The sequence below is a fragment of the Bifidobacterium aquikefiri genome (genome assembly GCF_002259795.1).
Taxonomy (GTDB): Bacteria; Actinomycetota; Actinomycetes; order Actinomycetales; family Bifidobacteriaceae; genus Bombiscardovia; species Bombiscardovia aquikefiri.
The window spans coordinates 57672-173014 of record NZ_MWXA01000003.1; the positions used below are offsets into that span (position 1 = coordinate 57672).

Annotated in this window: 92 protein-coding genes, 4 tRNA genes and 1 pseudogene (2 of these 97 cut by a window edge); 67 read left to right on the forward strand and 30 right to left on the reverse strand. The window is 50.0% G+C overall.

All coding sequences use genetic code 11. The features are described 5' to 3' along the window. Positions 1 to 684 carry the 3' portion of a hypothetical protein gene (locus BAQU_RS01935; RefSeq protein ID WP_094692391.1) on the forward strand. 156 nt of this gene lie to the left of the window's left edge, so only the last 684 of its 840 coding nucleotides appear in the window; its start codon lies off the left edge, out of view; the stop codon is at positions 682 to 684. 64 nt (positions 685 to 748) lie between these two features. Next, complete coding sequence (locus tag BAQU_RS01940; protein ID WP_094692392.1) at positions 749 to 1246, forward strand: 2-thiouracil desulfurase family protein; 498 nt, start codon at positions 749 to 751, stop codon at positions 1244 to 1246. Between the two features lie 118 nt (positions 1247 to 1364). Here the strand turns inward: BAQU_RS01940 and BAQU_RS01945 are convergent, their stop codons facing one another. Further along, entirely contained in the window at positions 1365 to 2642 is a 1278-nt protein-coding gene (locus BAQU_RS01945; RefSeq protein WP_094692393.1) for an OFA family MFS transporter, read from the reverse strand. A gap of 736 nt (positions 2643 to 3378) precedes the next feature. Between BAQU_RS01945 and BAQU_RS01950 the strand changes: the two genes are divergently transcribed. From BAQU_RS01950 to BAQU_RS01965, 3 genes are all read left to right on the forward strand, one after another. Beyond that, a complete protein-coding gene (locus BAQU_RS01950) occupies positions 3379 to 3825 on the forward strand; it encodes a hypothetical protein (RefSeq protein ID WP_094692394.1) in 447 nt (148 codons plus the stop codon). Positions 3826 to 4155: 330 nt separating this feature from the next. Then, on the forward strand, positions 4156 to 5049 hold the full coding sequence (locus tag BAQU_RS01960) for a bifunctional DNA primase/polymerase (RefSeq protein ID WP_094692396.1): 894 nt from the start codon (positions 4156 to 4158) through the stop codon (positions 5047 to 5049). Continuing rightward, entirely contained in the window at positions 5046 to 6146 is a 1101-nt protein-coding gene (locus BAQU_RS01965; RefSeq protein ID WP_094692397.1) for an AAA family ATPase, read from the forward strand. Before BAQU_RS01960 ends, BAQU_RS01965 begins: the two co-directional genes overlap by 4 nt. Positions 6147 to 6222: 76 nt before the next feature. Here the strand turns inward: BAQU_RS01965 and BAQU_RS10715 are convergent, their stop codons facing one another. Together BAQU_RS10715 and BAQU_RS10575 are read right to left on the reverse strand one after the other, a co-directional pair. Beyond that, the gene (locus BAQU_RS10715; RefSeq protein ID WP_338022674.1) at positions 6223 to 7626 is read right to left on the reverse strand and encodes a restriction endonuclease; all 1404 of its coding nucleotides are present in this window, start codon (positions 7624 to 7626) and stop codon (positions 6223 to 6225) included. A gap of 189 nt (positions 7627 to 7815) precedes the next feature. Then, a pseudogene (locus BAQU_RS10575) lies at positions 7816 to 8064 on the reverse strand (DNA translocase FtsK); the annotation flags it as partial. A gap of 751 nt (positions 8065 to 8815) precedes the next feature. Between BAQU_RS10575 and BAQU_RS01975 the strand changes: the two are divergent. Further along, positions 8816 to 9079, forward strand: coding sequence for a helix-turn-helix domain-containing protein (locus BAQU_RS01975; protein ID WP_094692399.1), 264 nt, complete (start codon positions 8816 to 8818; stop codon positions 9077 to 9079). 13 nt (positions 9080 to 9092) lie between these two features. On the opposite strand, the gene BAQU_RS01980 is transcribed toward BAQU_RS01975, so the two are convergent. Further along, entirely contained in the window at positions 9093 to 10487 is a 1395-nt protein-coding gene (locus BAQU_RS01980; RefSeq protein WP_158215609.1) for a tyrosine-type recombinase/integrase, read from the reverse strand. 250 nt (positions 10488 to 10737) lie between these two features. After that, a tRNA-Ser gene (locus BAQU_RS01985) sits at positions 10738 to 10825 on the reverse strand. 310 nt (positions 10826 to 11135) lie between these two features. On the opposite strand from BAQU_RS01985, the gene BAQU_RS01990 reads away from it, so the two are divergent. From BAQU_RS01990 to BAQU_RS02035, 10 genes are all read left to right on the forward strand, one after another. Further along, positions 11136 to 16322, forward strand: a complete 5187-nt coding sequence (locus BAQU_RS01990; protein ID WP_158215610.1) for a metallophosphoesterase — start codon at positions 11136 to 11138, stop codon at positions 16320 to 16322. 309 nt (positions 16323 to 16631) lie between these two features. After that, a complete protein-coding gene (locus BAQU_RS01995) occupies positions 16632 to 17702 on the forward strand; it encodes a 2,3-butanediol dehydrogenase (RefSeq protein WP_094692402.1) in 1071 nt (356 codons plus the stop codon). A 368-nt stretch (positions 17703 to 18070) separates the two neighbouring features. Then, the gene (locus BAQU_RS02000; RefSeq protein ID WP_094692403.1) at positions 18071 to 19315 is read left to right on the forward strand and encodes a nucleotide sugar dehydrogenase; all 1245 of its coding nucleotides are present in this window, start codon (positions 18071 to 18073) and stop codon (positions 19313 to 19315) included. Between the two features lie 126 nt (positions 19316 to 19441). Continuing rightward, positions 19442 to 20374, forward strand: coding sequence for a glycosyltransferase family 2 protein (locus tag BAQU_RS02005; RefSeq protein WP_094692404.1), 933 nt, complete (start codon positions 19442 to 19444; stop codon positions 20372 to 20374). Between the two features lie 157 nt (positions 20375 to 20531). Then, entirely contained in the window at positions 20532 to 22646 is a 2115-nt protein-coding gene (locus tag BAQU_RS02010; RefSeq protein ID WP_211277087.1) for a DUF7657 domain-containing protein, read from the forward strand. A gap of 43 nt (positions 22647 to 22689) precedes the next feature. Next, positions 22690 to 23355, forward strand: coding sequence for a hypothetical protein (locus BAQU_RS02015; RefSeq protein ID WP_094692406.1), 666 nt, complete (start codon positions 22690 to 22692; stop codon positions 23353 to 23355). A gap of 130 nt (positions 23356 to 23485) precedes the next feature. Next, positions 23486 to 25654: an RICIN domain-containing protein gene (locus tag BAQU_RS02020; RefSeq protein WP_143241946.1), complete on the forward strand. Its 2169-nt coding sequence runs from the start codon at positions 23486 to 23488 to the stop codon at positions 25652 to 25654. Positions 25655 to 25720: 66 nt separating this feature from the next. Then, positions 25721 to 26761 carry a glycosyltransferase family 2 protein gene (locus BAQU_RS02025; protein ID WP_094692408.1) on the forward strand — a complete coding sequence of 347 codons (1041 nt, stop codon included), beginning with the start codon at positions 25721 to 25723 and terminating at the stop codon, positions 26759 to 26761. Positions 26762 to 26933: 172 nt separating this feature from the next. Then, on the forward strand, positions 26934 to 28412 hold the full coding sequence (locus BAQU_RS02030) for a lipopolysaccharide biosynthesis protein (RefSeq protein ID WP_094692409.1): 1479 nt from the start codon (positions 26934 to 26936) through the stop codon (positions 28410 to 28412). A gap of 5 nt (positions 28413 to 28417) precedes the next feature. Beyond that, positions 28418 to 29446 (forward strand): glycosyltransferase family 2 protein, encoded by a 1029-nt coding sequence (locus tag BAQU_RS02035; RefSeq protein WP_094692410.1) that lies wholly within the window; start codon positions 28418 to 28420, stop codon positions 29444 to 29446. An 86-nt stretch (positions 29447 to 29532) separates the two neighbouring features. On the opposite strand, the gene BAQU_RS02040 is transcribed toward BAQU_RS02035, so the two are convergent. Together BAQU_RS02040 and BAQU_RS02045 are read right to left on the reverse strand one after the other, a co-directional pair. Next, positions 29533 to 31368 carry a hypothetical protein gene (locus BAQU_RS02040; RefSeq protein ID WP_158215611.1) on the reverse strand — a complete coding sequence of 612 codons (1836 nt, stop codon included), beginning with the start codon at positions 31366 to 31368 and terminating at the stop codon, positions 29533 to 29535. 206 nt (positions 31369 to 31574) lie between these two features. After that, on the reverse strand, positions 31575 to 34274 hold the full coding sequence (locus BAQU_RS02045; RefSeq protein ID WP_094692412.1) for a hypothetical protein: 2700 nt from the start codon (positions 34272 to 34274) through the stop codon (positions 31575 to 31577). Between the two features lie 353 nt (positions 34275 to 34627). On the opposite strand from BAQU_RS02045, the gene rfbB reads away from it, so the two are divergent. From rfbB to BAQU_RS02060, 3 genes are all read left to right on the forward strand, one after another. After that, entirely contained in the window at positions 34628 to 35647 is a 1020-nt protein-coding gene (rfbB, locus tag BAQU_RS02050; RefSeq protein WP_094692643.1) for a dTDP-glucose 4,6-dehydratase, read from the forward strand. A 141-nt stretch (positions 35648 to 35788) separates the two neighbouring features. Then, the gene (locus BAQU_RS02055; RefSeq protein WP_094692413.1) at positions 35789 to 37225 is read left to right on the forward strand and encodes a sugar nucleotide-binding protein; all 1437 of its coding nucleotides are present in this window, start codon (positions 35789 to 35791) and stop codon (positions 37223 to 37225) included. 42 nt (positions 37226 to 37267) lie between these two features. Continuing rightward, positions 37268 to 38695 (forward strand): DUF2142 domain-containing protein, encoded by a 1428-nt coding sequence (locus tag BAQU_RS02060; RefSeq protein WP_158215612.1) that lies wholly within the window; start codon positions 37268 to 37270, stop codon positions 38693 to 38695. Here BAQU_RS02060 and BAQU_RS02065 read toward each other — a convergent pair. Both BAQU_RS02065 and BAQU_RS02070 read right to left on the reverse strand, forming a co-directional pair. After that, positions 38670 to 39761, reverse strand: a complete 1092-nt coding sequence (locus BAQU_RS02065) for a glycosyltransferase (protein ID WP_094692415.1) — start codon at positions 39759 to 39761, stop codon at positions 38670 to 38672. The genes BAQU_RS02060 and BAQU_RS02065 overlap by 26 nt on opposite strands. Positions 39762 to 39795: 34 nt before the next feature. Beyond that, a complete protein-coding gene (locus tag BAQU_RS02070) occupies positions 39796 to 40809 on the reverse strand; it encodes a glycosyltransferase family 2 protein (protein ID WP_094692416.1) in 1014 nt (337 codons plus the stop codon). Positions 40810 to 40907: 98 nt separating this feature from the next. On the opposite strand from BAQU_RS02070, the gene rfbA reads away from it, so the two are divergent. The 8 genes from rfbA (at position 40908) to rplI (ending at position 50139) form a co-directional block, all read left to right on the forward strand. Continuing rightward, on the forward strand, positions 40908 to 41798 hold the full coding sequence (gene rfbA / locus BAQU_RS02075) for a glucose-1-phosphate thymidylyltransferase RfbA (RefSeq protein ID WP_094692417.1): 891 nt from the start codon (positions 40908 to 40910) through the stop codon (positions 41796 to 41798). 66 nt (positions 41799 to 41864) lie between these two features. Beyond that, positions 41865 to 42692: an ABC transporter permease gene (locus tag BAQU_RS02080; protein ID WP_094692418.1), complete on the forward strand. Its 828-nt coding sequence runs from the start codon at positions 41865 to 41867 to the stop codon at positions 42690 to 42692. 2 nt (positions 42693 to 42694) lie between these two features. After that, positions 42695 to 43933 (forward strand): ABC transporter ATP-binding protein, encoded by a 1239-nt coding sequence (locus BAQU_RS02085; protein WP_211277088.1) that lies wholly within the window; start codon positions 42695 to 42697, stop codon positions 43931 to 43933. A 42-nt stretch (positions 43934 to 43975) separates the two neighbouring features. After that, positions 43976 to 48079 (forward strand): glycosyltransferase family 2 protein, encoded by a 4104-nt coding sequence (locus BAQU_RS02090; protein WP_244568399.1) that lies wholly within the window; start codon positions 43976 to 43978, stop codon positions 48077 to 48079. A 192-nt stretch (positions 48080 to 48271) separates the two neighbouring features. Then, complete coding sequence (gene rpsF, locus BAQU_RS02095; protein ID WP_094692420.1) at positions 48272 to 48568, forward strand: 30S ribosomal protein S6; 297 nt, start codon at positions 48272 to 48274, stop codon at positions 48566 to 48568. A gap of 142 nt (positions 48569 to 48710) precedes the next feature. Further along, complete coding sequence (locus tag BAQU_RS02100) at positions 48711 to 49331, forward strand: single-stranded DNA-binding protein (protein WP_094692421.1); 621 nt, start codon at positions 48711 to 48713, stop codon at positions 49329 to 49331. Positions 49332 to 49426: 95 nt separating this feature from the next. Next, entirely contained in the window at positions 49427 to 49675 is a 249-nt protein-coding gene (gene rpsR, locus BAQU_RS02105; protein ID WP_094692422.1) for a 30S ribosomal protein S18, read from the forward strand. Between the two features lie 14 nt (positions 49676 to 49689). Beyond that, on the forward strand, positions 49690 to 50139 hold the full coding sequence (rplI, locus tag BAQU_RS02110; RefSeq protein WP_094692423.1) for a 50S ribosomal protein L9: 450 nt from the start codon (positions 49690 to 49692) through the stop codon (positions 50137 to 50139). Positions 50140 to 50351: 212 nt separating this feature from the next. On the opposite strand, the gene BAQU_RS02115 is transcribed toward rplI, so the two are convergent. The 3 genes from BAQU_RS02115 to BAQU_RS02125 all read right to left on the reverse strand — a co-directional run bounded on the left by BAQU_RS02115 (position 50352) and on the right by BAQU_RS02125 (position 52845). Continuing rightward, positions 50352 to 50699 (reverse strand): tautomerase family protein, encoded by a 348-nt coding sequence (locus tag BAQU_RS02115; protein WP_094692424.1) that lies wholly within the window; start codon positions 50697 to 50699, stop codon positions 50352 to 50354. Between the two features lie 117 nt (positions 50700 to 50816). Continuing rightward, entirely contained in the window at positions 50817 to 51332 is a 516-nt protein-coding gene (locus BAQU_RS02120) for a GtrA family protein (protein ID WP_094692425.1), read from the reverse strand. A 187-nt stretch (positions 51333 to 51519) separates the two neighbouring features. Further along, positions 51520 to 52845: an MFS transporter gene (locus tag BAQU_RS02125; protein WP_094692426.1), complete on the reverse strand. Its 1326-nt coding sequence runs from the start codon at positions 52843 to 52845 to the stop codon at positions 51520 to 51522. Between the two features lie 212 nt (positions 52846 to 53057). Between BAQU_RS02125 and BAQU_RS02130 the strand changes: the two genes are divergently transcribed. Then, on the forward strand, positions 53058 to 53720 hold the full coding sequence (locus BAQU_RS02130) for a histidine phosphatase family protein (protein WP_094692427.1): 663 nt from the start codon (positions 53058 to 53060) through the stop codon (positions 53718 to 53720). 108 nt (positions 53721 to 53828) lie between these two features. Then, positions 53829 to 54713, forward strand: coding sequence for a hypothetical protein (locus BAQU_RS02135; protein ID WP_143241949.1), 885 nt, complete (start codon positions 53829 to 53831; stop codon positions 54711 to 54713). Positions 54714 to 54877: 164 nt separating this feature from the next. On the opposite strand, the gene BAQU_RS02140 is transcribed toward BAQU_RS02135, so the two are convergent. The 3 genes from BAQU_RS02140 to BAQU_RS02150 all read right to left on the reverse strand — a co-directional run bounded on the left by BAQU_RS02140 (position 54878) and on the right by BAQU_RS02150 (position 58318). After that, entirely contained in the window at positions 54878 to 56092 is a 1215-nt protein-coding gene (locus tag BAQU_RS02140; RefSeq protein ID WP_094692429.1) for a DUF805 domain-containing protein, read from the reverse strand. Between the two features lie 255 nt (positions 56093 to 56347). Next, on the reverse strand, positions 56348 to 57076 hold the full coding sequence (locus BAQU_RS02145; RefSeq protein ID WP_094692647.1) for an ABC transporter permease: 729 nt from the start codon (positions 57074 to 57076) through the stop codon (positions 56348 to 56350). A 150-nt stretch (positions 57077 to 57226) separates the two neighbouring features. Further along, positions 57227 to 58318: an ABC transporter substrate-binding protein gene (locus tag BAQU_RS02150; protein WP_244568400.1), complete on the reverse strand. Its 1092-nt coding sequence runs from the start codon at positions 58316 to 58318 to the stop codon at positions 57227 to 57229. A gap of 428 nt (positions 58319 to 58746) precedes the next feature. On the opposite strand from BAQU_RS02150, the gene nrdD reads away from it, so the two are divergent. The 5 genes from nrdD to BAQU_RS02175 all read left to right on the forward strand — a co-directional run bounded on the left by nrdD (position 58747) and on the right by BAQU_RS02175 (position 63874). Then, on the forward strand, positions 58747 to 61158 hold the full coding sequence (nrdD, locus tag BAQU_RS02155) for an anaerobic ribonucleoside-triphosphate reductase (protein ID WP_094692430.1): 2412 nt from the start codon (positions 58747 to 58749) through the stop codon (positions 61156 to 61158). Between the two features lie 5 nt (positions 61159 to 61163). Next, entirely contained in the window at positions 61164 to 61916 is a 753-nt protein-coding gene (gene nrdG, locus BAQU_RS02160; RefSeq protein WP_094692431.1) for an anaerobic ribonucleoside-triphosphate reductase activating protein, read from the forward strand. A 129-nt stretch (positions 61917 to 62045) separates the two neighbouring features. Next, positions 62046 to 63569 (forward strand): glutamate--tRNA ligase, encoded by a 1524-nt coding sequence (gene gltX, locus BAQU_RS02165; RefSeq protein ID WP_094692651.1) that lies wholly within the window; start codon positions 62046 to 62048, stop codon positions 63567 to 63569. Between the two features lie 119 nt (positions 63570 to 63688). Further along, positions 63689 to 63761 (forward strand) — tRNA-Glu (locus BAQU_RS02170). A gap of 41 nt (positions 63762 to 63802) precedes the next feature. Continuing rightward, a tRNA-Gln gene (locus tag BAQU_RS02175) sits at positions 63803 to 63874 on the forward strand. Positions 63875 to 64094: 220 nt separating this feature from the next. On the opposite strand, the gene BAQU_RS02180 is transcribed toward BAQU_RS02175, so the two are convergent. Beyond that, a complete protein-coding gene (locus BAQU_RS02180; protein WP_094692432.1) occupies positions 64095 to 64475 on the reverse strand; it encodes a winged helix-turn-helix transcriptional regulator in 381 nt (126 codons plus the stop codon). A 120-nt stretch (positions 64476 to 64595) separates the two neighbouring features. On the opposite strand from BAQU_RS02180, the gene BAQU_RS02185 reads away from it, so the two are divergent. Continuing rightward, positions 64596 to 65174, forward strand: a complete 579-nt coding sequence (locus BAQU_RS02185) for an NADPH-dependent F420 reductase (protein WP_094692653.1) — start codon at positions 64596 to 64598, stop codon at positions 65172 to 65174. A 197-nt stretch (positions 65175 to 65371) separates the two neighbouring features. On the opposite strand, the gene BAQU_RS02190 is transcribed toward BAQU_RS02185, so the two are convergent. Then, positions 65372 to 66157 carry an alpha/beta fold hydrolase gene (locus BAQU_RS02190; protein WP_094692433.1) on the reverse strand — a complete coding sequence of 262 codons (786 nt, stop codon included), beginning with the start codon at positions 66155 to 66157 and terminating at the stop codon, positions 65372 to 65374. A 470-nt stretch (positions 66158 to 66627) separates the two neighbouring features. On the opposite strand from BAQU_RS02190, the gene BAQU_RS02195 reads away from it, so the two are divergent. Then, positions 66628 to 69552, forward strand: coding sequence for a hypothetical protein (locus BAQU_RS02195; RefSeq protein WP_094692434.1), 2925 nt, complete (start codon positions 66628 to 66630; stop codon positions 69550 to 69552). A 172-nt stretch (positions 69553 to 69724) separates the two neighbouring features. Here BAQU_RS02195 and BAQU_RS02200 read toward each other — a convergent pair whose 3' ends face one another. Together BAQU_RS02200 and BAQU_RS02205 are read right to left on the reverse strand one after the other, a co-directional pair. Next, positions 69725 to 71074, reverse strand: coding sequence for a ClC family H(+)/Cl(-) exchange transporter (locus BAQU_RS02200; protein WP_158215613.1), 1350 nt, complete (start codon positions 71072 to 71074; stop codon positions 69725 to 69727). 197 nt (positions 71075 to 71271) lie between these two features. Then, positions 71272 to 71481: a hypothetical protein gene (locus BAQU_RS02205; RefSeq protein WP_143241950.1), complete on the reverse strand. Its 210-nt coding sequence runs from the start codon at positions 71479 to 71481 to the stop codon at positions 71272 to 71274. Positions 71482 to 71812: 331 nt separating this feature from the next. On the opposite strand from BAQU_RS02205, the gene BAQU_RS02210 reads away from it, so the two are divergent. Continuing rightward, positions 71813 to 72040: a hypothetical protein gene (locus BAQU_RS02210; RefSeq protein WP_143241951.1), complete on the forward strand. Its 228-nt coding sequence runs from the start codon at positions 71813 to 71815 to the stop codon at positions 72038 to 72040. A 191-nt stretch (positions 72041 to 72231) separates the two neighbouring features. After that, positions 72232 to 73719 (forward strand): metallophosphoesterase family protein, encoded by a 1488-nt coding sequence (locus BAQU_RS02215; RefSeq protein ID WP_094692438.1) that lies wholly within the window; start codon positions 72232 to 72234, stop codon positions 73717 to 73719. Positions 73720 to 73803: 84 nt separating this feature from the next. On the opposite strand, the gene BAQU_RS02220 is transcribed toward BAQU_RS02215, so the two are convergent. Next, the gene (locus BAQU_RS02220) at positions 73804 to 74637 is read right to left on the reverse strand and encodes an IclR family transcriptional regulator (protein ID WP_094692439.1); all 834 of its coding nucleotides are present in this window, start codon (positions 74635 to 74637) and stop codon (positions 73804 to 73806) included. A 146-nt stretch (positions 74638 to 74783) separates the two neighbouring features. On the opposite strand from BAQU_RS02220, the gene leuC reads away from it, so the two are divergent. From leuC to BAQU_RS02255, 7 genes are all read left to right on the forward strand, one after another. After that, entirely contained in the window at positions 74784 to 76187 is a 1404-nt protein-coding gene (leuC, locus tag BAQU_RS02225) for a 3-isopropylmalate dehydratase large subunit (protein WP_094692440.1), read from the forward strand. Between the two features lie 118 nt (positions 76188 to 76305). Further along, positions 76306 to 76986 (forward strand): 3-isopropylmalate dehydratase small subunit, encoded by a 681-nt coding sequence (gene leuD / locus BAQU_RS02230; RefSeq protein WP_094692441.1) that lies wholly within the window; start codon positions 76306 to 76308, stop codon positions 76984 to 76986. Positions 76987 to 77133: 147 nt separating this feature from the next. Next, entirely contained in the window at positions 77134 to 78270 is a 1137-nt protein-coding gene (locus BAQU_RS02235) for a tRNA-dihydrouridine synthase (RefSeq protein WP_415447738.1), read from the forward strand. Between the two features lie 217 nt (positions 78271 to 78487). After that, complete coding sequence (gene murA / locus BAQU_RS02240) at positions 78488 to 79819, forward strand: UDP-N-acetylglucosamine 1-carboxyvinyltransferase (RefSeq protein WP_094692657.1); 1332 nt, start codon at positions 78488 to 78490, stop codon at positions 79817 to 79819. 41 nt (positions 79820 to 79860) lie between these two features. After that, positions 79861 to 80775, forward strand: a complete 915-nt coding sequence (locus BAQU_RS02245) for a lysophospholipid acyltransferase family protein (protein ID WP_094692659.1) — start codon at positions 79861 to 79863, stop codon at positions 80773 to 80775. A gap of 109 nt (positions 80776 to 80884) precedes the next feature. After that, a complete protein-coding gene (locus BAQU_RS02250; RefSeq protein ID WP_094692442.1) occupies positions 80885 to 81874 on the forward strand; it encodes an NAD(P)H-dependent glycerol-3-phosphate dehydrogenase in 990 nt (329 codons plus the stop codon). A gap of 96 nt (positions 81875 to 81970) precedes the next feature. After that, on the forward strand, positions 81971 to 83197 hold the full coding sequence (locus tag BAQU_RS02255) for a D-alanine--D-alanine ligase family protein (RefSeq protein ID WP_094692443.1): 1227 nt from the start codon (positions 81971 to 81973) through the stop codon (positions 83195 to 83197). Between the two features lie 39 nt (positions 83198 to 83236). On the opposite strand, the gene BAQU_RS02260 is transcribed toward BAQU_RS02255, so the two are convergent. From BAQU_RS02260 to BAQU_RS10510, 5 genes are all read right to left on the reverse strand, one after another. Then, positions 83237 to 84004: a mechanosensitive ion channel family protein gene (locus BAQU_RS02260; protein WP_094692444.1), complete on the reverse strand. Its 768-nt coding sequence runs from the start codon at positions 84002 to 84004 to the stop codon at positions 83237 to 83239. A 115-nt stretch (positions 84005 to 84119) separates the two neighbouring features. Further along, positions 84120 to 84614 carry a ferredoxin--NADP reductase gene (locus BAQU_RS02265; RefSeq protein ID WP_143241952.1) on the reverse strand — a complete coding sequence of 165 codons (495 nt, stop codon included), beginning with the start codon at positions 84612 to 84614 and terminating at the stop codon, positions 84120 to 84122. A gap of 24 nt (positions 84615 to 84638) precedes the next feature. Further along, positions 84639 to 85379, reverse strand: a complete 741-nt coding sequence (locus tag BAQU_RS02270) for a ferric reductase-like transmembrane domain-containing protein (protein ID WP_158215614.1) — start codon at positions 85377 to 85379, stop codon at positions 84639 to 84641. Positions 85380 to 85407: 28 nt separating this feature from the next. Further along, positions 85408 to 86388, reverse strand: a complete 981-nt coding sequence (locus BAQU_RS02275) for an FAD:protein FMN transferase (protein ID WP_094692447.1) — start codon at positions 86386 to 86388, stop codon at positions 85408 to 85410. Further along, on the reverse strand, positions 86385 to 86669 hold the full coding sequence (locus tag BAQU_RS10510) for an FMN-binding protein (RefSeq protein ID WP_244568412.1): 285 nt from the start codon (positions 86667 to 86669) through the stop codon (positions 86385 to 86387). The genes BAQU_RS02275 and BAQU_RS10510 overlap by 4 nt, the downstream gene beginning before the upstream one ends. Positions 86670 to 86712: 43 nt before the next feature. Here BAQU_RS10510 and BAQU_RS10515 point away from each other — a divergent pair, with 43 nt between their 5' ends. Then, the gene (locus tag BAQU_RS10515) at positions 86713 to 87153 is read left to right on the forward strand and encodes a hypothetical protein (protein ID WP_211277090.1); all 441 of its coding nucleotides are present in this window, start codon (positions 86713 to 86715) and stop codon (positions 87151 to 87153) included. Between the two features lie 103 nt (positions 87154 to 87256). On the opposite strand, the gene BAQU_RS02285 is transcribed toward BAQU_RS10515, so the two are convergent. Next, positions 87257 to 88297, reverse strand: a complete 1041-nt coding sequence (locus tag BAQU_RS02285) for an adenosine deaminase (protein ID WP_244568401.1) — start codon at positions 88295 to 88297, stop codon at positions 87257 to 87259. Between the two features lie 264 nt (positions 88298 to 88561). Here BAQU_RS02285 and BAQU_RS02295 point away from each other — a divergent pair, with 264 nt between their 5' ends. The 4 genes from BAQU_RS02295 to BAQU_RS02310 all read left to right on the forward strand — a co-directional run bounded on the left by BAQU_RS02295 (position 88562) and on the right by BAQU_RS02310 (position 93966). Further along, a complete protein-coding gene (locus tag BAQU_RS02295; RefSeq protein WP_094692450.1) occupies positions 88562 to 89653 on the forward strand; it encodes a helix-turn-helix transcriptional regulator in 1092 nt (363 codons plus the stop codon). Positions 89654 to 89939: 286 nt separating this feature from the next. Next, on the forward strand, positions 89940 to 90596 hold the full coding sequence (locus tag BAQU_RS02300) for a hypothetical protein (protein WP_094692451.1): 657 nt from the start codon (positions 89940 to 89942) through the stop codon (positions 90594 to 90596). 130 nt (positions 90597 to 90726) lie between these two features. Further along, on the forward strand, positions 90727 to 90996 hold the full coding sequence (gene rpsO / locus BAQU_RS02305; RefSeq protein WP_094692663.1) for a 30S ribosomal protein S15: 270 nt from the start codon (positions 90727 to 90729) through the stop codon (positions 90994 to 90996). 309 nt (positions 90997 to 91305) lie between these two features. Continuing rightward, positions 91306 to 93966 carry a polyribonucleotide nucleotidyltransferase gene (locus BAQU_RS02310; RefSeq protein ID WP_094692665.1) on the forward strand — a complete coding sequence of 887 codons (2661 nt, stop codon included), beginning with the start codon at positions 91306 to 91308 and terminating at the stop codon, positions 93964 to 93966. Between the two features lie 551 nt (positions 93967 to 94517). Here the strand turns inward: BAQU_RS02310 and BAQU_RS02320 are convergent. Further along, positions 94518 to 94847: a YhbY family RNA-binding protein gene (locus tag BAQU_RS02320; protein WP_094692453.1), complete on the reverse strand. Its 330-nt coding sequence runs from the start codon at positions 94845 to 94847 to the stop codon at positions 94518 to 94520. Positions 94848 to 94947: 100 nt separating this feature from the next. Here BAQU_RS02320 and BAQU_RS02325 point away from each other — a divergent pair, with 100 nt between their 5' ends. The 13 genes from BAQU_RS02325 (at position 94948) to BAQU_RS02385 (ending at position 110165) form a co-directional block, all read left to right on the forward strand. Then, on the forward strand, positions 94948 to 95520 hold the full coding sequence (locus tag BAQU_RS02325) for a LemA family protein (protein WP_094692667.1): 573 nt from the start codon (positions 94948 to 94950) through the stop codon (positions 95518 to 95520). A 139-nt stretch (positions 95521 to 95659) separates the two neighbouring features. Beyond that, entirely contained in the window at positions 95660 to 97918 is a 2259-nt protein-coding gene (locus tag BAQU_RS02330) for a DUF2207 domain-containing protein (RefSeq protein ID WP_094692454.1), read from the forward strand. A gap of 69 nt (positions 97919 to 97987) precedes the next feature. After that, positions 97988 to 98854 carry an aldo/keto reductase gene (locus BAQU_RS02335; RefSeq protein ID WP_094692455.1) on the forward strand — a complete coding sequence of 289 codons (867 nt, stop codon included), beginning with the start codon at positions 97988 to 97990 and terminating at the stop codon, positions 98852 to 98854. Positions 98855 to 98960: 106 nt separating this feature from the next. Beyond that, entirely contained in the window at positions 98961 to 99638 is a 678-nt protein-coding gene (locus BAQU_RS02340) for an isochorismatase family protein (RefSeq protein ID WP_094692669.1), read from the forward strand. Next, a complete protein-coding gene (locus tag BAQU_RS02345; protein WP_094692456.1) occupies positions 99607 to 100761 on the forward strand; it encodes a purine nucleoside phosphorylase YfiH/LACC1 family protein in 1155 nt (384 codons plus the stop codon). The genes BAQU_RS02340 and BAQU_RS02345 overlap by 32 nt, the downstream gene beginning before the upstream one ends. Positions 100762 to 100834: 73 nt before the next feature. Then, a complete protein-coding gene (locus tag BAQU_RS02350) occupies positions 100835 to 101497 on the forward strand; it encodes a Fic family protein (protein WP_094692457.1) in 663 nt (220 codons plus the stop codon). Positions 101498 to 101639: 142 nt separating this feature from the next. Beyond that, entirely contained in the window at positions 101640 to 102344 is a 705-nt protein-coding gene (locus BAQU_RS02355; protein WP_094692458.1) for a pyroglutamyl-peptidase I, read from the forward strand. A gap of 140 nt (positions 102345 to 102484) precedes the next feature. After that, positions 102485 to 103846 carry a DivIVA domain-containing protein gene (locus BAQU_RS02360; RefSeq protein WP_094692459.1) on the forward strand — a complete coding sequence of 454 codons (1362 nt, stop codon included), beginning with the start codon at positions 102485 to 102487 and terminating at the stop codon, positions 103844 to 103846. Positions 103847 to 103949: 103 nt separating this feature from the next. Beyond that, positions 103950 to 105290 (forward strand): C1 family peptidase, encoded by a 1341-nt coding sequence (locus tag BAQU_RS02365; RefSeq protein WP_094692460.1) that lies wholly within the window; start codon positions 103950 to 103952, stop codon positions 105288 to 105290. Between the two features lie 268 nt (positions 105291 to 105558). Continuing rightward, on the forward strand, positions 105559 to 106698 hold the full coding sequence (locus BAQU_RS02370) for a 3-deoxy-7-phosphoheptulonate synthase (RefSeq protein WP_094692670.1): 1140 nt from the start codon (positions 105559 to 105561) through the stop codon (positions 106696 to 106698). Positions 106699 to 106797: 99 nt separating this feature from the next. Beyond that, positions 106798 to 107988: a 3-deoxy-7-phosphoheptulonate synthase gene (locus BAQU_RS02375; RefSeq protein WP_094692461.1), complete on the forward strand. Its 1191-nt coding sequence runs from the start codon at positions 106798 to 106800 to the stop codon at positions 107986 to 107988. A gap of 255 nt (positions 107989 to 108243) precedes the next feature. Then, entirely contained in the window at positions 108244 to 108438 is a 195-nt protein-coding gene (gene rpmB / locus BAQU_RS02380) for a 50S ribosomal protein L28 (RefSeq protein ID WP_094692672.1), read from the forward strand. 209 nt (positions 108439 to 108647) lie between these two features. Then, the gene (locus BAQU_RS02385; protein ID WP_094692462.1) at positions 108648 to 110165 is read left to right on the forward strand and encodes a formate--tetrahydrofolate ligase; all 1518 of its coding nucleotides are present in this window, start codon (positions 108648 to 108650) and stop codon (positions 110163 to 110165) included. A 314-nt stretch (positions 110166 to 110479) separates the two neighbouring features. Here the strand turns inward: BAQU_RS02385 and BAQU_RS02390 are convergent. Next, positions 110480 to 110553: transfer RNA gene (locus tag BAQU_RS02390), tRNA-Lys, on the reverse strand. 180 nt (positions 110554 to 110733) lie between these two features. Between BAQU_RS02390 and BAQU_RS02395 the strand changes: the two genes are divergently transcribed. From BAQU_RS02395 to BAQU_RS02410, 4 genes are all read left to right on the forward strand, one after another. Next, entirely contained in the window at positions 110734 to 111465 is a 732-nt protein-coding gene (locus BAQU_RS02395) for an MIP/aquaporin family protein (protein ID WP_094692463.1), read from the forward strand. A 28-nt stretch (positions 111466 to 111493) separates the two neighbouring features. After that, positions 111494 to 112648, forward strand: coding sequence for a glutamate--tRNA ligase family protein (locus BAQU_RS02400; RefSeq protein WP_244568402.1), 1155 nt, complete (start codon positions 111494 to 111496; stop codon positions 112646 to 112648). A 105-nt stretch (positions 112649 to 112753) separates the two neighbouring features. Beyond that, positions 112754 to 113575 (forward strand): YggS family pyridoxal phosphate-dependent enzyme, encoded by an 822-nt coding sequence (locus BAQU_RS02405; RefSeq protein ID WP_094692464.1) that lies wholly within the window; start codon positions 112754 to 112756, stop codon positions 113573 to 113575. Between the two features lie 84 nt (positions 113576 to 113659). Then, entirely contained in the window at positions 113660 to 114007 is a 348-nt protein-coding gene (locus BAQU_RS02410) for an acylphosphatase (RefSeq protein ID WP_211277091.1), read from the forward strand. A 59-nt stretch (positions 114008 to 114066) separates the two neighbouring features. On the opposite strand, the gene BAQU_RS02415 is transcribed toward BAQU_RS02410, so the two are convergent. Together BAQU_RS02415 and BAQU_RS02420 are read right to left on the reverse strand one after the other, a co-directional pair. Then, positions 114067 to 114621 carry a type 1 glutamine amidotransferase domain-containing protein gene (locus BAQU_RS02415; protein WP_094692465.1) on the reverse strand — a complete coding sequence of 185 codons (555 nt, stop codon included), beginning with the start codon at positions 114619 to 114621 and terminating at the stop codon, positions 114067 to 114069. A gap of 143 nt (positions 114622 to 114764) precedes the next feature. Continuing rightward, a protein-coding gene (locus tag BAQU_RS02420) for an aryl-sulfate sulfotransferase (protein ID WP_094692678.1) crosses the window boundary here: on the reverse strand, positions 114765 to 115343 show its final stretch. Its footprint extends 1182 nt past the window's final position; only the last 579 of its 1761 coding nucleotides appear in the window; its start codon lies off the right edge, out of view; its stop codon occupies positions 114765 to 114767.

Here is a 115343-nt window from a genome sequence, read left to right on the forward strand (position 1 = left end):
ATGCAACAAGTCATCGCGGTTGAAGTACCGAAGGAGTTCGATTCCTCGTTGTTGCATGCACAGATCCTTGAAGTTGCTGGAAGCTGCAACGACGCGAGAAACGTGGGATTGCATGATCAGATTTTCGAGAGAATCCCGAAAACCGCAACCATATCGAGCTTGGCTCAGACAATAGTGGCCGTGTTGATTCGTTTCAGGCTTTTGGACGCATTGCTGAATGAAAAGTCAGGTCTGCCCGCTCCTGGAACAGAGATACAGGCGGGCGAAACCCCAAGGTGCCTTGATGCTGACTCTGCACGGGTAGCCAAGCCAAAGTCACATGCGAAGGCACGCCATCGCTGGTCGAAAGAGGTCAGCGCACTTGATTTTCATATCAACCATGAGGGAGTGCAAGCCAACGTGAGGTGGGTGGCGAGGAATCAGATGCTGATTCGAAAAGGTGCGAGCATGGTTGCGAATCCACCCTTGAACAAGGATGGATCTCTGGGTTTCTCCGCACGTTTTTCTGAGCAGCTTCGACTTGAACATGCAGGGCAGTTCAAGGATTTTGTAACTACGGAAGACATCATCGTGAGAAGTGTGAACGAGGTTGGATTATTCCTGTATTTTGGCGGGACGAACAGTTGGCTGGTGTTGAAGGATGATGAGGGAAAAACGATTCACGATTGGACGGTTGTTGCTTGAAATCTCAATGGTTCTGGTATGTGGTGAGGCTATCCTGTGCAGCGAGCAATGTATGGTGTAAGCAATGATCTTGGTAAGCGCTTGTCTGGCGGGTTTTGCTGTCCGCTATGACGGTTCGGATGCACGCAACAAACTTGCCCAATGGTTGGTCGAACGTGGACAGGCCATTTCTGCATGCCCTGAAATCCTTGGTGGTTTCAGCATTCCACGCCCATCGGCTGAAATCGCCCGCGGAGAAGATTCGCGTGCATTCAGAAGAGTGGTGGAATCTACCGGCAAGGATGTCACTGAGCCATACGAAATTGGAGCCAAACGTGTGCTCAATATGGTGAAGCGCAATAACATCACCGTTGCGTTCTTGAAGGATAAAAGCCCATCCTGCGGAGTCGATACGATCTATGACGGTTCCTTTACTGGAGTAAAGATCAAGGGCATGGGTGTCACCGCAAGGCTTCTTGTATCCAGCGGCGTTAAGGTCTTTCCAGACACTCGGTTGATTCCCGAAACGGTCCGCCCATACATAGACGAGGACCTCATCCCCGACCTGGCACGTTTCATCTAGGTTGTGCTTCTGGAGTCACTATAACAATACGTTGTGCTTTCGAAGTCGGTTTTTGGCCAGATCTGGCGATTTTCCGACTCCAAAAGCACAACGTAATGCTGATGCTCAGGGGATGGGATTAGAGGAGCTTCTCGGCATCAACTTGAGGTTTAACTCGGGAGACAAGCCAAATGGATAGCAAGGCGACGGCGTAGAGCACAGTGATTACTGGGATCACGGCCGCGTAGCGGTGGGCCTGGTCGGAAGCGTGCGTGACCACGAAGGAAGCAAGTTGGTTGCCTGAGAGTCCGGCGATGGCCCATGCGCTCAGTGTCAGGCCATGGGTGGTTGAGACGCTTTTAATGCCGAAATGCTGCTCAAGAAGCACCGGAAGTGTTGAGAAACCGCCACCATATCCTGCATTGATAAGGAAGAGCATGGCAAGAACGACCCAGAACAGGGCATTGTCAATGCTGTGCGTCACAAGCTGTAAGGCGCACGCTGCAATGGACATGACGAAGATGATCTTGTAACTCGATTCGCGACGTTTCATATGATCAGAAAGGGCTGCAAATCCAAGGCGCCCAACAGCGTTGAAGATTGCATCAACGGCGAGAACCGTTGCGATGATTCCCGCAATGGCGATCGAGAATGCGTTGGGTGAAAGCTTGGCATACTGCGGCAGCTGATGAAGCAGATCTTTGAGAATGTCTTTTTCTTGGGAAATCAGTGCTAGACCGCAGGTGATGTTGAGATAGAAGGCAATCCATATTCCCCAGAACAAGGGCTTGCGAAGCAAGGCGCCACGTCGTGATTCCTTCGGCGGTGCAGTATAGACATAACCTTCGGGACGTTTGATGATTGCGAAACCGGCCAGCATGAGGATTGCATATACGGCACCAAGAATGTAAAACATGTTGACCAGTCCCACGCCTTCAATCAAATACTCCATGATTGGGCTCGCGATGGCTTTGGACAGTCCAAATCCTGCGACGGCAATGCCCGTTGCCAGACCCTTGTTCTTCGAGAACCAGAGCATAAGGTTCTTGACAGGAGTCAGATATCCGATGCCCAGACCTACGCCCATGACTCCACCATAAAAGATGAAAATACCGGGAACGAAATGAATGGCAATGCTTACGCCAGTTCCAACAAATCCAGTTACGAAGCAGATGGTTGCTAACAGTGCTGATTTTTTCAGATCCTTTTCAACCATCGGGCCGAGGAATGCGGCAGACATGCCAAGGAAGAAGATAGCTAGTGAGAATCCCCATTCGATGGCTCCTGGCGACACTTGAAGTTCATCGGCAATGAGTTGTTTGAAAACGCTCCAGCAATAGACGGTTCCAATGGAAATGTGGAGCAACAGCGCAGGTGCAACGGCACGAGTCCAGCGGTTGTCGGGCAACAATGTCATTCGGTTTTCCCTCTCCGCAGAGGGTCATGCACATGGGAATCACGGCGACTGTGGTCCTCTGCCTGTTCAATCTACCATTTACTGAACTGCTGTTCTCCGAGAATTCAGCAGAATGGATATGAGATATCTAACAAAAATAATGTTCGTTTGGTGTATTGGTTGAGTTTTACTGTCCAGATGTTCTGCTTTGCATCGCCGCTTTTGACGACTTATTCTTTTCTGGACATCTTGTATAATATCAAATTTGTTTCAGAAAATTGATTGAGCCTGAATTGGAATAACAGAACTCTTCTCTCGATTGATAAAAGAGCACCTGTGGAGCATGCGGGACTGTGATCTTTGATGGTTATCGCTGATGTATCGTTGGTGATTTTGAGGATGAAAAAAAGCGGTCTATTTTCCGGTCTATTTTCCAGTCTATGTAGAAAACAAAAACCAGAAAACCGCTATTTTTCAACGATTTCCAGGCACTATGCGGAGGATACGAGATTCCGCAATAATTAACGATATTTGCTGCTATATATACATTTTAAGAGAATTGATGGGAGCATTACCCACTTATTTACCCACTAAAAGGGGAATACGAGAAATAACTCTCGCTTATGTTGTAAGCATGATGAGCCGATTGTAACTGTGTAAATCATACACATATTACACTTCTATTAGTTGTCCGTAGATTTCATTATTCTTCCGGGCACATTGTCATGGTCGGAGTTCATGTATGGGTAGGGAATCGATGGCAAAAGCAATTAAGACGGATAACAGGGTTATCGAACGGTACGCACAAAGTGAGAGAAGAAGGAAATTTTTTGCTGCCATGAAAAATAGCATTGCTAAAGAGTTTTTCATCCGATTGTTCGATTCTTTGCAAATAGAGGCTGAAGGTAAACAGCCCAAAGAATTATGGTCAACCCTGAATTCGCTGGAAAAAAATAAACGTGAAAGAGTCTTTCAATATATTGATGTTGTGCTTCGAGGATATCGGAGTGGGGCTCGGAAAGCACATGCAGTAAGCGCGAGAATTGGCGAAAATACTGACCAAATAATTCGTGATGAGATAAGAAAAGCAATAGAAGGAGTCCCTGAATCTAGATATCAGAAATGGATTAAGGGAATGTCTGAACAAGAGCGGATAAACTTGGTTGTTTCGACGTTTTCACGAGGAGACACGCCGATGAAATGAGCTGATATATTGGTGCGTAGTTGTATGTAGGTCTTGAGACTCCTCAGCCAGTTATGGCAAATTGTCCTTGAGCAGGCGCGATAACGTATGTCCTGTGTCTTCCTAGAATAGGTGTACCCATTTAGGGTCGCAGGAAGGCATATACAATGCCTGAAAACAATAAAGCACTGGTAACTGTGCGTCATGCCGCTGATCTAATGGATGTTAAAGATACGCGTATTATTATGCGGCTTGTCCGAGAAGGAAGACTTCGGGCGCGCAAGATCGGGCGACGAAATTTCATAGTGATGTCATCCCTCAACGATTTCTGTGGGTTGGGGAGGTGATTGTATGAATGACACCGATTCTCAATACATGCAGTTCTATTCGGTCCCATCCAAGAATAACCTCCCTGAGTTTCTTGATAATCTAGGCTTTCGAGCAGATTATGTCCCTTGCGAAGATAAGATTGCCCGAAACTGGAAACAGAAAGTCTTGGATTCTACAAGTGACACCTCATCTATACCTAACACTGATGCGTATGCGGTAATACCGGGTAAAGGGATGATGATCGTTGATTGTGATCAGAGCCACGACGATGGACCCTCTGGAATACGGATTATTTGCGATCTTCTGACTACGCATCATAACGAATCAGCCGATGAATTGGAGTCGGCAAGAACATTTCGCGTGCTGACACCTTCAGCGGGGTGGCATTTATACTACAAGATTCCTGATTGGTTATGCGGCCACCTTAAGGCAGCTTCGCATGTCAACGGGATACCGATAGATATTAAATGCGAACAGAAAGGTTATGTGGTTGGCTCATACAGTCTCACATCCTCCGGGACTTATCTACCTAGAGTTGCCGCCTTCGACCGGGAAAACGGTTGTTACGGGACACCCAGAATCCCCGAAGCTCCAAAAAGTCTGTGTGCATTCCTGATCGCAAACGGATATACGAATTTCATTCAAATCGAATCGAGACGGTCTGTAAATACGTGGAAATTCAATCAACCAGTTACGAACTCCATGCCAAATATAGATATGTCTTTGATACCAGAGGGAGAGAGAAATGATACCTTGTTCCGATGGTGTTTCGGGAGACTGACTAATCATCCAGACAATCGTGACCAGATTATTCGGGATACTTTGCAGCGAGGGAAGATTTCGGGATTGGCCGAAGTGGAAGTTGAAACAATTATAAAGAGTGCATTGCTCAGCTCACAGGAGGTGAAGCAATGAATAGTAAAATGGTCGTTCCAAGTACTGAGGAAGTTGACGAGATTATCCGGAATGTGCAAGGGAATGCAGAGCCAGACCAAGCGCAATTTATTGGAAGTCCCCTGTCGGGGATGGTAAGTGCAAAGACTCTGATGGACAAGCAATATCCACCTATGATTGAACTTGTCCCGGGAATGATTGTTTCAGGAACAGTCATTTTGGCTGCGGCACCAAAGATTGGTAAAAGCTGGCTTGTGCTGGGACTAGCCCTTGCGAGCGCAAACGGCGGCTTTGCCTTCGGAAGCGTTAAAGTCGAACCAAGGCCCGTGCTGTATCTTGCTTTGGAAGATGGGGAACGACGGCTTCAGCAAAGATTGCTCTCGCTCGGAGTTGTAGATCCTCCTGAGAACTTGTTCTTTATCACAGATCCCACTGAAGATGTCCCAACTGTTATAGATGCATTTTTGGAGGAGCATCAATCAGAACAGCCGCTTATCATTCTTGATACTTTGGGCAAGGTCTTACCTACAATTCCTGCTGTTAGGAATGAAAGTTCCTACGAGCGCGACTATCGAATAATGAGTGCGTTGAAAGCGTTGGTGGACAAGTACTACGGGTCAACACTGCTCATAGTTCACCACACAAGAAAGATGGGCGCCACAGATGCCGTGGAGACGATTTCAGGTACGAATGGTATCGCTGGAGCAGCAGATGCCATTATGACTCTTCAGCGACCACGAACATCTTCCGAAGGCATCTTGTTCGTGACGTCTCGTGACGCAGAGGAAGGGGAATATCAAATGGCCTTTGCAAGTAATGGTTCGTGGACATTGACCGGTGGATCTGTGGATGCGGCAAAGAGAGCATTCGAAAGAGAGAAGCGTTCTGAGAACTTGGATACGCGCTCGCAAACCATCTTGGATTGCGTTGAGCAGCATAGTAGTGGTATCACGCCCAAAGAAGTTACAGAGATCACGGGATTTGAGAGGAACATCGTAGACACGTACCTCAAACGCCTACTGGACAGTCAACGCATCCAAAAGGTCAAACGCGGAGTCTATGCACCGCTGACCTATCAACCTGAATTGACCGAGACAGAAGTGCAAGAAGTGTCATAAAATTCTTGCGCGAGAAAAAACCACAAGCGTGCGGATGAGGTGGTTGTGTCGTTTCTGCACGCTTACCCCCCCCTGTTTAGTATGGTGCTTCCTCATATCCAATGGGGTCTTTCCAGTTGTCAGGGGGAATTATTTTGGCACTTACCCCAGCGTGGGTTTTGAGTAGCCACAGGAGATTAGTGCCGTCAATAAGCTCTAATGGCTTATCCTTCGCAAATTGATATGAAGCGGAGCCATATCCACTCGTGGTTACCAAGATTCCTTTAGTGGCGCCTTCATTTTGCATGGTTCCATAGAGATCGCGAACAGCAGCAACTCCAACCGTGTTTTTATAGCGTTTGGCTTGAATTACAATCTTTCCACCTAATACAGGCCTCGGATCAAAAGCTACGCAATCGACTCCACCATCTCGTGAGGGACGCGTCTGTCTTGTTTCAAGACCCATTTTTGAAAAGAGGTTTTGTACCAACGCTTCGAACTCATACGGATTGAGGCTCATTAAATTTGGCCTCTGATCTAATCCGCTCAGAGCGTCGGATTCGGAGACGAAGCGCGGATCGCTCATATCCATATTGATGATTGGTCTTACCGCTTGCACTTCTTCTGGGGAACTGGAGACTGTCGCGGAGAGATGCTTGAGACATTTATCGGGTTCGACCTCTGCTAGATTTAATTGATTGAAGTCTTCTACAGTCGTCTGGACGCTCAAAATACAGGGGCTGATTGCAAGACCTGTAGCTGGGTCAGTCGAGTGCACTATACCATTGAGACCAATAGTATCGACAGTTCTACGGTGATCAGACGAACATATTTCATAGATTGCGCGAAGAGTAATTTGCGAAATAATGGATGTGTAGAGCTGACGGATGGCATGTTTGGACTGTTTAGTTATTCGAATGGAATCGGTGGAACGAATATATCGGTATGACTTAGCCGCAGGTATGACCTCGATATTTGGGAGTACTAGTTCCACCGCGAGCAGGTGCGATGATGCGTTGTATTGCAGCCTAAATTGGTTTGCGATCCAAGTCGGGTATCGAGAAGAATTTAACACAAAGGAAAAGAACTGTGTCACAGCTTCCGGCTCACATCTCAGAAAGGACTGTTCAAATACATCAACGGCCATATTAATTGATTTGGTTTTCCTTATAAGAGCATTGTTTGTTATTTGCCAGTCTTGTTTATATTTTTTGAGAAGCTGCTTCCTTGACTCTGTTTTTCGTCTGTAAGTTAAGCAATCTTGACGATATTTTTCATCAATTTGGTTTAGACGCTCTCTATACGATGCAATTCGACTTTCCAGGAACCAGCCTTTTGTTGGATGAGATGGATACGGTTCGCGGGTAGGCATTCGCAGTGGTTTGGTTAGGTCTGGATTTGGTGCGTAAGGTATTGGTTTTGATTCTCGTCTGACTTGAGAAAAATCGAAAGGCCGGTCCTTTCCGAAGACATTATTTAGTATTCTGCTTGATTCGTACATGAATCGCTGAAGCTCTTGATTTTGTTGCCATGCCTCGAATTCGCGAGCAGTTGCGTTGACTGGTGCTTCTTCACTGAGAAGTGAAGGATTACTACCATTCAATTCTGGGCCGGGGTGAGATGTTACTCGATACGACGACTGAGGAATACGAGTTTGCGAAGGGCCGCTGTGAGAAGATCGGGAATGGTCAGAGTTGACCTCTCCTTTGAAAAAAGCCAGCACAGCTTGGAGATCCTGTGGCTGAACGAGCACCTCGCGAGCGCGACTGCCTTCCGAGGGGCCGACAATGCCGCGATCCTCAAGTATATCCATTAGTCTCCCGGATTGTGCAAATCCAGTTCGTAGCTTGCGCTGCAACATTGAAATAGAACCGAATTGTGAAGTAATAACCAACGACGCTGCCTGAAGCAGAATATCCATGTCATCACCGATATCGTCAGTCTCTGCACGGTCGTTAGTTCGATTTTGATTATATGCAGATTTTAATGCTGCAAGATATGTTTTTTTATCGGTATCGAGCCGGTCTTGGATGAGTGTATATAGTTCGGTTTGTTCACAGGGTTTTGCATCGGCAGCTTCTTCTAGCGCGGGGACTCTGGCATCTATTGCTTCAGGTATTAATTCGATATCTTGTGGAAGTTCGGATGCCTGAAATTCATTAGTTTGAGACTGGTCTGAGTCCGATGGTTTTACAACATCAGCGATGTTTTCGAGATTTTGCATAAGATCTACGCTGCTAGTTTCGTAAGATTTCCACAGATTGGTCATGTGCTATCACCTTGCTTATCCAAGCAGTCGCGCTTTGTGTCGCTTGTGACTGCTTGTTCCCTGTCTCTTTACATATGATAATACTCAGTCTGCTAGGTGGGGCAGCCTCCGCACATGCAGATTAACTTTCGAAGCCCTTGGGCTTGTGTGAATTGCAGAATCTGGTGTGATTACAGCGAGGGCACTTCATAAAGTGAGCGATAATCAGTGTGACACCACAGGTGCATAGATGGAGTAACCACACCCAGCTTGCACGGCCAATTCCTTTTGCACCTTGGTTGCATTTGACACAATCCAAGCATGGTTGATATGAGAATGTACTTTTCATGAGGACTCCTTGAAATGAAAATAGTCAGTGTTGACTATCAAACACGGATTATAATCCGTGGACCTATAATCCTCAAATTGCTTCTGTCTAGATATGAGAAATGATGAGCGGCATGAATCTGAACGAATTGCATTTGGGCGCGCAATAGTGGCGGCAAGAAAGCGCATTGGAGTTAGCCAAGAGCAATTGGCTAATGAAGCTCAGATAGATCGGTCATATATGGGCCGGATTGAACGCGGAGAGCAGTCAGTTAGTTTTGACAAGATTCTCGATGTATCTCGTGCATTGGGTATTTCACCTGCGGCGCTATTCGAATCAATGATGGAACAGGATGAATCGTCATCGGCTTTGAACTAGTCGAAACATGTCCTTACTGTTCGGATTCTTGAGTATCGGTCTGATCTGATGTGCGTACTGCGTGCGAGATTACCTTGGCAAGAACGTCAGAAGGTAATGCTGCCATGACCTCACGCTTTTTGGCATCCGGCACTGTACCGAGTGCGGCCAACACATCTGAAAGCGAGGCTTCGAGCGGGGATTCATCAGAAGTAGTGACGTCCCGTTGAGTGGGGAGGAAAGCGGCGTTGATGTTTGTCAAGGTTCGCTGTTTATTGGATTGACTTTCATGCTGGTAATTGAAAGCCGTTGTGTCGATTGCGTGTCCGGCCATATTCTTTACTGTTCCAAGCGAGGCACCTGCTTCAACAGCCTTGCTTAGCGCAGTGTGCCTGAGGTCATAGAATCGCATACCGATCAGACGTGGGACACTCTGAATTGCCCTGTACCAAGCGTTCCTGACTGTCTGTTGTTTGACTAGTCCTCCCGTTCTCGGTGCAGTAAAGACTGGCGAATCGGGGGCACCTTCCACATATGCGTCAAGGTGCTTGTATATGTGATCGAGCAGGAATTCGGGGATATCCAAATCCCGAACGCTCGTCTCAGTTTTTGTGGTGCCAAGGATCACAACTCTGTGATTGTCTTGCAGCACCTCTTTTGCACTTCGTTCAATATGCAACATTGGGGTATCTGTGTCTAGGTCAAAATCCTTGCGTTGCAATCCAAGGCATTCTCCTTCTCGCAGTCCCATGACTCCGCACAAATACACTGATAACCGCAGCCACTGAGGCATTGAATTATAAATCGTATCCAATTCCTCGGGTTCTGCGATTAACGGTTCTTTCTTACGCTGTGGGCGCGGGATGGTAAATGAACACGGGTTGATCTTGATAAGCGTGTCGCCATTACTGTTGATGGGTTTGGTTCTAGCTTGGGCAAAGATGCCAGAAAGCAACTCATAGACGTGCTTGCGAGCGCTCGCACCATGCCCGCCTTTCCTCACGGGGAAGGAGCTGTACCAGTGTTGTACATCGTCGGAAGTGATAGCAGTCATGGCTCTATCGCCAAAAGTGGGGATGAGGTAGAGACGCAGATATTCGCGATACTTATTCTTTGTGGTTTCTTGGAGCGGTTCACCATTTCGTTTGTGATGGTTCTCAACATATTCGGTCGCGTACTCAGAGAAGGAGATGGCGTGGATGCGCTCGCGAGATTTCGCTATCTGAGGGGGTGTCCAAGTATTGTTTTCGACAGATTGGATTGCGTTATCGAGCCAGACACTGGCATCATATTCCTGTTCCAGCCGGAACGTCTTGTATTGACGTTTGGGCAGATTCGGCCATTTTTCGAAAGCCCACAGTGGCGTTAGATAAGAGCATTCGATGTATTTGTATGTCCGGCCGCCGCGTTTTCCAATCTTTTGTATCATGCGACCGCTGCTTCGGCGCTGTCGTCTCGTAACTTTGACTCGTGGTGTAGCCATATTGGCCTCTCTTAAGTGGGTAACGGTGAAGAGGGGAGAAAACAACCTACTTATTTACCCACTAGTTTACCGCGTTCTACGCTCTTACATGCGGTATTATGCATGATTTGATTCAGCGCCTGGTATGCCAACATGCCTAGAATTAAGCCAGAATCCGCATGAAAAAAGGGCTTCGATCTTTCAATCGAAACCCTGATGGCGGAGGATACGAGATTCGAACTCGTGAGGCTGTTACACCAACACGCTTTCCAAGCGTGCGCCATAGACCACTAGGCGAATCCTCCATGCAGTAACACCGGTTGAACATCACCGATATTTATGCAACCTGAAAACGATAACACAAGATATGGATGAATGGTCAATACGTCTTTGCGTGTCTTCGAGGCGGGCATTCTTATTCTTCATGGCAGACGACGAAGGAATCATTTGACAAATGAATGGGCAATGAACCTGAAGTAAATATTCGTCAATCGAAGATGAAATCTTAAGGATGTCTGTATGCCGCCGAGCCAGGCTCACGTATGGTCAACCGTGTTGGTAAAGGGGAAAACTGTGTTCTCAATAACGAGATTCACAGAAAATGGAAGGAAAAGTATGAGGTCGAGGGGGAAGAAGTTTGCCGGCCGCGTTATGCAATCGATGTCTGCGTTGATTGCATCTGCATTGGCGCTCACTGGTGTGCTGGTTGCAACACCAGTGCAGGCGGCAGAAACAAGCCAGGCGAGCATCACTGGAGCGATGCCTGTGGTCATAACCGAACTTGCAGTGAAGACTGCCAACGGCACATTTACTGATGCGAATGGTACGAAGCAGTTGGTCAACATCGGGGAATTCATCGAGCTCACGAATGTCAGCGAGAAGCCGGTGAGTGTGAGCGACCTGAGTCTGAGCTATAACGGCGTTGACTGGACACCAGAAGCTTTCGATGCGGCGGCCGGTGGCAATGCGCAGAATCCTCAGATTCCAGCCAAAAGCTCGATAGTTCTCTGGGATAACTACGCAAACGTGACTGCCGAAGGCATCACACCACGACTCATCACGGGCGATGACTTCAATGCATTCTGGAAAGAACGCACGCAGACAGATCCGAAACTGGTGATGAATTCCACGCTCTTCACGATCTCCAAGGGAGCGGGAATGGCAAATACAAGTCAGCGGACCCTTGTGCTGACGCAAAAGTCGACCAATGCAACGAATACGGTGAACTATTCCACCAGCGGTGATGTGGACACCACCATCGACTATGCATATAGTGAGCAAGGCACCGGCAAACTTTCTCTGAACAACGCAGCCACTCCAGGAACAACTATTGAAGGTCAAGTTCCCGCCTCTTGGCCAGCCGTCAGCGGACGCAAGGTAACGGTGACCGACATTTCCAATGCTCCCAAGAGCGCTGCGGATTCCGATGCCATCAAGCTGGCAGCCAAGGTTGAGTCATCAGATGGCGATTCCTCAATCGGTTCAGTGCGTCTCTATATCAAGACCAACGTCGACAGCAGCTATTCGGATTCTTCGTTTGATGGAATTAAGAATAACGATGAATGGTCCTTCACCATTCCAGCTGGCACGCTCACCGGGAAAACCAGCATTTCCTATGAATTCGTGGCCAAGGATGTTGACGGTGTGCAGACTGCAAGTGAGCCGGCAACAATCGCTCTGACCGCCAAACCATCTGATCAGTATGGCAAGGCGACGGTTCCCTTGGTCATTACCGAAATTGCTCCCGATACCGCTAATGTTGGCGTCTCTGATGGGTATGAATTCATTGAAGTCACCAATGTTGCAGACAAGACCATCAATTTTTCCGATAATTACACGCTGTATTACAGCTATCCCGATCAGGGAGACAGCGGCGACGTCGAATGGCCGGCATCACAGAGTTCCATCACCATTGCAGCAGGCGCTTCGATTGTATTCTGGATCAAGAACGGTCCGAACAATGATCTGACCGCTGTAGACTTCAATAATAATTTCGGGCTCAAGGGCAGCAAGGCGCTGAGCCTTGGGGCGAACCTCTTCGAGATTTCGTCTGCTGGCATGGCCAATAATTCGGCACGTGTACTCAAGATCGAGACGAAGACCAAAACCTTGATTTCCAGCGCAGCGTACCCAGACAATGCATCGACCAATCTCACCGGTGATACGCATTCCCTGCAGTACTCCTATACGGCAGGCCAGAGCGAGACCAAACTGGTGAGAAGTGATCAGGATCCCACGCCCGGATTTGTTCAAGACAATGACATTCGCGCAACGGCATACACATATCCTGCGATTACCGCTGCACCGGATGTGATTGACAACACTCCAACCGCATTCGGAAGCGACCAAGATCTGGCATTCTCGTTCGATATCACATCAAAGGTTGCGCTGAACCGAGTCACCCTGTTCGTTCGGCATGCAGGCGAGAGTGACTTTACCTCGCATAATCTTGTGAAACCGGCTGGAAGCGACACGTACAGCTATACCGAGAACAAGATCGATCTCATTCGTGTCAAGAACGTTGAATATTACCTCGAAATCTCCGATGGTATCAATCCGAAATTCACCGAAGCCACAAAAGCAGTCATCAACAGTGATTTCACCGATTCAACGGTTCGGCTGAATGTCAAGGATGGGCAATTCGTTCGTGGAAAGGCCACGCTGCGTGGTACCGGCACAAGCTCCAATGACATGCCAAGGCTCTCCATTGATGGCGATGGTGTGGATTCAGACAAGGTCAGCAACTCCCTTGAATCCGAACCATACATTGCCGCTGAAATAACGCAGACGGACATCTTCTTCTTCAATTCCTTTACCACGAAGACCACCATTAGCGGGACTCCAACGGAGGAGGATTGGAAAGACAACGTCATCGGGAGCTTTGATGATGGAACCTACGGTGATACGCAAACCGTCTCGTTCCCCGTTCCGCTCGATCAGATTCACGATAACAAGCTGTCTCTCTACATGAATGCAGGCACCAAATCGAGTGCCACTGACATTCTTGATGACCAGGGCAATGTGAATACCGAGAATGCTGACAATTATCTTGCATCGAACATTCGACTCGTGCTTCCTGATGGTACCCATCTCAAGGTCAGCAAGGCCGTGGCTGCCGTCAGTCCAGGAGCAAGCGGAGTGGTGTCGGACAAGGATGTTACCGATGAAGTTGCCAACGCAACGAATTCAATCAAGATCGGCGATTCTGCAGGGCAATATGAATATATTCGCCTTGATTTCAGCATCGATCCCGCTTCCGTCAGATCACAGCAATACACGTGGGATACCACCAAGGCGGCGGATGGAGAACATACGGTACAGGCGACCGCCGATGCCGGCGATGCACAGGCCAAGGTGGTTGTGGACAATACCAAGCCCTCGATTGATCCTGAACTGTCAGCAGACAAGAGCACTTCGAATACGCTCCGAGGCAACATCGTTATCAATGCGAAGGCAAGCGATGAGACTTCCGGCATTCCAAATTCAGGCGAATCTGGAGCATTGAGTGCAACGTTGTCTGATGGCGCTGGTGAGGCGAAGAGCATCACATTGCCATACAGCACCGCCTCGTCGAAGCTGCCGGCCGGCTTGCATACCGTTACCTTCACGGTGAGCGACAAAGCTGGAAACGTCACCACCAAGTCGGTTCCTTTCACTACCTATAGTGAGAATCCGACAATCGTCTCCACCTCATCGGTTGATGGCACCAAGTCCCAGGCACCGAAGCTGAGCGTCGCTGCACAGGGCAATCCGGGGGATGAGTTGAATGTAAAGTTCTATGCGGGTGAGGAATACAAACCGGGCAATGCACAGCAGATAGCGGTTGCTTCGGGAACGACCACGCAATCCGGGCTGGCTGCAACAACTGCAGGTACCAGTCTTCCTTCAGATGATGCAGCGAAGCTGGATGCAACGGATGGGAAGGTAGTTACCACGACCGCCACGCAGAGCGGATTCCCCTACCAGTCATTCACGGTGAACATTCCTGCAAACATTGCCAAGGATTCACAGGCGACGACGACGATCCATTGGAGCGGGCAATCGCAGGCGAACGCGGACATCTATGCGTTTGCCAAGAACACGACAACGAATGCATGGGATGAAGTTGCACGCGTTTCTGCCGACTCACAGGGTAAAGCCGTCATTGCTCAGAACGTTGCCAACAAGGATCACGTGGCGAAGAACGCAATGACGGTGGTGATTCAAAATGGAGCGGGCTATGCTTCCGGCAATCTTACGCAGAATGCTTCGTCCGAACAGACGAATCCCGATGGATTGAAGAGTCCAGACTCCGCGACGACGTCAACCATCAACGGAGCTGATGGCGAGCCTGTAGTCACGATGAATGATGATGCGATATCACAAGAGGCAACGCCTCGAAGCGACTATGATTTTTCATTCGCGTGGGAGTCGGATACGCAATATTACAATGCGAATTACGATAATGATGGGTATTACCAGCATCAGGAGAATATACATAACTGGCTGATCAACAACCGCCAGGCGATGAACATACAGTATCTTTTCCATACGGGAGACATTGTCGATGATGCTGATATTCCAGCGCAATGGCAGCGTGCCGACGCTCAGTACAAGAAGCTTGATGAGGCCGGTTTCCCATACGGTGTTTTGGCAGGCAACCATGACGTCGATCACAAGGATGAGAACTATGTGAACTTCTCCAAGAACTTCGGAGAGAGCAGATATGCTTCTAACCCTTGGTATGGCGGAAGCTTCGAAGACAATCGTGGACATTACGACCTGATCTCCGCAGGGGGCATCGATTTCATCGTTGTGTCTGTGGGATGGGGCGTTGAACAGGATGAAATCGATTGGACGAACAAGATTCTTGCACAATATCCAAATCGAGTTGCCATCCTCAACTTCCACGAATATCTGCTTGCGTCCGGTGGTCTCGGTTTGATTCCTCAGGAGATTTACAAGCAGGTGGTTGTTCCAAACAAGAATGTCAAGATGGTATTCTCCGGGCATTATCACAGCGCCCAAAAAACGGTTTCTCGGATTGACTCCGATGGTGATGGCAAACCAGACCGCAATGTGCTCAACCTGCTCTTCGATTACCAGGCACTTGAAGAGGGAGGCATGGGCTTCCTGCGTCTGATGCACATCAATACTCAAAATGACACGATGGAAGTGAGAACGTATTCTCCATCGATTCAAAAATATGGTTCTCAGACAGTTTCTTCATCCAGCTTCAAGCCATCGGATGAGGAATTCACTGTGAACTTGTCAGAACTGGGTATTGCACCGAGAACAGCTCAGGGATCAGAGAAGACGATCGCAACGGATTCATTCGCCGCTGAGTTGCAAGGTTCCACACTCATAGCCAGCACCACGGCGACATCGACTGTGAAGAAGGCATCCCGGTCGGTTGACACGCAAACCGGCGATACGCAGAACGCCCAGGTCGAGTGGAAGAATGCACCGGCTGGCAAACACGGCTGGTATGCAGTGGTAACGAACCAATACGGTGGTTCTTCCACTTCCAAGGTCAACTATGTCAACGCAGTTGATCGAGACGGCACGGGCAATGATGGGAATCACAACCATGGCGATGGATCGACTGGCGGCAGTTCGCATGATCAGCATGATCAGACTGGGCAAGGCGTTACGACCAAGCCTTCCGGCTCTGATACAGCACAAAGTGGCAAGGCTGAGATTGGGCAGGGCCAGCTGAGCAGGACGGGTACGAACCTATCCGTTATCGCGATTGCCATGGTCGCGCTTGCATCATGCGGGATTGCAGTGAGAAGAGTGGCTCGGCGCAGCGCTAGACACTGAAGGGAGCTGCCACTGAAACCGCTCATACCATGAACGGTTTCAGTGCCTGTAGAGGGTCTGAAAGCAAGGCGTGTGATGGTGTTTGCATAACCATCGCACGCCTTGCCTTATTGTATGGGTCTTCGCGGTAAAAGACTCGGTTGTGAAGGAAGGGCTGCATTGCCATTCGGTCTTAATCGCACTCGCTGTTAACTGGAAGCAACACGTGTAACACCTTTGCGCGAAAAGGAATAGAATAATGATGCATTGGCGGACAAGAGCGTCCGTTTGGGGGATCTACTCAAGAACGTTCAGGGAGGAATGCTTCTTATGAAAGCTGTTCGTATTTATGGAAAAGGCGACATTCGTATCGAAGATGTGGCGATTGCCGATCCTGCAGACGATGAAGTTCAAATCAAGGTCAAGGACTGCGGCATCTGCGGCAGCGATCTTCACGCATTCCTTGAAGGTTGGGGCTTGCCTACGCAGCCTCACCCAATCACCGGCAAAACCGTTCCCATCACGCTCGGCCACGAGTTCTCAGGTCAGGTCGTCAAGGTCGGCAGCGGAGTCGATGACCTCGCGGTCGGCGACCTCGTTGCCGTGGAGCCATTGATCGCATGTGGCAGATGCGCGAACTGCAGAGCTGGAAACTACAACTTCTGCAACAAGGCGCTCGCAAAGGATGGCGCAGGAAACTTCCTCGGCTTCTCACAGGACGGTGGCATGGCAGAATATGCCAACGTTCAGGATGTCTTTGCACATAAGTTGCCAGAAGGCATGTCTCCTGAGCTTGGCGCAGTGTGTGAGCCGGCGGCGGTTGCCTTCGAAGCCTTGAAGAAGAGCGGGTTGCGTGCGGGCCAGACCGTTGCCGTGATCGGAGCCGGTCCCATCGGTCTGGTCACGGCCCTGCTTGCTCGAATTGCAGGAGCAACCCGAGTGTTCATCTCAGATGTGTCCGAAGTGCGTCTCGATCAGGCGAGGAAGCTTGGTTTCAAGGACATTCTCAATCCTGCGCAGGTTGATGTGAATGCCGTTATCCGAGAGGGCGTTCCTGATGGCGTTGATGTCAGCTTTGAATGCGCCGGAGTCCAACCCACCTTCGATACTGCGCTCAAGGTAACGAAGAGGACCGGAATCGTCCAGATTGTTGCTCTCTATGGGCATTCCGTGAATATCAACATCACTGATGACCTCATCATGCAGGGCATCGACGTGATTACCACGCTCTGCTACAACAACAGCTTCCCCAAGGTGCTTGAAATCATCAACAAGCATCGTGATGAATTCCAGTCCATCGTGACCAAGCGCATCGGCCTTGATGATGCACTCGAAGATGGCATCAAAACCCTCGCCACCGATAAAACCCAAGTCAAGATTCTGATTTCGCCCGAGATATAGAACTTTTGAGCCAAAAATCTAACTTGCTCGGTTCGAAGATCGCTCATTGTGAACTATTCCAAGTAGCCAAGCCCTAAAACGTTGAAAACTCCTGAGGATAAAGCTGTTTTTACGGTTTTATACTTGGAGAAGTTCACAATGAGCAGGTTTTTCTGCTCGTTGATCGAAAATTGGTCATCAGGATAGTCGTTCTCTCATAGCAACGGATGAGTCGAAAATCGGACAAGATGTCAGATTGCTCGATTACTCAGGTGGTCTGGCTTTACATTCTTGTGGTTTCTCTTGATTCTGTAGTTGAGACAAGGATTTTCCATGGACTACTATTGACAATGTTTGAAGGCTTAATTTTTCTGAAAGTGGGTTAATTGATGAAGATTGCAGTTGCCGGAACAGGTTATGTAGGTCTTTCTGTGGCGTTATTGCTATCCCAGCACAATGAGGTGCATGCTTTGGACATCATTCCTGAAAAGGTTGAGATGCTCAATGATGGGAAAAGTCCGATCGTTGATAAGGAGATCACAGAGTTCCTCGATGGCAATTCGACAGGCAGCCGTCCGTTGAACTTCCAAGCGACACTCGATCCTCGTCAGGCATACACCGGTGCAGATTATGCCGTTGTTGCCACTCCCACGAACTACGATTCACAGAAGAACTATTTCGACACGTCAAGCGTCGAAGCTGCAATCGCGGCCATACGCGAGGTCAATCCGACAGCTTGGATCGTCATCAAGTCCACGATTCCCGTCGGTTACACGGTTGATTTGCGAGGGAAACTGCAGGATGATCGCTTGCTGTTTTCGCCCGAATTCCTTCGCGAAGGCCACGCTCTGTACGACAACCTGCATCCATCGCGCGTCGTCGTTGGTGCTCCACAGGACGATGCTGAGGCTCGCAGGGCAGCCGAGGGCTTTGCGGATCTGCTGATTCATGGTGCAGCCGAGGGCGAGGTCGATCGTATCAACGCCGACGGAACCTCTGGAATTCCACGTCTGGTCGTCGGCCCAACAGAGGCGGAAGCCATCAAGCTGTTCGCCAACACCTATCTGGCTTTGCGTGTCGCATTCTTTAACGAGCTTGACACCTATGCAGAAACCAGGGGTTTGCAGACCCAGGAAATCATTGATGGCGTGTGCTTGGATCCTCGAATTCGTGCCGATTACAACAATCCAAGCTTCGGATACGGCGGATATTGCCTGCCTAAGGATACGAAGCAGCTACTGGCCAACTACGATCAGGTACCTCAGAATCTCATTTCGGGCATTGTGGATGCCAATCGCACGCGAAAGGATTTCATCGCTACCGAGATTGAGCAGAAGATCAAGGGCGTTGAGGACCCTGTTGTTGGAATCTATCGCTTGACGATGAAGTCCGGTTCAGACAACTTCCGTCAATCCGCCATCCAGGGCGTGATGAAGCGAATCAAGGCACGGGGGATCACAGTTGTGGTGTATGAGCCAACACTGAACGATCCTGATTTCTTCGGCAGCAAGGTCACACACGACTTGGAAGACTTCAAGAAGCAAAGCGACGTGATCGTTGCCAACCGTTGGAATGAAGACCTTGTCGATGTGTCGCACAAGGTATATACAAGGGATCTGTTCAGGCGGGACTAGACGGAATCGTTGTCAAAGCGAGGCTTTGCTGCGAAAACCTATACATAATTGACATGCATGGATAATTATTTAGCCATTCCTTAGCGTAATCTTGATGGTTGAAGAGACATTGAGAGAAAGCTAAGAATGGTGGCTGATTCCCGCATAGCGGTTTTAATACCTTGCTTTAACGAAGAGCTGACGATCGGTAAGGTCATTGAAGATTTCCATACTTGTCTTCCTAAGGCGGCTATATATGTATATGACAATAATTCCACGGATGCCACTGCTTCCATTGCTGAGAAAAGCGGAGCTATCGTTCGCAGTGAACCGCGCCAGGGTAAAGGCAATGTTGTTCGTGCCATGTTCAATGAAATTAACGCTGATGCCTATGTAATGGTCGATGGTGACGATACATACCCAGCTGAGAAGGCGCCTGAGTTAGTGAAAAAAGTGTTGCAAGGCTATGACATGGTAATTGGAGACAGACTAAGTTCGACCTACTTTCAAGAGAATAAAAGGGCATTCCACGGATTTGGAAATAAGCTAGTTCGTTCTTCAATCAACACTCTTTTTAATTCGCATATACAGGACATCATGACTGGATACCGAGCATTCTCATACCGATTTGTAAAAACATACCCGTGCCTTTCGAGAGGGTTTGAAATTGAAACTGAGATGACAATTCACTCTCTGGATAAAAATGTCAGAATCTATGAATTGCCCGTGCAGTATAGAGATCGACCTGAAGGGTCTATGAGCAAGCTCGACACACTTGGTGATGGTATCAAAGTGATGTCAACGATTTTCCATATGATTCGGGAGTATAAGCCTTTTCCATTCTTTGGAACATTAGGCTTGTTCACAGGAATCGTAGGATGTGTTTTTTCGATTCCAATTTTTGTGGACTTTTGGAAAACTGGCCTTGTACCAAGATTCCCCACACTCATTGTTTCTGTCCTGCTCGTGATTCTTGGACTGTTGTTTATCGTTTCTGGAATAATTCTTGATGTATTAGCTGAACAGGATCGTAAAAATTATGTTGTAGCGTGCAATGTCGCAGAGTCAATTAAACATTAATTGGTATGGTACGTATTGATAATTTTGGTTATTTAGACTTGCCGACGTTAAATTTTTCGTGGAGGAACTTGTGACAATAAGCAAACTACAAGCCAATTTTCAGTTGCGAAAAGTTTTGCGACTGCTTTTTGTGATATCCGCGGCATGCATTTGCTCAGTGTTTATTGTGAAGATCTATCCACTTATATCGAATACTGTTTTTAAAATTGATTTTTCCAGCATCATTCAGTCGAAACATGTTTTAGTTATTCGTACACTTCTGTTTTTACCGATTTGTGCGCTCCCTTTGTCTTGGATTTCTTTTGGTTGGAGGACAACTAATGACTGGATTCATAAATGGAGAATCGCAATAGGAGTGGTTCTAGTTCTTAGTGCTGTGTTGCTCAACATTAATAACTCATCCTTAGGGATTTGGAACTTATTTCTGAACAAACCAGTTGGCTATGGTATCGTTTTCGGAACTCCAAGAGGAATTAGGAGTGACGAGTTTGCTGTAAACACTCCACTGGCATTTTCTCAATCCAGTAATCATTACGGATATTTTTCCAATTTGTTTGGTAACAGTCCTGCCGATATGTTTATTATCAAAGATGCACCTGTAATTACACCTGCTGAATTATTTAGACCATTTCATTGGGGATATTTGTTGCTCGGCAGTTCGCACGGGCTCGCATTTTATTCATCTGCAAGATTGGTGACATTATTTCTGGTGTCTTACCAATTTTGTTTGTTAATTACATCAGATATTAATAGTCAGGGGAATAATCCAGCTCTAAAGCACAGAGGATTAGCCGTGCTCGGCGCAACGTTGATTACTTTTGCCCCGGTGATTCAATGGTGGTATGCGGTAAACGGCCTGGTTGAAATGATCATTTCAACATTTCTTTCGATACTTCTGCTGCGAATATACGTAACAACGCATAATAGCATAAAGAGGTTTGCTGCAGCACTTGGAATAATGCTTTGTGCCGGGATGTTTATGCTCACACTCTATCCAGCTTGGATGATACCTCTGCTGTTCATTGTATTAGCTTTAGGAATTTGGGTGCTTAGGTCTTCATGGCATGAAATTGCAATGAGGTTTCAAGATTGGTTTGGAATACTCTCGGTAATCATTATTTTTATCGTTCTGATGATGAGTGTTCTGCATTCTTCGTTCCAAACAATTCAGCAAGAGTTATCAACAATCTATCCAGGTCGACGAATATCAAATGGGGGAGGAGAGAGTGTTTGGTCGCTGTTCTCAACAATGGCAGGATTAGCATTTCCCTTCAAAGAGTATGTTGGACACACAAATGCGACTGAAGCTTCTTCTTTTGTTACAGTCTTCCCTCTTGGAATAGTACTCTCATTTTTTTGCATGTGGAAAAGGAAGAACAAGGATTTTCTGATTATCGCGTTGCTTCTTGTGACCCTCTTCCTTGGTCTCTACATATTTGTTGGCTTCATTCCACTTGTTGCTGCACTCACAGGGCTATCACATAGTATCAGCGCCAGAGCAATTATCATGTTCGAGTTTGCCAACGTGTTATTACTGATTCGCGCTGCTTCGCTTCTCCCAGATAAGTCAAATATCTTCATGAAGATTTCGGTTGCGGTTTGCTGTGCAATTCAAGGAATCGGAGTTTATCTTTCATACAATAATTACTTAGGATTGTTTTGGCTGAGTGCCTTTGAGTTTGTTGGCGCATTATTCGCAATAACTCTATTAACAAAATCTGACGTATTCAGAAGGATCAGTACTACAATTCTTGTGATGGTGCTATCAATCAGCGGTTTTTCGGTAAATCCTGTTCAATATTCGACCGATGCGCTTACTCGGCAGCCCGTGGTCGAAGAAGTACAGAAAGTCGACTCAAAGTCGCCAGGAAAATGGATTGTTGCAGGTGGGGACAGCCATTTATTTGCCCAAATGCTTGTTGCTAACGGTATTCCAACGAGTAATGCATTGTCGGTGACGCCTGATTGGAAGTTATGGCGGATTCTTGATAAGAGTGGTCGTTATAGACGTGCATATAATCGTTATGCATTTATGAGCGTGATGCTTGTCGATAGACCATTGAAGAGTGATGAAAAGATGGTTACAACAGGGGCGTTTGACCGGCTTGATGTAATATTCAATTTGGAGCAGCTGCACCAAATTGGCGTTCGATACATATTAGCAGCGGGCGATATTCATACAATAACCATAAATAAATATAGGGTTCGTCAAGTTGGTGCAACGATTTCTGGGTTGACGCCATACGAAATAATTACTCCACAAAGTGAGTAATGGATTTGGATTCGAAAGCGACCAGTAAACTTCTAGAAAGTGCATGGCATTTCAAATGAGCAAGAAGAAACAGGTTATTGTTGTTGCAATTGCAGCGATTGTGTGCATAGCTATCGTTGCGGGGCTTGGTATTTGGGCAGAGCTGTCCTGGAACAAAACTCAGGCTGCGATGATTGCCAGCACAAATCAAGAATCGAGCTCCTCTTCTATAGATGGGAACTCAAATGCTTCATCTGTTTCAGATAGTAGCGATACAAGTAAAAGTTCAAGTGTTCAAACAGATTCTGTCAGCTCAACGTCTGACAAGGGTACAGCAGGCGGTTCATTATCTTCAACCGATGCAAATGATCCTGGGGATGGTGTTGCTCGAGATACGAAAACAGTCACAAATACTACAAATTCAACGAACGGAAAGGTCGTCGCGCAAGTAGCTCTCAGCTGGTGGGACGCTGATTCTTCAGGGATTCACGCCAACGGCAGTGTAAACAATTTCATTGAGTCGAATGGAACATGCACATTGATTGCAACTCAAGGTTCAAACCAAGTTACGGCTTCGAACAAGTCAATAGCAGATGCGACTACAACTGCTTGCGGTGAAATTACGATTCCACGAAATCAGATTGCGAAGGGAACCTGGCAGATACATATATCGTACTCGTCGCAAGCGGCTTCAGGTAATTCCGATCACGAGACCGTTCAAGTCAATTAAGTGGCAAAGAGATGCTTTAACGGTTGCCCGTTTACGATGTAAAATACAACATGGTGGTCAGATTAGCAACATTTGGGAGAACGAGTATATGCAACATAGAGTTCTGAGGTGTGTTGAGGCAATCGTTGTTGTGTTTGGCATAATTCTTTCGCTGACCATCGCTGCAGGGTTGCCTACCATTGAGATCGCTTCTGCTGCAGTAAATGCCAAGAATTTTAATGCAGGATATATTATCTCAGACTCACGTTTTTATGATTCCAACGCAATGACTGCCGCACAAGTGCAGACATTCTTGAATCAGCAGGTTCCAACATGCCATCCTGAAAAAGATTCAGCCCCTTCAACAATCGTGTGCCTGAAGAATTATTCCACGACGACCACTGCGGAAAGCAAAGATGCCTATTGCGCCGGTTACGTAGGTGGAAAGAAGCAAACCGCTGCCCAGATAATCGATGGAGTCGCCCGCAGCTGCGGAGTGAGCCAAAAGGTGCTTATCGTTCTTCTGCAGAAAGAGAATGGCTTGGTGACTCATACCTGGCCAAGCCCGTGGAGGTATGAGACAGCCATGGGATTTGGTTGCCCCGATACCGCAGAGTGCGATGCGAAGTACTATGGCTTCTTCAATCAGGTCTACAATGCCGCTAGGCAATATAAGCTTTACAAACTTTTTCCAGCGAAGTATCAGTATCGGGTCGGTACAAACAAGATTTATTGGAATCCTGCGGCCTCTTGTGGAACTTCAACGGTAACGATCAAGAACCAGGCAACTGCAGGACTATACAACTACACGCCCTATCGGCCAAATCAGGCTGCGCTCAATGCAGGTTATGGGGAAGGGGACGGTTGTTCGTCATATGGCAATCGTAATTTCTATCTATACTATGGCGATTGGTTTGGTGATCCGACAACAGAAGCAGGACCAATTCTTACAAGTATGGCTGCGGTAACAATTCCGAATGGACAATACTATATCAATTCTGCTCTTGCATATACTTCTAGCATTGATATACCTGGCGCGAGTAAGCTAGACAAGGTTCAAGCTCAACTTTATGTGGGCAATCAATCTGTAGCACAGCGGTACCAGTTCACAAGACAGTCAGACGGAAGTTATGAGATTGTTAATATGAACTCCGGAAAGGCACTTGATGTGTATGGGGCAAGTACTAGCGCTGGTTCAATGATTGACCAGTACGCCAGAAATAACTCCAAGGCACAACGATGGTTCATAAGACAAGCCGAGGGAGGAAGCTATTATCTTCAATCCGCCTTGGGGAACTTTGCTCTATCTGTTAATGGCTCAACTGCGGCAAGTAAAACTCAGATTGTCCTTAACCCTGCTCAAAATGCCGCAAATCAGAAGTTCTTGTTGTCTTCTACAACGACTGTTGCGACCAACACGCCAGTGGAGATTCTCTCTGCCCTAAACAACAATTATACGATTGATGTTGCCGGTGCCTCGTCAAATAATGGTGCGGCGATTCAGCTTCATACGGTAAATGGAACCAGCGCTCAGGAATTTGTTTTGAAGCAGGTTGCCAATGGTGTCTATGAGATTGCGAACGGTTCAACATCAAAACTGATAGAAATACCGGGTGGTGCGACAGCGAACGGTTCTGTGCTACAGCAATATCAATCGAACGGTACTCAAGCCCAGCGTTGGTTCCTCCGCGATGCTGGTAACGGAAGGGTATCATTCTATAACCTTAATTCCGGGAAGTTCGTTGAGCTTTCCGGAGGTATTGTTTCGGAGAATAAACGGCTGACAATCTATACAGGCAATGGCACGATAGCACAACAGTGGATGCTAAAAGCGTTTCCTCAACAGACTGCTACTACCTCGCCGACAACCCCGACTATGTTAATAGCCAATGGTACATATCGCATGGGGAATGACATTTTGACTTCTACTGTTCTTGAGATTGCAGGGGCCAGAACTGAGAATGGCATTAGGACAAGTCTGTACCAATCAAATGGGACAAAGGCTCAGCAATGGACAATTACAAACTTGACCAATGGTTCTGTTCGAATTACAAACGTGAATTCTGGCAAGGTCCTTGATGTTGCGGGTGCACAGACTGCGAACCACGCTACTGTTCAGCAATATAGTTCGAACGGGACAAAAGCTCAGGAATGGTTTCCAGTAAAAAATGCTGATGGTTCGATTACATTCAAATCAGCGTTGAATGGACAGTATGTTTTGGACGCACACAATGGACAGACTGTGAATGGGACAATCGTTGCTTTGTATTCCTCGAATGGCTCAAAGGCACAGCGATGGATATTGTCAAAACTCTCTTGAACGGAGAACGTCCTATATGCGTATGATGACTAAATACCATTGTCCGCTGAATTAGAAAGAATACCTATGAGTTGTGGAATCAGTTTTATTATTCCCGTTTATAATGCGGAAAATTATTTAAGGCAGACATTAGATAGTATCGTGAAGCAGGATGATGGAAATATTGAAATTATCTGCGTCAATGATGGTTCGACCGACAATAGTTTCGAGATGCTTGAGTCATATTCACAGCAATATGCATGTATTCATGTAATTTCACAGCGAAATAGTGGGATTACTGTAGCTAGAAATGTTGGTCTTCGCCAGGCTCAGGGTGACTGGATCTGTTTTATCGATGATGATGATATTTTGGCACAAGGAGCTGTAAATCTAATCGAAAATAAGGCAGACCCAACCTGCCAAATTGTCTATTTTCAATATTCTCCGTTCTCAACTGATTCTCCAAATCAGCAAGACAATGATGTTAAGGGTATCCAATACTTTACAGAAGTTCAGATCAGACATATCCAGGCTGACTGTATAAACCGGTTTCGGAGCAATAAACCAGTTATTCCTCATTCGGTGTTGCCCACTCCTTGGGCGAAGATTTACAGACATGAATTTCTTCAAAACTTTGGTTTTCATTTTAGAGACGAAGTAACTCATGAGGAAGATGTCGTATTTAATTTTGAGTTACTGTCGAAGGTAAGAAAGGCAATGCAGATCGATTCGATTCTGTATTACTATCGATGGTCTATTTCATCAGAAAGTCACAGATATCGCCCTCAGATTCTTAGCAGTGTAAACAAAACGCTTGATGCATACAAAGAGATAATCCAGCAAGATTACCCGCAGCGGAAGGATATAGCTGAGCTGTACAGATACAGAGTTCTGTGGGAATTGCTTTATTGTATCTATTTGGGACCAATGCACGCTCAGAATCCGCATTCATATTCACAGAGGAAATTAGAATTTATTAATCTGCTTAATGGACCGCGTTTTAAAGGAATTTTTTCTTCTGTATCAACACTTCGATTTGAGTGGCCCCAAGCCACTCTTTCAACCCTCATCAAATACAGGCAATTCTGGTTGCTCAATCTATTGGGTAAGTTGAAGCGCAGAATCTGATTATGTGGGACTTCCGGCTTGTTTTTATATATTTAATTCCATAACTGAAAATTCCTTTGTTTCGATTCATGCTCTCTTGTAGAGCTTCAGAGGAAGATAAAGAAATATAGTTCTGGCGGAAGAGTTAAAGAGTATATTTCTGCGGGTTATTACCTCATTTAGGAGTGGATATATGCGGCGTGGTCTAGTTTTGAATCTTATTGGCAATGTTGTATTTTTCTTAACCTCGTACGGTATTCACTACTACCTCGGTAGCACGATGCCTGCGGCTAGCTATGGCATTGTGGGTACGATTATGACCGTTCTCGATTTTGAATACATGTTCCTCTCCAATGGTGCACGACAGTCGCTCGCGAAGGAAATATCCATGCGTCGCTTCGATGTGGGTGATGTGATTCGAAAAAGCTTGTTGTTCCAATTGCTGTTAATTCTTGCATTCTTCTGCATCAATTTCTTTGGTGCCCCTGTTTTTAGTTATATTCTGAATGACCCAACACTTGCCATCTACTTCAGAATCGCAGCTTTCCTCGTGCCTGCAAACGGATTATTCGTTCTGCTGTTGGGCCTCAGCGACGGCATTCAACGGTTCAGTACAAGTGCATTATTGAGCACTATCTACCCAATTGCAAAATTATCGGTTATTCCTTTGATAATCTTCTTCTTCCAAAAGGATCCCGTTGCAGGCATGGAAGTCGGCTATCTCCTGGCACTGATATTCTCGATTGGCTTAGGATGCATCCTGATGTTCAGATATAGGAAGGAATTGAAGTCCTTCAGTAGTCGTGTAATTCCTTTCAGAACCATTGCTCACAACACATTAAGCTTTTCAATATTCTTTATTATGGTGTCTCTCGTGCTCAGCATCGACACATTGATTGTGAAATCGGTTGTTAAACCTGCTTCGATGGCTGGCTACTACACTGGTGCCGTCAACTTTGGTAAGCTTTCGTACTATCTCATGACTGCATTCTTCACGGTCATTCTTCCAGTCGTTGCCAAGGCGGTCGGCCAGAATGACGTGCACGGGGCGGTGAAACAGGTGAAGCAATTCATTTTGCTCGTGCTCTCGTTTATTTTGCCCATCCCCATTGTCATCTCCGCTTCAAGTGCCTCGCTTCTCATTTCCTTCTATCACCCTGCGTATGCGGTTGCGGGTACCGCATTGAGCTTCCTGTCGCTTTCCAGCTTCTTCATGGGTATGACGGTCATGCTGAACATGGTGCACACCTCATTTAGTTCAAACAGATTCTCAGACGCGCTTTCGATCTGTTCGTTGGTTATTGTTGTTCCCATCTTCATTCTGGCTGCAAAGTTTGGCGGAATCACTCATATTGCGTTGGCAAGCATGATTTGCACCGGAATTGCGATGGTGATTTCCTATCTGATACTGGCTCGGAAAACGGGCAATATCATCACGCGCAATGCCATCATTGCAATCGTTTCAAACGCAATTCTATGGGTTGTGGTCAGATTGCTGTTCCATGTCTTCAACATTGAAGGTCTGGGTATCATGGCGCTTATCTATGTAGTCATATATGGTCTGTATATCACCATTATGCTCGCCACACATGTGGTCGTAATTCCCAAAGATTTGCTGAACATGATTCGCAAGCGTGGTGGCCGCAAGAATTCAGAGGAAGCCGTACACTGATTACTATGCCTGTGAGCAAGCCGCTTGTATCCATAATCGTGCCTGTATATAACGCAGAACGCTATCTGAGGCACTGCGTCGATTCAATTCTTGGCCAGAGCTATCGCAATCTGCAGATACTGCTCATCGATGACGGCGCGACGGATGCTTCCGGAGACATGTGCGACGAATATGCAGCCCATGATTCAAGGGTGACGGTCATTCACAAGCACAACGGCGGCATCGCCAGCGCGCAGAACGCAGGACTGGATGCTGCCACGGGAGACTGCATTGCATTCTGCGACAATGATGACATCATGCACAACAACAATGTTGAGCATCTGCTGATGGCCTTGCAGAAGACGCATGCTGACATGGCGAAAGGTCGCTGGAATCAGATCGGCGTTTCTGAACTGCCCGTGACCATTGAGTCTGCCTCTCAGGCTCAGAGCTTGGGGGCGCTGACGCTGATCGATGATCCCCTCAATGCATATCAAAGCGTGTTCTGTAAAACCCTGCGCATTCTTGGAGGGGCAAAGACAGAAGCTCGCTATTTCAACGAAGCCAATTGGTGCAGACTCTACAGGCGAGAGCTGTGGGATGGCCTGCGATTCAAAGAAGGTCATTACGCCCAGGACATACGCATGGCGGGTCCACTCTATGCACGCACGAAACGCGTGGTCGATGTGAACGAAGTGCTCTACTACTGGCTTCAGGAACCGGATTCGGTGACCCATTCACAGCGCACGCCGGCCTTCTGGCATGACAATGTCACTGCTGCCGCAGAGAACTTCGAGTTCACTCTTAGCCATGGAGTAGTTCCTTATCGCAACTACTTCGGACTTACGGCGAGTGTGCGAGATGAAAAATTGGGGTTGAGAGAATCAAGCAGACAACAAATTCATGCGAGTCAAACAAACAATGATGATTATGATAAGGTGCGACTCTTAGTTGCAAGATTGAGTCACAGGGATCGTCTCAAGTGTCGGACTTTAGCTATAATCCGTCGTGGTGAGAATAAAATTTATGATCAATTGATACATGCCATGCAATAACAATGGTGTATGGCATATGGCATGTATCAATTGTGAAAATTGCGATTTATACGAGTCATAGCGCAAAAGACTGAATGTTCAATATTTTATTTATTTCTGCAGGCGCTATTGGAATAATATTTTCTACTTACAAAATCTTTGAGAAATTTTATGAGCAGAACTACACCTATGGTTTCGAGAATTTGAATAAGTGGGGTAAAAGCTAAGGTATAGTACTTCAACTGCTGGTAGTTAGGTGTTCCTCCGACAGGGTATTGCCACGAAACCGCAGTTGTAAGAGCAATGACTGACAATACACAGGAAATTGAAATAATTGCTGTGTACATTTTTATTTGAGTAACGGCAGTCAAATGTTTTTTTCTAACCATCCTATAAATTTCTAAAATACAAGTGCCTCCGAAACCAAGGATGGAAAATAATACTAAGAATGGTGCAGCAGTTCGATAAATGCGGAAAATCGTTGATGAGAATTTTGTACTAAGTGAGTATTGGAATGATTGAGATGATTGTGCTGCATCGTTTGAAAGAGGGAAAACGGTCGATAAAGAAGTTTCAAGTATTCGACAATTATTAGCGTTTGTATCAATGGGACAAATTGTGTTTTCTCTATTTGTTAGTTGGAAGTCTTGCCAAAGGACAGATGTGTCCCAGATTGCATGGAATGAAGATTTCAGAGCAATGATTTGGTCAATATTCTTTTTCGGCAACAGTGAAGTTGGAGTGAAGCCAGAGCTTTGTTGTAAATTTGCCGTATCCAATTCTGAATTAATCTTCGCAAACAAGATTTGTGGGTCACGTTGATTTTTGTATAGTCCTGCCTGCTGAAGATATTTCAACATTACCCAGACTCCCATATCAGATCCTGGTGGAGTTTGCCTCCAATTTTTGATTCCAAACTCACTGGAGTTCCTCATTAAATTAATGAGTTTTGTTTGAGATTTAAGTGTCGGGGATGCATTGATAGCTTTTTGCATCACTGACCAGGGTATCCAAGTGTAGGAGGTTCTTTCAGGGGATTTAATTTGGTATAGCCTAGAGAAGAATCCGGCAATCTCTCCTTCTGTGCGGATCGATCCATATGGGACACCAAAATAATGCTCATTGACTTTGTTATACATCCAGGCTCCGGCACCAAATGTTGAAATTGGTGTTGCTGTCACGATTAAGATTGCAATAACTTTACAGGTTTTAATTTTTAAGGGGATTCGTGATCTGAATAACGAGAGTATCGATTGAAATTGAATGACTAATGGAATAAGTATGCCACTTGCAATCAGAGGTGCCAGCCAGATACTGGATTCCTTAATATACCAGAAGAATGCCAAAGTTATTCCAAGAAGTATCCCTATCGCAATTTCAAGAAAGATATATTTGTTGTGTTGGAACTGATGAAATTCCAAACTGAAATGTATCAATATGAGGATCAGACCAAAAATGAGGAACACTGTAGGTGGAATGATTGATTCTCGGTATATTCTTTGAGCGGTGGTATCATCAAACCCTACTGGAGAGAATACGAAGAACGAGTATATCAATATATACAGCAAAGTTGACCATTTGGGGGAAGTAAAGTATTGTAGATGCTTTGCCAAATAATAAAGTCCAGTGCTTGCGATGAGTGATGAAATAATCCAAAGTATTGTAAAGGCGAGCCTGTAAGGAATACCTAAAACTCTAATAAAAGAAAGAAAATACGGATATGACATCGGTTTAACCTGCGCCCACAAAATGTCATCTGCTGTAGTGGGATGAAAATGATTCCACAGATGAGAATAATCAATCATTAGAAAATCATCAAGATGCAGATTCACAGTTGATCTAGCCGTTAAGGGGAGCATCAAACCGAAAATTAGCCTAATGCTTGTAATAATTATGACGAGTACAAATGCTGTTCTTGCATATTTCTCGCTTCTGTGTTCCATCGAGTTTCTGGTACCTATCGAACTACTGAATTCCTCTGGTGAGGAGTCTGGAATCGGATTCTTTTCAACCTTATGCTTATCGAACCGCTTATTGAAAAGTGTCAATAAGTATTGTTGTGACGTAGTTGACTGAGTATTTGAATCACGATTTAAACTAATTCTGGCCATAGTTGCTTTCAAGTGTTGTTATTTGAGGAACAAGGAAATTACTGAGCGAATCCGGAAATATTTGGCGCTTGATACAGCACAGAATAAATAAATCCATCGAAGAAGAGCAATAAGCAGAAACTTGCGCATAATAAAATCCCTTGGGAAGTCAATTGTGTGTCTATAGTATTCATTTCCTCAGCCTCTTTCCCTAACAAACCTACATCTGTGTTGACTTGTTTAGAAAGGTTCATACCTGAATTGTTCGTAAAATACTGGCAGAAAATCCACATGACTGCTAGTGCAAGAATACCAACCCCGCAAAGATAATACCTACTTGAATAACCGCCAAACCTTCCGTTCTGCATAACGCTGGAATAAGTACCTTGAAGCTGAATCAGTAAAGCTACGACAATCCCTAATATCCCAAATTGCAAATACTTCTTTCTACGGTCTTTAGCTTTCACAAAGAAGAGTATGAACGGTATGAGAAGAATGAGAACAATTCCAATTCGATCTAAACTGAAGAATGGCCAGTCTGCTGCTCTGCCAGTTGCGGTAGCTCCGGCTAAGTTGTACCACGTGTTTACGAAGTTAGAAATATATGTTGTTAGGAATCCCCAAACACCCATTTCTGGGCGTTGCCCGATAGGAGTGTACCAACCGCTATGGACGTATTCATGGTAAGCTAAGCTTGCAAAGTTTGGTTGAATTGTGTGGTATTTCACATGAAGATAGCCAAAATAAAGCACAATTGGCACATACAGAGGAATGGTAATTAGGAATTTCCAGCTGCAAATTTTTGTTATGCCTTTTTCCTTGAATAGGGAATACGCCAATATACATATTGCCGAGGAACTGACTATAAGACCTGCTGTTAGTTTTGTTAGTAGGCTTGTTACTATTCCCAGAGCGATAAGCGAATATGTGAATACGCTATAACGCTTCTCACTGAAGCGAATAAATCCTAACAATGATATTGCGACCGTTAGAATGGTAAGCGAATCATTAGTCACTCCACTAACGCAATAAATAAGATTAGGAGGGCTGATAATAAGTAATCCATAGAGCAGGTGGAGCAGAGGTATTTTCGGTAACCTTGTAAGTCCGATATAAAACAGTATCCCAACGCCGAGCATCGCAATGCAAAATGATTCTAATCGCATTTGACTGATATTGAATGAAGCTATATTCCCTTTAATCGTGACTCCATTAAGCAACTTCATGATTTGGTAATACAGTGGTGGATGACCAAGATAGTTGAAGCTTTGTGCGTGAGATATATCGAAAGAATCCGGAGCAGATCCCAACGCATAAACTTTCATCTGTGCAAAATTCGGTACTAGAGTTCCAAATTTGCGCAAATACGCAATATAGGAGATATGGGCAAGTTCGTCTGGAAAGCCATTGACGTATTTACTATAAATCAGAAATTGCATGCATGAATAACACAGCATTATTAGGTAATTTCCAGCTGACAGAATGAATTTAAATCTACTGAAAAATCTCCGTAGGGCTAGCAGATTAATTAAGAGAATAATACAAAAACCGATGACCAACAGTATGATTAATCCACGATAGTTAAATCCCGAGTAATTTGCTCCAACAGCTAGGAAAAGATTCTTGGCTGTAATATTTTGTGTTGTTGCGAAACTTTTATTAACCGACACCCTCGTAGTCTGAAATACTAGTGTCGGAACAGTTGAATCATTTAATTTTGAAACAGTTATATCAACAGCCCCATTTTTTTTAGGGGCATTCGCCTCAATCGAAATTTGATTCAGATCCGCATTGAGCATACTTGGTGTGATGAGTCCTTTGAAAATTAAAATATGCGAAACGCCCTGTGTTATTGCAATTTGATACTCATCTTTGAAACGTTGACTACTGTAATAGACAGACTTGTAATTGGGGTCGTTACTGTCGGTAGGAGAAATACCATTAGTTATTGTAACTGGCAATGTAATAGATGAAACATCGGCTGCAGGTGTAATAGATTGAGTTATGCTAAATCGATCAGCCTGTTGAACAGGTGTAGCTGTGGAAGATGATGTTTCGCGGTGTAATTCAATTGGTTGTTTGACAAGAGCTGTATTCGCGACGAACCCTATCACAAGGCATGCTATAAGAAGCCCACTCAAATAATAGATTTGTTTACTGCTCGAAAAAATGGTCAAGCGCAATATAAATGCCAAATATAACAATAAGAGTGCAGATAGAACGAAAAGTTTAACCTCTGATTTTAATTGCGCTTGCAACCATATAGTGCTCATCTGTTTTTCAGTCAGTTGATAAGCATTTTTATTGTTGTTCGTGCTATGGGAGAGCTGGTAACCATTTATTGAAGAAGTGTGATATAAGGTTTTCCCATTAACACTTACGACTACTGAAAGCTGTTGAATTGTAACATTATTTTCGGGTATGCTGATTTTGAGCGATTTTGAATCTTCATTTGCTGGGTCAATACGTAACTTAGCGACTGCATGTGGATTGTAATTAATACCAGTTTTTTGCGTTGCTGATTCCTCATAACCAGGATTATTATCAAATTTAAAGATCACTGAATCCGAAACAGAGGCGTTATCTGACAAAGAAACGACATAATATAAATTTATCGGTGCCAATTTGATAAAACAAATTATTAACGCTAGAAAAGCAAAAAGTATTGAGCATGAAACAGCTTTATGAGTCCCAAGCCATGTGATGGTTTTTTTGATCTTGAGCTTCAGAGCTATTGTTCGTAAATTTCTTGTTGCCACGTATGCAAGACTACAAGTATATCGAGAGTTATTCCAAGTGTAGGAAAATGAGCAAGAAAATTATCTGAAGCACAGCGCTACCTCTATTCCACTCTTCTTGCACAGTTTCTCCTTTAGCATTGATAATGAAGCTTTATTCTTCTTGTCGTTTTTCCGCGATTTGAAGACTCAATGCCTACTAGTCGTTAGAGTTTTTTAATTCCGTTAATTTGACTAAAAATCTTAAAGATCACAGCGTTTGAAAATGATATCGTTGGTCTTCAACAGTTAGAGCAAGCACAATGAAAAATGTCTGCTCAGATTGTATGTAGCCCACATGTCCATTCTCCCCTTGCAACGCTAAGATGAATCATATGACTGAAGCATTTACTCCTAAGAACATCATCGTTACTGGTGGTTGTGGTTTTATCGGTTCCAATTTTGTGCATTATGTGGTGGAGAATCATCCCGAGGTTCATGTAACCGTGCTTGATGCACTCACCTATGCTGGCAGCCTGGACAATATCAAGGGACTGCCTGAGGATCGCGTCGACTTCGTGCATGGCAATATTTGTGATGCCGAGCTGCTCGACAAAATTGTGCCAGGGCATGATGCCATCGTGCATTATGCGGCCGAATCGCATAATGACAATTCCATTGCCGATCCAGAGCCATTCCTTAAAACCAATGTCGAGGGCACTTTCCGACTTCTTGAGTCGGTTCGCAAGTTCGGTATCCGTTATCACCACATCAGCACCGACGAGGTCTATGGCGACCTTGCGCTTGATGATCCCGCACGATTCACTGAATCAACCCCGTACCATCCATCAAGCCCATACTCCTCGACCAAGGCCTCCTCGGATCTGCTGGTGCGCGCCTGGACGCGAACCTATGGGCTGCATACGACCATCTCCAACTGCTCGAATAATTACGGGCCATTCCAACATGTCGAGAAGTTCATTCCACGCCAGATTACCAACATCCTCAGCGGTATCCGTCCCAAGCTCTATGGCAACGGCCTGAATGTGCGTGACTGGATCCATACCGATGACCATTCTTCCGCTGTATGGACGATTCTTACCCAGGGCCGGCTAGGAGAAACCTATCTCATCGGAGCGGATGGAGAAAAGAACAACCTTGATGTGTTGAAGCTTATTCTCAAGCAGATGGGTCAGCCAGAGGATGCCTTCGACCATGTCAAGGACCGCCCGGGTCATGACCGCCGCTACGCGATAGATTCCACCAAACTTCGCACCGAGTTGGGCTGGAAGCCGCAGCACACCAACTTCGAATCAGGGCTTGATAAAACCATCGAATGGTACACGAACCATCAAGAATGGTGGGAGAAGACCAAGGCTGCAACCGAAAAACGCTACAAGGCTCAGGGGCAGTGAGATTCAACAATAGCAATGTCTGTGAGCATTACACAGAATAGGCACGAGCCGTTCAGAGCGATACTCATTCAGTTGCGAGTACCATTTCTGAAAGACATATTTATGCACTTGATGGATGCGGCGAAAGGATCAGATTAAACGATGGAATTCGAGAAGGAACTCAAGGCAACGAAAACAAATATTCCTGGATTGGTTGTCTTCGATTTGCCAGTACATGGCGATAACCGAGGTTGGTTCAAGGAAAACTGGCAACGTGCCAAGATGAGCGAACTTGGTCTACCTGATTTCGGACCAGTTCAGAACAACATCAGTTTCAACACCACGCGTGGAGTTACACGAGGTATTCATGCCGAACCTTGGGACAAGTTCATTTCCATTGCAACCGGTGAGATTTTCGGAGCTTGGGTTGATCTGCGCCCAGGCAAGACCTTCGGTGAAGTGTTTACAACGAAACTTGATCCATCCAAAGCCATTTTCGTGCCCCGAGGAGTGGGCAATAGCTTCCAGACGCTCACTGATGGCACTGCATACACCTACCTTGTCAATGCCCATTGGAGCATGGAGCAGAAGAAGACATACACTTTCGTCAATCTCGCTGATCCGGAGCTTAACATTGAATGGCCCATCCCACTTGAAGAGAGTGAACGAAGCGAAGCCGACCTGCACCACCCCATGCTCAAGGACGCGACTCCAATGGGACCTCGCAGAACTTTGGTCACCGGTTCAAACGGTCAGCTTGGCCACGCAATCCGAGCATATGCGGAAGCACATCACGCGCAAGGCTTTGAATATACAGATATCGATACCTTCGATTTCTCGGATCCAGCAAGCTACGACAAGATTAACTGGGCTCTCTACGGAACCATCATCAATGCAGGTGCATATACTGCAGTGGACAAGGCGGAGACCCCAGAGGGTCGTGTAACTGCCTGGAAAGCCAACGCTCAGGGGCCGGCGCTGCTTGCCAAAGTCGCTGCAGAGCATAAGATCACCCTTGTACACATTTCCAGTGACTACGTCTTTGACGGCGTCGCCAAGCAGCATACAGAAACCGAGCCATTCGCACCATTGGGCGTATACGGCCAGGCCAAGGCTGCAGGAGATACCGCAGTTGCGAATACTCCGCGGCATTACATCGTTCGTTCAAGCTGGGTCATTGGCGAAGGTCACAACTTTGTGAAGACGATGAACATGCTTTCCAAGAAGGTTACCGACAACGATTCATCGATCACCGTCGTGGATGACCAGCATGGTCGACTGACCTTCACACAGGACATGGCCGCGGGCATTTTCCATCTCTTGGATAGCCATGCGGGATATGGCACCTACAATCTCACCGGTTCAGGCAGAATCGCAACGTGGTGTGATATCGCCAAGACAGTATTTGCCTTGTCCGGTGCCGACCCTGAACGTGTCAAGCCAGTGAGCACCGACGAGTACATGACCAATGCGAAGGGACCGGTTTCACCTCGTCCAGTCAATAGTGCACTTGACCTTGCAAAGATTGAATCCGCAGGCTTCCATCCCGAGGATTGGGAAGAGGCTTTGAAACAGTACGTAATCACCCTCGAAGGCTGACGCACCGTGTCGAATCCTCAGCTCGGAGATAACGTTTCTGACGTGGAAGCTGATTCATCTCACGAAGATGATTCAGCTCAATCGAGTGGACTCAACAACGGGGATTTCAAGCCTATCCAAGGGCACAGATACTGTGTTCTTCCCATTGTTGTTTTCCTGATTCTATGTCTAGCACAGTGCTCATGGTTTTTAGTGCGACTGGGGCCATTGACATCTCCAGATCCAGATATGCACGGTCCCGCGGCCTATACGCTGGCAACAGGAAAGATCTTCTCTCCAACACATAAAGAATTTGATGGTGCAGGTAACCAGGTTTTGCGTCAAAGTCTTGATGGGGATGAAAGATTTCTCTATTTGAGTGGCAAAACTAACGTTTTGGACATTGGAGCCATACAGCTTTCGATAAAGGGCGATGCAAGTATTCAACAGCAAAAGCTTGCAAATAGTCAGCCGAAGGTAAATGTCACGATTCCCGATGCGCATCATGCGAACAGGGCGAATCAATATTTTCCATTGCTATATGCACCGCAGGGAACGGGTTTGCGTATTGGATTATCAATCCATCTTTCGCCATATGCAAGCTGGCAATTGGCTAGAATTACAAACATCATAACGTTTATAATAATCTGGGGAGTGGCAATATGGCTTATTCCTCGAGGAAAATGGGTTTTGGTCGCTATCGGATCTATGCCTTCGATTGTGTATCTTCTTTCAAGCCTTATGCCTGATGGATTAATCATCGCTTTATGCGGCCTCTTCACAGCTATGTTGATAAGAACAATTGTCGATAATCGACATTCCTCGAAATTGGAGTGCGTTATATATTCTCTGGTACTTTTGTATCTGCTGTATGGCAAGATTTTTTACGCATTACCAGTACTTATTATCTTTGCACTCCCGCATACGCTAATGAATATCAAGACTAAAATCTTGACGGTTTTCATCCCTGTTACGGTATTCTGCGTCACTTTTATACCTTGGGAATTATATTTTGGTGGTCTGTTAGCAATCGCCAATGTAAAAAGCAACTTGCACGATATAGTTTCAGATCCAACAAGAATCGGGTCATTGACGCTTCATTCAATAATGCAGATACCGCGAATGTTCATTCATCAACCAATCTGGTTTTTCCCTCAGTTCGTTCTACTGTTAACAGTTTGGTTGTGCTGTGCCATTAATGCACTGGTTGAGCGGTCTGCAAATTCTCAAAAGCGTGTGCTCTTTTCACAATGGCTCAGTCGCAATCGTTATTGCGTGACCATTCTTATGCTCAGTTTTAGTGCCGTTATGTGCATGTATGGTTTTCTCGCGTTGACTTGGAATGATCTAGGCAATAATAGCATCACCGCACTTGGAGGATTTCAATTACGTTATATATATCCGCTCTTGCCGTGCTGTGTGTTTGCATTTGTGCCAAATACTGTGGTGAATAAGGAAAGGGAAGTTAATTTGATTGCAGCCAACGCATAATCGGTCGGGTTACCTCGAAGGCCGTAAACTTTTTGGAGCACTGCCGTGAGGCTTCCATATGTTGTTGAAGCTGCGAAGGGTGCTGAATGAGCGTTGCGATTGCATCGCGCAATGCCTTAGCGTTTCCTGGCTCTGTGAATATAGCGCTTGTGCCCAGCTCTCGTCTTTGCGGTGGAGTGTCACTTGTTATTATCGCGCATCCGGCTGCCATGGACTGATAGACCTTGTTTGGAACCACGTGAAGGCCTTTGGAAGTGGTTGAAAAAATTCCAAGAGCAATGTCATACGTACTGACAAGAAGTGGCAGATCTTCAGGTTCGATCCAATTGATGAATTCGACGTTATTCAACTTCTCAAGTTGCCTATGTACATATTCGTAATCCTGGCCCTGACCAATGAGTGTCACATGTGGGGTAATTCCTCGTTGCGCGAGGAGTTGTATTCCTTCAGCTATCACTGGAACGCCTTGGAGTGGCGTGTATAAACCATAAAAGACGATGTCTTTATCTCGCCCATCTGTCAATGTTCGAGCGTTATACCATTCTTTACTTGCGCCTACGGGAATTACAAGTCCGTGGTCCTGTGGCTGAAGCATGGCCTTGTGCTCTTCGGTATCAAGAAGAACAAGCGAAGAAGCATTAATTGCCATGCGGTCTAAATGCTTGAGTAAGGTGACTTTTATTCCGGAAGAACCGCGATCCTTTGCCGTATCACCTGCAAAGATAAGGTGATCCAGCAAGATGGGAATACCACGGAACAAATGACGTGCTAGCAATACGTCAAAGTGGCCCATATAACCTACCAGAACAGCATCTGGATTGCCATTGGTTTTGACCCAGCGCTTCGCATCTTTGCGCAGGTGAATCCACAGATTCAACAAATGTGTTGCAAAACCAAAGAGCTTCCATGGCTTTTTCAATATCTCTACTCGACCCGCTGTTGAGAGTGTCAGAGGATGATTGATTTCAACGACTTCGCAGCCATGTTCACGCAGGCCATCGATGATGATGCCAACTCTCGGGTGTTTTCGTTTGTTATATGTACCGAAAGCCAGTATCCGCTTCATTATTTCATCAATTCCTTAGCAGGTTATGTATGGTTCAGAGGTTATGAGCAGCGGGCGTTCCATCAGCAGATTCAGATTCAGAGTGCTCACGCTCCCAAATCTTCTGATAAGGCTTTGAATACATGATTTCTTTGGTGCGTTCGAGTTCGTCTTCAACGAGTTTTCGTTGGATGCGCTGCACTTCCGATATGATGAGCAGTGCAAGTGAGATTACAGCGCAGGTCAGCATGGCTGTTCCTGCCAGCAGTGATTGAACGTGGCCCCTTCCTTCTGTCGCAGGAAGAGTAAGAAATCGGATAAACGGGAAAACGCCTAGAACTCCGAAGATAATGGTTGACCACAAAAAGATGACGTGGGCTTTGAACATCAGGAAGCTACGGACGATTGCGCCACCCGACTTGGCCATATGTTCGAAGATATTGGTAAACAGACGGGATTCACGCGTCTTGGGATTGGTGGTTATCGCGAAGCTGGTGATAGCCAGGCGCTTGTTGCCGGCCTGAATGATTGTCTCCATGCAATAGCTGAATTCGGTCACAATGTTGAGCTGCATGAGCGCCGTGCGTGAATAAGCCCTGAATCCACTTGCTGCATCTGGGATATGTGTGCCCGCCGCCTTGTTCACGACCCATGAGCCAAATCGTTGCATCAGACGTTTAAAAGGTGAAAATTCTTTGATCTTTGATGTCTGACGGTCACCAACTACGATCTCGGCTTCGCCACGAATGACTGGCTGGGCCAGTTCGCCGATCATTTCGCTGGGGTATTGGTTGTCGCCATCAGTGTTCACCACGATGTCTGCGCCATGCTTCAGTGCATAGTCGACTCCATCACGGAATGCTCGTGCAAGGCCCATCGGCCTGGCATGATGCACGACATGCTTGACACCCAGGCTCCGTGCGACCGCGACGGTGTTGTCAGAGCAACCGTCGTCGACAATCATGAGTTCGACATCGTCGACCCCCGGAATCGTCCTGGGAATCTTCTCAAGTACCAGTGGGAGCGTTTTCTCCTCATTAAGGCATGGAATTTGTATGAAGAGACGCATCTATTGTCTACTCCTCGCCGATTTTGACGCTACTATAGTTCAGTTACCTGATACATAATAATCTACGTTGCGGTAAGTACGTGGCGGAAAGAGGTTGTATGAAAGGCATTATATTGGCCGGCGGTTCGGGAACGAGGCTGTACCCGTTGACGACGGTCACTTCGAAGCAGCTGTTGCCGGTGTACGACAAGCCGATGATCTATTACCCGCTCTCAGTGCTCATGATGGCTGGAATTCAAGACATTCTGGTGATCTCGACACCACAGGATCTACCGAACTTCAAACGCCTCCTAGGCTCTGGCGACCAGTTTGGCGTCCATTTCTCGTATGTGGAGCAGCCAAAGCCAGAGGGACTGGCGCAGGCATTCATTCTGGGCGAGGATTTCATTGCTGGCGAACCGTGTGCATTGGTTCTGGGCGACAACATCTTCTATGGCAATGGTCTTGGCAACGTGCTGCGCAAGGCGGCAGCAGAGCGTCATGGTGCTACGGTCTTCGGCTATTATGTCGACGATCCTGAGCGTTATGGCGTTGTCGAGTTTGACAAGGAGAGAAGAGTCGTTTCCATTGCAGAAAAGCCAGAGCATCCGGCATCCAACTACGCGGTGACAGGGCTGTATTTCTATGATTCACGCGTGACCGAAATGGCCAAGCGGGTCAAGCCGTCGCCACGTGGTGAGCTCGAAATCACCGATCTGAACGAGATGTATCTCAAGGATGGCTCGTTGAACGTGATGACTCTCGGTCGCGGATATGCCTGGCTCGATACCGGCACAATGGACAGCCTCTATGAGGCAGGGGAGTTCGTTCGCACCGTGCAGAAGGCGCAGGGCTTGCCGATTTCGGTCGTCGAAGAGGTTGCATACGAGAACAAGTGGATCGATCGAGATCAGCTTGTGGAGGCTGCGTGTAAATACGGCAAGTCACCATACGGCCAGCATCTCAAGCAGGTGGCCGAAAATCGCATCATCTCCCGACCGGATGACTGAGCTTGCACAATTGGCGGCTCATTGTGGTGAGCTACTATAAGGACGTTTATTCACAAGGAGTCCGTATTGCAGATTTTTGAGATATTTACAGAGAAGAACCGTGTGCTTCTTAAGGCCATGGTCGCCACAGACTTCAAGCTACGATATCAGCAATCGTTCCTTGGTTATATATGGTCTGTTTTAAAGCCACTTCTGCTATTCAGCGTGATGTATTTGGTATTCATCCGATTTCTGAAGTTCGGAGCGGATGTGCCGCATTTCTCCGTTGGTTTGCTTCTCGGCATCACCATGTGGAACTTCTTCGTGGAAACGACGTCGGGAGCGATGTCTTCCGTCGTGGTTCATGGGGATTTGATGAGAAAGATCAACTTCTCCAAATTCGTCGTTGTCATTTCAGCTGGCATGAGTGCACTGATCAACTTTGGCATCAACTTCATTGTGGTGATTATCTTCGCTCTGATCAACGGAGTGCAGCCGAGTTGGTGGGGTTTGCTGATTTTCCCACTCGTTATCGAGCTATTCGTTCTATCGCTGGGAGTTGGATTCTATCTCGGTGCCCTATATGTTACTTTCCGCGACCTGAGTCCAATCTGGGAAGTGGTTATTCAGGCTGGTTTCTACGCCACTCCAATCATTTATCCGGTTTCTTTGGTTGCGACCAATCTAGGCCCTCATTATGGACCTTTGCTGAGCCGATTGATCTTGCTCAATCCGCTTGCTCAAATAGTTCAGGATGCCCGGCACATTTTGATTGCACCTCAGAATCCTATTATTTGGGAGTCTTTCAGCAACCCTCTGATTAAGCTGATTCCTGTGATTATCTGTGTTCTATTCTTTGTCGGCGGAATTACATATTTCTCTTCTAAATCAAACAAGTTTGCGGAGTTGGTATGAGCATGACGAGTATTTCAAGAAGTGCAAAGAACTCAGAAGACTTACAAAAAGACAGTGATAGGAAGATTGCGCTAAGGGTGCGCGATGTTTCGAAAAGCTTCAAGCTGCCAGTTGACAGAGCGAACAGTCTCAAGGTTTCGCTACTGAACTTGCTTCATGAACGCACCGGATATCGTATTCAGCAAGTGTTGAAAGATATCTCTTTCGATGTATACGAAGGTGATTTCTTCGGAATTGTTGGAAAGAATGGCTCCGGCAAATCGACCCTGCTAAAAATCATTTCGCAGATCTATGCACCGGATTCAGGAACGGTGAGCGAAACCGGCAAACTTGTTCCTTTCATCGAGCTTGGGGTCGGGTTCAATCCAGAGCTGACAGGCCGAGAAAATGTGTATCTCAATGGTGCGATGCTCGGCTTCACCAATGAAGAGATTGATGCGATGTACGATGACATCGTCGAATTTGCAGAGCTTCAGGACTTCATGGAGCAGAAGCTCAAGAACTATTCCAGTGGCATGCAGGTGCGTCTCGCATTTTCGGTCGCAATCAAGTCGCAGGGCGACATTCTGGTACTCGATGAAGTGCTCGCAGTAGGTGACGAAGCATTTCAGAAGAAATGTCAGGATTACTTCTTCGAAGCCAAGAGGAACAAGAAGACTATCATTCTTGTCACCCACTCCATGGGTGATGTTCGCCGCTATTGCAACCGTGCCATGTTTATTCAAGATGGGAAGATTGCAAAGATTGGTGATCCGGAAAAGATCGCCGATGCCTATTCGAACTCCTTCCTGGGAACATCAAAATCAGACAATGAGCATCCAGAAGGTGCCAAGGAGTCGTCCTTGATCCTGGACGGCATCAAGCTGACGGTGAATGGTGCCGAACAGCAATACATTGAAAAATATGAAGATTTTGACATTGCCGTAAACATACACAACACCGAACCGGTTGAGAGCACTGCACTTCGCGTTGATGTTGTCGACGGACGAGGATGGCTTGCCTTCTCTCTGCCGGATCGAGACAGCAAGCCACATGTCTTGCAGCCTGGCAGCCATACGATTGTATATTCCGTAAAAAACACTCTCGCCTTTGGAGACTTCCACGTTGATATAGTGTTTGATAATGGGACGAAAAGATTTGTAATCAAGGCCGCGGCATATCAATTCCATATGCGAGGTTACGCAGTTTCTGCCATGCCTTTGATGATTCCCCATACTGAGGTCACCATCGACGGTAATTAGATGCACGCATGAGGAATAATTTCTAAGAGAGGAAGGACGCCTGTGCTGGCGCTAATTAACAATCAGGATTACCATGCTGAAATCGAGTCAATAACTCCTGTGAACCAGCATGGCGACGATGTTGTGGTCATCCAAGGCTGGGCGGTCGACAAGTTCCGCAACAGATTCATGCGTGTAGGCGTTGAAGAATCGCATGCAGCAGTTACCAGAACCAACAGACCTGATTTGGTTCAGGCGTACGAATTGGATCCTTCTGACACGCCAGGTTTTACCATTGTTGTTCCGGCAACAGCCAGCACCGTCACTTTCATTTTGGAAACGAATGGCCAGGATAAGAAGAAACGCATTAGTATCAAGTCTTGGATGAGAGTGCTGTACAGGCAAAGACGACAGTCTCAGGCGCGTCATTTGTTCCAAATGTTGACGCATGTGTGGTCTCCTCGATATGCAAAAGCGTTGTTGCATGCCGTGCAACGACGAGTTGTAGGTGAATCTGACTGGTATCAGACGTGGATTCGAAAGAACGAGAAAGGCGTGCATGAAGACGCCGTACAACAGATACAAGCGCTTAAGTACAAGCCACTGATATCGATTGTTGTACCGGTATACAACGTGGATGAGCGCTGGTTGCGTGCGTGCATAGAGTCCGTACGGGCACAATGGTATACAAACTGGGAATTGTGCATCGCTGATGACAATTCTTCTGCGAAACATATAAAGCCAGTTCTTGAAGAATATAAACGTAAGGATTCAAGAATAAAGGTGGTATATCGTACCAGCAACGGCAGGATTTCAAAGGCCACAGATTCGGCACTTGAATTGGCAACCGGTGACTACATCGGTTTTATGGACAATGATGACGAACTGCCTGTTCATGCACTGCTCGAAGTCGTCAAGGCCATCAATGCCGACAATTCCATTGATTTTCTGTATTCCGATGAGGATAAGATCACCGAAGAGGGAAGACGTTTCGACCCGTTTTTCAAGCCTGATTATTCACCGCATCTTTTGCTTGGACACAACTACATCACTCACTTTGTAGTTGTCAGTAAGCAGCTGCGGAATAAGGTCGGAGATCTGCGCAGCGAATTCGATGGTAGCCAGGATTATGATTTTGTGCTTCGTGCAACGGAACAGGCCACCAGGGTTCATCACATTCCCCAGATGCTCTACCACTGGAGAACTCTCGCAAGCTCAGTGGCCGGAGATCCCAGAAGCAAAATGTATGCGTATGAGGCTGGGCAGCGTGCCATTGAAAGTGCGTTGCAGCGCAGGGGTAAGAAGGCTCGAGTCACCATGCTCGAGAATCTTGGTACCTACAAGATCGATTATGAGTTCGATGAGCCTTCGGTAACCGTGGTGCTCTCCTCATTTTCTCGTGAACAGATCACGTTCATCGAATCGAATACCAAATATGGTGCCGTTTCATTCATTCATGCTGATGAAGACGGATTCGATATAGCCAATGTGCAATCCGATTATGTTGTTTTCCTCGACGGTGTGATGCCTCAACAGTTACTCTGGCTGCATGAGATGGTGAACTATTCCATGGATAATGGTGTGGCCGTTATTGGGGGAAAGATATTTGATGCTCAACAGCGCGTACTCAATGTTGGCGTGACCTTGCGTGCCTTGAAGAGTGGGCAGCCATTTGAGATGCGGGGTCAGTGGGACGAGGGGATAGGTTACTATTTCCGGGATCTCCTCCCACGTGACATGTTCGCCGTTACTGAAGACTGCATGCTCGTGAAAACTCGCGAATTCAAAGATCTCGGGGGGTTCAACACCAGTCTGGCTCCAGGACTTCGAGGCATCGATATGTGCCTGAGAATCAACCGTCAGGCACAGAAAACTGCTGTATGGGAACCCTACTCGATCTTCACTGATATTAAAGCATCACATATGTCGATTGATAGGAAGAATCTGCTTGACTATGTGAAACAGCATCCGAATGTTTCCGATCCTTTCGCCACTGCGTATCTGCCCGAATCAAATACCAATCAGGATGGCATAAAATTCGCCGTTGACAGCGTTGACTGGAAACGCAGGAACAGGAACGGCACGGTTCGCATCATGGGATGGGCGGCTGATTTACATGACAACGAAGATGTGGATGTTTCGGTTGAAACAACGGATGCGTTGACCCTTACCAGTCTGAAGCGTTTTGCCAGACCTGACGTGGCCTATGAATATCCGGTTGTGCCTGATTCACCTTTAGGATTCGAAATCATATTGAAGCTCGATGAGACGAAACTGCAGACTTCTCAAGTCGCTTTTGCATTGAATTTCGTTACCACATCGGATAAACGCAGTAAAGAGATTGCCTTTTCGACTTCCACGGTGGCGCGTAGTTTCAGTATGCTGCTTCGACGCATCAAACTGCTTCGTCATCCGCGCAATACACTCAGAATTCTGCTGCTGCGATATGTCTCACCTTGGAAACAGGTATATGACTATCGACGTCTCATCGCTCGAACCGAGAGGTATAATCCCAGACAGGTTCGGGAACGAATCTCACAGTTCAAGCTCAAGCCTCAAATTTCGATCGTCGTTCCCGTCTACAATGTTGACCCTCATTGGCTGATGCTCTGCGTGCAATCGGTTCAACGCCAATACTACAAGAATTGGCAACTTTGCCTAGCAGACGATTGCTCCACGGATCCACGGGTTGCGCCATTACTTGAGCAGCTTGCACACAGTGATAAGCGCATCAAGGTCGTGCTCAGAAAAGAAAACGGACACATCTCTCGGGCAAGTAACTCTGCGCTGAAGCTTGCCACAGGAGAATACATAGCTCTTCTTGACAATGACGACACCCTTGCACCACAGGCGTTATACGAGGTGGTGAGGAGGATCAATGCCAACCCCAAGATTGACATGATCTATTCCGATGAAGACAAGATCGATGAGAAGGGCCAGCGTTCACAGCCTCATTTCAAACCTGACTTCGCGCCTGACCTGTTGCTGAGTACCAATTACATCAGCCATCTTGGCGTGTATCGCAAGAGCATTGTCGACAAGATTGGTGGTTTTCGCGTCGGTTATGAGGGATCTCAGGATTACGATCTCGTTCTGCGTTTCATTGAGCATACTGATCCTTCCAGAATCGGCCATATCTCCAAGGTCCTATATCATTGGCGGACTTTGGCCACTTCGACTGCCTCCGCTGGAAGTGCCAAGAGCTATACTTCCGACGCCGGTCTGCGTGCGCTTGAATCAATGATCGCCCGGCGCAGTCTTGCAGCAACGGTCAAGTCGGCTGGTCCGAATGGCATCTATGATATTGACTATTCGATTGCACATCAGGATTTGGTCAGTGTCATCATCCCCACCAAGGATGGATATGACAACATTGATCGCTGCGTGCATTCGATTATTGCGAAAACAACATATTCGAACTATGAAATCATCGTTGCCGACAATGGCAGTAAGAATCCGCATATGGTCGAGCTCTATGACACGTTCAAGAAACAATTGGGCGAACGATTTAGAGTCGAGCATATCGATATACCCTTCAACTTCTCCAAAATCAATAATATTGCTGCGGGTAGGGCACATGGTCGGTATCTGTTGTTCCTCAATGATGATACTGAGGTGATCAGTCCTAACTGGATGGCGAAGCTTGTTTCGTTCGCACAGTTCGATCGTATCGGCGTTGTGGGAGCGAAGCTCATCTATCCAACCGAAACCATTCAGCATGCAGGCATTGTTCTCGGGTTGGGTGGTGTTGCTGGACATATTCAGGTCGGTGCCCCGCGCGATGATCTTGGATATTTTGGTCGACTGATCGAAAATGTTGACTATTCTGCAGTTACTGCGGCGTGTTGTATGGTCAAAGCGAGTGATTTCGCCAAAGTTGGTGGATTCGATGAAAAACTCGCTGTGGCTTACAACGATGTAGATCTGTGCATCCGCATTCAGTCTTTGGGGCGCAATAACGTCTGGGCCCACGAGGTATGGCTCTATCATTTTGAGTCCGTGACACGCGGCTATGATGTGAAGAGCAAGCAGAAGAAGACAAGGATGGATGCCGAAGGTGACAAACTTCGGAAACGCTATCCCGAGCTCATCAGAAATGATCCTTATTACAACCCTAATCTTTCGAGGACTTCAGGCAATTATTGGGTTCGAACAGGGAAGCGGTAGACGAGGCTGATGCAGCTTTTCGCTGACACGTCTATGTTGAGCATTATGAACCCAAGAGTCCTCAATCCGGTGTATCCTTATGAAGTTGCTTTTATAGCTCTCCCTCAGATGGGGAGAGGCCTATGGAATCACGCGCTATACACCCTCCTGCCGTGGAAAGTCCACGGCCGATAAGTCCGAAGGAGGTGGGTGATGTCTGCGCATAAATATGAATTGATGTTCATTGCCGATCCTGAGCTTGACGAGCGTGGTCTGAAGAAGTTAACTGACCAGTATCTTGAGCTTGTCACCAAGGAAGGCGGCTCAGTCGATAAAACCGATTTCTGGGGTCGTCGCAAGCTTGCTTACGAGATCGAAGGTAAGAACGAAGGCAATTACGCCGTCGTCAATTACACTGCCGATCCAGCGACCAGCAAAGAGCTCGACCGTGTGTTGAACTTGAACGAGTCAATCATCCGTACGAAGATTCTTCGCAAGGACGCCGAGTAAACCGCCACGTCTCTTGAGCTTCAATGCATGTCACAGTTCCATGCATTTCGAGCTTCATTCTTATATTCGTTACGAAGCTTCTCGTTTCGCAGACATTGCATGACTCGAGACTTGTTCTTCGTGAAATTGGAAAGGCTTTCTTATGGCAGCAGGAGATACCGTTATCACCGTAGTGGGTAACCTCACCGCGGATCCGGAAATACGCACGACTGCGAACGGCGGTACGGTGGCTAACTTCACCATCGCATCCACACCGCGCCAATACAACCGCAATACTCAGCAGTGGGAAGATGGCGATGCCCTCTTCATGCGCTGCTCCGCATGGGATTCCAATTACAATCCGATGGCATCGAACATTCAGGCAAGTCTGGCAAAGGGTATGCGTGTCATTGCCCAAGGCAGACTGATCCAGCGTTCGTATCAAGACCGTGAGGGCAATAACCGCACGGTTGTCGAGCTCAGAGTCGATGAAATCGGTCCAGGTCTTACACGTAACACTGCTCAGGTCAGCAAGAACGCCGGAACCGCAAATGATGGCGGTCGTGGTGGGTTTGCCGGTAACAGCAGTTCCAACAATGGTAGCAATGCCGGCAATAATGGCGGTTATCATGGGGGAGCTGGTTACCAGAGCGGCGCAAGTGCAGCTCCAACGCAACAAGGTGTCGATCCTTGGAGTGCTGGTGAAGGGTCAGGAAATTCCTATGGTTCCTTCGGCTCATCGGATGATTTCGGTGGGGGTTCCGGAGACGAGCCTGAGTTCTAGAAGAAGCAAGCGGATTCAAAACAAGCGTTTACGAAAAGACTTTAAGAATATAGACGTACGGAATAATCAGATTTCGATTCAGAGGAGTAAAAAATATGTCACGCAAAAGGCCGCAACCACCGGTCAAGCCCTTCAAGAAAAAGCCAAATCCACTGAAGGCAGCAAAGATCACCACCATCGATTACAAGGATGTTGCCTTGCTTCGCAAGTTCATCTCCGATCGTGGCAAGATTCGTTCACGTCGTATCACGGGCGTGTCCGTCCAAGAGCAGCGTGAGCTTTCCAAGGCAATCAAGAATGCTCGCGAAATGGCTCTGTTGCCATATGCAACGACCGGTCGCTGAGGGGAGAGTCAATCATGGGTAAAGAAACCAAAGTTATTCTCACCACAACCGTTACCAATCTCGGTCATTCCGGTGATGTCGTAGCAGTCAAGTCAGGTTTTGCTCGCAACTACCTGATTCCTCAGGGACAGGCCTTCCTGTGGAGCAAGGGTGCAGCTGCACAGATTGAATCCATGCAGCGTGCTCGACGTGCAAAGGCTCTTGCAACTCGTGAAGACGCAGTTGCAGCAAAGAATGCCATTGAAGGAACCACCGTTGAAATCAGCGCCAAAGTTTCCGAATCTGGCAAGCTTTTCGGTGGCATCAGCAATGACCGCATTGTTCAGGCTCTTGCGAGCAAGGCTGCCGTCAGTGCCAAGGCCATTCAGATTGATCCAATCAAGACCACTGGTGAATTTGCAGCCAAGGTTGCGCTTCATCCAGAGATTTCTGCCAGCTTCACCGTCAAGGTTGTCGCCGACTGAAATATCTGCTTGATTTGAGCAAAAAATAATGCCCATTCCATGATTATTCATCGGGATGGGCATTATTATTATCCAAATCTCGAGTTCTGTGGCAATTCCACAGTGCACAATGCTGAAACTGGCCTGATACCGCTCAGATTTCAACGATTATTGACGATACTACTGTTGAATTGCCACAAAACTCGAGATGTCGGTGGAACTAACGACGAGAATCAGAAGTTAGAACCGTTCCAACCCCAATCGGTGGTGGCTGTATAGCGAATATAGGTGCGGTCTTCGGGGATTCCGGCTTCGCTGTTGAGTGCTGTCATAATAGCCTCGGTAAGTTTCTCCCATGCGCCCTTCGGTACGGATGCACCGAACACATTCACCTCAACATAGGCGGCTGATTTCGAATCGTCGCCGGCAAAATAGATGGGCATGTTGTCTTCGAAGGGGCACATGAGCCAACCTTCTGACTTGCCTGGTACGGCAGTGATTGCCTTGCCATATGCGGCCTTGAGATGCTCGCGTTGCTCTTGGGTCAACGAAGTGCTCACATGTGTGTGAATGACTGGCATGATGTCCTCGATTCTTGAATGGTTGGTCTGTTATGGACTAACTTACTGCGAGTGAAGCACAATGATCGAGGCAATGTTCCATGTCGTTGCGGTTGATCGAGAGATTCCGGTGCAATGTCAGGTGCGAGAGCCGAATGGATTGTGGTTCATCGACCACCTGCCTATGCGATGGGAAAGGCTTCGCTCGAGTCGAGACGCTGAGATCGTAGAATTTGGTGCGTCCAGAAATACTTTTCGAATGATGAAGTTCCACACGGCGACCACTACCGTTGCCACGACTTTTCCGATATTGGTATAGAGAATATACGTCGAGTGCATCGTATACACAGCATCGGAAGGCAGATTGATGGTGGCTAGCCAGATGATTACATCATTCATGAGGAGGCCCAAGGCCGCTGAAACCGCGAAGATGAACATTTCCATCCACTTGGCCATGTCATCGCGGTGGGTGAAGACCATCTTCATGCTCAATATGTAATTGAATGCTAGAGCTATAAGGAAGGAGATCGTTCCTGCAACGACATTATTCATATGCGCGAACTTGACCAGCGCATTCAATATGCCAAAGTCGATGACGGCTGCCAGCACGCCAACAATTCCGAATTTCGTTATTTGAGCAATTAGGTGTCTCATGATGTTACATTCAAACATAGAAATATCAATATTCTCTGAACGATGGCTGTATCGACACAGTACCCTTGCCTAAGCTTGCAGTCGACTTCAGATGCGGAATCCTTCGGTTGTCTGAGTCTGGAGTCTGGAGTCAGCATCTGAAGTTTGAACGAATGATGCCTCAGACTGGTCATCGCAGTGTCATCGCTCAGAGGGCGATCTGCGTGAGCACAGGCTTCTCAGTGCCTTCCTTGATCTGTTTGAAGCCGGTGAAGGCGAGCAGCAGTGATGTGAGCGCCAAGACGGTGACTACAATGAATCCTCCATGTGAGCCACTCATATCAATGAATTGCCCGGCTATGGCGGAACCGACGGAAGCGCCGATCGAATTCATGGCACCCATCCATGACACACCCTCGGTAAAGCGCGCAGGAGAGACCAGGTGCAAGATCAGCTGATTTCCGTTGATCCACGTGGGAGCCTGGCACACACCGATAAGCAGATAGATAATCATGATTACCCAGATGTGCTTTGCGAACAGGAAGCAGCCAATGCCAAGATTGACGACGATCAGGCACACATAGAAACGCTTCCACAGTGGTATCAGCCAGTTCTTGGCACCATATACGACCGCCCCCAGTAACGAGCTGAACGAGAAGCATGCGAAGACAAAACCGGTCATCTGCTCTGCATTGTGTTCACGTGTGAACGCAATGATCGAAATGGCAGCGGCACTCTGGAATGCTCCGAGCCCAAACCACGTGACGCAAATTGCAATCAAACCTGGACCCCAGATGGATTTCTGCTTTTTGCCGCCCTGCAGTATGGCCGCCTTCGTCGCTTCCTGATCGCGATATTGCTTGCGCGTGATCCCGCTTTGGCGTGCATGCTGCGTCTGTGAAGGGGGCTCTGTGCTCATCTCGGAAAGGACCATGATTGCCCCAATGACCACGCACAGACCTGTGAATGAGAATGCCAGAATACCTGAAATGACAGCCAAAATGGATGCCAGCGGATTGCCGATGACCCACATGCATTCATCGAACACGCCCGAGAGAGACAGTGCCCTATCGGTTTGGACTCGATCGCCTTTCAGTATGTATGTCCAACGACCGCGGCTCATCGCGCCCCACGGCGGAATCGCAGCCAGGAAGGGGGTGATTGCATAGAGCACCCAGATGGGGGCTTGAGACGTGATTGCGGTAATCAGCAGCATTGCAGCAACGACCCAGACAATCACGGTTGGAATCGCAATTTCACGTTGTCCGAATTTGTCGACGAGTTTTCCCAGCAACGGGCTCGCAACCGAAAGTGCTATTGCCTGAATTGCGGTGAGCATGCCAGCGAGAAAATAACTGCCATAATAATGCTGAACAGAAATCGTTATGGTCATGCCGACCATTGGGAAAGGCATGGAAGCTATGACCGAGCCGATGGCAAACCGTGCCGTATGAGGTTTGCGAAGTAGCTCGGCGTATCCACCAAATAGACGATGATTGATGTCACGTATCGCAGCGCTCATGCTGTTGCTCATGGTGCCACATGCCCCTTCCTGGAGTGTTGGTTTATGAAAAATATTTCCCCTTCAAGATCAGGTTCAGCGCCTGATTCATTGTCTGATACTATGTTCCGCGTACGCTTAGACCATGTTCGCTGGTCACTTGCATTGGGCGTGTTGAAGTCTTGGCGACGCTGCACACGCGGTGAACGCGCTATACGATAGGTTTAATTCTTTGGAGGTCACTGGTGCCAACCACAACCGTGAATTTCGTCCGTCATGGTGAGGTTTTCAATCCTCGGCATGTGCTCTATGAGAGACTACCAGGATTCCACCTCTCAGATCATGGCAAGGAGATGGTGCAGGCATCGGCTTCATTCATCGCGCACAATGAGGGGATGCGTGCAGCCACGGCACTGTATTCCTCACCCTTGGACCGCACTCGTGAAACAGCCGAAATCATCGAGGCTACCGTCGATCCTGTGCGGGAAGCTTTGGGTTTGCAAGATTTTCAAATAACCTTCGACCCACGTCTGATTGAGGCAGGCAACGAATTCCGGGGCACCCGCATTGGCTACGGTAAAGGGGCGCTCTGGCGACGCAAGAACATCGTGCTGCTACGCAACCTGCGGCGACCCAGTTGGGGAGAGACATATCAGCAGATTGCGGCTCGAGTCAAGGACTTCACCTTCGAGAAGGTACAGGAGCATCCCGGTCAGCAGATCATTGTCGTCAGCCATGAATCGCCGATATGGACTTTCAGACATCTGATGGAGACCGGTCACCCCGAGCACAATATGCTGCGCCGCAACACCGATTTGGCATCGATCACCTCGCTCGAGTTCGATAGTGATACCTGTGCGCTCATCAAAGTCTCGTATGTGAGTCCTGCCGCCGGAATGATTCGCTGAAAAATCTATCTGGAGCAATGTGACAATAATGCGCATGGCATGATTGTTTCTCATGACCGTTTGGGGATACTCTTGAACAGCACAAGAGTGTTGGGCAAGGGAGCAAAAATGACATTCGTTATGAAAGATACCGATATTGCGAGAGTTGCGCTGCTTCAGCCGATTCGCGATGCCGCTGGAGCAGGTGCACGACTATTGGAACTGTGGCCGTTGCAGACAGCTCTGGCAATGGATAATGATGCTAAGTACACCGAGGATCTGCAGGTTCGTGTGACTCGCGAGATTGCCCGTTTGCTCACTGGCGAGGATGTGACGATAGCCGATGCGGAATTCGTGTATGAAGGTGCGACCAGCATCCCGGGACGACCTCAGCCGATAGTCGATGCCACTCTGGCCGCGAATGAGGCATATGAGAACATAACGGAGTATTCGACAACGGCAGACACCCAGCTCGTCATGGCATCGGCAGGCGATCTGGGAGTGGGGTGGTCTGAGGATCAGATCGAGAAGGTCGCAGAAGCCGTTGAAACCATCAGTACATATCTCACCCCTGATGGGAAGCCCTTGGAAGCCGTAGCAAGCCTTGAAGCGGTTTCTCAGCGATTGGCGAGTGCTCTGGTTGCCTTCTGCGGCATGGTGCAGTTGCTTGATATTTCTGATGACAAGGGCAGCCAGAAGGCATTGCCATGTGTCTTGTTCCTGAGCGAACTCAATGAAAGGCTGGGGCTTCCACAGGTTTTTGTGAGCGAGCGAGAGTTGCGTGAATTTGTCAAGATTCTGGATAATTCCAAGCAAAAGGCAGTTGAGACTGCTCAATATCTTGCTCCACTGATTGAGGCCGAATGGGAAAACCATCGCGACAAGGTTCTCTGGGATCCCGATCAGGCCAAGAAAGATGCCAAGGCTGAGGATGAGCGAAAAAATAAGGCAGCCTTGGCTGCAAAGTTCGCTCACGTCAAGGACGATGAGACCAAGAAGCCGGTTGAACTGTAAAAGTCATGCTTGTTCAGTTCCCGATATCGAGTTTTGTGGCAATTTCAAAGTATGCAACGCTCAAAAGTATTGCAACGGCATTGGAATCGTGCCGATTTCAGAGCTTTATACTTTGAAATTGCCACAAAACTCAAATCGTGATGTGGAACGGGCGAATTTGCCGTTCACCTCATGGGATTCTGCGGATATTGTGGGTTTTGATCTGACGACTGACCCTGCTGAGTGGGAGTATTCCCTGCATATGGAGGGTTTTGAAGATTCTGCTGGTTTGGCATGAACGGCGCATCCTGTGGATTCAGGTTTACATCGAAACGTGCGCCTTCAGGCTTGCTTGACAAACACATGAGTACGATTCCGCTCACACTCGCGCCGAGTAGAATCAACAGGCTCAGGATAAAGGGAACGGCGACACTGGCAATGACTCGTCCAACCATTGCAGAGCCCATTGAACTGCCGTACGCGCTTCCAGCAGACATTACACCACCTACGACTGCAACAATCATGATGACACCACCTACGACTGCAACAATCATGATGACACCACCCAGGATGGAAAGTGCCAAGGGGAGGAAATACCACCAACCGCTCAAGTTTGCATCATGCAGTCGGCGTACTGCAATGGCAATTGACGGAACCAATACAGCCAATGACCACAGCACGCTCAAGGCATCAGCAATGTGATTTCCCATAGCGGAAAAAATTATTGATATTGCCAATGACACCACCGTGGTGAAGAGGTATGCCCACCAGTATTCACTGCGTGATGCTCGGCCAGAGAAAACTGCATATTTCTTGAAGAATCGGATGATGGCATCCTTGAGGCTGATGCCGTACCACGGGCGATCAATCGGAGGATTGAATCCAAATCGATTGCCTTGTGCATCGAATTGCGGAGGAGTCTGCGGGAATTGTGGATTTGGAGCCCACTGGCCATTTTCGCCTGGCATAGTGTTCCGGTAAGCATTGTTGTTCCGATAACCGTTGTTCGGATATTCGCTGCCGAGATATTCCTGAGCTGGCTGGCCATATTGTGGCTGTTGTGGCTGCTGCGAAGCCCCATACTGTCCGTATTGAGGCTGGGATTGTGATTGTGGCTGACCGTCGTATTGGTATTGACCGTATTCTGGTTGCTCGGCATTGCCTTGCTGCTGATTGTCTGCAAACTGGCCTGATGGCGCATATTGTCCACTGGTTGGATTCTGCCCGTATTGTGGACTTTCTCCATGTGGAGAGCCATCTCCAAATTGTGGAGTCTCACTAGCGCTGTGCCCTGACTCATGTGGAGCGTCTGAATTCTGCGGTGTTGCCCTTGGTGTCTCTGACTGCTCTTCTGATGAGGAATCCTCATCGAAATTCTGATTCTGATATGGGTTGCTCATGTGTGCTCCTCACAGTAATGCTTGGCATGCCAAGCCTTATCACTTCTGAACCATTCTCCCAGCTTCTGTCAACGAAGTACAGCGTGGCGCTCGAATACCATTGAATGAATCACCTCAAACGTTTGCATGCGCAAGTGATGGTAGGTGTGTGTCACGAAGGCATCGACAGTCTGTGCAGTTGACAGTCTGTGCAGTCATCTGTGCCAGTCAGCGCGATAAAGGAACAATGGTGCGGGGTGTAACGCGGAATAACGCCTATTCGTCGCAGGATCCAATGGAGAGACGTTCGATGACACTGATGAGACCGAGCAGAATCGCGGTGAGCACGGCAATGACAAGCGTTGCGGAAAAGATCAATGGCGTACGGAACGAGTTGAATGCAGCCTGAAGCCAGATGCCGAGACCGTTGCGGGCACCGAGATATTCTGCAGTGGCCGCTGTGGAAAATACATATGCTGCGCTGATGCGCATACCGCTGAAAATCTGGCGCGATGCAACACGAAGTGTCACATGCCATAATGTCCACCAGGGCGTGGCTCCACATGTGAGCGCCACATCCTCATAGAAGCGCGGTACGGCCATCATCCCTCGGTATGTCTGCACTGTTATGGGGAAGATTGCGAACACCGCGGTAATGACTACCTTGCCTATGGGTTCGAATCCGAACCAGATAATGAAGAGTGGGGCAATTGTGATCAGTGGAACCGTCTGAGCGATTGCCAGCAGAGGATATGCTGCATCATGAACGCTGCGCCAATAGAACATTGCGATACCGAGCGCTATGCCAACAATCGCGGCAATGATGAATCCAAATATACCCTCATAGGCGGTGATGAACGTTGCTGGAAGCAAGGTAGACCATGAGTCCACAGTTGATTCGACGATTTGGCTTGGTGAAGACAGCACCCGTGGAGAGATAGAGCCGCATGCCACCCACAGTTGCCACAAGACAAGCAGCACGACTGTCGTAAGTATGGCAGTCATTGCTGCTCGCCACCATAACGCGCGACTGTGCGATACGCGTGTTCTCCACGTGTGTTCCTGCCAACCTTGTCTGCGGTTGGCAGAGGACGCATCGTCATGATTCGTCGGAAGTCTCATACCCGATCCTGCCTCTGTGATTGCCGTTGAAGGTCATTGTTCTGCGACTGCTGCCGCCTTTGTCGCATAGGCGTTCGTGGCAAGGTCTGAAGCCTGTGGGGCATCGCTGCCCACCTTGCCCTTTGCATCCTTATAGGTTCCTGCCTTGTACTGGAAGTCAAGATAATCCTGGGCCTGAGCCATGTTGACTGTTCCCGGCAGACTGGTTGAGCCGGTAGATGTGGTCCAATATCCCTTGGATGCGATTTCCTCCATTGACTTATGAGCAAGCTTGGAGCTTAAGTTTGCCTCTTTTGCCCCGCTGACAAGCATGCTTGCCGCCTTGTCGGGGTGAGCCAAGGCATAGTCGTAGCCCTTCATGGTGGCATTGAGGAAGCGTTGCAATGCTTGAGCATTGCCTTTCTTGACAAGCCAGCTGCGCTTGACTGCAAAACCGAGCTGATCCGGGTTCCCGGGCACGCCCCAGTCAGATGCCACGAAGCAATGCAACGCCGGACCGTTCAGTTCGCTTTCAACGTTTTCCCACGTTGCATAGAAACCGCCGAAGTCTCCTTTGCCGCTGGTCAGAGTATCAAAGGTATTCGTTCCAGCAGTTGCGGTCTCGATATTGCCGGTTCCGCCGGCATATCTGATCATCTGGCGCACTACTGCGGTTTGCTCTGCCGAGCCGAAGCTGACAAAGGTCTTGCCGTCCAGATCCTTCGGGGTCTTGATGTCCGTTCTTGATGCGAGTGCACACCAGCGAGCCACGGGTTTCTGCGTCAGATCAAACACGAATTTCAAAGAGCTGCCCTGTGTGTTGAATGCCGCCACATTGCTTAAGGTGGTGAAACCAATGTCAGCCACGCCATTTTCCACAGAGGTCTCTGCGCCTGCCTGAGCGGTTGGCAGAATATCGACCTTGACATGCTCTGCACTGTAATATCCCAGCCGCTGTGCGACGTAGAGACCGATATGATTGGTGTTTGGTGTCCAGTCAAGCATGAATGAAATATTGGCGTTCCCATTGGAATCATCTGACGATTCGTCTGTTGCTGCACCGCATGATGCCAAGGCGATCACCGTTGACATCGCAACTGCGCATGCCAGTACCTTGTGCAATGTTCGAGCTGAAATTCTCCACACGATACACCTTGCTTCCCGCGCTCTTGAAGCGCAAAGTCCTCGCATATGAAGCGTGGCAAGGGAAGGTGAGGAGCCCGCGCGACGATTCACATGCATATGTGACACACCGTGTCTCGCATCTGCCAGTCAGGCGATGCTTACCGGGTATCATCGATATCTGCTATCTTTGGCACGGCTGCTGCCACCAACCGCGCGAACGTCTTACAGTATAGAGCGAGGCACTCCCCGTGGGATCGGTGTGGGCCTGCAAAGTAATAGATGCGTATTCGGGGTGCCATTGGCGACACTCCGTTCAAGGGCTTCAGCGAGTAGCAATGAACACTATATCTAGTGATGAATTTGCGAAACAGGCATCTATATAGTGATTTCGATGGTAATGTTGCGGTGGAAGTAATAAATCACATACATGTAGTTTTGGGGTGAAGGTTATGGAAACACAGCTGCTGGGTGATCAGGCAGATGCCGGACAGAAAATTGCCACAGAAGGTCTGGAGAGCACGCTTCAGGTAGAGAAGCGCGATGGCAGAGTTGTCGATTTTGATGCAGTGAACATCGTCAATGCCGTTGTCTCGGCGTTCAAGGACGTCGATGTGCCGGTGGGACCTCAGGAGCACAAGACCATTGAAGAGATCGCATCTCAGGTTGAGTCCGAAATCCGTGACCGATATACCAAACCGGCAAAGATTGAAGACATTCAGAATCTGGTTGAGCACGCACTGGTTAATGAGCATCTCTATGACATAGCTCGTTCCTATACTTCATACCGCCTCGATCGCGATATTTCGCGCTCACGAGCCACCGATGTCAATGAGGCAGTGAAAAGGCTCACCAGTCGAGATGAGACTCTTGTTCGAGAGAATGCGAATAAAGACAGCAACGTCTACGCAACCCAACGCGATTTGCTGGCCGGTGCCGTGAGCAAGGCCTCAGCCTTGAAAATGCTGCCCAAGGAGGTCTCCAATGCACACCTGAAAGGTGACATTCACTTCCATGATGCCGATTATTCGCCATTTACCCCTATGACGAACTGCTCGTTGCCTGATTTTGGCGATATGCTTGCCCATGGCTTCGCTCTTGGCAATGCGATGATGGATTCGCCTAAGTCAATAGGCACCGCTACCACGCAGATCACGCAGATCATCAAGGACATCGCAGGCAGCCAATATGGAGGCCAGACCGTGAATCGCTGCGATGAAATGCTTGAACCTTATGCAAAGCTTGACTACAACAAGAATCACGACATGGCACGCATGGTCATGCCAGACAACATGACCGATGAGGTTGCCGACACGATCATCGCAAATCTCAAGGAACGCGAGCCAAAGAGTCTGCATTTCGAGGATCGCGCCCCACTGCCTGCAGATGAGCCTTTTGACAAGAACGCATCACACGTTGAGCAGGCGCGCGAAATCTATGCAAAGATTCTGACTCGTAAGAACATCTACGATGCCATGCAAACCATGGAATATCAGATCAACTCCAACCGTGTGAGCAACGGCCAGACACCGTTCGTCACCGTGGGATTCGGTTTGGGACTCTCATGGTTCGCTCGTGAGATTCAGCGTGCGATCTTCCTTGTCCGCATCCGTGGTCTTGGCAAGGAACGTCATACCGCCATCTTCCCGAAGTTGGTGTACACCATCAAGCATGGTGTGAATGAAGACGACAAAGATCCGAATTATGATCTGAAGCAACTTGCCCTTGAATGCTCCACCAAGCGTATGTATCCCGATGTCGTCTTCTACGAGAACATCATCAAGATTACGGGATCGTTCAAGGCTCCCATGGGTTGCCGCAGTTTCCTGCAGGGGTGGAAAGACCCCAAGACGGGCAAGGATGTCGAGGATGGCCGTATGAACCTTGGTGTCGTGACGGTAAACATTCCGCGAATCGCTTTGGAATCTCATGGTGACAAGGATCGCTTCTGGAAGATCTTCGATGAGCGCATGAGCACCGCACACCATGCATTGCAGTTCCGCATCATGCGCTGCAAGCAGGCGACACCCATCAATGCTCCAACCTTGTTCGAATATGGTGCATTTGGCAGATTGAAGCCCGGCGACAACATCGATACGCTGTTCCGCAATAGCCGTAGCACGATTTCGCTCGGCTACATCGGATTGTACGAGGCAACGGCTGTCTTCTTTGGCAAGGACTGGATGAAGAACCATTCCTGGGATCCGGAGGGCAAGGAATTCGCATTAAGCATTGTGCGTCGCATGAATCAACTCTGCAAGCAGTGGGAGAAGTCCGAGCGTTATCACTATTCGGTATATTCGACACCTGCTGAAAGCCTCACCGATCGTTTTGCGCGTCTTGACAAGAAGAAGTTTGGAGTTGTTGAGGGCGTTACTGACCACGACTTCTATACCAACAGCTTCCACTACCCGGTGTGGCTGAGCCCAACGCCTATGGAGAAGCTTGATTATGAGCGTGACTTCCCGTATTACGCAGCGGGTGGATTCATCAACTACTGCGAGTTCCCAACCTTGCAGCAGAACCCGAAGGCTCTCGAAGCGGTATGGAACTATGCGGCGAGCATCGGCATCGGCTATCTGGGCACGAATACGCCAATCGATCATTGCTTTGTATGTGGATTTGAAGGTGACTTTGAGCCTACGGAAGATGGTTTCAAGTGCCCTGAGTGTGGCAACAATGACCCGGCCAAGTGCAATGTTACCAAGCGCACATGCGGCTATCTCGGTAATCCAGTGCAGCGTCCGATGGTGCATGGACGTCACGAGGAGATTGCACACCGCGCCAAGCATATGGCAGGAGAAACAGGTCATGTTGTGCTTCAAGATGGCACAACCAAGGAATGGTGGGAAGACGCAGAGTGAGCGCTATGGACTCATTCACAACATCAGTAACAGATAAGCCAGGAACAGTCTTTCGACATGTGGCGCCCGGGAATCGCGATTTTGCTCGCGGTGAGTCCGGGCGTGGTCCTGGAGTGCCATGCAGAACCAGCAATAATCCCCAGGCTGGGCAATGGGATGGCCGCAAGATGAGCCAGATGATCGTTGCTGACTACAAGCGCTTTGTGGTGACCGATGGCGAAGGCATTCGCTGCTCCCTGTATGTGAGCGGGTGCCCATTTCATTGCGAAGGCTGCTGGAATTCATCCATTTGGGATTTTCGTGCTGGTAAGCCATATACGGCTGCACTTGAACGCCAAATTATGTCTGATCTGGCATTGCCATATGTTCAGGGCATTACATTCCTTGGTGGCGAGCCATTCCTGAATACGCCGATACTTAACCCACTGGCACGAAAGATTCGTGCGAAATTCGGCCATGACAAGGATATTTGGTCGTGGACGGGCTACACGTGGGAAGAGCTGCAACGCCCCGGGGAGACCCCAGACAAGGCCGAACTGCTCTCGTATTTGGATATTCTGGTTGATGGGCGCTTCATTCAGGCGGAAAAGAATCTGCTCCTGCAATTCAGGGGATCGACCAATCAGCGTGTCATTGATGTTCCGAAGTCGCTCGCAGATGGTCATATTGACATCTGGCCACGTTTGCACGACCAGAAGCGTTTCATCCCCGAAATGTACAACAAGGATCGTGCCGCCGGTGAAGGTGCAGCTTCGTAGCCGACTGTTTTGGCTACGTTGTGCTTTGGAAGCCGTTTTTTGGACGAAATTCGCAAAAAAGCGGCTTCCAAAGCACAACGTGTGGGATTCGGTGCCCAGCAGTCCCGTTGCCGCGGCACAATGGGACGCATGACTGATGATACAAATGATGGAAAAGTTGTGCTTCCTGAGCATGTGAGGGTGCGATTCTGCCCTTCGCCAACGGGGACACCGCATGTTGGCATGGTCCGTACGGCCTTGTTCAACTGGGCCGAGGCACGGCACACGCACGGAACATTTGTGTTCCGCATCGAAGATACCGATGCCGCACGCGATACGCAGGAGAGTTTCGATCAGATTCTTGAAGCCCTGAAATGGTTGGGCATCGATTGGGATGAGGGCGTCGACGTTGGTGGACCAAACGGTCCGTACCTACAATCCGAGCGTGGCGATATCTATGCAGATGTTGCGCAAAAGCTACTCAAAGCCGGTTATGCCTATGAATCCTATTCAACCTCGGAAGAGATCGAAGCGCGAAACATTGCCAATGGACGTCCGAAGGCTTTTGGCTATGACGGCTATGATCGCACACTCACTGATGAGCAACGTCAGGCATTCAGGGACGAAGGACGCAAGCCTGCATTGCGCATTCGCATGCCAGAGGAAGACATTGCCTTCAACGATCTGATTCGTGGTCGCATCGAGTTCAAGGCCGGTTCGGTTCCTGACTATGTGATTGTGCGTCCGAATGGAGACCCACTCTATACGCTTACCAACCCGGTTGATGATGCCATGATGAACATCAACGTCGTGTTACGAGGCGAGGACTTGCTCAGCTCGACACCACGCCAGATTGTGCTCTATCAATACCTAATAAAGCTCGGTATTGCCAAGGAGATGCCGCTCTTCGGACATATGCCATACGTCATGGGACAAGGCAAAAAGAAGCTGTCGAAGCGCGATCCTGAATCGAATCTTTTCTTGCATCGCGAGCATGGCTTCATTCGCGAGGGACTGCTCAATTACCTAGCATTGCTTGGTTGGTCGATTGGTGCCGAACAAGATGTGTTCTCGATGGATGAGATGATCAAGCACTTCGATGTGCGTGATGTGAAGGCAAATCCGGCACACTTCGACATTGACAAGGCCATTGCGATTAACGCCGAGCATATTCGTATGCTTGAGCCGCAGGACTTCCTGAACCGTTCGGTGCCGTATCTGCATCGTGATGATGTGGTATCCGCAGACTCATGGGATGCGCTTACGACACGTGAACAGCGGATTTTGCACGCTGCGGCCCCTCTGGTGCAGACGCGAGTTCGGCTGTTGGGCGAGGTTTCTGGCATGGTCGGGAGTCTGCTGAGCAACGCAGGTTACATTGAGCCGGAAGCTGATGCGCGCAAGCAACTTAAGGCCAGCGCAGGAGAGGTGCTTGCCAAGGCGATCGAAGTTTTGGAGTCGGCATCGTCAGATGATTGGAAGACCGATACACTGCATGAGTTGCTTACCAAGGCTTTGGTCAATGAGGGCGGATACAAGCCAAGACTTGCCTTTGGCCCCATACGCGTGGCGGTTTCAGGTCGACGGGTTTCGCCGCCACTGTTCGAATCCATGGAGATAATCGGCAAGGATGTGACACTCGCAAGACTTCGTGGCTTGCAAAATCATCTCTGAGCAGGTATATTTTTTATCCGCTGTGCTTTTTGCTGAGCTGTAGCGAATCCGTCGGTTTGCGAAGGTTTCGATTGCAGTTGCTGCGAAGTTCGGCGGATAATTGAATAATTATGGAATACGCCCCCATCGTCTAGCGGCCTAGGACATCGCCCTCTCACGGCGGTAACACCGGTTCAAATCCGGTTGGGGGTACGTAGGCGTATTATCCACATTCGTGAGTGATTCGCTCATATTGGGGTATGGTGTAATTGGCAACACGGCTGATTCTGGTTCAGTTGTTCTTGGTTCGAGTCCAGGTACCCCAGCAAATACAAAACCCTACAGCCGCAAAGGCTGCGGGGCTTTTTCTTTGACCGCTGGCTTCTCCTGCGGGGTTACAGGCGGGTTATAGGGGTTATACGACAGAAAGTGTGTTCCCGTCATCTCGAGCGGAGCGTAGCGAGTCGAGAGATCTCAGCCTTGTGAGCATCGACAGCGGAGATCCCTCCGCTCGCTCGGGATGACGGGAGAGAAGCATGGCATTCCTTATTGTTCCGAATCCGAGCATGTATCCGTCTGCGGTGGAAACAGCTGATCGAGAGAATGATAGAGGGCATTGAAAAGCTGGAGGCTTTGTTGGGCTATGGTCTTGCCTGGAACGGTCAGTTGGTATTCGATTGATTCATGTGATGCGCTTTTCACGATGAGTCCGTCATCCAGCAGCAGTGTCAGCGTGGACGAGAGCATCCGGTCGCTAATCCCGCCGACATGCTCTCGCAACGTTGAGAACCTTGCCGGAGCATCCAGTAATGTTGCCAAAACAAGGAAACTCCATCTTCGGGTCACATCATTGAGCAGCTTTCGTGAAGGGCATGCCCCGGAAAATACGTTGTAATGGCTGCTGGTTCCTTGAGTCTGATTGCACATAGTTTCAACTGTAGCTGAAAACAGAGATGTGCTAACATTACGTTAGTACTAACACAATGTTAGTGCAATTCAGTGAGGCGATACCTCGTTGACAACATCATTGAAAGCGAAGGAATGATCATGGCACATGCGACAGTCTTTGGAAAAGGCAATATGGGTTCTGCGATTGCGAAGCTCTTTGAGTCAGCACAGTATTCGGTACAGGTGCTCGACAGCTCAGCTTCAGCGGACGAAAACATTACGGGCGAGATCGTGGTTTTGGCTGTTCCATATGCCGCATTGTCCACTATCGTCGACAAATTTGGCAAGCAGCTGAAAGGACTGACCGTTGTAGACATTACCAATCCCGTTGATTTCTCGACCATGGATTCGCTCCTTCCTGCGCCGGACAGTTCCGCCGCAGCCGAGCTTGCTGATATCCTCCCGGATTCGAAGGTCATCAAGGCCTTCAACACCAACTTTGTCGGATCTCTGGTTTCTGCAAAGGTTGGTGATAATCAGACAACGGTGCTGATCGCCGGGGATGACGAAGAAGCTAAGAATGAGCTGGCCACGGTCGTGAAGCAGGCAGGGCTGGATGCAGTCGATGCAGGTTCGCTCAAGCGGGCACGCGAGCTCGAATCCTTCGGTTTCCTGCAATTGGCCTTGGCTGTATCCGGGAAGCTTTCTTTCAACGGCGGCTTCGCGGTGCTCAAATAACAATCATGCCCTACGATTTTCTTAGCGTATGAAGTCGTGAGCCACAATGATTTTCATGAGTTGTGCCTCACGGCTTGTTGCATGCGCACGCGAGCTCGAATTTAGCTGTTGGGTGATTGAGCTCAAGAGATGCGTGAAAATATGTGCACCTGCGTAAAGCATCGGTGTTGCGGCGAGACCGTCCGTGCCGACGAAGGTTATTGCTCGCCGATGCCATCGAGCCAGCGCTGGAAGAGAGCCCTGACTGTGTCCGGATGCTCCACATGGATGTTATGCCCCGCTTTCGGGATGCACACAAAGGTGCCTTCGTGCACCGATTCGTAGAGGTGAAAGGCATCCTTGTACCCAACCATCGAGTCGTGTTGCCCCGTGATGATCATGACCGGCTCATGGTAGTCACTCAGATATGATTCCGGTGAGCGATCGAGCGAGGGGTGATTCATCACCGCTTCAACGGCCGGATTCTTTGCGTTTGCAACGAGCCCCGTATAGATATAGCGGCGGAATGCCTCGAAGCTTTCTGCGCTGTATATGACTGCGGTGGTTTTATAAGCTTGCAATTCGTCTTGTGTTGCCGAATCGGGAAGGTCGGACATATGGTATGCGACCTTCTTCGCCAAGTTGCGTCTTTCCTGTGCGGGAACGGTTTCGGGAGCCAGAAGAAACATGGATGTGATCTGACTGCCATACTGCGCCGCAAGTGCGGATGCCAGCAGGCCACCGAACGAGTAGCCAACGATGGCGAATCGTCTGGCGCGGAATTCCTCGTCAATGTATGCGGTGAGCCGTGTCAGAATATCTTGTGCGCACGTGATTTTCGTGTCGTCCCTGGTCGCACCCAGACCGGGAAGATCAATGTAATAGCGCTCCCATTGACCGGTTTCGGGAAGAAAATCCTCGAAGGGGAGTAGCGAGCGATGGTCCAATGGAAAGCCATGAAGCATAAGAAGTGGAAAGCCGTGACCAATTTTCTGTACAAACATGATTTTCCTTCCAAACGTGGCGGATCAGCTCGATTCGGCGGCTCAATCCAAGAGCAGAACATGTAACGTCATTTGTAATGTCACATCACATGTTCTGGAATGATGCGCATCAACCATTCCGACCCAAGGCAACCAGCTTATCCTGCACATTGGGCAATTGATGTCGTGGCTTGCAAGAAGCAATTGATGTGGTGCGTGACAATGCCGTCTCTGATTGCCCCGGTTGTGAACGATTTATTGGTACTATCAAAGTAATCTTTCAGCTTGCGCCATTGAAAGAATGCCCATAGTGATGTGGGAATGTCGGTGAGGGGAATTGCAGTGCAGGAATTTCACAGCCCATCATGGCCTCGGACGGTTTCAGGGTATTGAGGACGGCGGTGCCAATTATTGGGGAATGACGCTGTTTGAGTCTTTGCCATATTCCACACTCGCATGGGTATAGGGGAACCATGGAGAGAGGGAAAAACATGACCAATGAAAATGCACGACCGCCGTCTGGCGAAATGCCTGAGAGTGCAAGCAACAATTCGAATCGCGAGAGTGAGAACTGGCAACCTGACCAGCCACCGGTTCATCCAGATCAGCAGTCACCGGCCGAACCTTCGGCGCCTCGTGAGCAGCCATCTCCTGAGCACTCTGCTCAGGATTCGACACAGCCAACGATGTACCCAGGTGCGGATCCAGTCGGGCAACAGCCATCCTCGGAATGGACGATTCCACAGCCTCAGCAGCCTTCTCCGAATAATGTTTCACCAAATCCGCAGTTCCGGCAGCCTGCTCCTGGCAATGCGCAGCCCAAGCGTTCACATGAGATCGTCGCTGACTTCTCTCGTCAGGAAACATGGAAGAGCATTGGAGTTTCCGTGGGCATTGGCATTGCTTCCGCTATTGTGCTGGCGCTGGTCACGGGATTGCTGCTCCTTGCGGTTGAGGCATCTGCTACACAGCGTTTTGGTTCCGTCCTGACTGGAATCAGCTCCTTGGCCGGATCCTCTCAATCATCAGCTTCAGCGTCATCAGCTGGACCAAACTTCTTCCAGCTCATCATATTCGCCCTGGTCGCTGGCATTTCCGGGCAGTTTTCCCTGCAGTTCAGCTCGGCTATGGGTTCATATGGAACATTGGGAATCAATGCGTACATGTGGCTGCCAGTCAGTCTTTCTGGTGTTGCTCTGCTGCTAGGCGCTGCTTTTGGTGCATTCTGGATGGCTCGTAGAGACCATCGGCGTTTGCGGTGGACTGGCATTGCGAGCGCTGCAGTGGTGGGCATCATCATGGCTTTGATCTATATGCTGTTGAGTTCAGTCTTCCCCATCACGCTTGCGCGTAGTGCGGCGAATCCGTCCGCCATGCAGCTTTCGCTCAGTGGCATGACCTTCAGAACGGCTTTCATGGCCTTCCTGCTCGCTGGACTGGGAGCGTTGGCAGGTTATGCATTGGCTGCAGTGACACCCGAAGCCGATAACATTTTCACCGCAGCGTGGCGTTGGTCCCATCGCACTCGTGGTGCCGTTCGCACAGTTGTCGAATCCTTCGCAATCTATAGTGTGACATTCACGGTTCTCGGAATAATTGCACTGATTATCTCGGCAATTCGTAGTCAGGACTTCACCGTGCTGTTGGCTGCACCGCTGCTTTTCCCAGCCTTGGCCTTGATGATGTTCAGTGTCGCCACGCTTGGAACGCTCACGCTCACGACACCCGGAAGCACTTCGCAAACCATCTCAATCTGGGCAGGTTCATCATCAGACATCCCGACATGGTCGGTGCTGATTCTCTTCGTCGTCTTCCTGCTGACAACCTTCTATATTGTGGTGAGGATGGCCGCAAGAAATATGTATGATCCTGCCCTCTCCGGATGGCAACATTCCTGGAAATCCCCACTGATCACGGCAGTGGTCTGGCTGATCGTCACATTCCTTGCAGCCAGCTTCACTGTAGGCATGCGCCTTTCGGGAGCACTCTCCTCATTGATGAGCTCTGCCAGCAATGGCTCATTCATGGTGACATTGTCACCGGCGCTCTGGTTCTTTCTTCTCGCTGCGCTCTGGGCGTTCCTTGCCGAAGTCGCTGCATTGACATTCGCGCCTGCAATTGTCAGGTCGCAACCGGGACTATGGCGATTCATCGTCGGGGGCACCGTTGCAGTATCCAGTGCAGCCGCTGCTGGTGCCGCCGGCAGCAATGCAAATGCAGTCGGAAATGGGCAAACGGAACCTCTGGTGCAGCCAGACGCGGCATCGCAGACGTCTCAGTACGGGCAGCCTGCGAGGTCTAGTCAGCCTGTTCAATCTTCTCAACCATTGCCTCCGCCGATAATGGCACCTGCAATTGCCTCGGGAACTCCAAGTTCAGGCGTGCCAGGTGCACCGGTCGCTTCCATACCAATGAGTGCAAAGAGCAAGCGCATCATTGTCATCACAGCCATCATTGTGGCTGTTGTGGCTGTGCTGGGAATTGCATATGCGGTGCTGAGCTCGACGGTATTCAGCGCGAAACCGGTTGCAGAACAGTATTTGAAAGCTCTTGAGGCGGGCAGGTATGAGCAGGCAAGCAGCATCGCTTCCCCAGGGGTCGGGTCTGGCAAGGATGCATTGCTGAAGGATGCTGCTGCAAAGTCGGGATCACGGATGTCCAACGTGCACATCACATCCACGTCACGCAGTGGTTCAGAGCAGATCATTGCCTTTACCTATGCTCTTCAGGGAAAGACGCAGTCAGACCAGATTTCCATCGCTGAGGATGGTTCGAAGTATCTGGTGTTCAAAGACTGGAAGATCACAACGCCATTGGTGAAGGACATATCACTGTATGTTCCCTCGTCGGTCTCGAAGCTGGATATCAATGGGGTTTCGGTGAGTGCGAAGAATGCGAGCGAATCCTCGGATGGCTCTGATTCGACATTGACCTTCAAGGTCTATCCGGGTACATACACGGTGACTGCCGGTAAATCCGAGTATCTCACGAGCAACACGGTGACAGTTGCAGCAGCTGCCCAGCAAGAATCGATTCCTCAGTCGATACATCCGAAGCCAACCGAGCAGCTGACGGCTGATATCGAAGCTCAGATGAAACAGGAGCTGGATGCCTGTGCGAAGTCCACATCAATGGCCCCAGAAGGCTGCCCATTCCAGGCGTACACCTATTACGGCGACGATTCGTATAAGGATGTCACATGGAGTATCACGGATTATCCGAAGGTTTCGTATATATCTCTCGATAGTGGCTCGTTCTATTCGGATACAGGTTCCGCAAAGGTCACCTATCAAGAGAAGTCGTTCTTCGATGATTCCTGGTCGGCCGAGTCTGATACCTCATATATCTATTACACTGGTACATTCTCGCTTGATGGCGACACGTTGACGGTGAAACTGGACTCGAGCGGGTATTGATTCGGTTCTCGGTAATCTGCAATGTTTGAGGGGTGCTGGACGGTGAGAAACATTCCAGCACCCCTCGCAACATGCGAGTCGAATGATGGCGAAAAGGCAGTGTTTCACTGTTCGGCGTACAATCCAACACTCTTGGGTGCATGTTGATCAGATCGGTCATGATCGTTCTGTATCAGTCAGAAGGGTGAAGCGCTGCCATCTTCAATGGCTTGCCCAAAGCATCATAGATGGGTTTGCCGCCCATGGCATCATAGACAAGATACGAGATGAGTGTTGCAAATCCGAGCGGCATGAGCAGATTATATGATGTCATTTCGGTAACGAGGATAATGGCTGTCAGCGGAGCCTTGCTCACCGCACCAAACAGGCCGCTCATCCCCACCATGATCATCAACGCCGTAGCATCAGTGTCGCCTGGCCAGAGGTGCTGCAGATTAAGAAAGGCACCCCAGGAAGCCCCTGCCAGCGCTCCGAGCGTCAGAATCGGCAGGAATATACCTCCGGGATTGCCCGAGCCATAGGTGATTTGAGAAATGGCGAATCTGACCACCAGGAATGTGAGTAGAATCCATAAGGCAAAGTGGCCATTCCCGACCGTGGTGACAGTCACATTGCCGCCGCCCAGCAAATCGGGGGCAAGAAGTCCGACCGGAACCGTAAGCAGCAGCGGAATCAGTGCGCGCACGGCAAGCGGCAGATGCAAGGCATCGTATGGCTTGGTCGAGCGCAGCAACGTCCACTCATATGCCCATGCGAGCACGCCGAGAAGGATTGCAAGCACCCCAATCGACCAGTATGCGGATATTGGTGTCCTGCCGACGTGAGGTAGCGAAAAAACAGGTTCGATACCAAAGATACTGCTGGACACGGCATTCGCGCTCAAGGCAGCGGCAAACGTTGATAGACCAATCTTCAGAGTGAAGCGGCTGTATATTTCTTCGGCTACAAAGAGCACGGCAGCAATCGGTGCATTGAACGCCGCCGAAAGACCTGCCGCTGCCCCGGCGGCCACGAGTTCGCGCTTGTAGCTGCGTGTCGTCATAGTACTCGCAGAAACGCCCAATCCGACGCATGCCCCAATTTGGATGCTTGGACCTTCCCGTCCTGCAAACGCTCCGGGGCCGATGGCGAGAATGCCTCCAAGGATTTTCTTCCACAACACGCGGAACCAAGGGAACTGTAAGGGAGCAGGGGAGCGCAACCTCTGTTCAACATCCGGTATGCCAGACCCCTTGATCAAGGGGTCGGAACGAATCAATGCAGCGATGCAGCATCCAAGAACGGCAAACAGCACTACTGCAACCGCCACGATCCAAGGCTGTTCAGGAATCACATATTTATATAGGTGGATGATTGCATGCAAGATCGTTTGCAATGCCAGACGAAACATGCTTGCTGTAAATCCGGCGACAACACCAACTACGATTGACCAACCCAACAGCCGAGGTGAGACAGAGTGATGCGAGGCGCTACGAATTCTCCCCGTAAATCTGGTCGCCGATTCTTTGAAAGCTCTGCGCATACCAGCACGATAACCATCCGTGCAGACCGAAGTGTACATCGGATTTGTTCACCTGCGAAAGAATTGCACCTTCCACCGGCCGGCACTGAATTAGACAAACTCTCAGAACTCTCGTATGAGCGGCAATAAAAAAGCACCTACCGAAATTGGCGGGTGCTTGATCATGTGATTCAGATCTGTCTTGAGACCTTTCATCATCAGTTCTGGTTCGCTGCATCCTGATCTGCAGGAGGAACATCGTAGGTCACCTGATTGACGGTGACCGGTGTCTCGATTGGCGTATCCTTCTTCGAATTCTTTACGGTAGGAACCTGAGGATTTGAAGGAACCGGGGCATCGTTCAATGGGACTCCATTAACCTTTTTCTGGTTGCTGCCTGATGCGTTCTTGGCTGTGTTCTCGGTCATAAACGTAACACCTCTCTCAAATCTGCTGACAATGGTTACCTGAACCATGCTAGACATCTGTGATGCACTGTCCAGCATCAACACGGTTATGCGCTAGTAGCGTGAAAAATGCCATAATTCATCCCTCGTTTATCTTCGGTGAAGGTGGATTTCATGTCATTTACTCCCACAATGAAAGAAGTGAGTGTATAGTCATGGTTGATAGCAGAGGGATGTGTCGGAGGGACCGGCACTGAGGTTTGTTGGAAAAAGAAAATTAGGAAATATATATAGACGCACAATATGCGTCGATAGATAGTGGATAAGAAAAGACATAATTATGCATACAGGCATGAGAATACAATCAAACAAGACACAAAAGTGGCAGCTGGCAAGAAGCATCAGCGCAGAGGATAAGAACTTTCGAGCGAATGTTTCCACGGTTCCAGCCTATGAATTGAAGACCAAGGCAGCTCGTGGTTTCCGCGACATTGGAGTGAATTTCACCAAAACAGATCTGGATGAATATATCGCCAGTGTTCTTAGTGGCCGCGATTACCGATTCGTCATTACATTCTGAGTGAACACCATCGAGGCATTGCACTTGGATAACCGATATAGCGTTGCAAGAACGTTGCAAGAACGTTAGTGATCCAGAATTATCGGATATGGATGCAGCGGTCAGTTGCGCGCCGTGCAGGCGGTTCGTGAGTTCGAGAAGCTGAAAGTCATATATTCGCTGAGCGATACGAAGTGAAGTAGGCTGGAAGCATGATTGAAAGTCGCTTCTCGGGTCGTCAAGCCACAACAGCCGTGCAACACAGCGAACGTGTTCCGGTGTCGATTTCAGCGAGGCTGGGGCGTTTGCAGTTCCACCATTCGGGCAAATTCAGAGTGTTGCAATTGGCTGATATTCAGGATGGACCAACGATTTCACCAGATACCGTAAGTCTGATCGCCGCAGCATGCGATGCTGCTCGGCCTGATCTTGTGGTGCTGTCTGGCAACCAGATTGCCGGATACGATGCGGCATATTCACGCACATTTCGTAAGCGCCGTTGGTCAACTGCCTGGGATGGCGTCTATGCCGCTGGGCGAAGCGTGAGCGCATGGGTTGGCAATGCACTTCAGGGTGTTTCGCAGCAGCAACGCAACGGCGATGGTGGCCAGAATCCGGGCAATGCCTTTGCTGACGATAATGTGAGTAATTCCGCAACGATTCCTGGCAATTTCGAAGATGACGTGCATAAGCGCGACATAGCCCGCACGCGAGATATGGTTCATCACAGCATGCAGCAGTTTCTTGCTCCGATTGTTGACCGAGGCATTCCATTTGCCGTGACATATGGCAACCATGACTTCCAATGTGGTTTGGACACTGCACAGATGGATGCGCTATACCGTGAATTTCCAGGATGCCTGAATCCGGAATCCACGATCGCCCAGCCCGAACACCCACGCTCATTGGCAGGTGCCGGTTTGCCGGATCAGATTGCATATGCGTGTGAACCAGGCACATTCGCCTTGCCGGTGAGTGACGACAATGGACGCAGCAACGTGATGGGCATTGTTCTCTTGAATTCAGGCGATTATGCCAGGGAGGGCGGATATGGCAATCCGAGCGCCGAAGGTCTGGGATTTCTCCGGCAGGTTCCGCGTTCGGTTGGAACCAATTCCATCGTGTTCCAGCATATTCCGCTTCCACAGTTCTATTCCCTGCTCAAACCAGTTGCATCAACAACGGCCTATGCAGTGCAGGGGTACCGCAGCTATGACAGGCAATGCTACGTGCTGGATGCCGCAAAAACGCTGCCAGGCAGCTATCTTGGCGAGGGCATCAGTTGCGCTGATACGGATTGTGGAGAATTCGATATTCTCAAGAGCTCACACGGATACTCGGCAGTCTTTGCCGGTCACGATCATCGCAATGGATTCGTGGGGAAATATGAGGGTATCATGCTGGGCGCGACGCCAACCTGTGGTTTTGGATCATATGGTCCAGTACCGCGCAAGCGTGCGGCACGCATGTTTGAATTCGATATCCGTCATCCAGACAATCCTCGAACGCAGCTTTTGGAGTTTGGCGATCTGGTGGGCAAGCCGCGTTCTCACCGTGCCTATACCTTTGCAATGAGCTATATACCTTCATCGACTGGGGATGCCGTAAATCTCTTGCGTAAACCAGGATTCCTGGCAGGAAGCGCTGCGACCCTGGCTGCGGTTTTCGCCTCATTACGCAAGTTTGGGCATAGAAGCTAATCAGATGTGCAAGGTCTGGTTGGCTCGTCCTGGTTGCATCGTCTGCCCGCAACAGAATCATGCAGCAGGCAGATGAGCCAACAATCAGTTGTTGTTCGAGGCTTTCACGAGGCTGTCGCTCAGATACTTGCCTGCGGCCATGACCAGGGGGGCAAAGTGGCGACCTGGTGTGGAGGTCAGGCGTTGTGTTGGGCCTGAAATAGAAATGGCGGCAATCACATTGCCGCTTGCATTGCGAATCGGGGCAGAAATGGAAGAGACGCCCTGTTCGCGTTCACTCGATGATTCAGCCCATCCGCGCTTTCTTACTGCTGCAAGCTTTGCCGCAGTGAACTTGGCATGAAGCAGGCCACGATGCATGCGGTCGCTATCTTCCCAGGCAAGAAGAATCTGGGCAGCCGATCCAGCTTCCATGGAAAGCATGGCTCCCACAGGAATGGAATCACGCAGACCGCTGCTGCGCTCAACCGCTGAAATGCAGACCCTCTGCTCACCCTGACGTCGAAAAATCTGTGCGGACTCTCCGGTTCGATCGAGCAGTGTCTGCAAGATAGGACCTGCGGCGGTGAGCAGTCGGTCCTCGCCGGCTGCGGCTGCAAGTTCGGCGAACCGAGAACCGAGAACGAATCGGCCATGCGCGTCGCGCAAGACGAATCGGTGACGTTCCAGTGCAATTGCGAGTCGATGTGCCGTTGGTCGTGCCAGGCCCGTCGAAGAAACCAGTTGGCCGAGTGTTGCAGGGCCAGTCTCCAGAGCATCCAGAATTCGAACCGTCTTATCCAAGACACCAACTCCAGAATGAATGGCTTTGCCTTCAATATCTGAGTTTTCAGTGTTGCCGGCGCTCTCGGAAGTACTTACAGGAGAGGCATAGGAGTTAAGATCGTTTTCATTGGGATTAGCTGATGGAGATGTCATAACTGGATTATGCCATCTCATTATGTGAAATGCAAAAGTCCATTTTTCGAAACACGCTTCATACTCTGATAAGAGGCATGAATATGGAGCATGATTCCCATGCGCATATAAATATTGCAAGATGCGGTGCAGGATAGGTGGTTGAGATGGGAACAACTTTGGCTGAGAAAGTCTGGGCCGACCACTTGGTTCGTAAAGGTGAACAAGGGGCTCCAGACCTGATATACATTGACCTTCAGCTGATGCATGAAGTGACAAGTCCGCAGGCATTTGAAGGCCTGCGTCTGGCAGGCCGCGGACTGCGCCGACTTGATCTCACCATCGCCACTGAAGACCACAACACTCCCACGGTCGATATCGATCAGCCCATTGCCGACAAGACCTCGGCAAAGCAGATTTCCACGCTTGAACACAATTGTAGGGATTTTGGTGTGAGACTGCACCCCTTGGGTGACGCAGACCAGGGGATCGTGCACCAGGTTGGGCCACAGCTTGGCCTTACACAGCCTGGAATGACCATCGTATGCGGGGATTCACACACTTCTACGCATGGAGCGTTCGGTGCCTTGGCATTTGGCATCGGTACCTCTGAGGTCGAGCATGTCATGGCAACGCAGACCTTGAGTCTGAAACCATTCAAGACCATGGCGGTCAATGTTGAGGGAACATTGCCACAAGGTGTTTCGTCGAAGGATATCATTCTTGCAATCATTGCCAAGATTGGAACCGGCGGAGGTCAGGGGCACGTCATCGAATATCGTGGCAGCGCGATTCGTGCCCTTTCCATGGAAGCTCGCATGACAATCTGCAACATGTCGATCGAGGCAGGTGCACGAGCCGGCATGATCGCTCCCGACCAGACCACCTTTGACTATCTGCAAGGACGCCCGCACGCTCCGGAGGGCGAGATGTGGGATAGAGCAGTCGAATATTGGGAGACTTTGAAGACCGATGACGATGCGGTTTTCGATAAGGTCGTGGATTTGGATGCCAACGATCTTTCCCCATTCGTGACCTGGGGTACGAACCCGGGTCAGGGCTTGCCGATCAACGATACCGTTCCTGTTCCGGACAAGATTGCCGATGCAGACAAGCGCAGGGCCACAACCAGCGCGCTCGCTTACATGGGATTGAAGCCAGGCACGCCAATCAAATCGATTGCAGTCGACACTGTATTCATAGGTTCGTGTACGAACGGACGTATCGAGGATCTGCGCGCTGCCGCTCATATTATGAAGGGTAATCATAAAGCGAAGAATATTCATAGAGTCCTTGTGGTGCCGGCATCATCTCGTGTACGTTTGCAGGCAGAACACGAAGGGCTGGATAAGGTGTTCAAGGAGTTCGGGGCTGAATGGCGCAATGCCGGATGTTCAATGTGCCTCGGCATGAACGCCGACAAGATGGTTCCTGGAGAGCGCGCGATCTCGACTTCGAATCGTAATTTTGAAGGGCGCCAGGGCAAGGGGAGCCGCACTCATCTGGCTTCGCCGATCGTCGCTGCGGCAACGGCCATTCGCGGAACAATCAGCAGCCCTGCGGATCTTTAGACGCATAGAAATTTGCGCGGGCATGGCGTATGACCATCTTTGCGCAGATGCCAACAACTGTAACAACGTATAACTGCACGCAACATCGCAACAACAGACCATGTGAAGGAAGCTGTTCATGGAAAAGCTCACGGTAATCACGGGAACTGGAGTGCCATTGAGGCGCTCAAACGTGGATACGGATCAGATCATTCCTGCCGTATTCTTGAAGCGCGTGACCAAGTCTGGTTTTGAGGATGCCCTGTTCTATGCATGGAGGCGCGATCCTTCGTTCGTGCTGAACCAAAAGGAATATTCAGACGGCAAGGTTCTGGTGACCGGACCTGACTTCGGTATCGGGTCATCGCGCGAACATGCGGTTTGGGCCCTGCACGACTATGGCTTCCGTGTGATCATAGCCCCACGGTTCGCGGATATCTTCTATGGGAATACTGCCAAGAATGGTGTTCTGGCGGCGATCATGCCGATGGAATCCATCGAATTGCTGTGGAAGCTTTTGGAAGAGGAGCCCGGACGGAGCATCACAGTTGACTTGCAGACAAGAACGGTCGAATGTGCCGATGTGACCTTGCCATTCCAGGTTGACGACTACACATGTTGGCGCTTGATGAATGGATTCGACGATATCGACCTCACGTTGCAGCACGAAGCGGATATCACCGCATATGAGAAGATGCGTGCAGTAAAGTTCCCATTCAAGCCCAAGACGCTGCCTGCAAAGCACCTTCCGGAAGAGGAAGTCAAGTCTGCGCGTGAGGAAAGCATCGATTGGGCTGGTCCCTTAAGCGCTCGCGGGTAGTGAAAGCGTTCATTGTGAACTTGCTGCGGTATCAACGTCTCAAAAGGGCGTAGCGGCCATGCAGACAGACCATTATTGAAGCCTTATACTTTGATAAGTTCACAATGAACGATTCATGCCCGGTTTCGTTGGCTGGGAGATTGAGGAATGATGGGTCAGATGCTTGAAAATCCTTGCTACGACGTCAATCTGACGTATGAAGAGAATTACAGGCGGGGACCTTTCGGTCGCTTTGCTGAAATTTTGAAACGTCATGATTCTAGGTATTCGTCAGATGATGAAGAACACAATGGCGAAGCGAGAAAAGTTCGAGTCGAACAATCGTCGTTCATGGGCTTTGCAGTTAACAAACCCTTTGGCATTCCTGCCGGTCCGTTGCTCAACAGTCATTTTACCGATGCTGCGTTTCGACTCGGCTTTGATATGTGTACCTATAAGACCGTGCGTTCACGGGCATGGGCATGCAATCCTTTTCCTAATGTACTGGCAATTCATCCCAAGACCTCGACAGGCTTCATTACGGCGGGCAGTCCTGAGATTAAAGAGGGACTTCTTGCAGACACCAGGTATCAGGAGCCACTTTCAATATCCAACTCCTTCGGTGTGCCATCACAGGACCCCGATGTATGGCAGCCGGATATGCAACATGCAATGCAGCATGCAGGATTCGGGCAACTTCTCATTCCAAGTTTTCAAGGTTCACGCATTACCGGCATGAGTACGGCTGAATACGTGCAGGATCATGTGATCGCTGCGAAGCTGATTATGGAAACCGGCGCGAAACTGGTTGAGATGAACACGAGTTGCCCCAATGAGGGTCCTGGAAGCTTGCTCTGTGACAATCCTGATTTGGTTGGTGAGATTTGCGAGGCGGTGAAGGATCAGATCGGCGATGTTCCGTTCATGATCAAGCTGGCTTACATTCCTGACGACTCAACCTTGCAACACATGCTTGATGTGACAGTTGGACGCGGTAGTGTGCAGGGAATCGTGGCAATCAACACGATTTCGGCGAGGCTGGTGGACAGCCGCGGCAATCAGGCTCTACCGGGCGTGGGAAGGGAACGTAGCGGAGTTTGCGGCCATGCGATTCTTCAATCTGGCCTTGATATGGTCTCCAGACTTGACGGCATCCGCAAACGCAGTGAATACAACTTTTCGATCATTGGAGTTGGCGGCGTTGCCAACGCAGACGATTACCGTAATTATCGCTCCAGAGGTGCCGATGCAGTCCAAGCCGCAACCGCCGCTATATGGAACCCCAACCTGGCCGCATCCCTGTAGCCGCTCACCGTCCATCGGTCGTCATGGTGTGCGGTTTCCGCGTAACTCTCAACATGGAAAGTGCAACATAATCAGAAAGTGACTTACACAGCGCGCTATGTTGTGCATGGTTGTTGTGCATAGTGTGGATAACGTTTGGCTTCAGGCACATTTCACGCGGTCACCACATCGTGTGTGGCAGACTTGTGGGGTACAAGAAATAGAAGAGGAGTCGACGTTGACCAGTGTCAAGCCGGAAGATGATGTGTTGCATGTTGTTGGGGGCAGCCCTCTTGAAGGAACCATCAAGGTTCGGGGTGCCAAGAACTTCGTCAGCAAGGCGATGGTTGCTGCCCTGCTTGCCCCAGGAGTCTCGGTTCTGAAAAATGTGCCTGAAATTCGCGACGTCCAGGTCGTTTCTGATCTTTTGCGACTTCATGGAGTCAATGTGGATGTGAAGGCCAGAGAAGGTGTCGTCACAATCGATGCCACCCATGTTGAACTTGCAGATGTGGCTGATGTGGATACGCTCTCAGGCTCATCTCGTATTCCGATTCTGTTTTCTGGACCTCTGCTTCACCGTCTGGGAGAGGCTTTCATTCCAGCCCTTGGAGGATGCCGCATAGGCAGTCGCCCAATTGACTTCCACCTGGAAACGCTGCGTCGTCTGGGCGCCACCGTTGACAAGGAACATGAGGCCGGCATTCACATCACGGCGCCCGATGGCTTGCATGGTGCAAAGATTCATCTGCCTTATCCATCCGTTGGTGCCACCGAACAGACCTTGCTCGCTGCAGTGCTTGCAGAGGGCAAGACCGAGCTTTCCGGAGCAGCGACCGAACCTGAGATCATGGATTTGGTTGCAGTTCTGCAGAAGATGGGCGCTCAGATTTCCGTGGATGTTGACCGCACGATTCGCATCGAAGGGGTGAAGGGGCTCAAGGGCTTCGCACACAATTCGCTGCCTGATCGTATCGAGGCTGCGAGCTGGGCTTCGGCGGCACTGGCCACGCACGGCGATATCTTTGTGGAGGGTGCAAGCCAGCCTGAGATGATGACTTTCCTGAATGTCTTCCGCAAAATCGGCGGCGAATTCGACGTTCGCGACAATGGCATTCGTTTCTGGCATCCGGGCGGTGATTTGAAGCCTGTCGCCATCGAGACTGATGTGCATCCCGGCTTCATGACCGACTGGCAGCAGCCATTGGTGGTCGCGCTTACTCAGGCCAAGGGATTGAGCATAGTTCACGAGACCGTCTATGAGAACCGTTTCGGGTTCACGAAGCCTTTGGTTTCCATGGGGGCGACGATTCAGCTGTATCGTGAATGCCTGGGTTCATTGCCATGCCGTTTCCGTCAGCGCAACTTCAAGCATTCCGCTGTTATCTTTGGTCCAACGCCGCTGAAGGGGCAGGATATTGATGTTCCAGATCTGCGTGGTGGTTTCAGCCACTTGATCGCTGCTCTCACGGCGAGTGGTCCATCGACTGTGCATGGAATTTCTTTGATTGATCGTGGATATGAGGATTTCCGCGACAAATTGACCGCTCTCGGTGCCCAAATCTCCTGACTCCAAACCGAGTCTGTCAGGGTCTGATGGACAATAGAATCATGGTATCAAAGGGAAAACCCTCGCCGCGTTCGGCTGTTACAGCGCTTCCAGACGCGCAGGTCACACTGTTATCCAAGAAGCATCGTCTTGTTGATCCGACCCGGTACTATCCCACTGGTGAGCGCAAGCCGAACATGATCGAGATAGATGCGCAGAATCCAAAGGCAACTGACCGCCTGTTGGCGGGAGTCTCACTGGTGATTCGTGCAAGCTGCAAGGTGAAGGCCTGGGGCCTGGAGAGGGTTCCCGAGCAAGGCGTATTCATTACCGCTGCCACTCATGCCACGCAATTCGATGTTTTCGTGCCGATGATGGCACTGTTCCATATGGGTCGCAGACCACGGTACATGGCCAAGGCCGAGATGGCACATTGGCCAGTGATCGGGAAATGGTTCCAACTCGTTGGCATGCAACCAGTACCACGAAGAACAGGCAAGGCCAAGGCCATCGAAGAAGAATCCATCGACATTCTCACCTCCGGCCGCCCACTGACCATCTGGCCAGAGGGTACCGTGACCCGCGATCCATTGAAATGGCCAATGACGCTCAAGCCGGGCATAGGGTTCATCGCTCTCGAAGCCTCACGAAGACTGGGCCGTCAGATCCCAATATTTCCAGCAGTCACTTGGGGAGCGGCATCAATCAACCACTGGTGGCCTTGGCCTCGCAAGAACGTGGTCATGCGTTACGATCGTCCTCTTGATTATGCCGATCTCTTGAAGGATATGGATTCGTGGGGGAGCGAGCCGCCGAGGGAGGCGATTGTCATGCTTTCCAAACGTGTACGCGAGCGCATGGAAGTCGTCATGCAAGAGATTCGTGGCGAGGAACCACCGAGGCAAGGATTGTGGGATTATCCGACGATGTCGCGCAAACCCCGGCCTAAAGTTGATAAGAGGTATACCATCGAATGAGTAAAAGCCTTAAGCGTCCCAAACGAATATGCAGCTACGGACACAACTTAGGACTGAGAAAACGGATGAGCATGCGGTTCGTTGAAAAACTCAAGGTGAGGAGAGGATTTTGCGTATAACTGTTCTGGGAGCAGGAGCTTGGGGAACCACTTTCGGCAGGGTTATGGCTGATGCCGGAAATGAAGTCACGATGTGGGCAAAGGAGCCAAACATCGTTGCCGATATTCAAGACAACCACCGTAATTCCTTCCGGCTGCCATCAGTCGACACCTTGCCCGATACGATGACAGCGACAGGAGATCGTGAATCAGCGGTTGAAAATGCGCAAATCATCGTCATCGCCATTGCAGCACAATTCGCTCGCGTGGCCTTGCAAGAATTTCAAGCGTGCATTCCTCGACAGGCAATCGTCGTCTCATTGATGAAAGGTATTGAGCGTACCACTGGCAAACGCATGGACATGGTTGTGCGCGAGGCCCTACAGCTTCCAGAAGAACGTTTCGCGGCTGTTTCCGGACCTAACTTAAGCAAGGAGGTTGCCGATCGCAAGCCAACGGCAACAGTCATTGCATCAGCCAGTCTTGAGGCTGCGCGCACAGTCGCGCAGGCGTGCACCACCAACTATTTCAAGGCATACACTTCGCAGGATGTCGTCGGCCTTGAGCTGTGCGGCTCGTTGAAAAATGTTGTCGCGCTCGCGGTGGGGATGTGCCGTGGTGCCGGGTACGGAGAAAATACCGTGGCCATGGTTCAGACCAGTGGACTTGCAGAGATGTCTGCCATAGGAAGAGCACAGGGAGCCATTGCCGCAACGTTCTCTGGACTGGCTGGAGTGGGAGATATGGTTGCCACCTGTGGCTCGCCATTGAGTAGGAACTATGCCTTTGGTTATAACCTTGGCAAGGGTCTGAGCGTTGAGGAGGCAACGAAGCTAAGCAACGGAGTCGCCGAGGGTGTGCCCACGACTGATGCCATGCTGGCCTTGGCCAAGAAGCTCAATGTTGAAACGCCACTCGCTTCCGCCATGAGTCATGTGCTCAACGATGGAATATCGTGTGCAGATATGCTTGCCGAATTGCTTGGTGCGACACAGATGTGATAAACCGGCCAAGCTGCTTCACGCGCTGTGCTGAGTTCCAGGAGACGTGATTGTGGTTTTGCTGTTGATTGTGATTATTTGGTGTGAAGGAGAAACATGGCGAAGAAACGCATTGTTGTGCTATACGGGGGTATGGCAGACGAGCACCCGATTTCATGCATTTCGGCGGCAAGCGTTTTACGCGCCATCGATATGGAGCGATATGAAGTCATACCGGTTGGTATTACACGGAAAGGTCAGTGGATCGTTGACGGCGAGGATCCTAAAGCTTGGAAGCTGGGCACCTCTGATCTTCCCAGCGTGGAGATAACGAAGAACTCTCGACCGGTTCTGCTTGATCCTGCACTCGGGTGTGATGGATTCTTTGCAGGTGAGCATGAGGATTTGAAGAATCCAGCCAATGGGTACGGTACGAATTTTGTGAGTATGAGTGGCATCGATCCAGAGAAACATAATGTGGTGTGCTCGCTCGGCCATGTCGATGCGGTGTTCCCGGTGCTTCATGGCCCATTTGGAGAAGACGGCACGGTCCAGGGTCTTTTCGAGATGATGAAGGTCCCTTATGTCGGCTGTGGTGTGCTTGCATCCTCGGTGTGCATGGATAAACATTTCACCAAGATCTTGCTGCAGGCGGCAGGGATTGACGTTGCTCCTTGGATAACCCTGGATACGAGGGAATTCGATTCGGACTCTGCATTCGAACGCAATGCAATGGATATTCTGGCACAGGTCCAACGTGCAGAATTGGCTTACCCGCTTTTCATCAAGCCATCACGTGCCGGTTCAAGCTTCGGCGTCACCAAGGTCGAGAGTGGCGACGGTGCCGATGCAAGGAGCCAGTTGGCTGGCGCCGTATTCGAGGCATCCAGGCATGACTGGAAGGTTTTGATTGAAGAGGGCATCGATGGCCGAGAAATTGAATGTGCAGTATTGCGTGACGTTCCTGCGGAACAGACGCGCACCAGCTTGCCGGGTGAGGTAGTGCTCGACTCCCGTAGTCACGGGGACGATGATGCATTCTACGATTTTGACAGCAAATACATGGATGAATCGGCATCTCACGTTGAGGTCCCCGCAAGTCTGCCACAAGAGATCCTCGAACGGGTGCGTACCGTTGCAGGCAAGTCATTCGATGCGGTCGATGGCATGGGTCTGAGCCGAGTCGATACATTCGTTCGTCCTGACGGTTCCGTCATGGTCAACGAAATCAACACAATGCCAGGGTTCACCTCGATTTCAATGTATCCAAAGGCTTGGGAAGCCACAGGCATCCCCTATTCGAAGCTCATCACCATGCTGATCGACGGCGTGTTGTCGAACTGATGTTGATTAATGGCTTGGATTCGTCGCAAGCGAAGTATATCAGCCGGCGAGAAAATCCTCGCCGGCTATCGTTCGTGTGACGAGATCCTGCAAGGTCGAAGGCAGAACCTCCTGCTTGGCAAAAACCCAGATCTCACCTTTGATCCCAGTCACATCAAAACCTTGGAACTTCACTAAAGTTGGTCTCTCTGGTAAAACCAGGCCGTTCGTTACGCGCGATACCTTGGCAAGAATTTTCTGTTCGACGATCGCTGGGTCCGCAGTGCCCTTGACCACAAATGGAATGCGGGTGAGCGCCTCGCCGGCTGGTGTCATCTTCTCCAATGATGATGTATTCAGCAATGAATTTGGTATCCACATCTCTTCTCCTGCGCGGTCGATCACAATTGTGTGACGCCAGGTCACATCCTTGACGGTGCCGGTTATTCCTGCAATAGAAATCAAGTCTCCCGGTTGCACTACCTTGCCGAGCATCAGTCCTAATCCGCCGACGATGTTAGAGATCGTGTCCTTCAGACCAAATGAAACCGCAAGGCCGCCAACGCCAAGAGCCGTGCTCAGCGTGGTGGGGTTGATGCCGAATACGGGTTCCAGCACCATCATCGCGCCAATAATCCAGATGATGCCGATGACGATGTTCACAAAGAATGTCGCGCTTGGGATTTGTGAATGTTCAAGCAATCTCCACAGCGCCTTGGATGCCGCATAGGCAATTGCCGCGGTTGCGATCAGAACGACGAGAAGAAAGATGATGCGGTTGGCATTGCTTGCCAGCCACGATTGCATCACATGCACAAACTGCGTCATTGTTTCTCCCTAACCTCGGCGGTTCACTGTTGCACGATACTCGCAATCGATTATCACATGCAGTATGCTGCTCACTTGCTTTATATCCTGCACTTGCTGTATCCCCTGCACTCACTCACCAAGAGAACGGCTCATAGCAGATGTCTCCGGCACGCACGCCTTGTGAAAGCAGCATGCGTCGTACCGAGCGCAGCATGCTTGCCGGCCCTGCAACCAGATAGAGTGCATCCTGTTCCATGGCGCTCTTCAGCTCCTCGGGTGAAAAACGACCGACTTTGAGCTGTGCCTCGCAATGAGATGCCTGCGACCATTGCCTCAGCTGCTCCTGATACAACAATTGGTCTTGGCTTTTTGCCGTATACATGAATTTCATGTGTCTGCCGTGCGTCCCGTAGCTCAAGGCTACCGGCACAAGTGGGGTTACACCGATGCCGCCAGCGAACACGACGATTGGACGGTTCGGCGCATGTTCTTCAATGAAATGGTGATACCGCCCATATGGTGGAATCATTCGTGCCTTCATTCCGGCCTTGGCGGTGCTGACGAGCTTTCGTGTGAAGTCGCCATCCGCTCGAATGGCAAAACGTATGATGTCTGTTTGATCCTTCAAGCTCACGATGGAGAATGGATGATATTAATGCAGTCCTCTCATTTTGGGGAATCTGATGAACGCGAAATCGCCGTTCTCCCACTTTCCATGCAAGCCATGGACCCGCATCGTTATTTCTACGGTGTTGAAGGCAAGCGTCTGTACGGTTTCAATCTCGCCTCGATATGCGCCATAGCGCTGATGAAGCTTCTCATAGAGGTATGCAAACGCAACCAACGCAGAAGCTCCATCAAAGAGCACCATGAATGGGTGAATGACGGTGATATAGCTGATGAGGTTTACGTGGATGAACACCAGCACGACGGCGACGAGGTTGAATCTGTGCAGCCAGACGTTCAATTCATGGTGGAATACCCGTTCAAGCGTTCGGCGAATGTCACCAAGTATCCTGAAACGCGATGACAGCCAGCCAGACATCAATACCATCGACCACACCCCAAGAAATGCGAGGATATAGAAGGCGGTGTTGCCGGTGAGAGCAATCAGTCCATAGGAACTCATCAGCGTCTTGTGCATGAACGCCACCAGGATTGCGCACAGGCTCAGGATGCCATGCACCATATAGATCTTTGGCAATCCAATGAGCCTGTCGAGCCAACGGGGGCGCGTACTGAAATAGATTGCGGTGAGCATCCAACAATAGGCAATCGACCCTGCCATGATGTATTGCGCAGAGGGAGCGTACAAAGCCGGCAATCCGTGACTCAATAATAGGATGAATGGCATGGGAAGTACGAAGAGCACGGTGAACCAGGTGATTGTCATTGGCAAATGCAGTCGTTTGAGCATCATGTCACTCCTGAGTGGTCGTTACGCTTGTGCGTGCGTGTGACGATTTACATGGTGACGGGTTGCCTGGAGGTAACGATTGCGCTGTTCCAGGTGTTATATCCCACGTCTGATGTATCTGCTGAATCTCAATGAGCCGCGAATCCGGTCTCAGGGCAAGCATCCCAAACCCATTGCTCTGTGCCATGCCAACTGCTGCCGACTCTCCAGCCGCGAGACATGCCGTTGCCCACATATCCGCATCGGTGATTGAACCCGTTACCACGGTGACCTGTGTCAGAGCTTCCTTATTGAACGCTTCGGTGGTCACAATATGGTGGCCGCGCTTGCTGAAACCCGAAGTCGCCACGGCACCATTCTGAAGATGGTATTGCGCGAGTATGGTGTTCGGCTCAGCAGGGTTCTCGATGCCAATGTTCCACTCGAACTGCGAAGCCTGCGAAATGCCGAACTGCATGTCGCCACCGCCGTTCAGAGCGACTGCCTCGACAAGGGATCTTGTCCTTTCACTAGGGTTTTTACTGTAGACTTCACTGGTGTCTTCATGGTTGTGGGGATTCTGTGCAGTGGTGGTATTGGTAATCAGCGGTTTGAGAAATCGTTGAAATGCCTGTTCGATCGCCCATCCCTTTGCGACTCCTGTTGGGTCATAGAGACCCGTTGTGAAAGCATCAAAGGAACCGTGGGTGATGCGTTTGGCCAACGCGGATCGAGCGTAAATTTCCATGAATTCGGAATCTTCGAGTAGCGGTGCCCAATTGCCCAGGCGGGCACGAGAAACCAGTGATTCGCTCTTGAATGTTGAAAACTTCATGTCTACTTCGCCCAGAAAATCCCGGATGTTGGACACAACCGTCTCACAATCAGTTGATGAGAGATTCTTTGCGTGATTGTTCGTGAAGCCGGCATCCCACGGTTTGATCATGATGGTGAAGGGGATATTCATTACCCCGATGGCTCGAATGAACAGTGATGTTGTCATCATGACTGCCCCTGAGTTGAGCTGGTCGAGCTGCCGGACATTGTCTGATTGATGGCATCCTGAAGCGAACCCTTGAAACCGGTGTATGTTTCTGTAGCGCCGCTGACGAGCTGGATATCGGCATTCTGTGATTTCACTGCCTCGGACTGGAAGGTCGGAATGACCTGAGCGCTGATGGTTTGCGATTGCGAGGTTTCGTTCGGATAGGTTATGGCAGTCACATTCGTGATCTTGCCGCCGGATACGGTGATCCGAACCTGCACATCACCGCGGTTGGTCTGCACCAATGCCCCAGTATATGTTCCATCGGCATATTTCGAGGAGCTGGTGGAACTGGAACTGGAACTGGAACTGGAGCTGGTGGAGCTTGAGCTGCTCGATGCGCTATCCGAGGACGTTGCCGTCCCTGATCCGCTTCTCGAGGAACTTTCGGCCGCGGTAGCTGATGCCGAGCTTGTGGCGAGTGGGGTTTCGGCGGTTGGTTTGAAAAAAAGCACCAAAAAATCGATCGCCGCCGAAACTGCTATGAGTATCGAGAATACGATTCCCAAGATTTTGCGTCGTGCCACATGGGCATTGGTTCTTCTATGGCGCATCTTGCCCCTCGTGCATTGTTCTCATGTCCACAGCTTTAGCGAGGCATGGAGCAGTGCAAGGCTTCAGATTCCACCGGCCGGGTGTAAAGGAGCCAATGATCCATACTCTTTCGAATACAGCTCTGTGTCAATGCTGATATGCAGTTATGCGATGCTTCAATTGCCTAGCTGATTTCAGATAAAGGCATGAGCCTGAAAGTTTCTTGTGAAGAATCTGAATTCTGGGTTAAATCTGTGAAACATAAGTCAGGAGAAGGCTTGTGACCAGTTCTGAGTTATGCCTTGAGCAGAGCTGCAAAGCGTGATTTCCATGAGGCTAGTTCTTTCAGCAATGCATCGCGCCGCACAGCGTTGATGAATGACGCATTGATTGAGTTCTCTGCCATGATCGTCAGTTCTGAAAGTGTGAAGCCTATGCCTGCGAGTGCCTTGTAATTGTCAGCAATATATCCGCCAAAATATGCCGGATCGTCGGAATTGACGTTGATCAGCACCCCCTGTTCCATCATGTTGCGCAAGGGAAGCTCTTCAAGACTGTTGACGACCTGAAGCCTTCTGTTCGAGAGCGGGCAGGTCGTCAGGGGGATACGTTCGGATGCCAGGCGTTTCAATAGCATTGCATCGGTGACTGAGTGGATGCCGTGGTCAATGCGTTCTGCGTGAAGGGTATCGAGAGCATCAATCACATACGCTGCAGGTCCTTCCTCGCCAGCATGGGCGACGCAATGCCAGCCAAGCGTCTTGGCCTCTTGGAATTGTCTGGCGAAGAGATGGGGTGGATAGCCGACTTCCGCAGAGTCAAGACCGATGCCGAGAATATCGTCAGTTCGATGTCTGACCGAGTCAAGAACGGACTGTGCAGTGTCGATTGGCATGTCACGCACGATGCTCAGAATCAAACCGCTTGTTATGCCATAGCGTGCCTTTGCGTCTTTCATGCCTTCGAGCAGACCATCCATGACTATATTCACATCGAGACCGTTGGCTACATGCACTTGTGGGTCAAAGAATATCTCTGCATGTCTGACACCTTGTGCGCTGACCTTCCCGAAGTATGCGAGGGCAAGATCGCGAAAATCGTCTGATGTCTTGAGAACGCCCATCAATTCGTAATATAGATCGAGAAAAGACTGCAGATTCGTGAATCGATATTGTTTGCGTAAGTCATCAAGATCTCTGTAGGGCAGTGTGATTCCATTGCGATCTGCCAGTTCAAGCGCGAGCTCGGGTTCCAGACTTCCCTCAATATGCAGGTGCAATTCCGATTTAGGCAGTGTTTCGATTGCCGTTTGCATGTTCAATGCTGTACTGTTCATGATTCCCTAACCATTGCCTGACATAAACCCCGATATCGTTCGTATCTTAGTCGCACGAAAGACCTTAGAATGGAGAAAGGGGGATATGCCTTGGAAGTATTACGGGATAAGGGGTTGTCCCGTGTGCAACCAGAGGTTGCGCGAAAATTTTGGTTGCATGATGGGGTGCAACTTGAAGATGGTGGTGATAGCGAAGAATCTTTGCAAGGCTAGAAAGCATTACGAAAAGGTGCCATTGCCTTTTTACCGTTGTGAGGAGGAGACATGAGTTTCAAAACCAACCTGCAGTCCTTGCGTGCACAACGCAATATGACTCAGGAACAGCTTGCAATGTTGTTGGGTGTTTCACGTCAGGCGATTTCCAAGTGGGAATCCGAGAAGGCATATCCGGAGATGGATAAACTGCTGATCATATGCGATCTCTTTGGATGCACACTCGACGATCTGGTTCTTGGCGATGTGAACAGGCCGGGTCAGTCAGCTGCAGATCCTCAGCAATCGGCTCACAGCCATCATGAAGAGCCAGAAAATAAGCATGAATCTGGAACGAGAGCTAGCGGCGGTGTCGTTGCTGGTGGTGTTGCATTGTCTAGTGCGGATGGGCCGGCTCTTCCGGCCGACGTTACCGGATACGATCTGGAACGCAGATCGTTTGCCTTGAAGATTGCATCTGGAGTGGCATTGATCCTTTGTGGTGTCGCAGTCTGCCGATTGTTTGACGTTGAAGATGGTGGGTGGCTGATCGCAAGCTCATCGTTTTCTGAATTTCTTGTGGTGATCTGTGTGTTTATGGGCGTTGCGCTCGGTCTGGCATGTCTCGTTCCGGCAGGTCTGGCGCATGGTGATTTTAGAAGAAGACACCCCTATGTTGAGGATTTCTATTCTGATACTGATCGCTCGTATGCTGCCAGAAGGCTTGGCTTCGCTGTTGCCGGTGGCATTGCCTTGATTCTGTTGGGCGTGGCAGTCCTGGTACTTGAAGACAATCCATTTACACAATCCTTCATGCTGCTCTGCGTAGCCGCTGCGGTTTTTGGATTCGTGTATTACGGAATCGCCTATGGTTTGCTTAACATCAATGAATATAACGCCAAAGAAGACGAGGATGACTTGGTCGCGATGAGCAGGCACGATGCAGAAATCCTCGAAGAGAGAAAAAGGCAGAAGAAAGTGGTCAGTTCGATCTGCAGCATCATCATGATCATTGCGACTGTGATTGCCCTGCTTGCTCTGTTTGGCGGACGTGGCGAATTGCAGATTGGAAGTATGGTACTGCCATTCTGGATTCCGTGGGTGATTGGCGGTGTGCTCTGTGGGTTGGCCGAGCCGATCGTGACCGTGTTTCACAGGCGTTGAGCTTCACCGCGCTCAATTCACGATGAGATTTCGAGTTTTGTGGCAATTTCGATGTGTGCACATCTATTGTTGGCTTACTGGCGATCAAATATCAACGTTTTCGGACATTGATACTTCGGAATTGCCACAAAACTCGAAATCTCGCATGATTTGCATATGATATTCATCCCGTCTGGTGGGGACGTCGCAGTCCGGGTCGAATTCAGTATCCATTTGAAGGAAATGAGGGTTTGTCTTTGTTGACGAACCCCTATACTTATGTGTGATGCATAAACGGTTGGTGACAATGAGCAGTGAACAGACACAGGGCAGCGAACGGGCACATACGAATATGAGTGAGAAGAGCAAAGGTGAAATTCCCGACTCCAAGCTTTCTTTGGCGGATATTGAGCGCAGGCAGTCCAATCCTGCGAGCTGGGTCGTTTTCATTGTCCTGATACTCGTTGCAATCATTGCTCCCTATGGTTTTGGTCGCTACGTTGCCTTGCGCCATACGCAAGGACTCATCGTGCGACTGAACATGATTGAGACTCCTGCGATAGCGGTCATTGGATGGATTGTCACGGTAGTTACGTTGATTGCTCTCGCGATGTGTGTTCTCGAAAGCAAATCGTGGTGGTGGCGGACTGTACTGATCGTCGCGCTTGCATCCGAGCAGCTCATATCTGGTTTGTGCCTACTGAAAATGTCGTTTTGGTACGGAACCTATGTTGTCTTTGGAAAATATGCCTATCTCGCCAATGCCGCAAATCTTGGAGTAATCTCAGCAGCGCTAGGAGCTGCCATATTCGCATTCTTGTTTGTCGCCATCCTGGTGGTCGTGCGAAAGGATTCGCCGTTAAACGTACTTACGCATAGTTGGTCGGCCATGTCGCTCTTCTTCATAATCGAGCTCATCGCCCTGAGTGTCGTGCTGTTTGGTGGTCTGCTTACCATCGTGTGAAACAGCCTTGCAATTGCGGGTGAAAAATATCGTGGTGAGTGTATACTCCTGTCTTGGCGTGTTCCGCCCGCGGAAAGAGAGCGCTTCGACACTGGGTCGTGGCACCGCGCAGCAATATCAAGGAGGAGCCGTGGCACTTACGGCACAGGAAAAGCAAGAGATCGTCACCAAGTATGCGACGCATGAAGGTGATACGGGTTCTCCCGAGGTTCAGATTGCGTTGCTGACCAAGCGCATCAGTGACCTGACCGAGCACCTGAAAGAACATAAGCACGACCACCATTCACGTCGTGGTTTGCTTCTGATGGTCGGCGACCGTCGTCGTCTGCTCGATTACCTCCAGCGCGTTGACATCGAACGTTACCGTTCATTGATCAGCCGTCTGGGATTGCGTCGATAATTGAATACTTCCGCCCGAGCAATATGCTCGGGCGCTTTTGCATACCGGCATTCGGAACAAGTGAATACGAATAGATGCTGAGCACAGCAGTTGGTTAGACGGATGAGTCGTCATGAACTCGACAATGCGAGTTACAGACGGTTCAGGGTATGACGGAATAATGCGGACACAGCAGGTATCTCCAGCAAGGAGCGCGCGGTCAGGTATACCGCGTCCGGGATGCACAAGATGGATGAAGCGCTAGATAGCGCTAGATTTTTGGCTAGTCAGTCTAGCGAATGTGATGAAAAAATAGTGAAGGAGGAACCCGTGGAGGGTCCCGAAATACAAGCCGCAGAAGCGGTTATTGATAATGGCTCATTCGGTACGCGCACGTTGCGCTTCGAAACCGGTCGTCTCGCCCAGCAGGCAGACGGTGCAGTAGCAGCCTATCTTGATGATGATTCAATGGTGCTTTCAACCACGACAGCTGGTTCAAGCCCTAAGGAAAATTACGATTTCTTCCCACTCACCGTTGATGTGGAAGAAAAGATGTACGCTGCCGGCAAGATTCCCGGCTCGTTCTTCCGCCGTGAAGGTCGTCCTTCTTCGGAAGCCATTCTGGCTTGCCGAATCATTGACCGTCCATTGCGTCCACTGTTCCCGCACACGCTGCGCAACGAAGTCCAGGTTGTGGAGACCGTGCTCTCTGTCAACCCAGACGACGCATACGACATGATTGCACTCAACGGTGCATCCGCTTCCACGATGATCTCCGGATTGCCTTTCGAAGGCCCAGTTTCCGGTGTCCGTCTGGCTCTGATCGATGGTCAGTGGGTTGCATTCCCACGCTGGAGCGAGCGTGAGCGCGCCGTATTCGAGATCGTCGTTGCCGGCCGAGTCATCGAGAACGGCGATGTAGCCATCGCCATGATTGAGGCTGGTGCAGGCAAGAATGCATGGAAGCTCATCTATGACGAGGATCAGATCAAGCCTGATGAGGATGTTGTGGCACAGGGCCTTGAAGCCGCCAAGCCATTCATCAAGGCAATCTGCGAGGCACAGAGTGAGCTCAAGTCCAAGGTTGCCAAGGAAACCAAGGAATTCCCACTCTTCCCTGAATACACCGACAATCTGTACAAGCGTATCGACGAGATCGCCCATGGCGATTTGGACGAGGCTCTTTCCATCGCTGACAAGCTTCCACGTCAGGACAGAATTCATGAAATCAAGGAGAAGGTTCGCGAAACTCTCGCCTCTGAATTCACCGACATGGAAGATGCCGAGAAAGACAAGGAGCTGGGTAACGCCTTCAAGGAGCTGCAACGTCAGATCGTTCGTCAGCGCATTTTGACCCAGGATTATCGTATTGATGGCCGCGGTCTTCGCGACATCAGAACCCTGTCTGCCGAGGTCGACATCGTTCCTCGCGTTCATGGTTCAGCGCTCTTCCAGCGTGGAGAGACCCAGATTCTTGGCGTCACCACACTGAACATGCTCAAGATGGAGCAGCAGGTTGATGCCCTTTCCGGCCCAACTTCAAAGCGCTACATGCACAATTACGAAATGCCTCCATACTCAACCGGTGAGACTGGCCGCGTTGGTTCGCCAAAGCGCCGCGAAATCGGCCACGGTGCTCTCGCGGAGCGTGCACTGGTTCCAGTGCTGCCCTCACGCGAAGAGTTCCCATATGCCATTCGCCAAGTCTCCGAGGCCATTGGTTCCAACGGTTCGACTTCGATGGGTTCCGTCTGCGCTTCGACGCTGTCGCTACTCGCAGCTGGCGTTCCCTTGAAGGCTCCAGTAGCCGGCATCGCCATGGGACTGGTGTCCGGTGACGTTGATGGCAAGCATATTTTCAAGACTCTGACCGATATTCTCGGTGCAGAAGATGCCTTCGGCGATATGGACTTCAAGGTTGCAGGTACCGCAGACTTCATCACCGCGCTGCAGCTTGACACCAAGCTTGACGGCATTCCTGCCGACATCCTTGCCGCAGCTTTGCAGCAGGCCAAGGAGGCCCGCACCACGATTCTCGAAGTCATCAACGAGTGCATCGATAGCCCAGCCGAGATGAGCCCATACGCACCGCGCATCATCAGCACCACCGTTCCAGTTGAGAAGATCGGTGAGGTCATCGGCCCGAAGGGCAAGATGATCAACCAGATCCAGGAGGACACCGGTGCCGATGTCACCATCGAGGATGACGGTACGGTTTACATTTCCTCCGAGGGTGGCGAGGCTGCAGCCAAGGCCAAGGAAATGATTGACCAGATTGCCAACCCGCATGTTCCAGAAGCCGGAGAGACTTTCAACGGCAAGGTGGTGAAGACCACAAGCTTTGGTGCCTTCGTCAACCTCACGCCAGGAACCGATGGGCTGCTTCATATCTCGCAGATTCGCAACCTCACCAATGGTGAGCGTGTGGATGCCGTCGAAGATGTGCTGAAAGAAGGCGACACCGTCGAGGTCATCGTGCAAGGCGTTGACGATCGCGGCAAGATTTCGCTTGCCATTCCAGGATTTGAAAGCCAGGAGAGTGCCAGCCAGTCACATGGTGATCGTGGAGACCGCCGTGGAGATCGTGGTGATCGTCGTGGTGATCATGGCGATCGCGGTGGATATCGCTCGCACTACAACAATGACGATCGTCCACGTCGTCGTCGCGATGACCGTGATGATAGGGGCGAGCGTTCCGATCGTGGTGATCGTGGCTATGATCGCAGGGATCATCATGATGATCGTTCGGATCGCTATGAGCGTCGGGATCGTGATGAGCGTTCTGATCGTGGCGAACGCAGTGATCGACGTCACGATCGCAATGAACGCAACGATCGTCGTGATGATCGTCGTGGCGGGTACCGTGGCCGTCGCGAGCAGGCCCACTATGCTCCAGATGAACACTACGATGAGTATCGCGCAGATCGCGAAGAACGCACTGAGCGTCCTCGTCGCAGAGTTCGCAAGGACTTCGATCCTTTCGAGGACTGAACGTATCTCTCGCGCCAGTGCATAGCTGACCGATAGCCCAAGTTGCCATGAAGCCAACGCTTCATGGCAACTTTTTATTTGGTGTTCGTTCCATCTTCTCCGGTGCAGGTTGCGAACGTTGTGCTTGGTGAGTCACTGTTGGGCAGAATCATGCGAAAACCGACTTGCAAAGCACAGCCTGTGAAAAGTATGGCTCCGATATAGTGTTGTCGCAGCCAGCTAGGACTGGGCATTCCCCTCACCATCATTTCGAGAGATGCCCGGATACCAACGGTCATCTTGGTCGAGCCCTCTGTTACTTCGAGTGTTCTGTTCTTTTGTCATCTCGAGCGAAGGCGCAGCCGCAGTCGAGAGATCTCACCACTGGATACCAATAGGAGATCCCTCGACTACGCTCGGGATGACCACACAGTAGGTCGCTCGGGATGACATTAGGTCGTTCCGGGGGACTGGCTTGTTCGGGATAACGCTGGGTTACTTGAAGAATAACAGGGCGGGTGAGGACCGCACCTACGTGTGTGCAACCTGAAAATGAACCGAATGCGACCGATCTAGCGAACGAGTTTGATCTTTTCCACGTCGTCGCGATGGGTTTCCCGGTAGATGACGAAGCGGTTGCCGATGACCTGGACCACGGAAGCGCCAAGCTTCTCGGCAAGCTGTGAGGCTGCATCGCGCGCAGTCAAATCAGACCCGTTCAGCACCGAGCATTTGATGAGCTCGCGATTTTCCAAGGTTTCGTTCGCCTGTTTGATACTCGCCTCAGTGAGGTTGCTCTTGCCGATGATAATGAGTGGATTCAGATGATTGCTCAGTGCGCGAAGTTGCTTGACCTGATGCTTGTTCAGTTCCTTTGCCGAGCGGACGTCTTGCTCTTCCATACGAATGTATCCCTTCAATCCTTGCTTGGTTTGAATGCTGAATCCTATGGTATCGTGCGCTGCAGTCGAAAGATTCCCCGCTCATGAGACAATGGTAGGCATGAACGGATTACTTATCGCTGTACTTGTGATAGTTGTTATTGTCGTTGTGTTCGTATTGTGGGGGATTGGGGTCTATAACGGACTGATTGCCTTGCGAAACCGCGTTGCCAATGGTTGGGCCCAGATCGATGTTCAGCTCAAGCAACGTGCCGACCTGGTTCCCAATCTTGTCGAGACCGTGAAGGGCTATGCAACCCATGAATCTCAAGTTTTCCAGAAGGTTACCGAAGCGCGTGCAGGGGCAGTCGAGGCGGCGCAGCACGGCGATCCGGAGCAGCGCGCACAGGCTGAAAACCAGTTGAGCAACGCTCTCGTGAATCTGCGTGCGACTGCTGAGGCATACCCGCAATTGCAGGCAAATCAGAACTTCATGGACCTGCAGAATCAGCTGAGCCAGCTGGAGCAGAAGATCGCCTATGCGCGTCAGTTCTATAACGATGTCGTGCAGAAGTTCAACGTCAAGATTCAATCGGTTCCAAGCAACATCATCGCGGGCATGTTCCACTTCGAGGAAGCGCAATTCTTTGCAGCAAGAGAGCAGGATCGCGTGGTGCCACAGGTCAAGTTCTGACATGCACGAAAGGCGTATTTCGAATACGTGGAGCAGTTCTGCAACGATTATGCGCGTGCACACCGATGGTTGAGCGCGGCCTAGGAAACGGCATAGTGCGCCAGGCAGCGCCGTATCACGTCACACGAAGGGGAAACATTTGATCCAGCCAACTCAACAAGCTCTGCCAACGGACTCTGGTGACACTCCGGTTTCGAAGCGTGAGTGGAATGTGAAGCGGTTCATTGTATGCCTTGGTGTAGCGGTACTCGTTTCGGCTGTGGCAAGCGCCATTCTCTTGGGAATTGGCGTGTCGAGCCTCAATGAGGCTCCTCTTTCTTACAATTCTCTGAATTACAAGACGCAGGTGCTGAAAAACGGTGACCTGAAAATAGATCAGCGGGTGTCCATCAAACTCAACGAGCGCGAGGATGATGATGGCGACACACTGCCATGGCGTCAGATGTATCAGCAATACACGATCAATCCAAACAATCTGACATCGATTGCCGACGTTTCGGTTCGCAATGTCACAGATGGCACCACCTATACGCAGACCAAGCCAATTCCGCCTGATGACGTTTCAGGCACGGACAATTGGGATTCAACCGAAGCAAATCATTGGTATATTGCCGATGTTTCCGATTCCGACAATCCAACGCAATACGTTGCCTCAACCGCTGGCAGGGACTCCAAATATCCTGTAGAGATAGGCTGGAACATTCCCGAGACGGATTCCGCTGAGGCGATGGTCTTTGATATAACAATGACTTTCCACGGCGTTTCGACTGCTCACCCGGATGTGACCAACTTCCAGTGGGAACCATTCGGCAATGCCAATCAGATTCCGATCGGCACGGTGAATGCAACAGTCAGCTTCCCCGAAGGCATCAACTCAAAGAATTCCTGGGCGTGGCTGCATTACGCGGGACAGTCCCAGACATCTCGTGCAGACGATGGGACCTTGAAGTTCTCGGCACAGAATGTGGGTGCCGGCGAGCACCTCGATCTGGTCGCAATGTTCGATTCCTCAGCCAGCAGCGGTGTTGCAAGAACGAGCAGCACCGACGTCAAGCAGAGCATCATCGACGACGAGACACAGCAAGAGACCAAGGCTAGGGATGCCGCGCGGGTGAAGGCGCGGTTCACCGTAATCGCGTGGATCATTGGCGGTATCCTTGCACTGATTCTCAGCGTTTTTGCTCTACGAGCGGCTTTCACAACCTATGGCGCCTCACGCTATCACGGCGATGTGGAGTACTGGCGCGAACCGCCGAACATGAGTCCAGCATCGGCAGCGAGCATGCATGATCTTGTACTTAAGAAAACCTCAGACAAGGCATCGCGTCAAATGGCAGCCAGTGTGCTATCGCTGGCATCCAAGCATGCGATTTCGATTTATCCGGGCTCGGTCTCAGTGTATGGCAATGTCGATCTGGTACAGGCTGATTCGGTGCAGATTTCAAGTGCGGTTTCGAGTGACGACAAACGATTGCAGAAAGATCTTGCATCGACGTCGACGATTGTCATTCATCCAGTCTGTTCCAATGATCGTGGGGCACTCAAGCTCAGTTCCTCTGAAGATGCTGCGTTGCATCTCTTGGAATGTGCGGCGCAACGTTTGAATTCATCAGTGTTTGACTTGAAGCAGATGCAGCAAAGCTTCAAGAAGTGGGAGTCTGGCTATAAGGAGCAGGCGAAGTTCACGAATGCGGTGAGCGGTGAATTCGCCTTGCTTGGAGCAACCCAAACGAAGGCCAGCTCGATTGGGTTGGGCATCACTGGCATTACCTGTGCTTTGGTTGGCACGCTGGCAGCTGGGTTGACGCTTGGCGGGGGAACCTTTGTGATCGGCATTCTTTGCAGCTTTGTGCTTTTGGTATGCTCCATCTTTGCAGTCACATACGGCAAGGTTACGGTGCTTAATGACACCGGTCAGGAATACGCCGGACAGATTCAAGGACTTGAACGATATCTACTCGACTTCAGCTCCTTCGAAGATCGCGGCGTTGACAACCTCACACTGTGGGATCGTTATCTCGTCTATGCTGCGGCCTTCGGCATCAGCAACGAAGCATTGCAGCAGCTTGCACGCGCCAATCCAAAGCTGGGCGACCCCGAATGGCTTGATTCCAATGCTTCCGGTTCCATGCTGTATTGGTCGTTCAGACCGTGGGCATTCATGGCCTATGGCTATGGTATGGGCGGATTTGGCAACGCATCTCCAGGAATGCCTGCAAACTCGAACGTTAACCCAGGAATTGGCGATCTCGGCAGTCAACTGACCTCCAGCTTCTCGTCCATCAGCTCGACGATTCATGCTGCCGCCCCTTCGTCATCCTCCGGCGGTGGCTTCTCTGGAGGCGGCTTTGCCGGTGGTGGCGGTGGCTCAGGCGGTGGATCCTTCGGCGGTAGGTAAAAGAGCGTGCGACGACATCGCCAGCGTGTAGGGTTGGAGTGATCGTCACCAAGTTGAAAGGGACTCCAGATGGAACTACGTCGCAGAAATATAGGTCAGCGCAGCACCACTGCCATCGGCTTTGGAGAGATGCCTTTGACAATCGAAGGCAAACCCGGCCACGAGCAGGCGATAGAAACCATTCATGCCGCGCTGGATGCCGGTTGTCGTCATATCGATACCGCCTGGGCTTATTACGAATCGGGTGGCGAGGAAGAGACAGGTGAGAAACTCGTCCGTCAGGCATTGCAATCGTGGAGTGGCCCTCGTGAAGAGGTTCTGGTTGCCACCAAGGTGGGGCATTTCAGGAATTTCACCGATGGCAGGCCGACATGGGATGTCGATGGTCGTCCCGAGAGTCTGATTCGTTATGGTAAGCAATCAGCCGAGGCTTTGGGTGTGAACAGTATTGATCTGCTGTATTTCCATCGCCCTGATCCAAAAGTGCCATACAACGAGTCCATCGAAGCCATCAAGCAGCTGGTCGATGAAGGCGTTGTCAAGGATGCCGGTATATCGAATGCCAGCATTGAGCAGATCGATGTTGCTCGTGGCATACTTGGCGAGAGTCTGGTAGCTGTTCAAAACCAGTATTCTCCAATCTATCGCGACACTGAAGATACGTTGGAATACACCAGAAAAGTCGGTCTCGCATTTGTCTGTTGGAGTCCATTGGGCGGTTTTCGCAAGGCAAAGGACGAGAGCAGATTCGATCCATTCAAGGCGGTTGCCAAGGCACATCAAGTCAGCTATCAACAGGTAGTGCTTGCGTGGGAGCTGAGCAAGGGAGATCACATGTTTGCGATTCCTGGCGCTCACCGTCCAGCAACCATCTTGGATTCACTCCATGCCGGTCAGCTTGAATTGAGCGCCGACGAACTTGCAACTCTGGGCTGAGACGAGTTGACATCGTCAATGCTCCATTTCCATGCTGCTTGATGGTGTGTCGGCATTGCCTCACCCATCACTCAACGTGCGTCATCGGTCGGAAGGATATAGACATATGACTGTTGAAGACCCATTCAGCGCTTCTCTACACCATGAGCAAGGTGTGGGAACAAAGGGGCGCCGAGCATTGATTATCGTAGATGTGCAGCCCACCTTCTGTGAAGGTGGCGAACTCGGTGTAGAGGGTGGCAATCGAGTGGCATCGGCGATTGCAGACTTTGTGAAGGAACATCGCAAGGATTACTGCTATATCGCAACGACTCAGGATTGGCATATTGAACCTGGCCATCATTTTTCCGATACCCCTGACTTCGTTGATACATGGCCGCGGCATGGTGTTGCAGGCTCCAAGAATGCGAAGCTCCACCCTCTGATTGCGGCATTGGGCATCGAACACCATTTCAAAAAGGGTCAATATGAAGCTGCATATTCGGGTTTTCAAGGTATTGAGGATCTTGGCGGTCCTGCGATTCCTTCGCGCGAGGAGTTTGCGCAAATGAGCAAGGCTGGACACACGTTGAAACATGAACTCGACGAGCAACAGGTGAGCAATGTTGATGTAGTGGGCATTGCACAATCGCATTGTGTGAAGGAAACTGCCCTGGATGCTCAGAAATATGGCTTACGCGTGCGCGTTTTCACCGATCTGACTGTTCCCGTGAGTAGAGAACTGGGAGAAGAAGCTCGCAAGGAGATGAACAATGCAGGAATCATCCTTCAACCTTCACGCTGAAAGCGTTGTATCAGCACAGATTCTGGATGACACACGCATCGATGACCACGACAGCTCAGGTAATCCGATTCCCGTGACCATACCCATTGATTTGGCTCCTGGCGTGCGGGTCACCTATACGACGAGGCTCGGCGGGATTTCGACCGGAAGCTTCGCCCAGCTCAACTTGGGCGGCAAAGGAGGAGACAATCCCCGTCATGTGCTTGCGAATCGCAGGGCATTGTCACAATCGCTCCATGCACCCTTGGCGTTAGTCAGTCAGGTTCATTCCGGGCACGCCATCGATATCGATGATGTCTGGAAACACAATGCGGATTTTGGCTTCGATGCCAGTGGAACGGCTGTTCATGAGCCAGCTGTGAGTTCATCAGCTGTGAGTTCATCAGCTGTGAGTTCATCATCTGTGTCTTCTCAACTTGTGTCTTCTCAAGCTGTGTCTCACGGCGGGCAACGCTCTCAAAGCCCGGATTCCGAGGATATTTCGGTTCAGGGGATAGCGGGCACTGTGATTGATGCTGACGGACAGATTTCGGAGCAATCAGACGTAGCGCTCGGCATGTTCGCGGCTGACTGCCTGCCGGTGCTGCTTGCAGATCCGAACAGGCACATCATCGCCGCCGCTCATTGTGGACGGAAAGGTCTGCAACGGGGGATCATCGCGGCGACCGTTGCGAGGATGCAGGAACATGGCGCGCAACTTGACAACATCGTTGCAACCTTAGGTCCGTGCATCTGTGGTGACTGCTATGAGGTTGGCGACGAAATTGCCGCGGACTTCGATGTGCAGTTCCCCGGTGCTGCAACGCAGACGCGTTTCGGTGGCAAGGGCATCGATATCGCAAAGGCAGCGACCATGGCTCTGCACGATGCCGGAGTCGTTCGTCTCATCTCTTCCATACCACGAGTGAATGCTGCAACACAGTATCTTGAACACGATCAGGAACTTGCTGACCTGTGCAGTGTGGACGGCGAGGGTCCAGTATCGTTGGCGGAGCGTATTGCAGACATACGTCACAGCCTGTGCACGCTGGAAAATCCTCTCTGGTTCTCACACCGCCGCGCAACTCTAGCCCATAAATCCCGTGAAGGCCGGATGCTCGCTCTGATAGCTCAGCATCGGTAATTAACCGCAAGCAAGGCAATACAATTGCGCTCAATAACGATGGCATAAAGCTGCAACCATTGAGGGGTGAACAATGACTGAAGACGCGGGCCGGTGCAGTGAGCTGATGACGCTTCGGGGCTTGTCGACTTTGCTGTATGAAATGGGCAGGACCTTTGACAATCTTTCATCAACTCGACTCGCGACCGAGGAGTTCCTGCGTACCAACAACCCCAAGGTGCTCGGCAGTCGCAATGATTTCACGTTGCTCAGTGACTTGAAGGATGCGGCGAATTATGCGTTGACGCATGCGAGGCATGCGATCGATTTCGCATATCTGTGTGGGATCAATGCGCAGATGACACGGACCGCCGCCATTGAGCCGGGAAAAATACGAACGTCAAGCAACATTGTTGTCCATACTGCGCTTGGAGATTACGTACCGCCAGTTCCAAAGGAACAGGAATTGAGCAGGGTGATACATCTAGCGCTTGCTGAAAGCGATCCACGTAAGGCAGCGTCAACCGTATTCGTCACGATTGCTCGAAGTCAGCCATTTGGCGATGGAAACAAGCGTTCAGCACTACTGCTGGCCAATGGTTTGCTGCTCCATCGTGGCTACCCGGGTATGCTTTCAGTTCCCGTTGAAGATGCGGGTAGGCAGGAGTTCAATGCGAAGCTCTCAGCCTGGTACCTGCAAGGCGATAAAGCTATCATTGCGTGGCTTTCTGCCTGGAACCAACACCGAGGGCGATAGCCGGATGTTTATGCTTTGGGAGTCTATTTTTCGTGGATTGAGCCGGAAAATCGACTCCCGAAGCGCAAGCTATCGGAAAAGGGTCGGCTGAAGCACAACGTGGTGAGCGACTGAAACGCAATATGAGCATAGACTGGTAGGTATGGAACGGTTTTCTGTTATTGTGTCCGGCTTTGACCGGTATGAAAGTGTCGATGTCAATCCGTCGCGCGAAGTTCCTGAAGCTTTGGAATCTCAAGGGTTGAAACTCGGCTCGAATAGTGAGACAAATCCGACCTCCGATGTTGATGATGACGTGAGCTTTGATTGTGAAATACACATTCACAGTGTGATGTTGCCTGTCAGTTTCACCAATGCGTGGCCGACACTGAAGGCTGCGATAGACAGGTATCATCCTGATATAGTCATCGCCACCGGACTGAAGCATGCAGCCAGGGGTATCGCATTGGAACGATGCGCAACCAATCTTATGGATGCTGCCCGTCCTGATGCAGACAACGTCAAGCCGCGCAAGATTGCGATCGTCGAAGAAGGACCAGCGGCATATTGGACAAGGCTGCCATTGCGCTCGATACTTGAGGATTTTTCCACGCACAACATTCCGGCGACCTTGAGCTCCGACGCGGGAACCTACGTCTGCAATTCTTTGTTCTATCATCTGCTGAACTGGACTTCGCATCAGCAAAAAGTACTTTCAGGTTTTGTGAGTTTTCCCCTGGTGAATGAGCACGGGGGAAATCTGTATGGGTTGCCTCTGAAACAGCAGATTGCTGCCGGACGTGACGTCGTGAAGGAAACCTTGCGTTATTATCGTGAACCAGCCACAAGAGATGTGGTAATCGTCTGAGAACAATCTGGGAAAGCACTGAATGTTGCGCTGAGAGTGTGTGAAATCATCGATGCTAGGATGTTTCCGTCATTATTGGATATACAGTCATATGAAGTGGGTTTGACGTAAGAACCGGCAATCGGTGAATAGGAGTTTCGATGGTGGATAATTTCCCTGTTGTGTTGCGTGGATATGACAAAGACAGAGTTGACGGTGCACTTTCTGACATGCGTCAGAATATTGTCCGTCTGCGTGAGCAGATCAAGGCTTATGATACAAGGGTTTTGAAACTCGAGTCGGAACTTCAGGACGAGAAGGCGCGTAAGTCTACCGTTTCCAAGGATTCTTTCGCTTCACTGGGAGCCAATGCCCAGCAGTTGCTTGCCTCGGCCGAGCAGACGAGCACAGAACTCCTCAATCGCGCGAAGCAGGATGCGAACACCATCAGAACGTCTGCTCAGGAGCAGTCCGATACGGCAATCAACAACGCGCACATTGACGCAAAACGCGTTGTTGAGGAGTCGCAGGCAAAGGCGAAGTCTCTGCTTGATTCGGCAAGGGATAAGGCACAGACCGTTACAGCCACCGCGAGCCAACAGGCCGATCAGCTGCAGTCCACAGCCGATAAGAAGGTTTCTGAGCAACGCCAGGCAGTTGAGCTTGAGCTGCGCAATTCCCGTGCGGAGCATGAGAAGCGCATGGCCGCCGAGCGAGCCTCGCAGGAGCGGGACATCGCCGCGATGCGGGCGGAAGCGACCAAGGAGACCGCGCATCAGCGTCAGGTTGCCGATCAGGAGATCACGCAGCTGAAGAGTGAAGCCAATGATCAGATTCAGAAGGCGCTCGCGGAGGCCAATAAGAAGTTGGCAGATGTTCGTGAACAGGTATCACGCAACCTTACCGAGGCAAAGCGCAAGGCGGGCGAGATCACCGATGCGGCACATGTCAAGGCTCAGCAGATCACTGATGAAGCCGTGGTGAGCCGGGCTGAGACCCTTTCGAAGGTTTCTGCAGAGGTCCAGCAGATTCGCAAGGACATCTCCCAGCAACAGGACGATGCAACAGCCAAGGTCAACGAGCTGTTGAAAAATCTGGAAGAGCGTCGCGCCCAGACCGAGAAGGAATCTCAGGAGTTGCTTGCCCAGGCAAAGAAGGCTCGCGAAGATGCTGACGAATATGCTGCCCACAAGCGAGAGGATGCCGCGCTCAAGGCTGATCAGATCCTTGCCAAGGCATCATCCGACGCACACGTTGAGGTTGAGAATCGTCGTCATGCAGCTGAGCAGGAATTGAAGGGGTTGAAGACCAGCATTTCCAAGTTGCAGCATCGTGAGGCAACCATCACGGCGCGTGTTGACGATTTGCGCTCAATCTTTGCGAAATCCTTCGGGGCTCTTGATATTGCCGACGATCATGCAGACAAGACCGCGAACACGCCGGCAAACGCACCAACTACATCGTCCGATCAAGGTGAGCAGAGCAGCGGGGACGATGCCCAGAGCGATCAGAATGCCGCATGATTGCCCTGAGATTACAGAGTTCATCAACGAATAGTACAGTGCGATAGTGCATAAGTAATGTTGGTACGAATATCAATACGTAGATTGCTGAAGGGTATAAGTAATGAGTGAGAATCTACAACCACTGGGAAAAGAACAGCTTGCACAGATGCGTGAGAGCTTCGATGAACATGATGCACACCGTGTGGCCATGAATGCGGTCACGGGTGCAGGCATCAATGAGGTAGCAAGGAATTATGACAAGTCGCGCTTGTTGCAGCGTCGTTTTTCGGTCACGGTAGACAATGGCGATGTGACTTCACAAGAGCATTCGGGGCGCTGCTGGCTGTTCAGTTCTTTGAATGTGGCACGTTTTATTGCCAAGAAGTCGATGAACCTCAAGGAGTTCGAGTTTTCGCAGAACTATGCGATGTATTACGACAAGCTTGAGCGCATCAACTACTTCCTGCAGGATGTGGCCGAGCTGGTTCGTTCAGGCGAGACGAGTGATTCAAGGCTGATACAGCATCTGCTCAATGATGTGATGGGCGATGGCGGGCAGTGGACGATGGCGATGAACCTCTACAAGAAGTATGGTGCGGTTCCCAAGGATTTGTTCCCGGAGACGGCATCGTCACGTAACACTTCTGAGATGAATGTGCATCTTCGTTCCCTGCTTCACCAAGCAGTGGCCCATATGTATGAGAACACGGGCGACATCGACGCAATCGTGAAGACCACACTTGAGGCTGGCCACCGCGTTCTCACCATTCATCTTGGCACTCCTCCGACCAGTTTCGACTGGGAGTGGACCGACAAGGATGACAACTTCCATCGCGACGGTGAGATCACACCTCAGGAGTTCTGGAAGAAGTATGTTGATGCCGGCTTGGAAGACTATGTCTGCCTGGTTGACGATCCGCGCAGTGAGCACCCTAAGGGTCACAAGATTGCCATCGAGCACCTTGGAAATGTCGTTGGCGGCGATGCCACTGAATACCTGAACGTACCAGTTGACTTCATGAAGGACATGGCTCGCAGAATTCTCTCCGAAGAATCGATTCCAGTATGGTTCGGCGCTGATTGTCACCCGATGATGGACCGCAAGAACGGCGCATGGGCGACTGATCTCTTCGAGTACGGCCGTGTCTATGATTTCGATTTCGATCTCGACAAGGAAGAGCGCGTACGATATAACGACTCGGCAATGAATCATGCGATGGCTTTCGTGGGCGTCGACGTTGCCGATGATGGAACGACCACACGTCGTTGGCGAGTTGAGAATTCATGGGGCTGCAAGATCGCTGACAAAGGGTACTTCACGATGGAAGACTCTTGGTTCTCTGAATTCGTGTATGAGGTTGCCGTGCCGAAGTCCATGCTTCCGGCCGAATATCAGGAAGCCCTCAAGAAGCCGGCCATCAAGCTACCAGCCTGGGATCCGATGGGTGCTTTGGCCCGATAATTGGGTGCGGAGAAACCACATTGCGAGTTTTGTGACAATTTTGAAGTACAGAAGTGACTTTTTGGCTTATTCTCGACGCTGAAATGCCGATTTTGGGCTTTTGTACTTCAGAATTGCCACAAAACTCGTATTTCAGCAAACAATGTTGGCTGTAACGCATGTTTTCGATAGGGAATTCCAGAATTCAGACGAAAATTCGCCGAAAACGGGTATTGTCCGCTAGGCTTGACGGGCGGTATAGCGGCAGCAACGTATGGTGGAGGAGAACATGGCAGAATTGCGCGGGCCCGATAGCTCTGAGGATGAGCAGTCACGATTGAGCCGCCAAGCGGTGTTCCCTGAAACGGTTGATATCAACATTCGTCAGCTGGATCCGATTCCAGCACCACGAGCATTCATCAAAGAGTTGCCCCTTGGTCAGGCAGAGGCACGCTTTGTGCTTCGTTCCAGGCAAGAGATTCGAGACGTACTCAACGGAGTTGACGACAGACTGTTGGTTATTGTCGGTCCGTGCTCCATTCATGATCCGAAGGCGGCAGCCGAATACGCCTCAAAGCTGGCAAAGGTGCATAGTGAACTCAAGGACCGTCTGCTGATTGTGATGCGGGTGTATTTCGAAAAGCCGCGAACTACGGTGGGGTGGAAAGGACTGATCAATGATCCTGATCTGGACGGCACCTTCGACATTCGCAAGGGCATGTGGCTTGCGCGAAAGGTATTGATTGACATTGTGTCCAAGGGGGTTCCCGCTGCAACTGAATGGCTTGACCCGATAACGCCGCAGTATCTTTCCGATGCCATCAGCTGGGGTGCCATAGGAGCGAGAAATACCGAGAGCCAGGTACATCGCGAACTGGCAAGCGGACTTTCCATGCCCATCGGATTCAAGAATTCCACCGATGGCAATGTGAAGGCGGCCGCAGATTCCTGCTATTCCGCATCGGCGGAGCACCACTTCCTTTCCATCAATCTTGACGGTCATGTCATTGCTGCAGAAACGAAGGGAAATCCAAACTGCCATCTCATTCTTCGCGGATCATCGCATGGTCCGAACTACGATTCGGAATCGGTTGCGTCCGCAATGCGAGAGTTGCATGATTCCAAGGCCAGCGGTCCCAGCGAACATGGCCTGATCATTGATGCCGCACACGGAAACTCGGGCAAGGACGAAAACGTCGAAGCCTGTGTCGTTGAGGACATTGCCGGAAGACTGGCATCTGGTGAGCGGGGCATCACGGGTATCATGATGGAGAGCTTCCTTCAGGGCGGTAATCAGCAGCCCGGTCCGTTGAGCTCATTGATCTATGGATGCTCGGTGACCGATCGATGCATCCCGTGGTCGAGGACTGACGAGTTACTGCACACTCTCGCAGAGAGCATTGCCATTCGTAGATCGCAGACAGCTTGACATCTGCGCGTGCAGACTACAATCATGGTGCACGCAGTATTAACGCAGTGATTGCTCCTGGATCAATGCATTCAGGAATGACGCAAGAAGGTGGGGGATATGTCCGACAGCGCACAGGAGTCAGAACGCGGTCAGATTCATGCCATCCGCGAGGCGATAGCCGAAGGCAAGAACCCTCTATCAATGCAGGGAATCAGCCGTTGGGAAAATGAGGTCGGCATTGACCCAATCATCAATCGCAGAGTCTTGGAACTTGATCCGTTGCCGGCTCCGGCCGATGTGCTTGCACAATATCCATTGACCGCGAAATCGCGTGAATTGGTGGCATATTCGCGTGATGAACTACGCGCCTGCCTCTATGGGCAGGACGATCGCCTGGTGGTCATCGTCGGACCATGTTCGATTCACGATCCAAGTGCGGCACTCGATTATGCGCATAGGCTTGCGGCTATGAAGCAGGAGCTTGATTCCGAGTTGCTCATCATCATGCGCGTATATTTTGAAAAACCCCGAACAACCGTTGGCTGGAAGGGATTGATCAACGATCCCGATGTTGATGGTAGCCATAACATTCGTAAAGGCCTCCTGCTTGCGCGCAAAACATTGATAGGTGTGCTTGATCAGGGTTTGGCGGCTGCGACCGAATTTCTTGAGCCTACATCGCCCCAGTTCATTGCAGATGCCGTGACATGGGGTGCAATTGGCGCAAGGAATACGGAGAGTCAAATCCATCGTCAGCTTGCCAGCGGTCTATCGATGCCAGTCGGCTTCAAGAATGCTACAGATGGCAGTGTCAAGGTCGCGATAGATGGTTGCTATACGGCGGCGCAACGTCATACTTTCTTTGGTATCGATCACCGGGGGCGTGCCGCTGCAGTCGAGACGCTAGGAAATCCTGATTGCCATGTGGTGCTGCGGGGTTCCTCGCACGGACCGAATTACGATGCACAGTCCGTCGCTGATGCAATGGCAAGCATTCGTCACGAGATGTCTGAGGATTCGGCAGCGGCACATGGTCTCATCATCGATGCTGCGCATGGCAATTCAGGCAAGAACGAGAAGCAGGAGATTCGCGTTGTTCGCGATATTTCTCAACGAATCGCAGCCGGAGAACGTAATATCACGGGCATCATGATGGAAAGCTTCATCGAAGGGGGCAATCAGCCTGCCGCTCCGCTATCGAAATTGGTCTATGGCAAATCGATAACGGATAGATGCATCTCATGGCCGGACACGGAGGCACTTCTGCATGAGTTGGCTGATGCTGTACGCTCAAGACGCTGGAATTAGGTGGCTGAACCCGCAGACCTTTCACAGTCATCTCAGTTGATATCGAGGACGACGGTTGCACATTCACGCTTATTTGCGCTTGCTCACGATTTGCGGTACACTCGTGAAATTGTGTGTAAGGCAGGTGTGTAGCTTGCCGGTCACCTCACAGGCTTGAATGTCAGAGAGCTAGAGCAACACACGTATAGTGAGCACTTGTACATTGGATGTATATACAACATGCAATATATGTACACAGACATAAAGGGAGTTATCATGGCAGCTCGTTGCGCAGTATGCGGCAAGGGACCGCAGACAGGTTTCAGCGTTTCGCATTCACATATCCGCAATAAGCGCAGCTTCCGTCCGAACCTGCAGGCAGTTCGTACCAGCGTTGACGGCAAGAACTTGCGCGTCCGCGTGTGCACCAAGTGCCTCAAGGCCGGGAAGATACAGCGCGTAGCGGCCTGAATGCCACTCGCTTCTTTGTAGATCTGAACAGCACAAAGTGCGCGTTCCACCTGAACTCATTGCTATAACAGCTTTGTTTTCAGTCGGGACGCGCACTTTTTGTTTTTCATACTACGCTGTAATCGAACATCAAGAATGTTCACAATTGCGAGTGCCTGATATAACCGCCCTTGGATATGATGGTTGAGTCGCGCTACAGAGAGGATTCCATGTCAGTTTACGAGAATTATGTGACTCAGTTCGGATCGTTTAAGAAGATCGATGCCTTTGGCTATCTGGATTACTTGGAGGGTCATCCAGACGAGCCGAGAAAGCATGGGAAAGTCGTGCTGGTCACTGCGGATACACCGTTGAAGGCTTCGCGTGGCGAGGGGAAAACCACTACGACCATTGCACTTATCGATGCACTTCGCGCACGTGGAATTGATGCGGCAGCTGTGCTCAGACAGCCGAGCATGGGCATCACCGCCGCAGGCTCAAAGGGCGGTGCTTCGGGTGGCGGCAAGGCATCTCTGACGCATCCAGAGCTTGTGGATTGGGGTCTGTGCGGTGAGATGGCGGCCATTGCGGCTGCTCAGAATCTGCTTGTTGCCTTCGCGGAGAAGGCTGTGGACGATGAAAGACTTGATACGATTGCGGTGCCGCGGGTATCTGAAACGCCATCGCGTTCACTGCGCCGCGTTCGAGTGGATGATGGGAAAAATAACATCGCTGAGCGCGTTGTGCTCACGCCAACGTGTGAATTGACCCAGATTGTAGTGCTTTCGCGAAGCATGGACGAGATCAGCAACCGCGTTTCGAATATGGTTGCTGGCGAGAAAGATGGCCAGCCGGTACGATTCGGCGATTTCATCGATTTGTGGCGCATCACCAACATTCTCACCGAGGCGGTGAAGCCGGCATATACGGAAACGATGCAGGGTTCTCCGGTATATGTGCATTGTGGACCATTTGCCAACGTCTCCATCGGCATCCCAAGCTTGGTATCCGTTGAAATGGCGTGTGCAAGACATGATGTGGTTGTTGTTGAGGCAGGATACGGCACTGATGCCGGCGCACAGAAGTGGCTCGACATTGCAGCTCGTGAATACGGCGCGCAGTGGCCTTCTGCTGCAATCGTCGTTACGCGTGCAACGACATGGCGCGATGATCCAACCCTGCGCTGGAGGTATCCGTTCCATGTTCACCGTTTGGAGAGCCTTGGAATTCCTGCCTTCCCCATGATCAATCTCTGGGATGGAGAGGACGATCAGGTTCTCGAACTGCGCCAACAGGCATCTCATTTGAAATTCCGCGAACCCATCGTTGGCAACCTCTTCCGTGATGGTGGCGATGCACTTGTCAATCAGTTGGATGGATTCGTTGCAGCCGTGCAAAATGAAGGTATTCCTTCTGTACCGGGCAGCCATAAGGGCATGGATATTCTTGAGCATGTCCGCTGGATTGCTGATAGTGCCTATGGCGTTCCTGCCGAACGTGTTGTGATGCGCGATGGATTCAGTGAATCGTTGCAGGATGCGCGCGCACTGTGCGCGGCATTAGGCCAGGATCTGAATGACTACGCGGTTGTTGCCGTGAAGTCGCCGGCGACCATGACGGATAATGACAGCGCACCTGAGGAATCTCGTTCGGTGACGCTGAAAAAGGTCGAAGTGCATGCCGGTGCAGGCTTGGTGCAGGTCAATCTGACCTCTTCGTTGACGACTCCGATGCCAAAGATCGTCTGAGCATCGGGAAACATCGCTGTTGCTATCCACGTGAACAGTATCTGCGCAACATCGGCGGGAAACGACCGGCAAACCACCAACCGTTGCAACCACCACTAGAAACCGCCCTTTTTTGCCTATAACCCCGTCATCCCGAGCGAGCGGAGCGAGTCGAGGGATCTCCACTGTCGATGCTCACAAGGCTGAGATCTCTCGACTCGCTACGCTCCGCTCGAGATGACGGGGGACACACTTTTTTGCTTATTAACCCATAACCCGGGGTATTGACCTATAAAAAATTCTCACCATCTTTCGGTGGTGAGAATTTTGGCTTGTGCCCCCACGGGGACTCGAACCCCGGACACGCTGATTAAGAGTCAGCTGCTCTAGCCAACTGAGCTATAGGGGCGTTGGCACTTCTTGAGCCGAGTGACAACTGTACACCCTTTTTGGGTAATTGCAACTCTGCACGGCGTTGTGTTGTGAAATCTTGTTGTACACTCTTTCTGGAGAGCCACATTTTCGTTGTGTTTCGAGGCTGTATCTCCCCATTCATTCTATTTCGTTGCACCTGAATACAGGAGTTATTGTGCATTATTCCCTCATGACTGAATTGATTGCGGAGTTTATCGGAACTGCATTACTGATGGTCTTCGGCAACGGAGCCGTTGCCAACGTGGAGCTGAAAGGCACCAAGGGCTTCAAATCCGGATGGATAACGATTGCCATGGGTTATGGTTTCGGTGTCATGTTCCCCGTACTGATGTTCGGAAGCGTCTCTGGGGCGCACATCAATCCAGCGATGACGATTGCTCAGGTTGTGGTCGGCATGTTCCCCGTATCGGATATGCTCCCGTACATCATTGCGCAGCTGTTCGGTGCATTGGCAGGCCAGCTCATCGTCGTGGCGACCTATTACCCATATTACAAGGCGACCGAGTCGGCAGATTCAATCTTTGCAACGTTCTCGACCACAGATGCGGCGCAGTCTCGCACCAATTACTTCCTCAATGAGTTCTTCGGAACATTGATTCTTGTCGTTGGAGCATTGAGCTGTCTGATTCTTCCGTGGGGAGCGAAGGATCCCGCTGCAGCCTCAATTGTCGTTGGCTTCATCGTGTGGGGTCTGGTCACATCCATGGGCGGACCGACGGGGCCAGGGTTGAATCCTGCTCGTGATCTGATGCCGCGATTGCTCCATCAGATTCTTCCTTTCCCCAACAAGGGATCATCTCGATGGAAAGAGGCATGGATTCCCGTCGTTGCACCAATAGCCGGGGCTATAGTGGGTGCAGAGATATTCCATTACTTCATTGTCTGAGAGGTTGTCTGAAGCGTTGACTGAGAGCTTGCCGGGGAATGAGTGTGATGATTCGCTCGCCGAGGGTTTCGCCAGACATGCCAACAACGGCTTTCACAAGCTTGGAAATGATGCTGCACGTGGACTTCGAACCATTCCGGTCATCGGCCGGATTGCCCCCTCGCCAACAGGACGGATGCACATAGGCAATGTGTATGCCGCCTTGGCTGCCTGGCTGGCTGCTCGTGCGGCGCATGGCCGTGTCAGACTCCGCATCGAAGATATCGATGCGGAACGAGACATACCCGATGCGGACCGGTGGATCATGGACGATCTTTCGTGGCTTGGTCTGGATTGGGATGGGGATGTCGTTTATCAGTCGCAACGTATAGATTGCTATCACGAAGCCTTGCAGCGATTGAGGTCGCAATATCTTCGCGATGAGACTGACGATGCTCAATCGAGCGACGAACCACAGCCGCTGATTTATCCCTGCTTCTGTTCACGAGCTGATCTCAAGGCGGCCTCGGCGCCCAACGATGGCGATGGCTTTCGGGTGTATGCCGGAACTTGCCGAAGACTTTCGGCCGCTGAACGCAGACGACGCATTGCTGCAGGCGAGAGGTATGCCTTGAGAATCGCCGTGCCGCAAGATTGCCATGATTCGTCTGCGAACGTGAATTTTCTGGACCACATGTATGGCCATCAGCACTTCAATCTTGCTCAGGATATTGGTGATACGGTCATTCGTCGCTCCGACGGTGAGTATGCCTATCAGTTTGCCGTAAGCGTTGATGATAGGGCGATGGGGGTGAATCAAATTGTTAGGGGCAGAGATCTTCTGCCATCGACTGCCATCCAAGAATGGATTGTGCGGCAACTGAATTCCGTTGATGCTGCCATCTCGAATTCAGTATCTGCCGAGTATATTCACCTTCCCCTGATCGTTGATGCAAGAGGTCGGCGATTGGCCAAGCGTCATGCCGATCTGGATCTGGGCGTGCTGAGAGCGCGGCATACGAAGTCTGAGCTTGTGGTTGGATTATGTGCATATTGGCTTGGTCTGATTGACCGCCCATATCCGTGCAAGGCTTGCAATCTGATTGCGAAGTTTTCCACTGAACGAGTCAAACGTCACCCTGAGGATATTCGTGTGGATTCGCAGTCGCTTCAAGCCATTGGACTCTCGTTCGCACAAGGATGACGCACACTCATATGGGCGATTTCGAGTGAGCGCGATAGCCTTGATATTCAGGGATATCAAGGGATATCCAGCAGAGCAGGACAAGGCTGACAAAGGGGCGTTCATATGGTCTCCTATATGGGGCATATTGATCTTTCGAATCAGAACGTAGAGGCGCAGAGGGCGGCACAGATTCACGACAATATTGTGACGGTCATGGACAAGATTCGTGTCACCGAGCATCAGACGGGGCGTTCCAGTGGAGAAGTGAAGCTGCTTGCCGCCACCAAAACGCGCACCGTTGGTGAGATCATGGCGGCAATTGATGCAGGGGTGCGTCTGATCGGTGAGAACCGACCTCAGGAGGTCACTGCCAAGATTGCAGGTTTGCAGACGTTGTGCGCTCAACATGGGCTTGCACTCAACCCAAAGTCTCATGATGAGGCAAAGGTTATGAACACATGCGTGGGCTTTCATCTTATCGGTCAGTTGCAGGCGAACAAGATCAATAAGGTTATTGATCATGTAGGAACCATTGAGTCGGTTGATAATTTTCAACTGGCAGAACGCATCAGTCGGCGTGCAGCTGCGCGGGGTCTGACCATGGGAATACTTCTCGAGGTCAATGAATCCGGAGAAGAGGCGAAGTCGGGATGCGAGCCTGATGACGCATTCGAACTTGCCTGCAAGATGGCTACACTGCCAGGACTTGAGTTGCAGGGATTGATGACTATCGGCGCTCACGTTGACGATGAAGCCATCATTCGGAAGGGTTTTGCGCATTTGCGTACTGCAAGGGATGCCATATTGCAGTCGGGTGAGCAGGGGACTGCTGGTTGCAGTGAACTCTCGATGGGCATGACGCACGATATGGAATACGCGATACGTGAAGGTTCGACAATCGTTCGTGTTGGAACTGCTATCTTCGGGCCGAGGGCCTTTATCTGATCCGTGTCTTGACTGGCCTTGCTGCGTCGCGAGAATTGATTGCTCCCGTGAGCCATTGAACACGACAGGAAAGGGGAATTCGATATGAAAGTTGAAGAGCGTTTGTTGTCAGGATTGCGCAGTCACGGTCGAAAGCATGGTGGCGTCATGGATGTGAAGCCTCAATCCATTCGTATTCATGCTCAGGTTATCGGTATGGTGCAGGGTGTTGGTTTCCGCTATGCTGCATTGAGGGTTGCAGAGCGAATCCAAGTGACCGGCTGGGTCCATAACGAACACGATGGTTCTGTTGTGGTCGAGGCTCAAGGCGATGAGGAAGCAATCAGCAGTATGACGCAATGGCTTCACGAAGGACCTGCATGGGCAAGAGTCGACAACGTGAACATTGAGCACATCAATCCTGTTCCTGAGCGCAGATTTATCATCAGATAGGCTCACCGCTCAGTGATTCGAGTCGGCGCAAGAACTTCCAATCTCGATGAAGGAAAGTCTCAGTCACCCAACGTGCTCTCAATGGCATCTACGAAGGCATCCAAATCGTCTGGCTTGCGTGACGTGATCAAGCGCCATTCCTGCGAATCGTCAATCAGGACTTCCTGGTCACGATATACGCCACCGGAGTTTTCAATATCGGCTGCGATGTAGCGGCAGCTGGTGAGCGTCTTGCCTGATGTCAGTCCAGCGTTCACCAGAAGCCACGGTCCATGGCATATTGCGGCGATGGGCTTCTTGGCCTTCGCAAATTCCTGAGCCAGTGAAATTGCCTTTGGTGTGATGCGCAGACGATCGACATTGCAGGTGCCACCAGGAACGATCAGCATGTCGTAATCCTCGGCCTTGACATCCTCCAGAAGTGCGTCTGGTTTGACCTTTTCGCCTTCGTAGCGGTCATGCTTTACGGTTTCGACTTCATCGAAGCTCGGTGCGGCCAAGGTGACGTTAGCACCCGCCTTGCGTAAATCGCGCAGGGGGCGTGTGAGCTCAGTTTCTTCGATGCCCCAGTTGTTGACAATGATCAAGGCATTAGCCTGTTGCAGTGCACTCATATTCAATCCTTTCCCATCTCTTAATGTCATCCACTTCAATACTGCCAGCTTGCCGAGCAGACTTCATCCACCATGACATAACTGTGTTGAGAGCGAACATGTCCGTCACTGGGCGTGACTCGGCGACTCGGTTCGGATGCCGGTCACGCGAAATAGAAATCGTGGAAATCGTACTGATATACGCGATAGATGATATTCTGCCTCAGATTCATCTTCCACTGGCTGATCAGTTTGCCATTGGAAGTGTATACGCCGAATATGCCACGCATTCCCGAATCAATCAGAATATTGCCATTGGACAGATCCTGCGCACTGCTCACCAAGGGAGAGAACGGCACCTTGAACGTGCTCACCAGCTGATAGGTGCCGGTCTTTTCGTTGACCAGATACTTGTCATAGTCAGATGTGGTGTACTTCGTCATGCTGGTGTTGATGCCCGGCGTATTCGCAGCCCAGTCATAGTCTGGACGGGTATTGCTCGATCCGTAATTGTTGTCGAACATGTAGAGATAGTATTCGCCGTCCGGCAGGCTTGGATCGCTGACGTATGTCACTGAATGTTGTCCGCCGGTATTGGGGAACGTGCCTTTCTGCGTAAGCAGATATTTGGCGTAGTCCGTGCCCTTCCAGAAGTTTTGCTCACCGATCATGTATGAGATGCTTGGCTTGGTCTCGATGGCATTGATCTTGATGATGGTCGAGGTCTCGCGTGAACTCACAAT

Bases quoted from the DNA above. Each gene is read 5' to 3' on its own strand.
- BAQU_RS02185 (WP_094692653.1), top strand. From the start codon at position 64,596: ATGGCACATGCGACAGTCTTTGGAAAAGGCAATATGGGTTCTGCGATT.
- BAQU_RS02325 (WP_094692667.1), top strand. From the start codon at position 94,948: ATGAACGGATTACTTATCGCTGTACTTGTGATAGTTGTTATTGTCGTT.
- BAQU_RS02295 (WP_094692450.1), top strand. From the start codon at position 88,562: ATGAGTTTCAAAACCAACCTGCAGTCCTTGCGTGCACAACGCAATATG.
- BAQU_RS02100 (WP_094692421.1), top strand. From the start codon at position 48,711: ATGGCAGCAGGAGATACCGTTATCACCGTAGTGGGTAACCTCACCGCG.
- BAQU_RS02270 (WP_158215614.1), bottom strand. From the start codon at position 85,379: ATGACAATCACCTGGTTCACCGTGCTCTTCGTACTTCCCATGCCATTC.
- BAQU_RS02140 (WP_094692429.1), bottom strand. From the start codon at position 56,092: ATGAGCAACCCATATCAGAATCAGAATTTCGATGAGGATTCCTCATCA.
- leuD (WP_094692441.1), top strand. From the start codon at position 76,306: ATGGAAAAGCTCACGGTAATCACGGGAACTGGAGTGCCATTGAGGCGC.
- BAQU_RS02215 (WP_094692438.1), top strand. From the start codon at position 72,232: ATGATTGAAAGTCGCTTCTCGGGTCGTCAAGCCACAACAGCCGTGCAA.
- BAQU_RS02275 (WP_094692447.1), bottom strand. From the start codon at position 86,388: ATGATGACAACATCACTGTTCATTCGAGCCATCGGGGTAATGAATATC.
- BAQU_RS02210 (WP_143241951.1), top strand. From the start codon at position 71,813: ATGAGAATACAATCAAACAAGACACAAAAGTGGCAGCTGGCAAGAAGC.
- BAQU_RS02065 (WP_094692415.1), bottom strand. From the start codon at position 39,761: ATGAAGCGGATACTGGCTTTCGGTACATATAACAAACGAAAACACCCG.
- rfbA (WP_094692417.1), top strand. From the start codon at position 40,908: ATGAAAGGCATTATATTGGCCGGCGGTTCGGGAACGAGGCTGTACCCG.
- BAQU_RS02040 (WP_158215611.1), bottom strand. From the start codon at position 31,368: ATGGAACACAGAAGCGAGAAATATGCAAGAACAGCATTTGTACTCGTC.
- BAQU_RS02415 (WP_094692465.1), bottom strand. From the start codon at position 114,621: ATGAGTGCACTGCAACAGGCTAATGCCTTGATCATTGTCAACAACTGG.
- BAQU_RS02260 (WP_094692444.1), bottom strand. From the start codon at position 84,004: ATGACGCAGTTTGTGCATGTGATGCAATCGTGGCTGGCAAGCAATGCC.
- BAQU_RS02195 (WP_094692434.1), top strand. From the start codon at position 66,628: ATGACCAATGAAAATGCACGACCGCCGTCTGGCGAAATGCCTGAGAGT.
- BAQU_RS02320 (WP_094692453.1), bottom strand. From the start codon at position 94,847: ATGGAAGAGCAAGACGTCCGCTCGGCAAAGGAACTGAACAAGCATCAG.
- BAQU_RS02070 (WP_094692416.1), bottom strand. From the start codon at position 40,809: ATGCGTCTCTTCATACAAATTCCATGCCTTAATGAGGAGAAAACGCTC.
- BAQU_RS02355 (WP_094692458.1), top strand. From the start codon at position 101,640: ATGGAACGGTTTTCTGTTATTGTGTCCGGCTTTGACCGGTATGAAAGT.
- BAQU_RS02035 (WP_094692410.1), top strand. From the start codon at position 28,418: ATGCCTGTGAGCAAGCCGCTTGTATCCATAATCGTGCCTGTATATAAC.
- nrdD (WP_094692430.1), top strand. From the start codon at position 58,747: ATGGAAACACAGCTGCTGGGTGATCAGGCAGATGCCGGACAGAAAATT.
- BAQU_RS02345 (WP_094692456.1), top strand. From the start codon at position 99,607: ATGCAGGAATCATCCTTCAACCTTCACGCTGAAAGCGTTGTATCAGCA.
- BAQU_RS02205 (WP_143241950.1), bottom strand. From the start codon at position 71,481: ATGACCGAGAACACAGCCAAGAACGCATCAGGCAGCAACCAGAAAAAG.
- BAQU_RS02000 (WP_094692403.1), top strand. From the start codon at position 18,071: ATGAAGATTGCAGTTGCCGGAACAGGTTATGTAGGTCTTTCTGTGGCG.
- BAQU_RS02335 (WP_094692455.1), top strand. From the start codon at position 97,988: ATGGAACTACGTCGCAGAAATATAGGTCAGCGCAGCACCACTGCCATC.
- BAQU_RS02115 (WP_094692424.1), bottom strand. From the start codon at position 50,699: ATGCCAGTCATTCACACACATGTGAGCACTTCGTTGACCCAAGAGCAA.
- BAQU_RS01980 (WP_158215609.1), bottom strand. From the start codon at position 10,487: ATGATACAAAAGATTGGAAAACGCGGCGGCCGGACATACAAATACATC.
- BAQU_RS02405 (WP_094692464.1), top strand. From the start codon at position 112,754: ATGGTCTCCTATATGGGGCATATTGATCTTTCGAATCAGAACGTAGAG.
- rplI (WP_094692423.1), top strand. From the start codon at position 49,690: ATGGGTAAAGAAACCAAAGTTATTCTCACCACAACCGTTACCAATCTC.
- BAQU_RS01940 (WP_094692392.1), top strand. From the start codon at position 749: ATGATCTTGGTAAGCGCTTGTCTGGCGGGTTTTGCTGTCCGCTATGAC.
- rpmB (WP_094692672.1), top strand. From the start codon at position 108,244: ATGGCAGCTCGTTGCGCAGTATGCGGCAAGGGACCGCAGACAGGTTTC.
- leuC (WP_094692440.1), top strand. From the start codon at position 74,784: ATGGGAACAACTTTGGCTGAGAAAGTCTGGGCCGACCACTTGGTTCGT.
- rfbB (WP_094692643.1), top strand. From the start codon at position 34,628: ATGACTGAAGCATTTACTCCTAAGAACATCATCGTTACTGGTGGTTGT.
- BAQU_RS02145 (WP_094692647.1), bottom strand. From the start codon at position 57,076: ATGACTGCCATACTTACGACAGTCGTGCTGCTTGTCTTGTGGCAACTG.
- BAQU_RS02085 (WP_211277088.1), top strand. From the start codon at position 42,695: ATGACGAGTATTTCAAGAAGTGCAAAGAACTCAGAAGACTTACAAAAA.
- BAQU_RS02340 (WP_094692669.1), top strand. From the start codon at position 98,961: ATGACTGTTGAAGACCCATTCAGCGCTTCTCTACACCATGAGCAAGGT.
- BAQU_RS02350 (WP_094692457.1), top strand. From the start codon at position 100,835: ATGACTGAAGACGCGGGCCGGTGCAGTGAGCTGATGACGCTTCGGGGC.
- BAQU_RS02235 (WP_415447738.1), top strand. From the start codon at position 77,134: ATGATGGGTCAGATGCTTGAAAATCCTTGCTACGACGTCAATCTGACG.
- BAQU_RS02285 (WP_244568401.1), bottom strand. From the start codon at position 88,297: ATGAACAGTACAGCATTGAACATGCAAACGGCAATCGAAACACTGCCT.
- BAQU_RS01945 (WP_094692393.1), bottom strand. From the start codon at position 2,642: ATGACATTGTTGCCCGACAACCGCTGGACTCGTGCCGTTGCACCTGCG.
- BAQU_RS02220 (WP_094692439.1), bottom strand. From the start codon at position 74,637: ATGACATCTCCATCAGCTAATCCCAATGAAAACGATCTTAACTCCTAT.
- rpsR (WP_094692422.1), top strand. From the start codon at position 49,427: ATGTCACGCAAAAGGCCGCAACCACCGGTCAAGCCCTTCAAGAAAAAG.
- nrdG (WP_094692431.1), top strand. From the start codon at position 61,164: ATGGACTCATTCACAACATCAGTAACAGATAAGCCAGGAACAGTCTTT.
- BAQU_RS02245 (WP_094692659.1), top strand. From the start codon at position 79,861: ATGGTATCAAAGGGAAAACCCTCGCCGCGTTCGGCTGTTACAGCGCTT.
- BAQU_RS02180 (WP_094692432.1), bottom strand. From the start codon at position 64,475: ATGTGCAATCAGACTCAAGGAACCAGCAGCCATTACAACGTATTTTCC.
- BAQU_RS02255 (WP_094692443.1), top strand. From the start codon at position 81,971: ATGGCGAAGAAACGCATTGTTGTGCTATACGGGGGTATGGCAGACGAG.
- gltX (WP_094692651.1), top strand. From the start codon at position 62,046: ATGACTGATGATACAAATGATGGAAAAGTTGTGCTTCCTGAGCATGTG.
- BAQU_RS02015 (WP_094692406.1), top strand. From the start codon at position 22,690: ATGGCATTTCAAATGAGCAAGAAGAAACAGGTTATTGTTGTTGCAATT.
- BAQU_RS02385 (WP_094692462.1), top strand. From the start codon at position 108,648: ATGTCAGTTTACGAGAATTATGTGACTCAGTTCGGATCGTTTAAGAAG.
- BAQU_RS02055 (WP_094692413.1), top strand. From the start codon at position 35,789: ATGGAATTCGAGAAGGAACTCAAGGCAACGAAAACAAATATTCCTGGA.
- BAQU_RS01960 (WP_094692396.1), top strand. From the start codon at position 4,156: ATGAATGACACCGATTCTCAATACATGCAGTTCTATTCGGTCCCATCC.
- BAQU_RS01950 (WP_094692394.1), top strand. From the start codon at position 3,379: ATGGCAAAAGCAATTAAGACGGATAACAGGGTTATCGAACGGTACGCA.
- BAQU_RS02365 (WP_094692460.1), top strand. From the start codon at position 103,950: ATGAGTGAGAATCTACAACCACTGGGAAAAGAACAGCTTGCACAGATG.
- BAQU_RS01965 (WP_094692397.1), top strand. From the start codon at position 5,046: ATGAATAGTAAAATGGTCGTTCCAAGTACTGAGGAAGTTGACGAGATT.
- BAQU_RS02410 (WP_211277091.1), top strand. From the start codon at position 113,660: ATGAAAGTTGAAGAGCGTTTGTTGTCAGGATTGCGCAGTCACGGTCGA.
- BAQU_RS02030 (WP_094692409.1), top strand. From the start codon at position 26,934: ATGCGGCGTGGTCTAGTTTTGAATCTTATTGGCAATGTTGTATTTTTC.
- BAQU_RS02120 (WP_094692425.1), bottom strand. From the start codon at position 51,332: ATGAGACACCTAATTGCTCAAATAACGAAATTCGGAATTGTTGGCGTG.
- BAQU_RS02370 (WP_094692670.1), top strand. From the start codon at position 105,559: ATGGCAGAATTGCGCGGGCCCGATAGCTCTGAGGATGAGCAGTCACGA.
- BAQU_RS02135 (WP_143241949.1), top strand. From the start codon at position 53,829: ATGACATTCGTTATGAAAGATACCGATATTGCGAGAGTTGCGCTGCTT.
- BAQU_RS02200 (WP_158215613.1), bottom strand. From the start codon at position 71,074: ATGCGCAGAGCTTTCAAAGAATCGGCGACCAGATTTACGGGGAGAATT.
- BAQU_RS02375 (WP_094692461.1), top strand. From the start codon at position 106,798: ATGTCCGACAGCGCACAGGAGTCAGAACGCGGTCAGATTCATGCCATC.
- BAQU_RS02190 (WP_094692433.1), bottom strand. From the start codon at position 66,157: ATGTTTGTACAGAAAATTGGTCACGGCTTTCCACTTCTTATGCTTCAT.
- BAQU_RS02025 (WP_094692408.1), top strand. From the start codon at position 25,721: ATGAGTTGTGGAATCAGTTTTATTATTCCCGTTTATAATGCGGAAAAT.
- BAQU_RS01995 (WP_094692402.1), top strand. From the start codon at position 16,632: ATGAAAGCTGTTCGTATTTATGGAAAAGGCGACATTCGTATCGAAGAT.
- BAQU_RS02005 (WP_094692404.1), top strand. From the start codon at position 19,442: ATGGTGGCTGATTCCCGCATAGCGGTTTTAATACCTTGCTTTAACGAA.
- rpsF (WP_094692420.1), top strand. From the start codon at position 48,272: ATGTCTGCGCATAAATATGAATTGATGTTCATTGCCGATCCTGAGCTT.
- BAQU_RS02125 (WP_094692426.1), bottom strand. From the start codon at position 52,845: ATGAGCAACAGCATGAGCGCTGCGATACGTGACATCAATCATCGTCTA.
- BAQU_RS02360 (WP_094692459.1), top strand. From the start codon at position 102,485: ATGGTGGATAATTTCCCTGTTGTGTTGCGTGGATATGACAAAGACAGA.
- BAQU_RS01990 (WP_158215610.1), top strand. From the start codon at position 11,136: ATGAGGTCGAGGGGGAAGAAGTTTGCCGGCCGCGTTATGCAATCGATG.
- BAQU_RS10715 (WP_338022674.1), bottom strand. From the start codon at position 7,626: ATGTACGAATCAAGCAGAATACTAAATAATGTCTTCGGAAAGGACCGG.
- BAQU_RS01975 (WP_094692399.1), top strand. From the start codon at position 8,816: ATGAGAAATGATGAGCGGCATGAATCTGAACGAATTGCATTTGGGCGC.
- BAQU_RS02300 (WP_094692451.1), top strand. From the start codon at position 89,940: ATGAGCAGTGAACAGACACAGGGCAGCGAACGGGCACATACGAATATG.